The following is a 115,343-nucleotide window of genomic DNA, read 5'->3' as shown; positions in this document are numbered from 1 at the left end:
CATTCAATATTCCATTCATACGAATGACTAGCGGAATATTATAAGTAGGACTTGGACCTTCTAAACAATTTAAGAACCATAACCTGCGCTGTGCAAATGAAAGTGGAACTTCATTTGGCCTACTTGCTTTCTGAATAGCTGGTCTTGCACTTTTTGCATGGTTTAATTGTTTCGCCAGTTCGGCAACAGTTGGTGATTCAAATAGTTTCCCGATACCTAATTCCACACTTAACGTTTCACGAATTCTTGCCATTAAACGAGATGCAAGAAGGGAATGTCCACCCATTTCAAAGAAATTATCATCAATACTAATTCGAGAAACACCAAGTACTTCTGCAAATAAATCACATAATATTTCTTCTTTCGGATTTCTAGCAACCCTCTCATTGTTCATTCCATTAAAATTAGGCGCAGGTAATTTCTTTCTGTCAACCTTACCATTTGGCGTTAATGGTAATTCTTCTAGCACAACAAATGCCGATGGTATCATATAATTCGCTAAACTTTCTGAAACATAAGAACGAATTTCTGAAAGATTAATCGGTTCCTTTTCTTCTGCAATGATATATGCAATGATGCGTTTATCATTTGGACGATCTTCTCGTACCATTACTACCGCTTGTTGAATATTTTCATGTCGTTGTAATACCGTTTCAATTTCAGCTAATTCAATTCGGAATCCACGAATTTTAATTTGATGATCTGCGCGACTAATGTACTCTAACGCACCATCACTACGCCATTTCACAAGATCTCCTGTACGGTACATGCGCTTCCCTGATTCTCCATAAGGATTTGCAACAAACCGTTCAGCTGTTAACTCAGGTTTTCCTAAATATCCGCTTGCAAGTCCTTCCCCTGCAATATATAATTCACCAATAACTCCAGGTGGAACTGGTTGTAACCCTGCATCCAATACATACACTTCTGTATTGGAAATTGGCTTTCCAATAGGAGGTATACCCTTTTCACTTTCATCAATGTTCATGAAAGTAGACCAAATCGTCGTTTCAGTTGGTCCATATAAATTAGTTATTGAGCAACCTAATTCTTTTAATTTATTTGCTAAATGCGCTGGAAGAGCTTCACCACCAACAAGTATGTTTAGCCCTTGTAGCTTCTCTGGATAATCAGTTACTAACGCCTGCCAAAGCGTCGGTGTAGCCTGCATAACGGTCACTCTTTCTTCTTGTAAAAGTGTCGTTAATGCAGAAGGCTCTTGTATGTCTTCTTTTTGCGCAATTGTTAAACTTGCACCACTAATAAGAGGTAAATAAATTTCTAGAGCAGAAATATCAAACGCAAAAGTTGTAACTGCTAATAAATGATCATTTTCATTTAACGAAAATTTTTGTTGCATAGCCATTAAAAAGTTACTTAAACCTCTCATAGGAACAATTACACCTTTTGGGTTTCCTGTTGAGCCTGAAGTATATATTGTATAGGCTGGGTTTAAAAGTAATACATCATTCTTACATGCTATATTCATACGAGAATATGTATGTAACGCTAGTTTCGTTTCTTCGCCATCTAATACAATTTTTTTCATACCATTTTCTATAACTAACTTAGATGAAACAGATGAATGTGTTATGATACAAACTGGTTTTGCATCATCTACTATATAATTAACTCTTTCTGCTGGGTATTCTGGATCTATTGGTAAATATGCTGCACCAGCCTTTAAGACTGCTAGCATACTAACTACCATTTCTATTGATCTAGGGAATACTAAAGCTACAAACTGATTTGGTCGTATTCCTTCTTCTACTAAATAATGTGCTAGTTCATTCGCTCGTTCATTTAGCTCTTTATACGTAAGGTTTATACCGTCACAAGTAATCGCTAGTTTATTTGGATTTTTTTGCACTTGTTTTTCAAATGATATAGGTAGACTGATTAACTCATCATCTTCCTTCGTTTCATTCCATTCCAATAAAACCTTATGATTTTCTTCAGGCAGAGTAATATTTATTTTTCCAATCGACTCGTTTTTCTCATAATTCTTTATTACTAATTCAAATAGATTCATAAATCTTTCTTTATGCAATGCTAGCTCCGCGCCATTATATACTTCGGGATTCGCATCAAAATGAATCATTAGCTCATTTTGATCAAAACGTTTATATACATTTATCGATAAATCATCTACAGGTCCTGCTGATAAGTTATGCGTAATACCACGATTTCCAGCAAAATTAAGCCCGTAATCAAAAGGCATAACATTCACTAACGGTCCAAACAACCTTTGATTTTCACCTAGTAACTTTAAGTCTCTTCTTAATTCCTCGTGACGGTATTTATGATGACGACGTACATCTCGGATTTCTTTAGAAACTTGCTGCAATAATTCCGCAAGAGTTATATTTGGAGTTACAGTGAGACGCAGTGGTACTAAATTCATTACCATACTTGGTGTATGAATAGATACAGAACCTAGACGCCCCATCATCGGTAAACCTAAAACAATATCATTTTCACCTGTTAATTTATGCATATAAATACTTGTTACAGCGACAATGAATTCCGGCCAACTTGTTAACGAAATATTGATATCTTCTAGTAAAGTTTTCGTGCTAGAACTAGATAAATAAGCTGTTTCTCGTGAAAATCCATTTGATGTTCTCGGTGCTCGTTCTGCCAAGCTTACAACTTCTGGTTCATCAGCAAACTTTTCTAACCAAAAAGTACGATCTTCCTGAAATTGTTTAGACTCACGATACTCAATATCTTCTTGTACAACTTTTGTAAGAGAACCAAATGGCTTTTCATTCTTGTTTGTTTCTTCTATAAGTGATGTATACTCATTCGCTACCTTTTGGCTAAGAAGTGAAAATCCATAGCCATCCATCACAATGTGATGGATGCGCTGATACCAAAAGAAACGATTATTTTCAACTTGAATAAGTGCTTCCGTAAATAAAATATCTTTTTTCAAATCGACGGGCATAGATAAATCATTTTTCATCCATACTTTAGCAGCTTCTTCAGGGTTTTCTTCTTTACGAACGTCAATAAAATGCATATAAAACTGTGATTCTTCAATAACTTGCCATGGGCCAATTTCATCCTCTTCGAAGCGAACATGAAGTGCTTCTGCTTCTATTACAACTTTACGTACAGCTAATTCGAAAATTTCTTGATGAATATTTCCGTTTATTTCTACATATTCCCCAGTATTATAAATTGGGTTAAGCGGATCTAATTGTTGCGCAAACCACATACCAGACTGCGCAGATGATAACGAATGACGAATCTTTTGACTGTTAGGCATTCTTTACTACCCCTTTATTATGTAGTCTATTTGTTACAGCACCTGTGCTGTTTGTGAAGATAGTAAACTGTACCAACCTGCAACAGTTGGATGTTCTGCTAAATCTGCAAAAGTGATTTCTTTCCCTTCACGACGCCACTTCTCTACTAAACTCATAATTCTGACCGAATCAAGTCCTCTATTTAATAAGTCCTCATCAAAATCAATACTTTCTATTGGCTCACGAAGTAGTTGTGCAACTAGTTCATGCACTTCCTGTATAGTGATTCCTTCACTCTCATCACCTTTTACACTTTGCAAATCGTTTAACAGTAGGTTTGTTGATGTCGTTACTGCACATCTATTAGATGCATACTCCAATGCTTGTTTATGATGCTCTAGTGAAAAATCAGCAACTGCATCTGCTACAAAGAAGGGCTCTATACCATCCATAAATGCTTCACAAGCTGTTAAAAGACAGCCAATATGCGCATAAATACCGCAAATAATAAGTTGATCTCTTCCTTGTTCATTTAAAATTTCTAATAGATTTGTCTTTTTAAATGCACTATATCTCCATTTTGTTAGGAATATATCATCTTCATCAGGAGTAAGTTCATCAACAATTTTCTTTTTATCCGGTCCAGCAGGAATACCGTCACCCCAAAAGTCTTGTAATAAACCTCGTTGTTCTAACGTTTGCCCACCAGGTTGTGCTGTATAAACAACTGGTATACCAAGTTCCTTACATTTTTCTCTTATCATTTTAATATTTGAAATAAGTTCTACTTTTGGTGATTCTTTATCGCTATATGCATCAAGAAAATATTCTTGCATGTCATGAATTAAAAGTACTGCACGTTTCGGATCTGGTGTCCAATTCACTTTATTTTTTGGTAGTTCTGATTCAATTGGCATTTTATATACTGAAATAGATGGGATAGCCATCTAATCACTTCCTTCCGGTTTTTATTATTGTTTTACTGTAATAAGTTTTTCAGCAATGACTTTACGTAGTTCTTTTTTGCTGACTTTTCCGACTCCTGTTTGCGGGAATGATTCAATAAATTCAATTCGATCTGGAATTTTATAAGCCGCTATACCACGTTCTCTTAAAAACATTTTTAATTCACTTACAGTTGGAACTTGTCCGCGAGCTATAACAAAAGCACAGGTGCGTTCACCTAAATAATCGTCAGGCATAGATACAATTGCTACGTCATGAACCGCATCGTGTGCTAATAGATGATTTTCAACTTCTTCCGCAGCAACTTTCTCACCACCACGGTTAATTTGATCTTTATCTCTTCCTTCTACAATGATGTATCCTTGTTCATTTACTTTTACAAGATCTCCTGTGCGATAAAATCCATCCTTTGTAAATGATCGTGCATTATGCTCTTCGGCTTTATAGTAACCACGAATTGTATATGGACCTCGTGTTAATAAACTACCTACTTCGCCAGGTTTTACATCGTTGTCATTTTCATCAACAACTCGTACTTCATCGTGTGCAGACATTGGTCTACCTTGTGTATGAATAATAATTTCTTCCGGATCGTCTAATCTTGTATAGTTCACTAATCCTTCCGCCATACCGAATACTTGCTGTAACGTACATCCAAATGTAGGGCGTATACGTTTTGCAACCTCAGCACTAAACTTAGCACCACCTACTTGAATAACCTCTAGGCTCGATAAATCGGCATTACGAGAAGATGCAGCATCAAGCCAAATCATTGCTAATGGCGGAACGAGCGCTGTAATTGTAACTTTTTCTTCTTCGATAAGAGCAAATGCCTCATCTGGGCTACCACCAGTTGCCAATACCACTTTTCCACCCGCATAGAAAGTTCCAAATGTTCCTGGAGAACTCATTGGATAATTGTGTGCTACTGGAAGAACTGTCATATAGACGCTTTCTGCATTCAAATTACAAATTTCAGCGCTAACACGTAAACTATAAATATAGTCATCATGTGTTCTAGGAATTAATTTAGAAAGACCTGTTGTCCCTCCTGATAATTGGAGAAATGCAACATCACTGGGCTGAACTTCTGGCAATGAGATAGGATCCATATACAGATCATTTATGTTCACAAACTCTTCCTCTTCTCCCACTACAATTACATGTTGTAAAGTTGGCACTTTCTCTTTCACTTCTCTTGCTAGTTTTCGATAATCAAAACCGAGGGCCTTATCTGAAATAACGTAAGCGCTCGCCTCACCAAACTCACAAAAATAACTAATTTCACTACTTCGATGTGAAGGCAGTGCAAAGACAGGAAGCGCTCCAATTCGAAATAGTGCAAAACATATTTCGAAAAACTCGATAATGTTAGGTAACTGGATTACAACTCTGTCCTCTTTCTTTATTCCTAAATTCAGTAAACCTGCTGCTAAACGATCTACCTTTTTATCAAGTTCACTGTACGTTACATGCGTCTTACCGCTTACAACCGCGATTTGATCTCCATATTTCTCAGCTCGCTCTCTTAACACTCCTCCAAATGTTTCACCAAGCCAACACCCTTCTTCTCGATAACGATCGGCAAATTCTTTTGGCCATTCCCTATAACCTACTAGCATTCTTTCTTCCCCCTATTTTTCATTAAGTGAACTATCTCTTAACCCTAAAGCTTTTAACATTGTTTGGAACTTAGCTGATGTTTCTGCTAACTCATCTTCTGGTTTTGACTCAGCAACAACTCCAGCTCCTGCATATAAACGAAGTGTATTTTCTTGTACTTCAGCACAACGAATTGTAACAATCCATTCTCCATCTCCATTTAAATCGCTCCATCCTAGCATTCCTGTAAAGAATTCGCGGTCAAATGGCTCAATATACTGTATAGCCTCTCTTGCCTTTTCCATCGGAGTTCCGCAAACTGCTGGCGTAGGATGAAGGGCAATTGCTAATTGTAAAGAAGAAGTATTTGGATCCTTAAGTTCACCTTTCACTTCTGTAGACAAATGCCACATCGCTTCACTATGAATAACTGATGGCTTTTCTGGAACATGTAATGTATGACAATACGGACGAAGTGCAGCGGCAACCGCTTCAACTACTACCGCATGTTCATGTAAATCTTTTGGAGAAGAAAGTAATTCCTCTGCTCTTCTTTTATCTTCTACTGGGTCCTCACTACGTGGCCTCGAACCAGCTAACGGGTTAGAAATAACTTGCATACCATTACGTGAAACAAGTAATTCAGGGCTTGCTCCAATTAGCGTCTTACTGTTCTCTTTTTCACCTTTCGGTAAATTCACAGCAAATGTATAACCATGCTTATTATGCTCTGCTAATTCTCGCAGAAGTTTTTGCTTATCAATCTTTTCGGAAGATTTAACATCTAACGATCTAGATAGAACGATTTTCTTCAAATCACCGTCCTGTATTTTTTTAATTCCTTGCTTCACACCATTCATATAAACTTCAGGTTCTGGTACTGGCGTCATTTCAAATGTTACGTTCTCATTTGTTTCAAGCTGATTGGTTGTATCCAATTGTAAACGCTCAGAAATTCTACTATATTCTGGTACGATAAGTTGGACTTCTTTTCTACGATCAAATGGCAAAGCACCCATAACAATAGGATTTGGATTTCCAGCTTGTTTCGCATTACTTAATGTCGCTTGCACAAGCTCTGGGAAACTTTCAATTTCACGATGCTTTACTGTAGTAAACTCTCCTTCTGCTAATATCGTTCGAGTTGGTGAAGCAAAAAAGAACGAAGATTCAGTCTTATAATCTTCTAAAAGTTTTTCTGACAATTCCTTTACAGCTGTATGTTCACTCATAATATAATAACCTCCTGATTTTTTATTAAACTCCTAACGTAGCACCGCCATCGACACATAAATTGTGCATTGTAATATGACTTGCTCTATCTGAAGCTAAAAATAACACTGCTTCAGCAACTTCTGAAGGTTGTGCAATTTTTTGTAATGGAATTCCGAGTCTATATGTATCTTGAGAACCAGCAATTATATTTTTAGCTCCATTCTCATCAGCCCATAGTAATCTTTGCATCTCAGTTTCAGTAGAACCTGGAGAAACTAAGTTGCAGCGTATATTGTATGCTGCAAGCTCTAATCCTAAACACTTCATAAACATCGTTGTTGCAGCCTTTGACGCAGCATACGCAGCCATCTCCATTCTCGGCGTATTTGCCGCATTTGAACCGACTGTAACAATTGCCCCTGATTTTCTTAACATCATATTTTTACTTACCGCTCGGGACATATTGAAAACCCCTGTAGTATTTACAGAGAATGTTTTATTCCAATCTTCATCACTTAACGAATGAATTGCTCCCATACGTAAAACCCCTGCAACGTTTACTAAAATATCTATTGGCGCTATTTCATTTGCAATATGATTTACAATGTCTTCAACAGCAGTGCTATCACTCACATCTAAACGAAACGTTTTCATACGTGTTTTATTTAATTCATTTTGATTTAAGAGTACATTTAACCCCTCTTCATTTTGATCAACCGCAATAACTGTGGCTCCTCTTTCTAAAAACATTTTGGCAACGACACTGCCTATGCCTTGTGCTGCACCTGTTACTAAAACTGTTTTCCCATCAAATTCCCCTAAGTTCATTTTCTCTATCCTTTCACATAAACATTAATTTCATTAAGTAACACTAATAATAATGATATTGATTTTCATTATCATCAGCGTTGTAAAAAATAATACACTTACTAAACTAATTGGTCAAGTGCGCATTACTTTAAAATCTATTTTATTGATAATGTTTTTCATTTACTATCTTACACCGAAATGATAATGTTTCTCAATAAACTTGTCAATCTTTTTTTATTTTTCAGATAAAGTATTTTAATGTTTCTTAATAAAATCATATGTAAACGCATTAAAAGTACTTATATTATAAATAAAATTCAAACTCCTCTTTTTAAAATTGAAGAAGATAAACTAGAGCTACGTTCATTAACAACGCTTTATGAAAAACTCAAGTATATATTTTCTCAATATTTTTCTGAAAACAAATCTTGCAAATACTAATGAATGTCTTCTTTGTTATTTAAGATTTAATATATATTTCGAATGCGATGTATTAATTTATTATATTCCAATATAATCCAAATAAGTACTTCACTCACTTTTACATCTATAAAAATCCAAAAAGTAATTTAACCTTGTTAAAATAACTCATAAAAAAAGCATCCTAATTAATAGAATAGGATGCTTTTTCGTAATCATAGTGTTATAGAAGATTTATATACTTATGCTACGCTGCGATACTCTTCTTCTTGTTCTTTTTTATGTTTAGGTACTTGAATTAAAATTGCGATAATGAATGACACGACACATAATACACCAATCACCATGAATGTTGGTTTGAATCCACCCAGAAGTGCACCGATAAAGGAACCTGCAAGCGCCCCAAATCCAAATCCTTGATACACAATTCCATAGTTCTTACTATGGTTTTTCATACCGAAGAAATCACCAACAATAGCTGGGAAAATAGTGATATTTCCACCAAAGCAAAACGCTACACTTGCTACACATACGAAGTAAATACCATAATTTAAATCTACAAAACTTAGAACTAAAACTGAACTCGCCATAACAACAAAAGTACCAGTAACGATTTTTAAACGACCAATTTTATCCGATAACGGTCCTAAAATAATACGACCTAATGTATTAAAGATTGCAACCATAGCCACCGCATTAGCTGCTGTTGCTGCGCTAAGTCCCACAAGTTGAACACCAATGTCTTTTACCATACCAATTAAGTATAAGCCACTCATACATGATGTAAATAACATTATAAATAATAAGTATACTTGTTTTGTGCCTAACATTTCTTTCGTTGTGTATTCCTTAGTTTTTGTTTCATGAACTGCTCCTTGATCTGCGGCTTGATGGATTAAACAAGCACCAATTACAATCATAGCTGTAACAATTAAACCCCAGTATATAAATGCTTGCGATACACCAACTGATTCAATCAACTGTGCATTAACATATTTAAAAATTAAGCTACCTGAACCATATGCAGAGACAGAAATACCAGCAATTAAACCTTTACTCTCCGGAAACCACTTTATTAAATTTGATAGTGAAGTGATATATGCTGTACCATCTGCATAACCTACAACAACTCCTGCTAGTACATAAAGCAATATTAATGAGGACGCTTGTGAACTAAGTATTAATCCTAGTCCTAATGCTAATCCAGCTATCATAATAAGTTTACGAAGTCCCCATTTTTCTTGCAATTTACTCGCAAATAAAGTTGAAAATGCTAAAGAAAGACTAGTAATTGAGAAAGTTATCGCAACAGCGTTAAGACTCCAACCATATTTACTAACTAAAGGCTGATTGAATAAACTCCATGTATATATCGTTCCAAGCCCCATCTGTACTATAACTGTGCCAAGAACAACAAACCATGGATTAACAGTTGATTTTTTCATACCTTTCCGCCTCCTCTTTCTATTTCAATGCTATTCGCTAAATTTACTTTTTTTATGTTCATTTTGGTCACCTCTTTTGATTTAACACCTTCATTGTATAAGATGTTTCCGCCTATGTAAGCACTTACAAGATAGAGCGTCAAAAACATGGAATCAGTTACAGAAAACGAAGGACGAAATACAAAAAACTACTGATTAAATACATAAGTAGCTTTTATAATGTTTAGCTTCAATACAACTTACAACTGTTTTATCATCTTCTTTTATAAAAATTATGTCTCATGTTATACAATTGCTAAATTAAAATTTCCCTTTACAAGTAGAAAAAATTTTTATACTTCGATGTACCTTATTTTTTATAAAATCACAAATTTTTTTCCAATAAATAAAACTAAATATTCACTAATATATCTATCCGTGGTTTAATATATATAATAAAAAATATTTCTGTCTTTAAGGAGGTACTATGAAAGCAAACGTAGGGGATACTATACTTTTTCAACGAAACAATTTAAAGATTACAGGATCTGTACTAAAACTTTATACTGAATCGGTCTTAGTTGAAATTACAAATGTAAGCGGTGGTACTTTTGAATTTGATCGAACAATTGTAAATCATAAAAACTATAAAGTTTTAAATACAAATACATAAAACAACACAAAATAGCCCCTGCTCAACAGCAGGGGCCATTTTATATAAAAATATTTCACTAGTTTATATACCCTAAAACATTAACAATCTTACTCGCTTTTAAATTGTTAATATGATAATAAATTTCTAAACCTCTTCTCTCTGCTCGTAACACTTTACCCTTCATTTTTGATAAATGTTGTGAAACAGTAGATTGCGGAATATTCAGTAACTCTGTTAATTGTGTTACATTACAAGTTTTTCTCGTACTTAATTCATTTACAATTTGCAGGCGGATTGGATGCGCCATAATTTTTAAAATATCTACATCTTCTTCTGAAACTAAAGTTTTTCTCATTTCACTCGTATATGTTGTCATAAGACATTCCCCTTTTATATGAATTCCATATTCATAAGATCTATTTCCAAATTTTTTAAAACCCTTAATTAAAACTTTCATATAGAAATAAAAGGATTTTAAATTTTTGAAAACAGAACTTACATTCACTTTATTTATTTATTTATTTGGTACATATACATAATACAATGTTAATATGTGCTCTATGTGAAGTTCGCATAAATTTGTGATGAAGATTTATTTAGCCACTCGCATCCTACTCATCTAATTACCCACTGCATAAAATCATCAGTTATTTTAACACATTTTAGGCGTTTGTATATACTATTTATAAAACAACTTTTATAAAGGGGAATTCATATGCCTACAGCGTTACAAGAAGAAGTCGAAGAAGCACGGGAAACATATGTCAGTCGTATCATCTTAGTTGGAGGATCCGCTTTATTTTTAGTAGGCGGAGTTATCTCGGCAATTTCAGCCTTTAAAACTTATAATCGTTTAGAGAATACGCCGCCTTCTACAGATAATTCATAGATATTTTATAAAATAAAACGTCGTCTCCAATGAAGAGACGACGTTTTATTATTCATACATATGACACTAAAAGTATCGGTAGGTTCCCTACTCCATTTTCTAGGCTTACTTCACCACAAACCTAGTCTGACTACACCCATCCTTCTGCTTCGTTACTTCTAATACAGCCGGCATTGCGTTTTTCAGCTCTTGTACGTGTGAAATGACACCGATAAATCGGCCTGATTTTTGTAAGTCAATTAAGGCATCTACTGCTTTCGTTAATGATTCTTCATCTAATGAACCGAACCCTTCATCGATGAACATCGTTTCGATGGAAATACCACCTTCATATGCTTGAATTACATCTGCCATTCCTAGCGCTAAGCAAAGTGATGCGTTAAATTTCTCTCCGCCAGATAATGTTTTTACATCACGTGTTTGACCAGTGTATGCATCGTACACATCTAATCCTAATCCACTTTGACGGTTTCTTTTTTCAACTCGCTCACTTCGTTTTAAATAAAATTGTCCATTTGATAATTTACGTAGTCGTTCGTTTGCGATTTGAACAATTTGTTCTAAATACTCAATTAGGATGTAACGTTCAAATGATATACGACTTTCGTTATCACCTTTCATTACTTCATATAGATCAACAAGTTCTTGGAAAGCTTTCTCTTCATCGTGAATTTGTTCGTCAATACGTCTAATGTTTTCATGTAAATCAGAAATATATGTTACCGCATTTTGCGCACGTTGACGTTTTTCTTTAATTATATCGAGATTAATTTCTAGTTCTTTTATGTGTTCACCTAAAGATGTAATATCCATATACTCTTTATCTTTTAATTCTGATTTTAACTCTTCAATTTGTTTTGCAAGCACTTCGAGAGATGAATAATAACCTTGAATTTCTTTTTGTAACATCTCCATCTGGGCATCGCTTAATTTGGCTTCTTTATACGTGAATTGATCTGTAAACCCGCTTTGTTCTAGCTCTTTCATAAAGCGTGCGAAAGTTTCTTCTTTCTTCAATTTTGCACTTTCAAATTGATTAGAAGCACCTTTCTGTTCAGCTTGAATACGTATATTTTCATTTTGCCAATGCTGATACGCTTCCTGCACTTTCTTCCATTCGTCCTCCATTAACCTAAGTTCCTGCATAGCTTGGTCCAACTGTGCTTTCCAAGCTTGTACTGTTTGTAAGTTTTCTGGAATATTTCGTTTATCATGTTCATATGACGTACGAAGTTGCATGCACTCCATTTCTGTACGGTGCTGCATTGTTTCTACTTCCCGTTTTTGTTTCTGAAGTTCTTCTATTTTTTCTTCTACGCTTTTCATGTTCACAGCAATCTGCTTACGTGTTTCTTCACTTGCTTTTAACGTATTCACGTCTGCTGCTAATTGTTTTCCTTTTTGAACAAGTGCACTATATGTTTCAGCTAATTTTTCCGAGTTGTAGCCGCGCTTCACAACTTCTTCTATCACTTGTTCATATTGTAGTCGATAAAAATTCCATTTCTCCTCTACTTGCACATTTAATTTTTCAGCAATGTTCTTCTTATCTCTTAAATCGTTTAACTCTTTTTCATCGATCGCATTACTTTGCTCTGTAGCTTTTTGCGGGTGATTCGTACTACCACATACCGGACAAGATTCACCATCATGTAAATGAAGAGCTAGTATACCAGCTTGTTCACTTAACCAGCGGCGCTCCATGTTTTCATACGCACGAACTGCCACTTGCATTTTATTATTTGCCGCTTCTTTTTCTTGCTCAAATTTTTGTTTTTCTTGCCAAACATCATATGCTTGCTTTAAAACTTTTGCATCTTCTCGCATATTGGTTAGTTCTTCTACTTTAGCTACATATTGCTCAAGTGCTTGTTCTAATTGCTGCAATTCATCAGACATTCCCTGTTTTTGACTTGTATGCTCTTCTAGTTGTTGATCCAACTTTTGCATACTTTCTTTTAATTTCCCTATTTGAATTTCGGCATTTTGTAAATTCAGCTTTCTCTCAGCTAATGATTCAATGATCGCTTGTAACTCTTCTAATCTTTGAACAAGTTTTTTAGCCTCTTCTCGTTCAAGTTCTTTATTCTTTACTACTTCATACTTCTCCTGAGCAAGCTCAAAACTATTCATTATCTGTTCTTGTTTGACGATTATCTGTTTTAACAAACTTTCAGCTTTCTGCTCATTTTGCATCGCTTCTTCATACCATTGTTCAAATGGTAATAAGCGTTTTGCTTGTTCCGCACGTTTAAAGGATTTTTCTTTCTCTTCAATTGCTGCACGGTTCTCTTGTAAAGTGTTATATTTCTCATTCTTTTGTTGTAAATCTATAAATTTCTCATTTACAGATTTTGCTGCATGAAAACGTGTTTCTGCATCCTTTAATTGCTTCGTTTGAACATCTTGTTCTACTTGTAATTGCTCAACCTCTGCCTTATACACGGTTGTTTCTTGTTCTAACGCTTCTACTACTTGATGCGTATTTACATGTTCTTGTGCCACTAATGTCTCTAATAATGCTCCATCACGGATTGGTAATTTAAAAACATTACGGAAATAGAGCTCTCTCTCTTTTTGTTTTTCTTGCAAGACGTCTTTCCATTGTTTTCTCTTTTGATCAAGTAACTCACGCATTAATTTATAACGATCCGTTTTAAAAATACGACGTAAAATCTCTTCTTTGTTTTCCGTCTCAGATGTTAATAGTTTTCGGAATTCCCCTTGGGGTAACATAACAATTTGGCTAAATTGATGTTTACTTAACCCAATTAAATCTTCCATTTTTTTGTTTACGTCTGTTACATGAAAACGATCGACGGCTGGAACGTTTTCTCCATCAATAACTTCATATAATTCTACTGCATGTCCTGTAATAGTCTTATTCCCTTGTTTTTTATGTCCAAGTTGTCGTTTTATTTCATAGCGTTTCCCTTTTAACTGAAAGGTTAGTTCAACACTTGTATAAACATTATCATCAGCAAATTGACTTCGAAGCATGCTCGTATCACTACGTTCTTCTCCGCTAGCCTCACCATATAATACATAACAAATCGCATCAAAAATCGTTGTTTTTCCAGCTCCCGTATTCCCAGAAATAGCGAAAATACGATGTTCTCCAAGATCTTCAAAATCGATTACTTCTTTCTGTTTATATGGCCCGAATGCTGTCATAATAAGCTGAATCGGTCTCATCCTCGTTCACCTTCCCGTTCTTGCACTGTTTGTAATACATCTATAAATAGGCGTTCTTTCTCTTCTGATAAATCTAACCCTTTCATTTCTTTATAGAAAGCCTTTAAAAGAGATAAATCATCCGTTTTATGTCTTGAAACAGTTACTTCATTTGTATCTGTGAGTTCTCGCCGTTGCATCGCTCTTTCAACGTGCATTGCATTTGGATATACAGATCGTATTTTCTCCATTGGCTGTAAGACAGGATTTTCGTCTAATAATTTTACAAATACGTAATCTTCACTTACTGGGTGCTGTAATAATTCATCTATTTTCGCTTCTACTGTTCGCATTTTACGACGTGGTAAAAGTAACCTTTTTTCAATTGCTACTTCACCGGTTTCATTCATTTCTACAATGTAATAACCTTTTTTATGTTTCTCTTCAGAAATAGAATAGGCAAGTGGTGAACCAGAATATCGAATCGTCTCATTACGTACAAAATGCGCTTGATGTAAATGTCCAAGCGCTGTGTAATGAAACTTATCAAAATAATGACTATTTACATATTCAGCACCACCAATTGAAAGTGGTCGTTCTGCATCACTTGTATTCTCCTCCGCTTCTCCTGAAGAAGTTATAAATGCATGTCCAACAAATACATGTCTAGCTTCTTTATCCATCGTTTCAGAGAGCTCATTCATAAAAATGCGCATCGCATCATCATGAGAACGTACGTCTTCATTTTTCAACACATGTCTAACTATGCTTGGGTCTGCATACGGTATTAGATGGAAGTGAACCTCTCCATATTCATCATTTAGTACGACAGGTTCATACGGGAATTGAAATTGACCTACAATATGTAATCCCTGTTTTTTCATTAAACCACTTCCAAAATGGATACGATCCGGACTATCATGATTACCAGCTACTGCAATAACTGGTGTTTGTAATTCAATAACTATTTTTTGCAGCACATCATTTAATAAGTCTACTGCTTCTGTAGGTGGAATTGCTCGGTCATATAAATCCCCTGCAATAATTACGGCATCTGGTTTTTCTTCTTCAACCGCCTGTACAAACTGATCTAATACAATCTTTTGGTCTTCAGTCATATACACGCCATGAACAAGCTTACCTAAATGCCAATCCGCTGTATGAAATAACTTCATATTTTTCTACTCCTTTTAATTTACTGATTTTAGTGAAACGAGTTGATAGTTTATTGTAGTTTTTCCGTTCTCCCACTCTAGCTTCAATATCGTTGCACTTCCAATTCTTTCTTCATTTGATTTATATAAAGGCAATATTTCTTGAATTGTAAATAAGTGATAACCATCCAATATTAATTGAAATATATTTTCTTCAATATGTAATCTTACTTCTTTTTCATTTGAAATAATTTTTGTGTGCATCTCAAATTTCATGATAGATACAACCCCTTTTTATAATCTCTACATTTTAATAGTATAGTGGCTATGCAAGATTGACAAGTACATACACAGCAAAGTACACACTTTTCTATTGTTATATGTTTTATGTATTTTATATAAAATACGGTATGTGAAATTTTATATTTTCCCCAAAATAAAAATGTCTATTGTGACATCTTTATTTTTGTATAAAGTCTTTCATTACATAATATAGAACGGTAATTAAAACGATTGCGACGAAAAATGAGAACACTGCGACAATGTACCCATCTTTATTTAATAAAATACAGAATGAAATAGATATTATAAAAATCGGAAATACGAGACGTACTTTATCCTTCACTTCTTCTGTCGTATCTGTATGATGAAAATACTGCGTTATTCCTATCATTAAAAAAGACAAAATAATAACCGACAATAGTAAAGGTCCTGGCATTCCGATTTCTCCTTTCTCTATTTCTAATTCAGTGTAAAGTTTTTTATTACAATTGTACGATTCATTTTTTCTTCAAACACTCTTTTTAGAATTGATAATGAACAATTCACACCTATATAATAGCGCTTTTATTATTATAACTTCAAATAATTACACTTACAGTAATGTTGTAATATTCCCCCTTAGTCTCTGAAATCCTGCAAAGATAACTCGTCAAAATATGCGGTGAACAAATTAATATTTACCGTCAACTTTTGACAAAATTTATAAAGGACATTTCAGTACATATCAAGAATTAAGAATAAGAAGATATGTAAGGGAGGATGCATTATGACTGAACACGTTTTATTTTCTATTAGTGAAAACGGCGTTGCAACAATTACTTTAAACCGTCCAAAAGCACTTAATTCTTTATCTTATGACATGTTACAACCTATCGGACAAAAACTTAAAGAGTGGGAACACGATGAGCGTATTGCACTTATCGTGTTAAAAGGTGCTGGCACAAAAGGTTTTTGTGCAGGCGGCGACATTAAAACTCTTTATGAAGCGCGTTCCAATGAAGTGGCATTGCAACATGCAGAACGTTTTTTTGAAGAAGAGTATGAAATTGATACATATATTTATCAATATACAAAACCGATTATTGCTTGTTTAGATGGAATTGTAATGGGCGGTGGTGTCGGTCTTACAAATGGTGCGAAGTATCGCATTGTAACTGAGCGTACGAAATGGGCAATGCCAGAGATGAATATCGGCTTCTTCCCAGACGTCGGAGCTGCATATTTCTTAAATAAAGCACCTGGATATACAGGACGCTTCGTTGCTTTAACAGCATCTATTTTAAAAGCTTCTGACGTATTATTTATTAATGCTGCTGATTACTTTATGACATCTGATTCATTACCAGAGTTTCTTACTGAACTTGAAAGTGTAAATTGGCATAAAGAAGATGATGTACATACTAATTTAAAAGAAGTTATTCGTACATTTGCAACTGCTCCAAACTTAGAAAGCGAGCTGACTCCTTCATTAGAAGCAATCAATTCACATTTTGCTTTCGATACAATTGAAGAAATCATCCATTCATTGGAGAAAGATGAAAGTTCCTTTGCTCTAAAAACAAAAGAAACACTGTTATCAAAATCCCCTATTTCACTAAAAGTAACCTTAAAACAGTTTATTGATGGACAAGATAAATCCGTTGAAGAATGCTTCGCTACGGACCTTATACTTGCTAAAAATTTCATGAGACATGAAGATTTCTTCGAAGGAGTACGCTCCGTTGTCGTTGATAAAGATCAAAATCCGAATTATAAATATAAACAGTTAAGTGACGTTTCAGAAGAAGATGTGAATCGTTTCTTTAACTTACTTAATGCATAAAATGAAACTGTAATGCGTGGGTGTTTTGTTCATCCCCCACCTAACTTCTTTGCTTCAGCTAAATCTTGTGCGGTGGAAATCTTACTACCCGCAAATAGCGGGATAAAATCGAGGCTATATAGTAGTGTAATTACAGCTACTATATAGCCTTTTTATTTAATGATTTTTAATAAGATTTAATTTTATTAAATCCACTTTTGTGCTACACTAATTTTAATCAAATATTCTAAAAATAAAAAGGAGGGACGGCTATGATAGAAAATTATCTTCTTTTCATCATTATGTCTATTTGTCTTATCATTTTACCTGGTCCAGATACAGCAATGGCTACGAAAAATACATTGATTGCCGGTAAAGTCGGTGGAGTAAAAACAGTGTTCGGTACATGTATCGCGCTATTAATTCATACTTTAGCTGCTGTAATTGGTCTTTCTGCACTTATTGTAAAGTCAGCTCTTTTATTTTCTATTTTCAAGTACGTTGGGGCTCTCTATTTAATATATATCGGTATTAAAGCCCTTTTAGCAGTAAGAAATAAAGAAGGCGTAGATACAAATGATATATCTTTAAATAATGAAAACAAACATACTTCTTGCTTTCGCCAAGGATTTCTAACGAATTTATTAAATCCTAAGATAGCAGTCTTCTTTTTAACTTTTTTACCGCAATTTTTAAATCCAAATCATAATACATTTATTCAACTTCTTGTAATGGGCCTTACTTACCTCGTTTTAACCGCCTTTTGGTTTGCGTTTTATATATTTTTAATTGATAAAATTAGTGCTTTTATGAAAAAACCGAAAACGCAACGTTATATTCAAGGGCTAACAGGAATCGTCCTAATTGGATTTGGTGTTAAACTAGCTTTTGAAAAAAGTAATTGATAAAAACGAAAAACACCACTATTAATAGTGGTGTTTTTCATTTCACAACTAATTTGACAGTCTACTCTTTATTAAAACCAGCGCTCAGTTACAACTTTTTTACGTGTATAGAATTGAACGCCATCTGTACCATTTGTACCTAAATCACCAAAGAATGAAGCTTTATTTCCTGCAAATGCGAAGAATGCCATTGGTGCTGGAACATTTACATTTACACCAATCATACCAGCATCGATGTTATCACGGAATGTTTGTGCATGTTTACCATTTGACGTATAAATAACCGCACCATTTGCAAATTTAGATTGATTTGTTAGTTTAATACCTTCTTCTAAATCTTTAACACGTACAATGCTTAATACTGGAGCAAAAATTTCATCTTGCCAAATTTTCATTTCTTGATTCACGCCATCAAAGATTGTCGCACCTACAAAATAACCTTCTCCAACTTCTTCATTAATTTTACGGCCATCTACTAATAAAGTTGCCCCATCTGCTACACCACTATTAATATAGCCTAAAACACGCTCTTTATGAGATTCACGAATTAATGGTCCAACATAGTTATCTTCGTTAAAGCCATCGCCTACTTTTAATTTTTTCGTTTCTGCTACTAATACATCAATGAATTCATCAGCAATTTCATCCACTACTGCTACTACTGAGCATGCCATGCAGCGCTCTCCACTACTTGCAAATGCAGATCCAATTACACCTTGTACTGTTTTCTCAAGATTGCAATCTGGCATTACAATCGCATGGTTTTTTGCACCCGCTAACGCTTGTACACGTTTTCCGTGTTTCGTACCTGTTTCATATACGTAACGAGCTACTGGCTCAGAACCGACGAACGAAACAGCTTGAATATCTTTATTTTCTAAAATGCTATTTACAACATCTTTTCCGCCTTGTACTAAATTTAATACGCCTTTTGGGAAACCTGCTTCATAGAATAATTCTACAAGTCGCTCCGCTAAAAGTGGCGTTCTTTCCGATGTTTTTAATACGAATGTATTACCGCAAGCAATTGCAAGTGGGAACATCCATAACGGAATCATCATTGGGAAGTTAAACGGCGTAATACCAGCAACAACTCCGATTGGGTAGCGCCAAATTGATCCATCAATTCCACTAGCAATATTCGGCAGCGCTTGACCCATCATTAAATTAGGTGCCGATGTTGCAAGTTCCACTGCTTCAATACCACGCTGTACTTCACCTGTTGCATCCGTTAGCGTCTTACCATTCTCTAGCGTAATGATTTTCGCAAGCTCATCTTTGTTTTCTTGTAATAGCTGTAAATATTTATATAAATTTCTTGAACGATTCGGAACTGGTACTTTAGACCACGTTTCGAATGCTGCTTTTGCCGCTTCAACAGCTTTTTCAACATCTTCTTTTGGAGATAGTGGAACGTAAGCGATAATTTTTCCAGTCGCTGGATTTGGAACTGCTTCTACTTCCGTACCTGTCGATTCAACCCACTCACCGTTAATGTGATTTTTTACTCGTTTAATTTCAGTTGTAATCATTGTATTCTCTCCTTTGTATAATTTATTTTTGATTAGAAATTAATTGCTCGCTAACTTTCTTATATAAAGCAGCCATATCGTTTTCACCATATCCAGCTTGACTAGCTTCGTCATATACGTTTAATAACATTTCGCTTACCGGTAAATGGAGTTCGCTTTCCTTAGCCAAGTCAACTGCAAATCCTAAATCTTTCTTCAATAAGTTCACAGTAAATCCTGGCTCGTAGTTTTCAGGTGCTATAAAACTTTTAAAATTACGTTCATAAATTCTACTTTGACCGTAACTTACATTTAAAATATCAAACATTTTATCTAAATCCATATTGTTCTTTTTCGCTAATGTTAAAGCTTCACTCACTCCAGCTGTATAAAAACCAATTAATAAGTTATTAATTAACTTAACAGTTGTACCACTATCAATCTGCTCACTAACGTGGAAAATGTTCGCGCCTAGTACGCCCATGATAGATTCCGTTTTCTCATATACCTCTTTTGATCCACCAACCATAAACGTTAATGTACGGTTTTCGGCTCCGATTACTCCACCACTCACAGGTGCTGCTAAAAAGTCTACTTTCTTTTCCTTTGCAGCTTCCTCTAATTGTTTGTTTAACTGCGGCGATACCGTACTTGTATCAATGAAAACTACATTCGAGTGACCATTTTCAAATAATCCTTCTGCTCCAAAATATACCGCTTCAACAGCACGAGGTGAAGGTAAACTTGTAAAAACTACATCACATGTTTCTGCTAGTTTTAAGATTGATAGACCGATAATTCCGCCTTCTTTTTCAAAGGACGCTTCTGCCTCTTTATTTAAGTCCACGCCATATACTGTGTAACCTGATTTAACTAGATTTTTTGACATCGGAAGACCCATGTTACCTAAACCGATAAAACCAATCTTTTTCATATCGCTTTCCTCCTATTTACACAATATATTTCCCACGATTTATAATAGCTTTCGCAATTTCTCTCTTCTTCATAAATACGTTCGTGTATAAAGGTACTAATAATTGACGGATTTCAGCTAAAATCACATGTCTATCTTTTTCTTCTGTGACAGCCGCTGAAAGTACAGAAATCGCCGCTTCTTCTACTTTACGATATCCTTCTTCACAAATAACATCCGTTATTTGTTGCTTCGTACGTTCTTTTTCCTCACCATTTTTACTTACTGCTTTTCTCGTACGTAAAAACGCTGATTCCATGACGTACACGTCCGTCAACATATTTGATATTACACGTGAATATTCTTGTTCTTGGTCGATTTTTAGACTTGGAGTTTTAGAGAGCGTTTTCAAAGATTGTTTCAACAATTTTTTCGCTAATAAAATGTAACGATGGTTTCTTTCGACATTTGCTACATCACTTTCTACTTCAGTATCTTCTAATTGTTCGATTTGCTTCATTAACATTTTGGCAACTGTTAATCTATTAATTTCGTTCGTTCCTTCAAAAATACGACTAATTCTAGCATCACGATACAATCGTTCTACCTCGTACTCTTGCATATAACCGTAACCACCATGAATTTGTACAGCTTCATCTACAATATAAGCAAGTGTTTCAGAAGCATTTACTTTATTTAGTGCACATTCAATTGCAAATTGAGACATTTTTTTCATAAGATCTTCATCGCTCTCATGAATTGCTTCATCAATTACACCTGCTGTACGGTAAGCTGCACTTTCGGCTCCATATGTAGCAATAATCATATTTGCAATTTTCTCTTGAATCATCGTAAAGTCTACTAATTCCGTTTGGAACTGTTTTCGCTCTTTTCCATATTGAACCGACAAACCAATTGCTTGTTTTGCTGTTCCAATATTTCCAAAAGCAAGTTTAAGTCTAGCAAAGTTAAGAATATTAAGAGCTACGTGATGCCCTTTCCCAACTTCCCCTAAAACATTTTCAACAGGGATGACAACATCTTCTAAAATAAGAGTCGCCGTTGAAGAACCTTTAATACCCATTTTCTTTTCTTCTAACCCAATGGATACACCTTCACATGTTCTTTCGACAATAAATGCTGTCATTCCTTTATTTGTCTTTGCAAAAACAACGTATACATCTGCCATATGAGCATTTGTAATCCATTGCTTCTCACCATTTAACTTCCAAGCTGTTCCCTCTTCATTCAATACTGCGCTCGTTTTTGCACTTAATGCATCCGAACCAGCATTTGGCTCAGTTAAAGCATAAGCCCCAATCCATTCTCCCGATGCGATTTTTGGTAAATATTTTTCTTTCTGTTCTTTCGTTCCGTAATATATGTAAGGCAATGTACCGACACCAGCGTGTATATTAAATGAAACGCTAAATGCACCAGCGTAACCCATTTTCTCTGCTACAAGACCTGAGACAGCCTTTCCTAACTCGAACCCGCCATAATCTTCTGGTACCTCAATGCCTAATAATCCAAGTTCCCCAGCTTTCTCAAATAATTGACGAGAAACTTTATAGTTATGTTGTTCAATATTCTCCATTTGTGGAACAATTTCTTGTTTAACGAATTGTTCTGTCGTTTTTGCGATTAAATCTTCATCACCTGAAAAATCTTCTGGTGTAAAGTAAGTATGATTTATATCTTTATTGAGTGAAAAAAATTCATCCCATGGTAACTTCGTTTTCTCCATATGTATCCCCCTATCATTCGGCTTTCATAGCTTTTTGCTTATGCTCGTCTACGATGAGTGGAATATCTTTTTTTGAAAATAGAAGGCGATGATTTTTCACATCAAGCATTTTATTTTGCCAAAGATGTATTTTCATCGCCTTCACTGCTTTATCTATTGATCTTCTGATAATACTGTTTTTGCAATACCAGTATCTAACTCTTCAAAGTCATGATATGAAATTGTTTCGTATAATTCACTTCTCGTTTGCATATTAGAAAGTGCATCTTTTTGAGAACCTGTTTCTTTAATCAAAGTAAACACATTTTCATACGCTTTCGCTGCAACGCGAAGTGAAGTTACAGGATAAATAACCATTTGAAAGCCCATATTCGCAAATTCCTCTGCACTATAATATGGAGTTTTTCCGAATTCAGTCATATTCGCAAGTAAAGGTGCATTTACCTTACTATTAAATAGACGGAATTCTTCCTCTGATTGAAGCGCTTCAGGGAAAATTGCATCTGCACCGGCTTTTACATATGCATTTGCTCTTTCAATTGCTTCATCTAATCCTTCAACGCCGCGAGCATCAGTACGTGCTACAATGTATAAGCTCGGTGCAACTTCTTTAATTGCTTTAATTTTTTGAACCAATTCTTCTGTAGTAACAAGTTTCTTACCATTTAAATGTCCACATTTTTTTGGTAATTGCTGATCTTCAATTTGGACAGCTGCTACTTTCGCTTCCATCATTTCTACAGCTGTTCTCGCTACATTTAGTACACCACCAAATCCTGTATCAATGTCAACAAGAACAGGTAAGTCTGTAGCTCTTGCTAAATCTCTTGCTCTCTCAGCCACTTCAGTAGACGTCACGATACCTAAATCTGGTAACCCTTTACTTGCAGTATAAGCAGCTCCGGATAAATAAAGAGCTGAAAAACCTGTATTTTTTGCAACTAAAGCCGCCATTGCATCATGAGCACCTGGAATTTGCAAAATTTCATTTGCTTCTACTAAAGCTCGGAATCGATTCGCAAGCTCCTCTTGTGTTGACTGCTTTTTCACAACCCAAGCCATTCTAAATTCCCCCTATTATTAAATTAAGAATAGATCTACAAATTCGTTTACATTCATATTTTCTAGTTTTTCTTCATTTAAACAAACTTCATGAATTTGTTCTTGTTGCTTACTAGAATAATGACCTGCCATATTTGCAGTGAACTTTTGAACAACTTTTGGGATTGCTTCGTCTCTACGGAAACGGTGACCAAGTGGATATTCACATTCCACATTTTCTGTTACTGTGCCATCTTTAAAGTGAACTTGAACAGCGTTGGCGATTGAGCGCTTGTTCGGGTCAAGGTAATCTAAACTGTACTGTTTGTTTTCAACAACAACCATCTTATTACGTAATTCATCTACACGTGGATCGTTTGCTACTGCATCTTCATAATCGTCTGCAACGATATCTCCTTTTAATAAACCAATTGCCGTAATGTATTGTAAGCAATGATCACGATCAGCTGGGTTATTTAATGGACCTTCTTTATCAATAATACGAATTGCTGATTCATGAGTTGTAATTGTAATACGGTCAATTTCATCTAATCTCTCTTTAATTTCCGGATGCAACTTCACTGCACATTCTGCAGCCGTTTGTGCATGGAATTCTGCTGGATATGACACTTTAAATAATACATTTTCCATTACATATGACTCTAGTGGTCTTGCTAATTTTAATTCCTGTTTATTGAATAATACATCTTGGAATCCCCATCCTGGTGCAGATAGGGCCGTTGGATAACCCATTTCACCTTTTAGAGCAGTCATTGCAAGATGAACACCGCGGCTCGTTGCGTCACCTGCAGCCCATGATTTACGTGAGCCCGTATTTGGAGCATGACGATATGTACGAAGACTAGAATTATCAATCCACGCATGTGATAATGCATTAAAGATTTCTTCACGTGTTCCGCCAAGCATTTTCGCAACTACTGCAGTTGTTGCTACTTTTACATATAATACATGGTCAAGACCAACTCTGTTTAAGCTGTTTTCTAAAGCGAGCACGCCTTGAATCTCATGTGCTTTAATCATCATTTCTAATACTTCACGTACTTTTAAAGCTTCTTTTCCTTCTGAAATACGAACACGGCTAATATAATCTGCAACCGCTAAAATTCCGCCTAGGTTATCAGATGGATGTCCCCACTCTGCTGCAAGCCAAGTATCGTTATAGTCTAACCAACGGATCATACATCCGATATTAAATGCACCTTTTACTGGATCTAGTACATAAGACGTACCTGGTACACGTGTACCATTTGGCACGATTGTTCCTGGCACAACTGGTCCTAGTAATTTCGTACATTCTGGATATTGCAGTGCTAAAATTCCACATCCAAGTGTATCAAGTAATACGTAACGAGCTGTACTGAATGCTTCTGCACTAGTAACCTCTTTATTTAATACATAATCGGTAATCTCTTCTAATAATGCATCTTTTTGCTTAATTTCATTTGTTTTAATCATGCTATCCTTCCCTTTCTGTCGAAAATTCGTTATTATTAATGATGGGTGTCGGTCAAACACCCATCTGGCGGGCGGCGCTAACAACTCCCCAGTTGTTCTTATTTACTAAGTACATGTCGCTCGCCAATATAATTTACACGTGGACGGAACAAACGATTATTTGCATGTTGCTCAATAACGTGCGCACATAACCCCACTGTTCTAGAGCTAAAGAAGATTGGTGTATAAAGTTGAATTGGAATACCTAGCATCCAATATACTGGAGCTGCATAATAATCAAGATTTGGATAAATTCCTTTTTCTTTTTCCATAATCTTTTCTCCAGCTTCACACATTTCATATAGTGTATAATCACCTTTTACATCACATAACTGTTTTAAAGCTTCCTTCATCATAAGTGCTCTTGGATCCATCTTCTTCATATAAACACGGTGTCCAAAGCCCATAATTTTTTCTTTGTTATATAGTTTCTTCTGTAATAACTCTTCAAATTTCTCAACATTACCAGCTTCTAAAAGCATGTACATAACCGCTTCATTTGCACCGCCATGTAAACTTCCTTTTAAAGATGCAACTGCACCTGTTAAAGCACCGTATAAATCTGATTGTGTTGATGCAATAACGCGAGCTGTAAATGTAGAGTTTGGCATTTCATGCTCACTATATAAAACAAGGGAACGATCAAAGATCTTTTCCTCAAGTTCAGTTGGTTTTTTACCAGTTAACATATAGAAGAAATTCGCACTATAAGATAATTCTTTAAGAGGTTCAATTGGCTCCTCATTATTTAAAATATGATAGCTATTCGCTACAATGTTTGGCACTTTACTTAACAGCTTGTACCCTCGGCTTTTATTCACTTCTAACGAGCGGTTTTCGATATCATTATCGTAACCAGCTAACGCTGACACACCTGTACGTAATCCATCCATGGGATGCGTCTCTTTAGGCAATGCCTTTAGTACGTTGAATACACCTTCTGGTACTGCATATTCTTCTTTTAGTTTCTTTTCAAGTGTTGCTTTTTCATCTTCATTCGGTAGGTGTTCCTCCAATAAAAGGTGCACAATGTCTAAATACTCTTTTGTTTTTGAGAGTTCGATTAAGTCATACCCTTGAATTACAATTTCACCTTTTACTGTGTCAAGAAACGAAATTTTCGTCTCCGCTGCCACTATACCATCTAATCCCGGGGAAAATTTTTCTTCAGCTTTCATCATTATTTCCTCCAATCCTAATAGATCTTCGTGCACATAACTGTAAGCCTTTACAATATTGTGAAACTACATTTCTACTTCAATGTATCAGAGTTTTTAGAAGATTTCAATTTATTTTATAATGATAAGTTTCCTACACTTTTCTTACTGTAACAATACAATTTTTTGAAAATAATTCTTATGTTTTATAAAGAAAGAATAGACTTCTTTGCGTATTTTAAAAAACAAGATATAAAGATTTTTCATATAACACCGCCAAATATACAATTATTCTAATTTTATTTGAGAAATAAAAAAAACGAGCTATACATAAATACAGCTCGTTACTATATGATATTTATTTCACTATCTCTTAAATATAATTTTTATATAAAACTTATTCATTTTTAATAAAGTTATTATTTTACATAATTAAATTGAATTTCTTCCATTTCCTCATGATAACTTACAAATAAATCATAGTTTTGAAAATACCAAAGATCATCACAATCTACAAAAAATATAATACCTTCCTTCTCAACTGACACTATTTCTCCATCTGGTTTCTCAGCAACAACCCCTAAAGAATATCCGGGCTGAATTGAACTATCCCCTCCGTACCTTACAGTAACACGTACAGATTCACCGTGCTTTATACGTAATTCTTCCTGGAACCATTGCAGAGCTTTACGATCAATTGAAATTTCCAGCTTTATTCCTCCAGTTTACACAAACTCTTTTTTTCCTAATCGTTGTTTTACAAAGAAGACGAAAATAATTAAGGCTATCAATGCTGAAATTGCACTCCCTGAAAATAAAATACGATAACCAAACATTTGTGAAACAACTCCAAGTACAATAGCACCTAACCCGATTCCTAAATCAAACGCTGTAAAAAATGAAGCATTTGCAACTCCTCTTTTACTCGGATCGACAATTGTAAGCATTGCCGCTTGCAAAGCTGGCTGCGCTGAACCAAATCCAATACCGTATAATGTTGCTGCGATAATTACACCTATCAAACCATTTGAAATAGTTAAAACAACTATAGCTAAAATAGTAATACATAATGCTGGGAGTATGATGAATACTTCTCCACACTTATCTAATAGTTTCCCTGAAATTGGTCTTACAATTGTTAATGCAATTGCATATACAAGAAAGAAAGTTCCCGGATTTACATGAATTGATGATGCAAATAACGGTAAAAAGGTTGTTATTCCTCCATATGCAAACGATAAAAAGAATACTACAATCGTGATTGTTAATACGGATTTCTCAAATAGCTGAATTTTTCCTTTTTCTTTTTGTAGCGTAAATGGCATCTTCGTTATTAGTGATAATACGACTGCCATAAAAGATAACAACGTCGCTAATAAAAATAGACCATTAAATGAATAATTTTGCACAACCCATAATCCAATCATAGGTCCGATGGCCATTGCAATTGTCATCGCCATCCCGTACCAGCCCATTCCTTCTCCACGGCGTGAATCTGGAATAATATCAGTTATTGCTGTTCCAACAGCTGTTGTAGAAACAGCCCATGTTACTCCGTGAATAACACGTAAAACAGCTAAAAGGACAATAGTCGATGCTATATTATAGGAATACATCGTTAATCCAAAAAAGATAAGTCCGAAAATAATAAAGGATCTTCTACCATATTGATCTAGCATTCCTCCAATAATCGGTCGTATTACTACAGCAGCTATCGTAAACATCCCCATCATGAGTCCAACTTGCGATTCATTGCCACCTATCTCTTTAATAAAGAGCGGTAGCGTTGGAACAAGTAAATAAAATCCTGTAAATAAAAATAACATTGCGAAAGTCATTTTAATAAATGATTTCGTCCATAATCGTTCCATAAAAATACCTCCATACACTCGTAAAATATTACGATTAACAACCTCATTGTACATTTTATTGATCTCTTTTCCCTCCGCAAATAGACGTATCTTTTCATATTAAATAGTCCACCATCAGCTTACATTAGTCTTAAGACTTTGTACGCATGTTTTAAACGAAAGTCCTATATATGTACCTTTATACGTGTGAAAAGAATATACTAATTTATTAACACAACTTAGGAGTGAATATTTTATGTGGGTATCATTAAGAGTAACTGCCGTAGTTCCTTCGACTCCTGGGATACATGTTCCTGCAGTTCATACAGCTAGCTCCGATGTAGGAATTGAACTTCCCGCAACTTGGCAACAATATCAAATTCCCGGTCAAGTTACCCCCTCATTTTGGCATCATGGTGCACACCCAAGTAGTACTACCATTTATAGCCATAGTTATCCTCCACTACCTCCGACTCAAGTCTTTTATCATTTCCCTTCAATTTATTTCCAAAATTTTTATGGTACGTTTAACATTTAATAGCTATCACTGTATTACCCTACATCTTAATAAAGCGAACCTTTAATCCAGTTTCAACATAAAAAGTCGAATTTCTTAAATAAGAAATTCGACTTTTTTATTGTTTTCCAAACGAAAGTAACCGTTAAAGAAAGACATTTATTAAAGACTTGAATATAATTCCCACTTATTTAATGCTTTATGTAATCCATTACAGTTAGTCCCTTTCCGGAATAACCCATACATACAATCATTTCTCTCTTTACGTTACATTTCACATAAACTACATTCACTCTTTTTCTTCTATCCGGCCCTTAACATAAAATTTTCTATAGCAAAATGAAAAAAGCACTTAAGATTGTAAATTCCCACAAATCTTAAGTGCTTTTTTGAAAACTTTTCTATAAATTTTTCTTATTGTCCATTATTGGCAGGAACCTCTCCTGCATTTCCACCATTATTTGGTTGTACTGTTGCAGGTGGGGTTGGAGTTCCTTGACCTCCATCATTATTCGCTGGAGGTGTCGTTCCTTGACCTCCTCCGCTATTTGCTGGAGGTGTCGTTCCTTGGTTTCCTCCGTTATTCGCTGGAGGTGTCGTTCCTTGACCTCCTCCGTTATTCGCTGGAGGTGTCGTTCCTTGGCCTCCTCCGTTATTTGCTGGAGGTGTCGTTCCTTGGCCTCCTCCGTTATTTTGTTCATTTTGTTTCTTTTCTTCTTCTTGTTTCTTTTGCTCTTCTAGTTTCTTTTGTTCTTCTTGCTTCTTAAGTTCCTCTTGTTTCTTTTGTTCTTCTTGTTTTTTCAGTTCTTCTTGTTTCTTTAATTCTTCTTGCTTTTTCTCTTCTTCAGTTTTTTGCTGTTGATCTTGTTTTGGTTGCTCCGTTGTATCCGGTACGCTAGTATTTGGCGATGAATCACGTTTTTCACCTTTTATACGTAGCTCACTACCTTCTTGAATGACGCTACTTGGCATTTTAAAGCGTGATTTATCTGTAGCCATTTCGCTCATCATTTCTTTAAAGATCAACTGTGCAATTTTCGTATTTTTACTACTAATATACTCGTCTTTGCCATCTTTCATATACCCAGTCCATACTGCCATCGTATATTGCGGTGTATATCCAGCAAACCAACTATCACGAGTTGCACTTTCTGGAATTTTATATTGAGCTAATTGTTTTGATGAGTAGTTTGTCGTACCCGTTTTTCCAGCTACATCTAAAGATGCTACATTTGCAGATGTACCAGTACCTGATCTAACTACAGAACGAAGCATATCTGTAATCATATATGCTGTAGAATCTGTCATAACTTGTTTTGGTTTTTGTCCAAAACTTTGTGACTTACCATCTGGATAAACGACTTTCTTAACAAAATGCGGTTTCGTATATTTACCATCATTACCAAATGCCGCATAAGCGCCCGCTATTTCAGTTGGTGATACTTCATTTGTACCAATCGCTGTTGATTCAGTCGGTGCTGCATTAAATGTAATGCCTAATTTCTCAGAGAAGTCTTTTGATTTATTAATTCCGACTTCTTTCGCAGTCTTAATTGCTGGGATATTTCGTGACTTTTCTAATGCTACACGCATTGTAATTGGACCCATGTGACTTCTATCTGAATTTCGTACTTCTTGTCCCGTTGAATACTTAAATGGAGAGTCATCAATTTGATGGTACGTAGCCCATTTTAAATATTCAATTGCAGGAGCGTAGTCGAAAATCGGCTTCATCGTTGAACCAGCTGCACGATCTAATTCAATTGCCATATTGTGTCCTTTAAATACAGCTTTATTTTCTCCACGGCCACTACCTATAGCACGAACTTCTCCTGTTTTCGTATCCATAAATGTAAATGCACCTTGGAATTTATCGTTCGGATAATCAATGATATTATTATTTAAAATATTATCAGCAAGTTTCTGTGCTTTCGGATCTAACGTTGTATAAATTTCTAAACCGTCAGAACCTATATTAGCATCTGGCAATTCTTTTTCTACTTCTTTCACAACTGCATCCATAAATGCAGGATATGGCATTGTTTGTAGTTGAGTTGCAGGCTTGAGTCCCTTTTCTACGTCAACTTTTGATGCTTCTTCCATTTCCTGTTTTGTTATATATCCATGTCGATTCATTAAGTTTAGAACAACATTTCTTCTTTCTGTTGCTTTTTGAACATTTTCTTTTTTCGTTGGATCATAGTTATTCGGTGCTTTCGGTAAACCTGCAAGCATGGCAACTTCTGGTAATGTTAAGTCCTTCAATTCTTTACCATAGTAGTTTTGTGCTGCTGTTGCGATCCCATATGAACGGTTTCCTAAGTTAATTTTATTTAAGTACATCTCTAATATCTCATGTTTTGAATACTGTTGTTCTAGCTTATAAGCTAAATATATTTCTTGTGCCTTACGCTTTGGTGTTTTGTCCATTGATAAGAAGTAGTTTTTAATAACTTGCTGTGTTATCGTACTTCCACCTTGAGAACCATAATCTCCTTTAAGACTTACTAGAACAGCACGGGCAGTACCTTTAAAATCTACTCCGCTATGCTCATAAAAACGTGAATCTTCTGTCGCTAAAAATGCATTTTCTACTAATTTAGGTATTTGCTCATACGTAACATTCGTCCTTTTTTCTTTTCCATATTCATATACCAAATCCCCGTTTTTATCATAAATTTTTGAGGATAACGGATTAACAAGTTTTGCTTTCTCAAGTTTTGGTGCATCCTTAATCATTACAAAAAAGGTAGCAACCCCCGCCACTAAACCTACAATACCAAGTAATAAACAAGTAATTAAAAACTTGCGAAAGAATGATGTTTTACCTTTTGGTTTTTGTGTTTTAGACGCTGGCTGTTTTTTCTTTTTAACTTGTCGTCGTTCCTCTCGAGAACGATAATTTTCTGACATGTTACTTTCTCCTGCCTTTCAATTCTCCCGTTGATTTACTTAAAAATATTGAGGTCACTTTCTAAAATGAATTTGATTAAGAAAGTATATTGACCTGGAGCATTCAATATTTTCCCAATTCACAGATTATAATTTTTAGAATACTTCTTATACAAACTATTTTCACTTCTATTTTTCCTAATAACGCTGCCCCTTTAAGCATAGAATGTAAAAAGTGAATTTTTAATACCTCGTATAAATAATATACCTTTTTTTCAAATGGTCAATATTTTCTTATTTATAAATCAAAGGTGAAATAAAAATAGCACAACGATATGTACTTCGTGTGAACTTCCTTATAATTACGTATAACAAACATTTAATATATTGCATATAAGTATAATACCTCTTAAATTATAAGGATTTCAACTTCATAACCTCAACATCTACAAGAAATTATTAAAAATGAAAAGTGAGGAGTTGCGTAATGATGAAGCTATCTCCCGTGATTTCAAAAAATATAGTTGCTGTTGGCTACAATCCTTTTTCTATGATTTTGCGAATCCAATTAAAGAATGGTATGTACGATTTCTTTAATGTACCAGAAAGTATCTATACTGGCCTATTACATGCACAATCTAAAAGTTATTATCATAAAACTTACATTAAAAATTCTTTCCGCCACACAAAAATTTAAACTTAACACCCACTAAAAAAAGGAGGTTAATCCTCCTTTTTTTAAAAAATATTTTACAGATAAATTACCTTCGATTCCTCTTATTAATTTCATCATATGCTTGAATTTGTTTTTTCAAACGCCGATCAGCTTTTTTATCATGCACTACAAGAATTGCATGTATAACTCCTGGAACCCAAAATATTAGTGTTAATATGAAATTTATTATTGCCTGAATTGGTTTTCCACAAAATAATACAGCAACAGGCGGAAGAAAAATTGCTAATAAATACATCATCCCTTGAAAACTCCTTATTTTGTATTTTATATATCACTTTTCAAAATATACGCAAAGAAACCTACTACTATTTTAATCTTAACTTGCCTCTAAAATCAATGTCTCTCCTTCTACTTATATAAGTATTTCAGACTTTTCATTGTTTGCTAGCCTATTTTCTTCCTCTATTGCAGTTACTCCAATTGCAGAAATTAACGTTCCAAGCGCTTGTATCCAAATACCAATGAGTGCAATTATTCTCTCATCCTTCTTATCAAAAATACTATCTTCATTTTCTCTCTCATCTTTCAATAAATTTGAAACGCCTTGATACGCTTGTAATCCAGCTCCTAAACTTTGCATGGAGTTACCTAGTATAATAATTTTCTGTAGTACATTTATATCCATCAAAGCTGCTTCTACTCCTAAAAAAGCACCGATTGATTGTAAACTGTTCCCTATAATAATAAGAAAATCATTTTCTTTCAATTGTTCATTTATATTAAAATATGTTCCTATTACATTTGATATATTCCCTAATGCTAATAACTCAATTCCTATTTTATCAAGTAATTTACTTTGATTCTCTAAGCCTATATTTTGATTTTCTCTTTTTTCTTCCCCGTCATCATACTTGCTCGCAATGATTTGTAATATATACCCGAGGGCTTGTAATGAGCTCCCTACAATAACAAGGTCCGATTCAACTTTCTCTTCTCCAATAAATCCTCTTGTCGTCCCAATAGCAGCTGTAAGGTTCCCTCCCACTTGAAACCATGCCCCTGTCACTTTTAAACCGCGTGGATTCATTTTTATCACCTATTTAAATATTTTCTAAAGCTTTCAAAACAAACAAATCTCACCCTTAATCGTTTATTTTATTTTTCATATGTGATTTTGTGAATGATATAATGTACTACCAATATAAAAAAGCACCTTAAAGGTGCTTTTTTATATGCATGCTGGACATGTCAACGAATCTCCATTTTTATCTATTGTTATATTCAATATATATTGAATTGCTTTATGTGACCAAGTTTCAGGTGTAGGTGATTCATTTATATATTGTGGAGCACATGACTTCAGCATTGGAGTACTAATACTCCCTCCAGGATCTAAAGCAACTACAGCCATGCCATAGGGTAATTCCAGGGCCATAGATTTAGTGATACCTTCAATAGCAAATTTCGAGGCACAATATGGCGCAAGCTCAGCCTCACCTTCTCTTCCCCAACTAGAACTCATATTAATGATAATCCCTTCTTTCCTAACTACCATTGCTGGAACAAACGCTCTTATTACATTTACTACACCATTCACGTTTACATTCATTACATTTTCAAATTCTTGAGCCGTAATTTTCCAAAGTTGTGCATTTTGATTTACAATCGATGCATTATTTATTATCAGATTGGGAGCCTTATGTCTATTAAGTATATAATTTGCCCAATTGGTAACTTGCTGAGAATCTGAAATATCAATTACTTGGAAATCATGTATTTTACTGTACTGTTTTTTTAGTTCTTCAATTTTATCTTTTGAGCGTCCACAACCATATATGTTCCACCCTAATTCATGAAATCGATCAACCATCGCACGTCCTAACCCTTGTGTCACACCTGTAATAATTACAGACTTACCAATTTCTTTTCTCTTCATTTCGCTCATCCTCCTTCCCTATATATTACTCTCTTCATTTTTATTCAGCCATTTACTATAGTATCAACTCAACTCATACTTTAGTAATAGTTTTGATATTGCATACATAAACAAAAAAAGTAACCATCATGGTTACTTTTTGCTACCTATCTAAAAATTCATTGTTTATTTCATTATTGTTTTTACATTTCAACTTCTCTTTTCCACATTTCTCACACTAGTAAATATAAACTACACCTAATGTACCTTTTTTTAAAATCCTCATTATCCTGCATCTTAATAAAAATATATTTATGTTTACAATGCGATTCACCCAAATAATTTTTAAACCACTTTTTCAACACAACACATTCCACCTTTATGATAGAACCTTTATTTAGCTGCCTTATGACATACTTTTATTTAAATGTTCAATCTCATATTGCAATTTTTTAAATTGCTCAAAATGCATGGTAATAGATTGACTACTACCATAATCAACATTTTGTTTCACTAATATAACACCCGTATCATGAAAAAGCGCTTCAAGTTCTTTCCTAATAGAAACTTTCGCAATATGAGCTGTTTTAATTGCAGATAAAATTGCAATTTCATTAAACTTTAATTTTATTTCATTTGGACAAAATGCGTCTTCAACTAATATAACTTCATTACTATAAATTAGTGCAACAAGATTACTTGATTTGGCATCTGTTAAATCAACTTTTTTCATAATATCTTTCATTACATTTTGCCTCCTTTATTTTCATATATATTAATTATACAAATTTTTCAAAAAAATACTCAACTTTATTATATTAATTTTAACACACTTTTATTGAAATCCATGCTCCAAACGTTTTACTATCCCACAATTTTTATTGTATGAACCATCTGGACTATAACTCCATATAGTAATGTTAACAACTTATTATAAAGCAGGTGAAAATTATGCCATCAGTTGTAGGAAATTTAGTTGTACAAAATAGTAATGGTTCATTTAACTTAGGTGATTTCTACAACGTTTCTCCGAAAGAAAATACGAAAGCTTATAATGGCTCCGGCGCATCAAACGTTGGTTTTGTTGTTAATACTTTTAGCGGTGTTAGCGCGACCAATACATTTGATTCTGACCTTGCAGATCAAAACCAAGTGGGTACAGCCTAATCTTATGTTTAACTTTCTGTATAGAAAATTTTAATTTGTCTATACTATAATCAGGCTGTTTGACAGCTCTTGTTGATTTTGGAGTACCCTATCTTTTTCTCCCTTTCCCTGGGGCTCAGCAGCTAGCGCGAAGCTAGCTGCTTTTTCTTGTATTATTTATTTCATAAATCAGAAATAAAAGAAGCTGCCATTTAATATTCAGCTTCTTTTACGTTATTTCAATAATATCCATAGCGTTAAATACGTAAGTTTTATAAAAGGCGTCTGTACAAATTACAAATTGTTTTACCGGATTAATATGTACAACTGTCATGTAGCTTGTTAATATGTAGCCATCTTCAAAATATGTTATCAATATTTCTTTCTCAGACAGTAATGAATTTAATAATTTATCAGAAATTCTCTCTTTTGCTTCATTTGTTAAAAGCGGTTTTTGTACTTTTAATTTCTCTCCAATAATCTTTCTCATATTTAAAAGTTGTTCGGATATTACTGTAAACGGAACCCACTCTCTTTCTTCTTTTTGTATCTTTACATCGTTCATTTTTTATCTCCTTGATCATTTATACATTTATTTAGTCATACTATCCCTTAGTTATTTTTAATACTCACTAAACTCGGATTTACTTCTAAATTATAATTAGGTTATCCCTCTAAGGAACATTAGTTCTTATTATACACGAACTTACGTTCTTTTGAGGAGAGCCATACTTATTATTTTTTAACAAAAAACACAATTTTATTTACCTCTATACTTTCTTTTTCCTTTATCAAATAAACTTCTCATTTCTTATGTAAAATGAAATACATATAACAACTAAAAAGCGACTTCACACAAAGTGAAATCGCCTTTTTCTAAAAAATATTTCAAATTTTATTTTTCTATCCTAACTAATGTTCTTTCTGGAATACATAATTCATCTATATTAAAATGATTTATTTTTAATTTCAATTCCCCTACTCATTCCTTACCTTCATCACCAACCCAACAACTAAATAATTCGAAATAGTCTCCATCTTCCAAATAGCCTTCCATAATCTTGCATAAAGTTAAAAGTTTTTCTTTCGCTTCTTTTTTCCTTTACGTTTTGCCACTCGACAAATTCAATTCCCCAACTAGTTGAAACCTCATATGTGAAATTTGTTTGGAATTGATACTCTTGTACAATTTCAAGCATACTTTCATCTGAAAAACACGGTCCAAAAACAATTACATCATTAGAATCTGGAACCGTTAACTGAATTTCTACATTACAGCCTATGTAACTAGCTAAACTCATTTTATACTCCTCCAATATTCGTATAAAAAATACTTCATAGTATATTTATTCATATATAAAATCCCTACCCAAACAAAAAAGTTTTAAATTTTTTCGTTTATTAACCATCTATAACTGAAAACATATACTATGATGAACGAACTCACAAAGCATAAGAAAAGAGAACATTTACAACACTCTCTTTTCTTACATACTCTATGAAACTTTGCAAAACTGAATCAGTGATTTTTATTATTATATTTTATTACATAGGTTGTACTATTATATGTAACTCTCTCTCTGTATCCGATTTTTTCGGATGACGAAAATAATTAAGTTCGTACTTTAACACTTTATACTTAACCATCCCTATTTTAATCCCTTTCGTTTCTTTTAATATTGCTAATAAATCACTTATATTTTCATCATATGACTCAAAAATTTTCGCGCCGCCCTCTCCCTGAAAGATTACTTTCATATATTCTCTCCACCTTAATTTATTGATATGGTAAATGACGCGTTTAAAGCGATTCATTCTTTATCCTAAAATTTTCATACTAAAAAGAACATCCTTTCCAATCGAATGCTCAGCTTTTTACTAATTATCCACGTTAAATATTTATTCAAAAACATTATATGTATTATTTTGTAAATTATGTTCGATACCCATTATTAAAGAGTAAATATATGTAACAAACTTGCATAATGAAAACCGTATCATATCTACTTCCATTGAAATAATTATAATTCCTTTAATTTAAACCCATAATTTCCCATTGTAATTCTTAATATTTAAATGTAATATTGTATTGTCTTACTATCTATTTATAACTCACACACTAATTAGAAAAGGGAACTCTATATGAGTTCCCTTTTCTAGTTATGATTACAGTCATTATTTCTTTTCTAGAAATTTAAATGTATCTTTAAATTCTTTATTATTCACTTTAATATTAGCATCTTTCAATAAATCATTGACTACTTGTTGTTTCCATTTACCTGTCGTATCTTCTAGTCTTTGTTGTTCTAAATCTTTACGAATTTTATCTTTTACTTCATCAAATGGCTTCAATTCTTTTTTATCCGTCACTTTAATAATATGGTAACCGTAAGTTGTTTTAACTGGATCACTTACTTGGCCTGCATCTAATTTATACGCAGCTTCCTCAAATTCTTTCACTGTTTGCCCAGGAGCAAAACCAGATATTTCCCCGCCCTGTTCCTTTGAACCAGTATCTTCTGAATACTGTTTTGCTAAGGCAGCAAAATCTTCACCATTATTTACTTTCTCCTTTATTTCTTTAGCCGTTTTTTCATCTTTCACTAAAATGTGACTTACTTTCATTTCTGGTTTATAGTTATCTTTCACATCTTTTTCTGTAACTGTTGCTTTGATTGCTTTCTCAAATGCAATTTCTGGCTTCATTTTTTCTTTTAATTCATCTTCATTTTTCAATCCAAGTTGTTCTAAAGTCGATTTAAAGTTCTCACCCATTTTATCTTTTGCTTCTTCTACTTTCTTTTTTGCTTCCTCATCTGAAACTTTATATTTATCTAGCAATGCCTTACTTAACATCATTTGATATAAAGTACTTTCTCCATATTGTTGTCGTAATTCTTTACTTAATTCTTTCTCTGTAACATTTCCTACTTTTGATGTTACTACGTTGTCTGAGGAACCACATGCAGATAATGCTAGCATCAAGCATGAAATAATCGTTCCAATAAATATCTTTTTCTTTTTCAATTCAAATACCTCACTTTTATCATTATGCAAATTAACTATACACAGTCATTGTGAAAACAGTGTGTTTTCTACATGTAATTCATTTCATATGAGTAGACTATGCATCATGTATTTTCATTTTTAAATATAAAGAGTTTTCTTACTATGTATAGTAAGAAAACTCTTTATATGCTCCAAAAAAATATAACTTCTATAGTTACTTAATAATTACATGTTCTTCAGGTATCCAACTATTCTGCCCGATATCTACCGCATTTCCCACTCTATCCCACACTCGAAAAGATGTCGATCCATCTATATTTCCTTTATAATTCATACATTCAGGCTCTTCATAATAATTTACTCTGTAGCCGACAGGATATTTCGAAGTTGCATAAAACCATTTCACCTTAAAATGTTTTAAATATGCCCACTGCTTATCGTTCCCTAAACAAATCATATCTTGCTCACCGCCTCCCCAATAACCTGTTAAGATTAAATATGGAATTTTCTGAGTGAGTGCACCTGTAAATTGAGGATTCATAGGGTTCTCATATAAATTTATTCCGTATCCATCAGGATATTTCGAAACTGCAATACCAATGCCATTCGGTTGCTGTGTATACACTATGTTAGGTTGATTTGCTTTGTTCGAATCTATAAACCAAGAAAGTGACTTATTTCCTACTAATCGATTCAGATCACATTTCCCAACCCCAGGAACATTCCCTGAATCCGTATATTGCCAAATATCACATGGATATGCTGGCTTATTCCCTCCATAACGAGGGATCCATACGAAATCAGCTTCAATATTACGTGCTCCAAATGATAAATACATGTGATGCCCTACATATAATCCTACTTTTTCCGCACCTAAACGGCGTAATTCATCAATAAATGCCTGTGTCCCGCCTTGCATATCTGCCATCGTTTGAACTTCTACGTCCGCCACCCAAAACTTAGCTGATTGATCACCACGATTCCAAAAATCTTGTGCCTCTTTCTTTGCATCAGCAATAGATATAAAACGGCAAAAAGCATAATTACCGAATGGGATACTATACTTTTTCATTTCACTAACATAATTTTGATACATAAAATCCACCGTATTAGAGCCATCTTGAACTCTAGCTATCACTAAATCTAGCTGAGATGCTGCAATATCCCAATTGATAGTTCCATTCCATTTTGAAATATCTACAATATAACCCATACATTCCAGCTCCTTTTTAATGTCTTATTCATAGCTTGTTTTATTGTAAGCCTTATCTCTCTAAAACTAGCTATCTATAATATAAATAAAAAGAATCGTTACTGTTTTTCAAAATATATTCTCTTTCAGAAATATTTCTATTAGCTTTAACATGTATGTCACAAAAAATATTATCATATTCGAAATATACCTTACTATTTGTTATGTAGTCTCATCCTATCAATTTAGGTATTGATCATTTTTACGGATATTAGAAAAAATCCTCCTATAGTATTAACTTAAAACTTCCAGTATCAATTCCCTTTCAGTTAATAAAAATCATTCCTCATTTTCTATATATTCTTAAATCAAAATTACTATCTTTCCATGAAATATGAGATTTAGAAAAATTTTAATTAATTGAAAATTATTCCTGTTAACCTACAATTGTCCAACCTGAACACTATTGGTGCATAAAAAAGACATTTTCTATTACTGAAAATGTCTTTTTATAGTCTAATAAAACAATTTTGGTGTTAAATCTTTATTTTGTAATTGTGTATTTTCACTGTTCATAACACAACTTGTAGAAAATAATATTGGGCTATCACAAACCTCATCATTCATTACATCACGAAATACATTGGCAGCAACACCTGTAAACGTTTGACATAAGTTAGAAATATCGTCATTGAAAAACTGAATGACTTCCGCAGTGAACACCGGAAAGACAACATTCGGTCCGCCAGGGAACTGAGGCTGTACCACAACTTGTTCAAAATAAGGATTGTTTTCTAGTGCTACTTGAAATAAATGAGCTATTTCAAATGCATCTAGTGGACAAGGAAATGGATTTACAATTTCATTCTCATTATTCGTTACAATAACTGTCACACTTACATTCCCAAATTGTACAAAAGATTTTAAAAACGTTGCTAACGCTCTCGCTTTTTCATTACTTAACGCATGCACTAAAATAATATAATTACCACCAACAGGAATAAGTGGCCCAACTGTAACAGTTGGATCAGCACCTATTGAATTTTTTAATTCATTAAAATATGTGATCCACGGTGGCGAAAGCTGAGCTTGTACATTTTCTTCCACTATTTTATACTACCTCCTTATACAATTCTTACTAACATGATATGTAACAAATTAAAAAATGTATTAGTTATATTAACTATTTTCGTATTTATTGATTATATTAATTAAACATTTTATTTCGCATTCTCAATTTCCCTTTTACATCTTTAAGCACTTTTACTACTATGAAATTCTTTATTATAAGCAAATCCACTGAAATTTCATATTATACTAATACGACTCTATATCCATTAAATTATAATACTCAATATTAGGAGCTGATTTCATGGAAAAAAAGCCTATCGTGTTCAAAATCCCACCAAATTCAAAGCTAAAAGTTACATTTTTCGGTCCTTGTAACGAAGTAATTACAAATGTGTCTATTATTAATCAACTATGCACCCCAAAATGTCAAACTATCACGCAATATCCAGACTTTAAGAAATATGTAACTGAAGTACGATCGTTATCCCGTTGTTAGTCCGCATAATGCACGATTTTCACAACTTTGTTACCTAAAATAACTGAGAAAGAAAATGACTGCATTCCTAGACTAAAATTACTCATTTTATGATATTCCATTGATAATTCATTGATTTTTTACACGTTTTTATTAAAAGGACATATATTATCGTATGGAGATTATCCACTCATAAAACCTATCTTTCTTTGGAGCGTACTTATTATGTATGCTCTTTTTTTATGTAACCGTCCCCTTCTAAATTGACCAACAATATATTAAAATTCTTTATGTACTCAAGGAGGTCAAATATGTTCAAGCTGCATCCAATACTACTCATCTTAGGATTGATTTTGTTTTTATATAGTGTAATCGCCTTTATGTTATTCTTTTCAGTGTACTAGCATTCCCTACACAAATTTATGTTCAATATGTAATTTCTATATAGTAAAGAAAAAACGTAATGATGCGATCTTTTATGTATTTCGTCTTTCTTGTTCTATAAAAAACTAGTAAACTTACTAACACTGAGTTTTCACAAGCATGTTACTTATTTACATATTATTTTTTTCATTATCTGAATAAGGTTAAAGCCTCTACAAATTAAACTACACTTTACCTGTTTACTTATATATTTTAGAAAAACAATAATAATCCCCCACCATTTGGTAAGGGGATTAACTAAACCTACTAAAAAACATTTAATGATCTGTTTTATTTAATTGGAGAAGGAAATCTTGCCGCTTCAAAGTGAACCGTATTTAAACCATTAACATTTTGTACAATTACGCCCGCAATACTACTTTCTACAAAAACTTCAACTGAATCTCCTGCTTCTAATTGAAGAATAGTAGTTACTGAAACATCATTATTAAAAAATACTCCTGTTCCAAAGAAATCATTATCTATCGCTATTGCTAGATTTCCATTTACACGAATTTCTACTCTAGCTCTGTAATTCACATTAAAATCATTTGGAGAAAATGTTATATTTCCTAATACACTATATACCCCTCTAGTTTTCGGAGTGAAAATGGATGTTACTGGATTATATTCATTCGCTAGATCAAATTGTTCATTTTGAAATAATACTTTAACAGGAGTATTTGCTAGAACAGGTTGATTAACTGTATTCACAGCTCTAAATGCCGATGCCCTTACAAGCTCCTCTTTCTTATCATCACAACACTTCACCTTTACATACTTCCTATCACATTTACTACTTTTTCTATAACAATCATGACTTTCCTTTTTGTAATCTTTACAATACTTACAGTAATAATAAGACATAGTTAGTCCCCCTTTACACTTATTTTTATATAGTATGCTATATAGATTAGAATAGCTTGGACGACCTGTTACTATTTTTAATAGAGTAAAAAACCCTCACCATTTCGGTGAGGATTTACCTTTAAGCTTCTGTAAACTCAATGTTTAATGACTTTATTTAATCGGAGAAGGAAATCTTGCTACTTCAAAATGTGCACCATCTTCTAAAGGACTTAAAACTCCATCTATACTACTTTGTGCATAAACCTCAACTTCATCCCCTGCATTCAATTGAACAATCGTCGAAACACTTACTACATTTCCAAAACTTATTGGACCAAAAAAGTCATTATCTATAGCTATCGCTGCGTTTCCATTCACACGAATTTCTACACGCGCTCTATAATTTAAAGTTGGATCGTTTGGAAAGAAACCAATCGTTCCAATAATAGAATATACTCCTTTAGTCTTCGGCATAAAAATAGATGTTGCTGGATTATACTCATTCGCTAAATCAAATTGTTCATTTTGAAATAACACTTTCACAAAAGTATTAGCAGGAACATTTTGATTCACAGTATTTCTAGCTCTAAATGCCGATGCTCTAACAAGATTGTCCTTGTTATCATGGCACTTACTAGTGTTCTTACAACAATCATGGTGCTTCTTTTTATACTCCTTACAATACTTACAGTAGTAATAACAAGACATACTAATTCCCCTTTCAAACTTATTACTACATATTATGTAAGATTGATTTATAAGGTTTGGACTAGCTATTTTTATTGTTCATAAGGGCGCTATTAACCTGCACCCTTATTTATATACACCACTTCATTCCTTACTAGTTATAAGTTGTATACAGTTCCATATGGAATAGTAAGAAAAGAACTTCCATACGGTGTAACATGATGTACTGGGTAAAAATACTCTACGGATGAGTAATATGGTTGTACTCCTTGCTGCTGCATTTGCATTTGTTGTTGCATTTGTAATGCTTGTTGAATAGCTTGGACTGTACTTTGTGCTCCACTATACGTTATAGACGTACCATACGCTGGTCGCATGCCAGCTTGAGAATTAAAATATGAATAAAACATGATTTTCAACTCACTTCCATATAATTTGTTACAAATTATATTATGATTCTTTATTTCAGTGGGTACTATAAAGCTAGTCCGCTCGCTTATATTCAAATGACAAAATAAAAAAGTAGCTGCTAGACTACCTCGAATTCTTCTTATCACCAAATGAAATGATATACATATTCTCCTGTTACACGCTCATCAATTCCCGCAACCCTAACGAACCTCAGTAAATCCGCCCCTTGAAGAAAATATACCGAAATCGTAACCGGTACTTGTGACCACATGAATTGATAAAGCTCATTCACTCTCTGATTCGTCGTAACAATTAAATCATTTACAGGTCCATGATTCCATGCAGAGGTTTGAACTGAAGTGAAAGAAAGATCTTTTCCATTAACCACTATTCTTGATACGCTTTGAGTTATGTCCACAATAATCCCCTCCAACATTACAAAAATCGGACCTTTTTTAGTTCATATTATTATAAATATTCTTAACTGCAATAAATGTTTAAGGCAAATCCCTAATAAAATTTTTTTATTAATATCCCTTAATTCCCATTACAATCATATAATTTCTAACCTTATTCAATTTTTGTAATTAAAATAAAAAGGCATCTTAATTAGATGCCCTTTACTTATCTTTTAATACAATTCTACTGTTAAAATAGCGATGCCGCATCTGATACAAGCGATAGAATCCTTAAGTTTATGAAACATACAAGAAACATCTTTATCTTCCCATGATAGAGAATTATTCAAGCTTAGGTTATTTATTGCAGTAAATAATCTAGAATTCAATTATTTGTTTTTTCTTTCTTGTTTTCTTTTTAAATAGGCGAAACTTTCTAATAATAAAAACAGACGATTTAATGTAAATGGTAACCCTGCAATTCAGAAGTTTGACACAATCCTGGAAAAAGCTTATAAAGAAAAGTGAGGTTCCGTTATTTTCACACTTAGAAGTGCAGTCATGTTATATACAAGTTAAAATACAGTTTTATAAGTGTGAACGAACTACAAAACTAAAAAACAAATAATAAGTTTGCAACATGTTTGCAAATACGAATTTTGCATATAAATTCGTGTAATATTGAAAGGAGTTTTACTTATGAAAGAAATTAAAACAGAACAAGAATTCAAAGACATCATCGCAAGCGAGGAGCCAGTAGTTGTTAAGTTCTTTACTACATGGTGCCCAGATTGCGTACGTATGGACAACTTTATCGGAGATGTAATGGAAGAGTTCAATAAATTTGAATGGTATTCTATTAATAAAGATGAGTTTCCAAGTATCGCTGAAGAGTATCAAGTAATGGGTATTCCAAGTTTACTTGTATACCAAAATGGTGAGAAGCTAGGCCACTTACATAGTGCTAATGCAAAAACTGAAGAGCAAGTTACTGAGTTTTTAGAAGCATACTAAAATAAAAGCCCTCTGGAAAATATTTTTCAGAGGGCTTTCATCTGTTTTCACAATTATCTTTTGATGTTTTTCATCGTTTAATGAATTACACCCTGTCATTATAAGAATAGTACATAGTAAGAAAAGTATTCGCTTCTTCATCCATCTCCCCTCCTATCTCTTTAGTAAATAAACTCTAATTAGGTTCACACCCTGACTTTGTACTTTTCAACATATTTTTCCTTCACGAAACTTTGTTATCCCCTTCTTAAAAAGCTATAAAACGTCAACAATGTTTGTATAGACCCACACGACTTTCGTTTGATACTCTATTTATAGAAAGAAATTCCTTTAAAGAAAGGTGAGTGATTAAAATGGATACTCTTTCTCATAAAGAAGCTGATAAAGGTGCTATTGTCAGCATTATGGCCTACATATTTTTATCCTCTATGAAAATCATCATCAGTTATATTACCCTCTCTAGCGCATTACGTGCTGACGGTTTAAATAACTTAACGGATATCGGTGCTTCTTTAGCGATATTAATTGGTCTAAAAATATCTCGTAAACCTCGTGACCCAGATCATCCGTATGGGCATTCACGGGCCGAACAAATCGCATCACTTGTTGCGTCCTTCATTATGGCAACAGTCGGATTAGAAGTTGTTATTAGTGCCATTCAATCTTTCTTAAATCCGAAACAAGCAGCACCTAATGTACTCGCTGCATGGGTTGCTTTATTTTCTGCTGTCGTTATGTACTGCGTGTATTTGTATACGAAAAAAATTGCAGCACGAACAAAAAGTAAATCACTAGAAGCTGCTGCAAAAGATAATTTATCAGATGCACTCGTAAGTATCGGTACTGTAGTAGGTATTGTCGGTTCTCAGTTCCAAATGCCTATTTTAGACCCTATTGCCGCTTTAATTGTTGGTCTTATTATTTGTAAAACTGCATGGGAGATTTTCGTAGAATCTTCTCATATGCTAACAGATGGAATTGACCCTGATAAAATGGAGGAATACGCTGATGCTATTGAGCATATTGGCGGTGTGGAAAACATTGTAGATATTCGAGCACGTATGTACGGGAATCAAACGTACGTTGATATTACAATTGAAGTAGATGCTCGTATGGATGTTGGAGAAAGTCACTGTATTACCGACAACATCGAAGCTATGCTTCGCAAAAAGTTTGGAATTTACCATGCACACATTCATGTTGAGCCAATGAAAAAAGAACCTATTATGACATAGGTTCTTTTTTTATGAACGTTTTATGGAATATAACACATAAAACGAGCCAGCTACCGCCAGCTGCCCATCCTGCTAATATGTCAGATGGATAGTGCACGCCAAGATATATTCGGCTAACTGAAATAGATAATACAACAAAGCTTGCTATAAGAATAATTAGCAATTTTTTATGCAACGAAATACGATCTTCAGTAATTGTGACGTATGCAATAAATCCTAAAAAAGCCGTAGCATTCATCGTATGACCGCTCGGAAAACTATATCCAGTTGCAGTAACAAGCTGCGTAACATCAGGTCTTGCTCGTTCGTACCATAGTTTAAGCAGACTGTTTAAATAACGAGATCCGTAGTAATTAATTGTTAGAAGCAATGCACTAAGCAACTTTTTTCTAACGAGAAAATACATTACAAGAATAATGAGTAATGGGAAAAATATCCTTTTGGAACCGATAAAAGACACCCAAGTAAAATAGGTCGTCAAATAATCGTTTCGAAAGCTTTGAATAAAATGTGCGACTATATTGTCAAAATTCTCAATACAAGCGGTATGATACGAAAGTGATAATACGACAAAACAAATGAGTAACGTAAAACTTAGCAAGTATAAATGTCGATATCGTTTCACATACATAACCTCACTATGCAAAAAAATGGAGCGGTTGTTTTAGTTTTCCTCTCCATTTCTTTTTTATGCATAGTTTATTAAAAAATATAATTATTAATTTTTTGCTTCATCTCAGGGATATCTTCTCTTGTTACGGTAAAACGAATCACCTTCTCATCAAGATCAAGCGCCTCAGCGAATAATCCAGCTAAACCACGAGATTTTCTATCTACTTCCATAATAATTTCTAGTCGATCGTATGCACGTGGCAAGATTAATAATTCTAATTCATCTAATTTCCCATAATACTCTCCAGAAACTGGAATAAACTCAAATTCTTGTGCGAATGGAACTTGCTTACGTAATCGATGCGGTAATTCTTCACATTCTATATGACGTGCTTTAAACCCTAATTCATTTACACTATCTAAAACACTACTTAATAATGCGTTGGGTAACACTTGAACGTAGTCGCGGTCACTTGGGTCTATACTATGTTTAATATCAAGACCTGTATGAATCCAAACCGTTTTCATATCAAGTGTAAGTGGTGCTTCAATTGGCATTGGAAAAGAAAATGGAATTTCAACTTTTTCATTCGGTTCTATAGAAAATGGTTCTGTTAAGCGTACTCGCTCTAAATCATACGTTGCTGTTACTTTTTTATCATCCACTTCTCGTACATACGACGTCGATAATGTTAAGTAAATGCTTTCAATTTGCTGGCTAACTGAACCTCCAGTTATATGAACCTTTCCAACTATTTCTTCCCCAACAATATACTCATCTTTTTCAAGAACAGTATCTACCTTTGCACTCCCAATACCAACGCTTGCTAAAAACTTTTGAAACATGGAGTCTCCATCCTTTCTAAAGCAGAAGCTACATCTTGTTTTAAATCTTGTACATTCTCATAGTACGGCGTTTTTATTTGTAACATTCGCATAAGCATTTCGCGATTATAATTTTCCAAAGTTAATTCTTCGTACCATGGTTTTTCCTGTTTTTCATTAGATTCATATCCTGCATATAATAAAAATAACGAGAAATGACCGAGTGCATAAAAGTCGCTACGAAAGTGGACTTCTCGCATCAAAGCTTGTTCACCTTCGTAAGTTGTAGCTCTCTCATCACCCTCACCTTTCCATTTAGCCAATCCAAAATCAATAATACTAATTTGATTTTCTTTCATTAATATGTTTGGAATGCGTAAATCTCGGTGAATAATGCCTTCACTATGAAACACCGATACAATTTCTAATATTTCATATAAAATCTCAAAAACTTCACGTTCTGTATATACATACCCATCTATGAAAATATAATCTTCAAAATTTTTACCAGGCATGTACTCCATCACAAAGAAGCTCTTTTTCTCCCATATGAAATGATCATACAGACTAGGAATTGCATGATGATTTAATGTTTGTAAAATCATTTTCTCTTGTTCAAATGATTTTCTACCAGACTCATATCTTTGTTTACTTTGTCTTAATTGTTTTAAGACTTTATATCTATTTACTTGTAAATCATTAACGACATATGTGACCCCATAACTGCCCATTCCAATTACTGATTCAATTTTATAACGTTCTGCAACAATTGTATTTTTCCGCAGTGGTCTATCAAATAATGCTAGTACACGACGCCATTTCATCAGCTACTTGAAAAGAAGCTACGGCTTTTACGTTTTCTTTTATAATGTTGATGTCCATAACCAGATGAACGTCGTTTATAATCGCTACTTGAATATGAGCGCCCTCTACGACGGTAATCACTACTTGAATACGAACGATATTTTTTCTTTCCTAATAAAGAATCAATAATTTTTTTGAACATCCCTTCACCTCTTGAGTAAAATTTCATTTTAATTATACCAATAATTATTGACTATATTTGTGACAGGTTTGTAAAGAGTAAAAAAACGACGAGTTATGCCCGTCGTTACTTTCATTCATCCTCTTCATCAAAAACTTCATCAATCATGCATTTCTCTAATAAATACTCAAATGTAATATCTGCGAGATCTTCAATTTCTTCTCGTTTCGGGACGTACCCTCTTTCAATTAGTTGCTCATAAAAAAACTCCGCAATCTCTTCCGTATCAATCACGACTTCAATTTCCTTCATGAGCATCACTCCTTTATTTCTGTTTTATGAAAAAATCTCAAAATTATGTATATGAGATTAGAAAAATAGATTTTATTTTTTTATAGGTCATAAGCTTTGGACGAGATGCATACGATTGTAGTACAAGCTATTCAAAGGGGGAAATAATAATGGAAAATCAATATGAAGTAGGACAAACAAAAGAAGAGTTCATGCATGAAGATCAATGGGCAGACTCTCTTATAAAGTGGCTTTTTATTTTTTTAATAATTGTAGGCATACCTTATACTGCATATGTTGTTGTTCAATTTATTCTCTCTTTCTAGTTAACTATTTTTTCTCTGTCAATTTAACTAAATAATTATGAACAACATCCATTACAATTTTATATTCTTCATCTTTAAATGTATCGAACAATAATTGATAATCGTTATAAATATCAAGTAATCCATCAATGATTTCTTGACGATTCGTCTTAACACTCACTTTTTTCGAGTTGTTAATTGACTTTAACTTACCTAAATCTAATTTATTCATACCTGCTTTATCTTGTTTCAGTTTCTTCAAAATTGCATTTGCCGTTTGAGCATTGGCAAGTAACGTTAAATCTGACTCATCCGCTTCTAACCATTCACCATCCGTGATCCGTGACAATTCATAAATTGTATCTTCCCATGCGTCATTCTTATATCTCCATACTTCTGTACGAAAACCAACAATACGGAAAACATCTTTATCATATCCAGTTACTTGCACAAGATCACCAAACGTGAAATTATAATTTAATTCAATCCACTCCGTATCGCCCTTCTTCATATCTTGCTCTGTAACGTGCTGCAGCGTTTGCTCTACGTAAAATCCATCGTGATTATTGACTTCGTATACATAAACTCCATCTAAAACCTTCATATTTGTGATTTTCCCAACGGTTCCATATAGCGTAATCACGACTATGTCCCCTACGTTATATTTAGGTTGTTTTTTTCTTGCCATCTCTATCTCTCCTTTTTTTGACGTCGTGATTTTGATAACAGTATATGCAACCTACATAAAAACGCTTATCACAGAAGCTTATATTCATAAATTTTTTCAATAAAAATTATAATCTTATAAAATTTACGTTACACTCAAAAGAAAAACTAGTAACTAGACTAGCTTCAAATCAATAAAAAAACATACAGAATACTTCACTTTAAATAAAGTAATGTATTCTGTATGTTTTCAAATAGTTTTTATCTATCTTGTATGTATAAATCCCAGGCTTCATCAAATATAGACATACTTTCTAGCATTCCGCTCAACTCTAAGTATGAACTAATTTCATCATAGTCTTCAGATTGCTTCGGAAAACTTAAATCATCATACATCGCCTCTGCTAAATCTGAAATTTCATTTCTAAATAAAGCTGCACGATGCTTCATCATATAATGGTAAAATGTCTTTTTCAAAAATATTCCCTACCTTTCTAACTTGGGTACATTATACAAGGCAAAAAAGAAAAAAACCAGCATAAAAGCTGGTTAAAAGTCGAAGTAATTTCTTTTTAATAGACGTGGTCTTCCCATTAATTCTTCATATGTTAGTTGTTTTGGTAAATCTTTCGTATAAATTAAAAATAACTGATCTTCAATTTCTTTTACTGTATGGTCTGATTGATAGTCCATCCCGCACGAGGAACAAGAAATACATGGTGTCTTTTGGATTTCAATGGCTTTCGTACCATCTGGTAATTCCCAATATACAGTATTCAAGCTTTCTTTCGCTTCTGTACTGTCACACCACATACAATTCATACTGCATCACCCTCAGTTTTTTTGTCGTTTTCTTCTAATTTAGCCATTTGTGCTTGATATTTTTTATCTTTTAATTGATCACGCTTATCACGTTTATCTTTTAAAGATGCATGAGTATCATTATCTTCGTAGTCTTTACGACGGTTCATACGCTGTAAGTCGTCTGGAACGAGGTTAAATTTCTTATCGCTCATAAGACCTGCGATACCAACATCTGAACGTTTTTCTTCGTAGTTCGGATAAATCTCTTTAAAGTATCCTTCCGCTCTTCCTGGAATATAGCTCTCTGGCTCTGGATACGTCGTAATAACACCTTCAAAGTTACGAAGTACAACTTTATCTGCACTTTGTGAGATTAAATAGTTTGGTTGAAGTGCAATTTTACCGCCTCCACCTGGCGCATCAACAACGAATGTCGGAACAGCATAACCAGATGTGTGTCCACGTAAACCTTCAATAATTTCAAGACCTTTAGATACTGGTGCACGGAAGTGACCGATACCTTCAGATAAATCACATTGATAAATGTAATATGGACGTACACGGATTTTTACTAAGTCATGCATAAGTTTTTTCATAATTGGAACGCTGTCGTTAATACCAGCTAAAATTACTGCTTGGTTTCCGACTGGAACACCAGCATTCGCTAACATTTCACATGCCTTTTTCGATTCTTCAGTAATTTCAATAGATGTATTGAAATGTGTATTTAACCATACTGGATGGTATTTTTTAATAATGTTACATAAATTTTCTGTAATACGTTGTGGGAATACTACTGGTGCTCTCGTTCCGATACGAATAATCTCAACATGCGGAATCTCTCGTAAATTTTTTAATACATATTCTAAAATTTTATCGTTAATTAGAAGTCCATCACCACCGGAGATTAATACATCTCGTACTTGTGGTGTTTCACTAATATAAGCAATCGCATCATCTAATTGTTTCTTCGGTACACCCATTCCAATTTGTCCACTAAAACGACGGCGTGTACAGTAACGACAATACATAGAACATTGATTTGTTACTAAGAATAGTACACGGTCCGGATAACGATGTGTTAGCCCTGGAACTGGTGAATCTTCATCTTCGTGAAGCGGATCTTCTAAATCATATTTTGTTTTATATAACTCTTCCGAAATCGGTACTGATTGCATCCGAATCGGACAGCGTGGATCATCAGGATTCATTAGCCAAGCATAGTACGGTGTAATGTTTAACGGGATCGTTTTCGTTGAAATTTTAACGCCCTCTTCTTCTTCAGGTGTTAAGTTAATTACTTTTCTTAAGTCATCTAACGTTTTGATCGTATTCGTTAATTGCCAAACCCAATCATTCCATTGCTCTTCAGTAACATCTTTCCATAATTCGATATCCTTCCAGTGACGATTTGGTTTGTATACATCATGTAACATTGCTATTCCCCCTTTTTATACGCTCATCCTTTATATAAGCAATAGTTATGCCAACTTTACATTGTTGATAAGTAAATGTGCGGAGAACCCTATTACATAAGCGAAAAAATATTTTTAAGCGTTGTATGAAATCAATACTTAACATTATATTCATTACTTTTTATATATGTAAACGCTCTTTTATTCGTGCAAACACACAAAAACCGCCGATTATTCGGCGGTTTTGTCGTACTTGCTCAGTTTATATTGAAGCGTTTGACGAGGGATACCTAACATTTTTGCGGCTTGTAATATATTCCCTTCCGTTTCAATCAACGCTTGATCTATTAATTCTTTTTCTGTTTGATGAAGTGCTTCTCTAAGTGGCAATATGCTCTTCTTCTTCGGAAGATTCTCTTTCCGAAATGTACGCGGTAAACAATTAGCTGTTAATGTATTACCTTCTGCAATTATGACAGCATGTTCAATCGTATGTTTTAACTCCCGGACATTTCCAGGCCACTGATAAGCTTGCAGTCTATCTTTCGCTTCCTCATCAATTTGAAGTACACCTTTTTTATAACTTTTATTATATTCTTTCAAAAAATAAGATGCTAATAATAGTACATCCTCAGTTCTTTCACGAAGCGGTGGGATATATAATGAAAATACGTTTAAGCGATAATATAAATCAGTGCGAATTTTATTCTCTCGTAAACATATTTCTGGAGGCTGGTTCATTGCGGTAATAACGCGAACATCTACTTTTCTCGTCTTATTATCACCAATTCTTCTAATGACTCCATCTTCTAACACTCGTAACATTTTTGCCTGCAAATCAAGAGGCATTGAATTCAGTTCATCTAAAAATAATGTACCACCATCAACAAGTTCAAATAGCCCAGCTCTTTCAATCGCTCCTGTATAGCTTCCTTTTGTCGTTCCAAACAATAAACTTTCTAATAACGACTCTGGTAAAGCTGCACAGTTTTGTGCAATAAATGGCTTGTTTTTTCTTTTAGAAGCTTCATGAATTGCTTGTACGAACAGTTCTTTTCCTGTTCCTGTTTCACCATATATTAAAACATTTGCGTCTGTTGGTGCTACTTTTTGTGCTAGCTCTTTCGTCTGTTTAAACCGCGTATCATTTGTCACTATCGTCTCAAATGCAGCATGCTTTTTAATCAATTTTTTTCTAGATGACCGTTTTATTTTCGACTGTAAATCAACAATTGTGTCAGTAAGTTTTTGAATTGTAGAGTAATCCTTTGCAATTTCAACAGCCCCGGCAATATTTCCATCTATAAAAATAGGTAACGTCGTATTTACTGTACAAACATCTTCACCATTTAAATTTTGATAATGCTGTACTTGATGTACGATAGGTTTTTTTGTATCTAATACTTTCATCAATGTACTCGTTTCCCTTGATAAAGACGGGAACACTTCTAACAAATGCTTCCCTAACACTTTTTCAATCTTGGATCCATCGTGTTTTGCAGCTACAGAGTTATAAAATATTGTAATTCCATTTTCATCTACAGCGTGTATAGCCTCATCAATGCTGCCCAAAATCGCTTCAATGACTTCTTGTGTCGAAACTGCTAGCAATGTCATCCCCCCTTTTGCCGAAAATCCAGCAATTACATGCCGAATTTTCGGCATACCTATGTGCGATTGTAAGCATGACGATTCCGTTCTATAATTTTGATCAATTTTATATTTTAATTAGTACGGCTTTTTCGAACACCCAGCTCCACCTAACTATTTTGCTTTACAGCCGAATTTTGAGGCGGAATTTTTACTGCTTTCGAATAGCTAGATAAATCTTTCACCCATATATTCATATCTTCCAACTTATCGAAAATGTAGCAATTATTCGCCAGTCTTCCTGTATACGTATAGCCTAATTGATGAAATGCAGCATTCATTCCGAAAGAAAGCGATCGAGCAATTGTATAGGAACAGAAAATAGATTTTTCTCGGAGCTCTTCCTCTAATTTAATTAGTAAACTTTTCATAAATCCATGTTTACGATATTCAGGTAAAGTAGCACAATTTGTTAATTCTGCATTCCCTTCTTTTATATTCATTTCTGCAGATGCTGTACTAATAATTTCCCCCTCAAATTCATACACGTAGTAAATTGTATCGTCTTCTTTCATCGTCTGTAATACATAACTCGCTTCATTTAAAGGTGTCGGATACACTTCAAATACTTTTCCGAATACAGTTGCTAATTCTTCTGCATCTTCTTCAGTCGCTTTTCTCAGCAGAAATTTCTCTGGAACTACTTTTTCTTTTATTTCTTTTCCTTTTACACCGCTTAATATAGTATCTTCCTCAGTCCAATGCATACTATTTCGTCTTTCATCATTATTATATTTCACAAAAAAGTATGCATCGTGTCCTTGAAAATAATGAGGTATCGTTGCTTCCAACAAAAAACCGAAAGAGAGCCATGTTGAAACATGCTCTCCCTTTCCTTTAATAATACATTTAGTGAAAGAATGTTTCTCTGCTAGTTCGTCAATTGTCTGTATAATACTTTCAACATTTCCTGTATAGTGGTCTACTCGGATACGTTTATTAAAATAATCTAAAACGCCTTCTACTGTATAACAATTCGTCTGTTCTCTAAAAGATTCATAGTATTTCATTTTTTCACCTCACACCAATCTAGTAATGTACATGCAATAATTTTTGCGGCAGCTATCATTTTATCAACTTCTATATACTCGTTTGGATAGTGTGCTACTTTTGTCTCTCCTGGACCAAATACTATAGTTGGTACACCTGAGATTTGTGTAAATAAACCTCCATCAGTCCCCCAAGGAGATGCTTCAATAATTGGTTCGTTCCCTTCGATTTCAACAAAGTTATGATGAAGTGCGGTAATAAGTTCATGATTTTCTTCTAATTCACCAGGAACCCATCTCGCTCCAAACCATTCTACTTCTACTGGATTTTCAACAAACCAATTGTCCACATCATTTAATTCAGCAATCCAATTCTCAAATTCTTCTTTTGCCGCCTCTATAGTCTCATTCGGCGCAACACCGCATCTTCCTTCTAAAATTAATTCATCGGGAACAGAACTTGGCCAACTCCCTCCTTCAATTTTCCCAATGTTAATTGGAATTGGAATCGGAATTCCTTTAAATAACGGATCTGTGATTCGACTATTTCTTTTCTCCTCTAGCTTTCTTACATGTTCTATAACAAACATACTTTTTTCAATTGCACTAACCCCTTCATAACGCGTTCCACCGTGTGCTGCTTTCCCTTTTACACGTAGACGAAACCACATGGAACCTTGTTGTTTCGGGAAAAACTTCATATTAGTAGGTTCTGGAATAATGACACCATCTGCCTTATATCCTCGTAATATAGTTGCTAATGTCCCTGCTCCGCCACTTTCCTCTTCTATTACACTTTGAAAATAGATGTCTCCTTTTAATTCAATGCTAGATTCAATAATCGCTTCCATCGCAAGCATGAGTGCGACATTTCCGCCTTTCATATCCGTCGTTCCACGGCCATATATACGATTTCCTATTCTCTCACCACTATAAGGATGATGTTCCCACTGATTCACATCCCCTTCCGGAACTACATCAATATGCCCATTTAATATCATAGATTTCCCGTCGCCACTTCCTTTTAAAGTTGCTACAATATTTGGGCTATCTGAAAAACTTGTACGGGGTGATACAAAATAAGGATGACCTTTCATTTTAGAAAAAGAAGGCTCCCAAATATCGAGGTCTAAACCTAATTCACGTAATTTTTCAATCACAATCGCCTGCGCACCGCTTTCATCACCAGATACGCTCTTTTCTTGAATTAATCGCTTTAAAAATTTTACACTTTCTTCTTCATGACTCTCAATATAATCACAAACTTGCTTTTTTAATTGCTCCACATATTACATCTCCCTTCATTCAATTACTAGTAAGTTAGAACTAATTTGAAAATCAGCTTCTGTATGTCGTTTTACATCTTCTACTGTGTATGGACTCATTAATTCTTGTAATATAAGTCCACTCGGAGTTACCTCCATGACCGCCATATCAGTAATAATTAAATCTACACATTTCTTTGAAGTTAATGGCAATGTACACTCTGAAACAATTTTTGCATTTCCATACTTATCAACATGATTCATCACAACAACGACCCGCTTCGCTTTTTGTGCTAAATCCATTGCTCCACCAATGCCTGGAACACGTTTTCCAGGTACAATCCAGTTTGCTAAATCACCATTTTCACTTACCTGTAATGAACCAAGAATCGTTATATCTAGCAAACCTTTTCGAATCATACCAAACGCTGTACAGCTATCGAAATAACTCGCTCCTGTTATAAGAGAAGTTGGTAAACCTGCTGCGTTACACAAATTTTCATCTTCATTCCCTTTACTTGGTGTTGGTCCCATTCCGACGATTCCATTTTCCGCATGAAACATAACATTTATATCGTCAGGCAAATGATTTGGTACAAGCGATGGTATGCCAATACCTAAATTTACAATCATGCCATTTTGTATTTCTTTCGCCGCTCGCCTAGCAATCTTATCTCTCACTTCTACGCCCATACCCATTTCCAGTTCACTCCTTCCGACGGTACAATATAATTTACGAAAACACCTGGAACGACGATTTCCTCTGGATCTAAACTTCCTAGCGGGACTATTTCTTCTGCTTCTACAATTGTTATATCCCCAGCCATTGCTACGTGAGGATTCATATTTCGTGCACTTTTGTCAAAAACAAGGTTACCAAACGGATCTGACTTTTTCGCATATACAATTGAAACTTCAGCAGTTAATGCTGTTTCAACTAAATATGTCTTACCATTCATTTCAACCGTTCGTTTTCCCTCTTCCACAATCGTATCAACACCTACATCAACTAAAACACCACCAAGACCAACACCACCAGCACGAATGCGCTCTGCTAATGTTCCCTGCGGAGAAAACTCAATTTGTAATCTTCCCTCGTTTAGTTGCCTTCCTGCATTTGGGTTGGAGCCAATGTGAGAAGTAATTAGTGATTTAACTCTTTCATTTGTAACAAGACGACCGATACCTACATCAGGAAATCCAGTGTCATTTCCAACCAAATTTAAATTTGTAACGCCTTTTTCTAAAATTGCCTGTATTAAAGATGGAGGGGATCCAATCCCTCCAAATCCCCCAAACATTAATGTCATATCATCATGGAACAAAGAAATTACTTCCTCAATTTCTTTTAATTTACCGAATGTATTTGTAATAGTTGTCATGCGATACTATGCCCTCCTTTTTGCATCATCTCTTCCACACTTTTAGAGAAAATTGAAAGTAATTCATCTAACTCGGAATATGTAGTTGTCATTGGCGGTGCTACTAGCAGTGCACTATCTTCTTTTCCTGCTTGCCCTGAAACTGCTTGGTATAAAAGCAGGCCATTTTTAGCTGCAACCGAAATAAGCTCCGACGCTTTTGTGAACGGTTGCAATTCTACTCCAATTAGCAACCCTTTTCCGCGCACATCAGCAATGATTGTCGATTGTTGTTGAACTTTCTGTAAGCCTTTTATTAAATATTCTCCCTTTTCTGCTGTTTTTTCAGGGAGATTATGTTTCTCCATATATTCAATAACAGCTAAAGCCGTTGCTGCAGACAATGGATTTGCACTTAACGTATGACCGCTCATTACTGAACGTGATCCACGTAATATTGGTTCCATAACACGATCACTTACAACTGTCGCTGCCATCGGTGTATATCCCGCTCCTAGCCCTTTACCAAGTGTCATAATATCAGGTTCTACACCCCAATGCTCCATCGCAAACCATGCTCCCGTACGACCAAGCCCAGTCATTACTTCATCCGCAATAAATAAAATATCGTAATGGTTGCAAATATCTTTAATGACTTTATAATAGTCTTTTGGCGGAACAACCGCGCCTCCAGCTGCTCCGATAATCGGCTCAGCAATAAAAGCAGCAATATGCTCTGCACCAATTCTTTCAATTGATCTTTCTAATTCAGTCGCACATGCCAGCTGACAAGTTGGATATACCTTTTGAACAGGACACCTGAAACAATATGGAGCTGGTATAGTCGGATAATCTTCCAAAATAGATACGAAACGTTGTCTACGTAGTGGGTGACCAGACATCGATAACGCACCCATCGTAATACCGTGATAACTCATCCATCTCGATAAAATTTTATGCTTACCTTGAATACCTCGCTCTTGAAAATGCTGAATTGCAATTTTCATAGCTGTTTCATTTGCTTCCGTACCACTATTTACAAAGAAACTCCAGTTCAAATCTCCTACACTTAAATCACTTAACTTCTTCGCTAATTTTTCAGCTGGTTCACTCGTAAACTGTGATCTATAAACAAAAGCAATCTCCTCAGCTTGCTTTTTAATAACGTCTGCAATCTCCTTTACGCCATGCCCAATACCTGCCGTAATTGCTCCTGACGAACCATCAAAATATTTATTACCATTTTGATCATACAAATAAACACCTTTTCCATGTGAAATCATTGGATACGGCTGACCAACAAGTGGTTTAATTAAGTAATCGCGCATAGCGCTCCCCCATTTCTCCAATTTGTATATATATATGAAGAAAATTGACGTTTCTTTCATAAAAAAGAATCCTCTGCAAAAGCAGTGAATTTATCAAAAAACTATTATAAAATATACAAATGAGTGCTTAAAAATACCTATAAAACAGAAAATTCAGAACTTAAAAATGAAGACCAACCCTTTTCTATACGCCCAAGTAACCCTCCCTTTTATATGAAATGACTACATCACCAAATGTTTTTATAGCATAATGCCAGCTGCCCTCAAATGCCGACATTCTGTACACTTCGACGGAACTCCCGTTAAACTCCTTCCTATTATCCTACTTTAAATTGCATATTTTAAAACAAATTTCGACAACGCTACACCTTTCTAATCAGTTCAGATTCATATTTAATATGTAAATTTTTCATTTTTAAACTATAAAAAAAGAACCGATTAACCACATTAATCAGTTCGTCATGACGCTCTCTTATGGGTTAATACTGTCAATTGCTAAAATAAATAGAAAAATCAAGTTTACAAATTCATCCTACAGCCTATAACACAAAACCTTTTCATAACTTCATTCACAATTACTATCAGGATATCCCTATCCCGAAGTGGCACCCCTTTCCTCAGATTCAAACTACCTTTCCTTTATAATTTATGTAGGACAATTATCACTTTGTATGTGTATTTGCCTATAATTAAAAAAAACCCTAGTTTTCTAGCGATTGCTGGACATGTATTCAATATGTTATTGAAATGCACTTTCAATTTGGCATTTATTTTACTTTCGTGCAATCATATGTACTGCTTTACTCTGCAAAATACTCGTAAGCACAAGCACCTCTTTATGACAACATATTTGTTGTAAATTTTTAATTTTCCCCTTTATAAAATCATTTTTTCGCATAACCGCTTTCTTGCTTCGCATATAATTTTAATGATGACAAAGGAGGAATGTTCATGTCTCAATCTGAAATTGAAAAATATGGACAAGAAGTTACGCAATACGAACAGCTCGCACGTTACTATCAGTTTCGTAATCCTAAAAAATATATAGAATTATATATGAAATATTGCGATGCACTTTCAAAACTTGTACAGGCGCATGAAACAAGGGATTCACAAGAAGCTACTTTACCGTCACATATAAGAATTTTTCATGCCGATCCAAATATACCGGCGGTTGACATTTTAGTAAACGGACAAAAAGTTATTAAAAATATTTCATTTAAGCAATTCAGCCCTTATTTATCATTAGTACAAGGTAAATACCGTATAGATATTGTCCCTGTCGGAAATGAAACTCCAATCTTTTCAGCATTGGTACCAATAATGGGAAATCATACTTATACTCTTGCTGCAATAAATAGTGATAATCACCTACAATTACAACCTATACTTGATAATACACATTTACCAGCTGGTCAAGCCAAAATACGCTTTGCACATTTCTCTCCAGATACCCCTGTTGTAAATGTCGATTTAAAAGATGGAGATCATTTATTTGAAAATGTACTCTTTAAACAGATAACAGATTTTTTGCAAGTTAGCCCCGGTACAGCGGATATTGAAATTTCACTCGCAAATAATAAAAACGTTTTATTGACTATACCGAAATTCAATGTTGAACCAAATGTTATTTATACAATTTCAATAGTAGGTTATTCAACTAAAGATCCTAAATTAGAAGCCGTTATACTCACAAATTAAAACAGTCTACACCATTCATTTGGTGTAGACTGTTTATTTTTGAAATGCAATTTGAAATTCTGTCCAATCGTTATCTGATCGACACATAATGGACCCATTATGTTTTTCCACAATTTGTTTACATACAAATAAGCCAATACCAGTTCCTAACTTTTTAGTAGTTACAAACGGTTCAAAAATCGTTTCTACATTTTCAGCTGGAATCATTGGTCCATTATTTTTTATCACAATTCGAATAGCTTGATCTTCTTCAAATACATCAATGATAATTTTTCGTTCTTCTTTCATTGATTCAAGAGCATCAATTGAATTCATTAATATGTTTAAAAATACTTGTCTCACTTCACTTCGATAACCAACAAGCGGAATTGGATACGGTAAATTCTTTTCAATTGAAACATTCGCATTGACCAAACTCGGATATAAGAATTGTATAATGTCTTGAAACAAGTCATTAAGCCAAAACCGTTCCGATTCATTCCACATTTCTTTTTTCGATACGAGTAAAAATTGCGAAATACGAAAATTTAATTGATCTAATTCATGCGAAATAATATCTAAATACGATAAACTCGGATGATCTGCCTTTAATAGTTTGACAAATCCCATAATGGAAGTAAGCGGATTACGAAATTCATGTACAAAACTAGCTGACATTTGCCCTAAAATCGTCAGCCTTTCTTTATGTGTTTCATTAATATATTGCTGTTTTTCCTCTAAATTCTTCGATATAATTTCCGAGTATTTTAAAACGGTATAATAAATTAATTTGTCAAAACAAGTATGTATTTTTGCCATAATTGGTTTCAATTCACGAGCGCTAACATCTAATTCACACATCGCTTCGAAAAGTTCATTTCTTCCCACGTTTGCGTTATAAACAAAATCTCCAATATTCGCATCTGCTCCAGCACGTTCAATAGCAATTTTCTCGCATAACGGTTGAAGATAATTTATATCTTTATCTTCCATAGTAAGTTCGATAATCAACTCTAGTAAATCCTCTCCATTTTGAACTACTTCTAGTTTAAATGGATCTTTTTCGGAAATTATCATTTTGTTTTTCCAGTTCTCTACGAATTGGTGCCTATTGTTTTTCAAGTGTGAACAAAATATTTCTTTAATATCCTTATCGATTGGAAAAACCTCCATTCCCTCCATTTCCATACGACGAATACCCTTTATATTTTGAATATTAACACAAAAAAGATGATTCGTTAATAGATTTTTGTCACATTTTGTTAATTTCTGTTGATAAAATTATTTTTTTCTTTCTTATTTAACTAATTGTATGCAAATACCCTTTTTCCTTCACACATTTTCATTATTTCCGTAGTCAACACGACTTTTTTTTGCATCATTTTTAATTCTTGCGTACAATAGAAAATGAAAGGTGTGAAAAATATGGTAAATAAAAATGTGGAAGATTATCTCCAAGAAGGCATTTACGGCCAAAAGCAAAACAAACCAGAAGAACGTAATATGTATTTAACTACATTACGTGAGCGTGTAGAAATCGCTTTAACGATCGGTCAAGTAATGCAAAGTAATGTATACTCTGAAGTGGCGGGTAGCATGCGCTCTTCTCAATCATTACAACTCCTCCTAAATGGTGGCATTGCTTACCCACATTTATCAAAATACATTAAATTAGCAAACGAAAAAAATGTTCCTTTTACAATTGTTCAAAATAAAGATACAAAAACACCAATCGGTTTAGTATTAACTCATGCTACTGCTGTAGATAAAGAACAAATTTATGTAGAAGATACTATTTTCAAACAAGAAATGAAGTAAAAGTTACACTTAATTAAATAGTTACTAGAAGCGTAAAAAACGAGTATGGAATCGTAAACATTTCCTACTCGTTTTTTAGCGCAAAGTTTAAGTTTTTCTAATTTATTTTTTAATACATACTAATTTCATTTCTGTCATTTCTTCTATTGCATATTTAATTCCTTCGCGCCCCGTGCCACTTTCTTTCACACCACCATAAGGCATATGATCTACTCTGAACGTTGGAATATCATTAATCATGACACCACCAACCTCTAACTCATCGATTGCACGCATTGCTTTAAATAAATTATTTGTAAATACTCCTGCCTGTAAGCCGTAACGCGAATTATTTACTTGCTCAATCGCTTCATCAAATTCTTTAAATGTATTTACTGTCATGAGTGGACCGAATACTTCTTGGCACTGCACAGATACATGATTTGGAACATTTGTTAATACAGTCGGTTCAAAAATTCTTGCATCCCGCTTCTTACCACCGTATAAAATAGTTGCTCCTTCCTTGATTGCTTCTTGAACCCACATATCAATTCGCTCTACATCTTTTTTTGAAATTAAAGCTGATACATCCGTTTCTTCAAGCAGTGGATCACCAACAACTACTGATTCCATCGCTTTCTTTAGCTTCGAAAGAAATTCATGCATTTTCGTTTCATGTACAAAAACACGTTGTATGGAAATACAAACTTGCCCATTATTAACAAATGCTCCCCATTTTACACGTTCAATGATTTCATCTGTTAACTCTACATCTTCATCAATTATAACAGCAGCATTTGATCCTAGTTCTAACGTAACTCGTTTTAACCCAGCCTTTTGTTTTATTCCGATTCCAACTTTTGGACTTCCGGTAAAAGTAATAGAAGCAACATAATCATTTTTAACGATTGCCTCACCCACCGTGGAGCCAGGACCAGAAATGATATTTAAAGCTCCATTTGGCAATCCTGCCTCTTCAAATAACTCAACTAATGCATAAGATGATAATGGCGTTTGATCAGCTGGCTTTAACACAACTGTATTTCCGGCAGCAATTGCAGGTCCAACTTTATGCGCAACTAAATTTAATGGGAAATTAAATGGTGTAATAGCCCCTATTACACCAATCGGCTTTCGGATTGTATATGCAATACGCCCATCCGCACCAGGTGCGGCGTCTAATGGCAATGTCTCACCATATATACGCTTCGCTTCTTCAGCTGCAAATTTGTATGTTTGAACAGTACGATCCACTTCTCCCCTAGCAGCACGTATTGGTTTTGCAGCTTCTTTTGCAATAATCTCTGCAAATTCTTCTCTTCTTTCATCCATTTTTTGTGCAACCTTCTCTAAAATAATCGCACGATCATATGCGGATAATTTATTCATTTTTGTCATTGCATTTTTTGCAGCAATAACAGCCTCTTTTACATCTTCTTCCGTTCCTTGTGCAATTTCTGCTAATATTTCTTCAGAATATGGTGCGTATAATGGTTTATACGTGTTTACAGATTTCCAATCTCCATTTATATATAAATGCTTTTTCATACTTCTTCTCCTTCCAAATATATGTATACAACAATAATTCACCTAGTGAAAGGTCTGGCTTATGTCATTGTATCATAGCCCCTATCCCTCAAAAAACATTATGCTCAAAAAAACTCTGCTATTTAGCAGAGTTTACGAGCTAATTTGCTCTTGTAATGAAATTTGTTTTTCATCTTCTAAAATAACAATCGATTCTACTATCTTTGTAACTTCCAATCTTTTTATATAGTGTCCATCTAATTCTTTCACACAAAACTTATAATTTTCAATTTCAATGGAATCCTCTTCAGCAATCTCTATATTCTTCGTTAAAATCCAACCACCAATTGTATCAACACCATCATCATCAATCCCTAAACCAAATAACGTATTCACTTCACTAACAAGTACTTTTCCCTCTAGTATCGTCTTCGTTTCACTAACTTGTTGAATTTCTGGCTGCTCATCCGTATCAAACTCATCCTGAATATCTCCAACAATTTCTTCCAGAATATCTTCAACAGTAACAAGTCCAGATGTCCCACCATATTCATCTATCAATATAGCAATATGTGTTCTTTCTTTTTGCATTTTTAAAAACAAATCATGAATTGGGATAGAATCGATAACTAAAATAATTGGTCTCATATATTGCTCTACTGTCTTTTTATTAACAACTTTATGTTGTACAAACTCAGTAAAAATATCTTTAAAATTCACAAAACCTATTACGTGGTCTTTATCGCCATCAACAACTGGATACCTTGTATATTTTTCACGAGACATTTTTTGCAAAGCTTCTTCAGCAGGCATTTCTTTACTTATAATATTCATTTCGGTTCGAGGTACCATTATTTCTTTTGCAATCCGATCATCAAATTCAAAAATTTTATTTACATATTTATATTCAGATTGATTAATTTCACCATTTTTATAACTCTCTGAAACTAACAACCGTAATTCTTCTTCTGAATGAACCTCATCATGCCCCTTCGGCGGTTTCAACCCTAGCAGCTTCGTAATGATTCGAGCTGAACCATTTAATATCCAAATAAATGGGAATGCAATACGATAAAAGAAAATTAACGGCTTAGAAACAAGCAAACTTACTTGTTCAGATTTTTGAATTGCAAATGTTTTTGGGGCCAATTCCCCTATTACAACATGTAAAAAAGTAATTAAAAAAAATACTAAAATTACAGCAAAAATGTCTGCTAGTTGAGTAGAGATATTCCAATTTGCAAAAAGCGTATCAAACATTTGCTTTAACGCAGGTTTACCAAACCACCCAATTCCTAAAGCTGTAACAGTAATTCCTAGCTGACAAGCAGATAAATATTCGTCTAAGTTTGTAATGACTGTTTTGACCGATGTTGCACGATTATTTCCTTCTGCAATTAAATAGTCAATTCGTGAACTTCTCACTTTAACAATTGCAAATTCTGCTGCAACGAAAAATGCCGTTAAGGCAATTAAAACAATCACTATACTTATACTATATATGTCCAAATACTTTTCCTTACTTACATTGTAAGCAAGGAAGCCACCTCCTACTTAATTATATTCAAGTGAAGTAAGCATTCTAATACTCTAACAAAATTCTACATTAGCAACCACCTTTTTATATATTATATGCATACATAAAAAAGATATTTATCATTATGATAATCTAATTCATTTACACTAGTCAAATTATTCTAAATGTTACGATAAAACATTTTTATTTAAACGAACTATTCTTCTCAACTCAATTTCGTGAAAAAACACTTTCTTTGCCGATTCCACACTTCTTTTGTCACACTAGAAGGGAACTTACTTCATAGCTCGAAATCATTCAACAGGATATATATAGGAGGGATTATTTTGGAATATAAAACACCATTTATCGCAAAAAAATTAGGTGTTAGCCCAAAGGCTGTTGTCCGGATCGCGCAACAATTAAATCTTACGATAGAAAAAAACAAATATGGCCACTTTATTTTCACACAAGATGATGTCGATCAAATGTTAGAACACCATCTATTTCAAATAGAGCAGTCTCAAAATCCTCAACCTACTCAAAAGGCTTCCTCAAATGAGGTTGAAGAATTAAAAACTCAAGTCAATACAATTGTTCAAAACATATCATCGAATGATTTTGAGCAATTAGCTAATCAATTAAACACTATTACAAGAAGGCTCGATCGAATGGAAGAACAAATGCAAGATAAGGCAAATGATGTCGTCACGTACCAACTTTTACAACACCGTCGTGAAATGGAGGAAATGTTAGAGCGAATTCAAAAGTTAGAAGCTGCGCTAACGAAAGAAGAACCCATTTATATTACTCCTGATTCAAAACCAACATACGAACGAGAAAAGAAACCGAAGCGCCGCAAAATGATTTTTAGTATATTTGGATTATAATTTTTAGACCCTTATTAAAATAATAAGGGTCTTTTTTAATGAAGAGTTATATCTTATAAAAATATTATTCTCTTTATTATACATATTCACTTCGTTTTATTTCGTTAACATAATATTTTTACTGTATTCTGCAATTAATGCCTGTGCATGAGCATTCCCTTGAATCACATCACGAAATTCTTTTAAAGAATACAAATGCGTAACCCCTTTTCGAGCATGAATTCTTACTGGTACACCTTGTAAAGTATCATGAAACTGAAATGGATTATCTATCGGTTCAATTGGAAAACCGAGTGTAAGTAAATACATATACATTCTTTTTGTCACTGCTGCAATGTACCATTCAGCTTTTGTTTCTAACGCATGTATAAATAAAATAGCTGTTAACCTTTTGAAATGTCCTCTCCCACGAGATGTTTTCGAAATACTTAACTTGCCTATTTCATACACATTCTTCAAATCTTTTACTAAATCATTTTTAGAAAACGGATAGAAAAACTCAGAATTTGATTGTTCAGGTACCGTATACTTAATACATTCTACTGTACCAATAGGATGTTCATCTTCTATTAATAAAAATCGTGATGGATTTAAATTACGTTCTACAAACATTAAGTTTCTTTCTTCACAAAAATCTCCCCATAGTTGCTCGAACCCAAAATGTTCTTCCTTTGTTTGAACACGCTGGAACATATTTAACCGCCTTTCCCATCGCCGCTCTGTTTTTGATAACGCTTTCACTATCTATCATATAAGAACAAATCTTCGTATGCAACTAAAAATATTTATGACTTATTATATTCTGCAAAGCGAATTAGATTCCAATTTAATCGACTTTTATCCCGCGCTCACATTCCTTTTAATAACACATTCGTATCACTTTTCAAACCTAAATTACATTATGTTTCTTTCCATACAGCATATAATTCTTCTTAATCTAAAAAAATCCTTTATGAAAAAGGATTTCTTTTACTTCTGAATGCTTTTTAACCATTTTTCAAAAATTTGTACCATCCCATGTTTTCCAGCTAATTTCTCTTCCCCTTGTTTCGTCTTATATGGATATAACTGCAAGAAAACACCGCATCCAGACTCAATTTTTTTACTATGCATATGGCTTCCTGGATATACACAAATGACTTCATAAATTGACCTTCGATAATAGACTCGCTTTCCATCCTGTTCTTCTACATACTTTATAGACCAGTACTTATACATTTGCTCAGTTGCTTTTGTATTTCCGACATGCTGAAAAATATTGTACATTGGACTGTATTTCACTTCAATAATAATAGAAGATTTATATACGTAGTTCCCATCTTCTTTTACATAACAGTCTAAGCGAATATCTGGCTTCTTCGTATCCTCACCATTGTAAAAATTACTACCTTTACTTAATGCAATAAGAGGATGTGTTTCAATTAAATCATTAAATGCGACATGCACCTTTATATCATCTCGTTCTAAAACTACTGTCGTTCCATCTTGTAATCCATCTACATAAAAATGTTCTTGTATTTGTTCACGAATTGAGTTTCTAGCCTCAAAACCAATTTGCTCTAAAATTGAAATAACGATAAAAAAAGCGTAATATTCATACACTAAAAACGTTGGCTTATAAACAAATAATAACGATGGAGATTGATCCGTATATTGCGGGAGTACTTCTAAATGATGTAGTAATTGTTGATGTGGTATCGGTAAATCATGTAAGTTCATGTTACTTGTTTCAGTAACTTCCCTCCAAAACGAAGAGTGCATTAACATTTGAAAGTATTGTACATTTTCATGCACGATATGCGCCAATATTTTATATTCTTGTATTTTCATTGAGCTCTTTCGTAAATCGGCTTCTTTTAGTAAATGTATATTTTTATATTTTTGCTTCTCTCTATCGGTTACCGATCCATTTCGCTCAATTGTTTGTATAATCGTTTTTACGGCTTGAAACTCTTCTGATTTTTTCTTTTTTTCTCTTTCTAAGATTTCAATTGTTTGACGTAAAAAACTTTTAGCTTCAATTAAATAATGATAAAATTGCATCGCTTTATATTTAAGAAATGCATTTTCCTTACTATTTTTTTGTTCCATAAACTTACGATTATAATGTTTGGCATAAGGTTTTCTTTCTGCCACTATAGTTCCTCTTCTTGTTGGCTTTCGCTCTTTTCCTTCCCATTTATATGCATTTATAAATTTTGAACTTGATTCTATTTTCTTAAAGATTTGCTTTATCATTTTCATTTTTTGGGGTAACTTTCTAAGCAACACTAAATAAGAAGAATCCTCAATATCGCTAAGTGCAGAGAAAGTCTTTTTATAATAACCTCTATCCAAAATCAACTCATTTAAAATCGACTTCACATAGTCTTGAATCATTTCAAATTGATCATCAAAAAAGTTTTTCGGTACGATTTGAAAAGCCCCATAATACGTTGTATCTTCTATGCGCACTTCAAAATGGTATAAACCGCAGCGCCATGGATAAAAGAATTCTGTTTTCCCATGTTCATATATTAATACTCTTTGTTTTTTTTCATTTATTTCATATTGAGCCTCTTTTATATTTTTCTGTCCCTCATATACTTTATTCCATATAAAAGTAATATTCATTGGGATTTCATAATTATACTGCAATCTAATTGGTTTTAATTCTTGTACTTTATAAATACATTGAACCAATGCTGTAGTAGATGTACAAAGACGATTTAATAAAATATAATCTCCTTTCCCCTCATTTCCAATGATTAACTTTAATACAAAAGGGAGCGTTTCATTCGTATCAACGATTTTTGTTTCGTAACGCCCTTCATTTTGCATATCCATACAGCTCCAGTTCCCTACGTTTTTCTCGTATATATGCTAAAGAATGTTCAAATGTAGATACTCTGTTTGCAAGTGCAGATTGCAAAAGAGGTACTAAGGTCGCTCCCCTTTTTGCTTCTTCAGAAAGTAAAGACCCAACCATCATTTCGGTCCCTCTGATTTTCGTTAATACACGCTGCTTTATTTGTAAATCAAACCCCTCTTCTCTACTGATCATATAGGTATGGTTATTTTGGAACGGTATGTTTTGCAAATAAGTCGCAATTGCATTTGCACATCGGAAAGAAATTCCCTTAGACGCATCATGTGATGACAATACGACATGCAACTTATCTAATAGCTCTAATTCTTCTTCAGAAAACACTTCAATCATCGCTTTATTTCTCATCCAATTTATCCGAAATTCTCCCGCTGTTACTTTCAAAGGTGGGTGTAATACGACTTTCCCCTGTTCCATGCCCATCTCACAAAACGGAATTTTCTGTAACGTTATTAGGTTCGTTCGGTCTAATAATCGATCGGAGAGCTCTTTCGTTGTTTCATCAAAATTCACAGTACCTACAAATATAATATTTTCTCCAATTTCAATTGTTGATGGAATTGAATTCTCAATGTCCTGAACACCCTCATACAAGTTTAAAATACGATTTTTTGTTTCAAGTTGAAGAACAGAGAGAAATGGAGTAAACCAATGCTCAATATGAGACATGTTCATTTCATCAAAAACGATTATATACAGTTGATTTTGATTTTCTTTCGCCTTCATTAACGTCCTAACTAACTTCGTTTCACTTTCAATAAAAGTACCATTCGGATGAAGGTAACCAAGTAAATCATGTGGTTCTTGATACGATGGCGAAATTGGAATCCAAACCAATTCCTCCCCATACTGTAACCCTAATGCTTCTGCATAAGTTTGCACAAAACGTGATTTCCCAACGCCCGGTATACCACCAAGAATCGTTAACATATTTGTTTTTACACTTATATGGAAATTATAAATATCCGTTTCATCCAAATATAGCCCTTTATTATGCACCATACTTTGTACATACTGTAAAAAGGACGATTCACGCTCATCCCATTCCCATTCCTCTTTTTGCACTTTTATATCCTCTACTTCAACTATCTTACCTTCTTCATGCATTTGTTTTTTTAATTGCTCATACACATGATCACTTACAAAATATAATTGATCTTCTACCGCTATTTCTACATACTTCGTCCAGTCACTGCAGTTTATATATTTACATTCCCGTTTCTGTTCAAAATATGCGATTGAGCTAATTGATGACTTTAAGGATATGTTTCCATACAGTCTTCCATCATGCCACAATAATTCGGGAGGCTCAAAGTCTTTCGGAAATTTTGGCATAAGAAATGATAAATAACCGTTGCTAAGTTTTCGTTCTAAAGACTCTCTTTTTTTATTATTTGTAACTTTAGGTGCCGGAATCATTTTATAGCTGCTTGCTATTTCTTTCGGTTCTTCTGTACATATTAACTCCACGTATACATTTCCTCTTTCATAATAAAGACGAAACATCACTAATTGCTTTTCTAATTTCCTCTTCTTTAATTCCGAAAAGATTTTTTCATTCTTTTTATTACTACATACCCCTTCAAATACATATGGTTCATTTGCAAATTGTTCCTGTAAAGTGAATGGTATTGGCGATAAGCATTGTACAAAGAAATTCTCTCCACTCTTCTCTTTCTCAGCTTTTGTAAATTTCCCTAAAAATCTCATATAGTACATTCGTTTTATAAAACTTGGCTGAAGAGCTTTATGTAATCTCACCTTAGTCACCTTCTTTTTTCATACTATTCTTAGTGTATGAAAGAAACGAAAAACTAGAAATAAAAAACCTGACGTTATCCGCCAGGTTCAAAATTAAAACGTATATTAATGAGAAGGAAATGCTTTTTTCTCTTGTAAAATTGCATTATGAGCAATTTTCATTTTAGCAAGTACGTAACGTAATCGATCTTCAGCATTTTCATCTTTACTTTTTTGTAATTCCGCCAAATTTTCAACAGAACTTGCTAAATTTTCAATGACTCCTCTCAATTCAGGATGATGATTAAAAAAAGATTCTTGCACTAATACTTTCCTTAACTCACTAGCTAAATCAATTATTCTAGACAACTGTTCTTTTTCTTCCATTCTCATCCCTCCTGAATATCTTATGTAGTAAATATTCTCTAAACAAAGAAAAAAGCCCTTTAAATAAAAAGGACTTTTTACATTTTTATATTTCCAGTTAATAACATATACAGGGATGTGATAGCCGCAACAATAATTGCCCCCATCACATATCTCTCTGCACCTGCAAAACAACGGTTCCCTTGTTCTTTTCTTGCAAACGTGTAAACAATAATTCCAATTCCATACACAATTGAAACGAGTAGTAAATTCTTTAAACCAGCTGCATAAAGAAGCCATACAGAGTAAATCGAAGCAATTAAAGCTAACGCTCCATTTTTTAATTTAGCGTCTTTTAGCTCGTTTGTAATGACTAATTTAAATTGGAATAACGCTGATAATAAATATGGTAATAAAATTGATGTTGATGCAATGAAATACATAATTTGATATGTTGATTCTGAAAACAGAACGATGATAAATATAATTTGGGCAACACCATTTGAAATCCATAATGCCATGTGCGGTGTTTGCTTTTTATTTGTTTTCGTAAAGACTTTCGGAAATACGCCATCTTTTCCGGCTACATGAGAAATTTCAGAAACAAGTAAAAACCAGCCAATTAATGTACCGACAAGTGAAGCAACTAACCCGATATTAATCGCACCTGCCCCCCATGGACCAACAACATGCTCTAATACATGTCCCATTGACGGAGTTTCTAACACAGAAAGTTCGCCTCTTGTCATAGCTCCCATTGATAGGACAGAAATTAAAATATAAATGGACATTACTAAAATAAGCCCCATTACTGTTGCCTTACCAACGTCTCGGCTATTTTTCGCTCTTCCGGATAATACAACCGCTCCTTCAACTCCAATGAAAACCCAAAGTGTTACAAGCATTGTATTTTTCACTTGACCAAGTATAGCAGAAAGTGAGAAGGTTCCTTCTCCCCAAAAATCATGTGTAAATGTGTCCCAGCGAAATGCTGTTACCATTACAGCGATAAATAGTACGATTGGAACTAACTTTCCTATTGTTGCGATAACATTCATAATAGAAGCTTCACGAATTCCAAATAAAATTAGAAAGTGAAGTGTCCATAATAAAAGTGATGCCCCAACGATTGACGCAACATTATTTCCTCCTTTAAAAATTGGGAAGAAATAACCTAATGTACTAAACAGTAACATAATTGTTGCGACATTACCTAAGATTCCTGCTAGCCAATATCCCCAAGCACTATTAAACCCAATATATTCACCGAAACCAGCACGTGCATAACTATAAATTCCACCTTCAAGTTCCGGTTTTTGTCTTGCTAACGTTTGATATACGAGCGCAAGTGGAATCATTCCCATCGCTGTAATACACCAGCCAATTATTATTGCGCCACTGTTTGCTCCTACTGCTAAATCATGCGGTAAACTAAAAACACCGCCACCAACCATCGTTCCAACTACTAATGCGATTAATGGAAAGAATCCTAATTTCTTTTCTATTTGTACCACCCCATCTGTCATTCTAGGTGTTATGTTCGTTCAACTATTAAAGTCACCTTTTTCTCTAATAGACGTTTCTCTTATATTTTTTCAGGAAAACATTACTTATTCTAAAAGAAAATGAACAAAAATGGAATACTTTTTTGAAAAAATGTATAAGTATGCACAAAAAAACCGCTCATTTTGTAATGAACGGTCATTTCAAACATATAAATTTGTATATTTCTTGTAAATTTAACGAAGTAAATTCTCTTTTTGTAAAAATTGTTTTGCGACTTCTTCACTACTTTTACCATTCACATTAACTTCATAATTCATTTTTCGCATTTCTTCATCTGTAATCTTTCCAGATAATTTATTTAATACCTTTTCAAGTTCAGGATATTTCTGTAACGTTTCTTTTCTTAATAATGGTGCTCCTTGATAAGGTGGGAATAACCCTTTATCATCTTTTAGCACTTTTAGTCCGTATTGCTCCAATTCACTATCTGTTGAATATGCATCAATTACGTTAACATCTCCAGATTGAATTGCGCTATAACGCAGCTTCGGCTCCATCGTTTTAACATTCGAGAACTTATAGTTATATAATTTTTGCATTCCTTTATAACCATCTTCACGATCAGCAAATTCCAATGTAAATCCTACTTTGGCTTCCTGCGCAACATTCCCTAAATCAGAAATAGTATTTATATTCTTTTGATCTGCTATTTTTTTCGGCATGGCTAGTGCATATGTATTGTTATACTCCATTGGCATCAACATAATCATATTATATTTCTTTTCCAGTCCAACGCGAGCCTGCTCATATACTTCATCACGATTTGTACTCTTTGGTTCTTCTTTCACGAAAGTAGATAGCGCTGTTCCTGAAAATTCTGGGTACACATCTACTTCACCTGATTTCAACGCTTCAAATACAAATGCTGTTTTCCCAAGACCTGGTTTTAATTGTACGTGTAAATCGGTATCTTGTTCAATAAGCTGCTTATACATTTGAATTAAAATTTCAGGTTCTGATCCAAGTTTGCCCGCAATAACAATATCTTTCTTTTCTGTACTCCAAAGAAATGGAGAAGCAATCATTACTACAACTATACATATCGTCAATATAACACGCTTAGAAGAGCGTTTCGGTCGTTCAAGTATGCGAAGTACTATATCAAAGAATAAAGCGAGTAACGCGGCTGGTACGGCCCCTAAAATGATAAGTGCATGATCATTTCGATCTATACCTAATAATATAAGCTTACCTAGCCCACCAGCACCAATGAGAGCTGCTAATGTAGCCGTTCCAACAATTAATACCATCGCTGTACGAATACCGGCCATAATGATAGGCAATGCAAGAGGAAGTTCTACCTTCCACAACCTTCTCCAACTATTCATCCCCATAGCTCTCGCGGCTTCTATTAGTGATTCATCTAATTCCCTTATTCCTGTATATGTATTTCGTAAAATAGGTAATAGTGCATACACAACTAATGCGATAATCGCTGGAAGTTTTCCGATTCCTACTAACGGAATTAATAGTCCGAGTAATGCAAGTGATGGCACTGTCTGCATTACCGCAGAAGTTCCTATTATAAATTCAGCCATTCGTTCTTTTCTTGTTAATAAAATGCCAAGTGGCACCGCTATAATTACTGCAAAAAATAATGAAATAAGCGATATTTGTAAATGCTCACTTAATGCAGTTAGTAATTCTATTTTTCGTTCTTGGAACGTTTGTATAAAATTATTCACTGTTTAACCTCTTTCCTTCATTTGTTCAACAATGTAATTGACAATATGACGACTTGTTAACGCTCCAATATATTGACCGTTTTCTTCAACTGGAACGACCTCCTCGTCACGCACACGAACTAGCGCTTCTTCTAAAGAAGAATGTAATGATAGTGCCTGCCCTTCTAATTGCACACTTTGATCAAGCGGCAATACATCTGCTACACTTTTCTCCTCATACCAAGTTCGTCCACGATTTCCAATGAACTCCTCTACAAATTCATTTTTCGGATTATGTATAATTCCTTCTGGTGTATCTAGTTGAACAACTTTTCCTTCTTTCATAATACAAATGCGATCTCCAAGTGATAATGCTTCTTGCATATCATGTGTTACGAACACGATTGTTTTTTGAATCTTTTTTTGCAACTGTACAATATCCTTCTGAAGCTGTTCCCTACTTAATGGATCTAACGCACTAAATGGTTCATCCATAAGAACGATTTTCGGGTTTGCGGCTAATGCTCGCACGACACCGACACGTTGTTTTTGTCCTCCTGACAATTCATCAGGCATACGATCTCGATATATATCCGGATCTAATCCAACCATATGTAACAAGTCATCGACGCGTGCTTTTATTTCCTTTTTGCTCCATTGCCTCATTTCAGGAACAACTGCAATATTTTCAGCGATTGTCATATGAGGAAACAAAGCAATCTGTTGCAACACGTATCCTATATCCCAACGTAATTCGTTTATATTATATTGTTGAATATCTTTTCCATCGATTAAAATCGACCCTTCAGTCGTTTCGATTAAACGATTAATCATCTTCATTGTCGTTGTTTTCCCGCAACCACTCGGACCGATGAGAACAAAAAATTCTCCCTTTTTAATTTCTAAATGCAATGAATCCACTGCTTTCGTGCCATCTTCATACGATTTTGACACATGATTAAATTGAATCACAAATACAACTCCTTTACTGTTGTTTCCTTTATTTTGATGGAATATGGCATTCATTTCAAATGATACGCTTTTAAATTAAAAAAGAGCTCGCATTTGAGCTCTAACGATCGAACAATATTGTTTTCATAATAGCAGCATATTCGCGAACATACATTTTTCTCTTAGAACGAATTGGTGTTTCAGCAGCTAGTGCCTCCATCTTCATGCCTAAACGCTTTGCAATTATTTTCGTTCGATATAAATGATACGTATTACTTACAACTACCGCATGTTTCACATTATATAAATCCATACTAAACTTTAAGTTTTCATACGTATTTGTAGATTGATCTTCTATTAAAATACGACTCTCATCTATACCATGTACCATTAAATAGTTTCTCATGCTATGAGCTTCCGGTATATCTTCATCTTCTCCTTGGCCACCTGAAACAATTACTTTCGCTTCAGGATGGGAAAATAAATACTCCAACGCTACATCCAAACGATTTTGAAGAGATAAAGACGGTCTATCTCCAAATAACTTTGCACCCAGTATAAGAACGTACGGAGAGTGATAGCTCAACTTTTCACGAGCAACTTTGTTCATTCGAAACGTCATATAAATGATGTATAGTGGCGGTAATAATAAAATCATAAGAAAGATCCATTTGTTCATAAATAAGTATTCACTCCCTTTCTTGTTATTATATAGAAAAAGAAAGGGAGGCAGAAGTGTTTTTTCAAACGATTGATTTATTAGAAACATGCGCCGCTACTTTACGTTGTGATAGTACATAATAAATAGCGATTCCTAATGAGAAGATCAATATGCAGCTTAATACGTAAAACGGCAGCATGACTCCAACTTTAGATACACCCGCTGTAAACAACATTAATAATAAAATTCGTATTCCAGTACCAATTAGGCGAAATAAGCTGTCTACACGTCCCATTACTTCATTTGGAATTTCCTCCATCATCAATACATTTCTCGCCACTCTTGTACCCGCATTTCCAACTGCATGAAAAATTGCAAGTCCATATAAGAAAATTACGGAAGGTTCAATACTCATTGCGGTAATTGAAATTACATAAATGAACATCGTCATAACGATTGAAACTTCTGTTTTTACATATTTCATTATGAGTGGAATACAGATTCCTGCAACAACCGCTCCAACACCGTACATCATCCCCTCTATTGCGTATACAGAGGCATTGGCTTTAAGTATATCCGAAATATAAACTGGTATTAAATAATTTGCCATCATAACACCTATAAACGGCATATAAGTGGCCAGTAAGAACCAAAAGAGCTTAGGACGTTTTTTCATAAAGTGAATTCCTTCAAATAATTGCTTCTTAAATGTTATTTTTCTTTTCACTTCTTTTTTCTTTACGTACGGTATACATAAGAAAAGAAAAAATGCTCCAGCAAAAGTTAACATGTCTACTAACAAAATCCACTTCAAAGATACAATTTCAATTAAGAAGCTCGCGGCCGCTCCAGAAATAACTTGTGTTAACTGTCCTTGTATTTCCATCGTTCCACTTAAACTTTTATAATGTTCCGCTTGAAATATCTCTTGGTTGAACGCAAATATTGTAGGATAAAATAATAAATAGTAGAATGATCCGGCTATATAAATAAGAATATAGTGAATAGAATGATAAGGTTGCCCAGCAAATCCCCATATAAACATTATTCCAATTACAGCTATTCCGATTCCTTCGTTACATAGCAATAAAGATTTTCTTGAAAAACGATCAATACTTTGCCCAATGAATGGTGTTAATAAAAACATAATGAGGGTTGCAATGATAGAAACATAACCAAATGTTGTCTCTCCTCCACTCTCTTTAATTAACAGCCACGGAATCGTTATCATAACAATTCCGGAACCAATAGCAGATAGACTATTGGCCCCTAGAATGTAATACAAGCGAGAATCATGATAAAGGGAGGACATATCACTCCACTCCTAGTTGCTTTTTCACCTCTTTATATACGCTCATATATGCTTTTAACTCTTTAACTACATCATGAATTAATGGTTTCGCATCTTCCCCAAGTTCCCCATCTTGCACATGTAATCCATCAAGCACAACTTGTTTTGGAATTGCATTTGCATAAACACCTCTAGCGACCGTTCGCATGCTGTTTAATGCATTTATTCCACCTTTACCGCCACCAGCAACCGCTAACAACGCAACTGGTTTATGAATAAATTCACTACTACTTAAGTAATCTAAAGAGTTTTTCAGCGCACCGCTCATCGCATTATGATATTCTGGTGTACATAATACAACCCCATCCGCAGCTTTCACTAACGTTTTCAATTTTTTTACTGCCTCTAAATCACGTTGTGACTCTTCTCCATTGTATAAAGGTAACTCCTCGATTGCTAAATCATATAATTCCCCTTCAAATTGATCCGCAATATATTTTGCCACCACGCGAGTTCTGCCAAATTTTCTTGGTGTACCGTTAATAACGACTAGTTTCATGATTATTTCTCCCCTTTGTTTTTAAGTTCTACTTATATATTATCAGAAATTTCTATACAAAATACAATATAAAGAGTTAACTTGTTTCATAAAATAGTATGATAAACAAAAAAGAACTCATACTTTCGTATGAGTTTCGTACAATTACTTCGTTTCATCTCTCAGACTCAATGTACCTAAACTTTCATTTGCTTCAAAATGATTATATGCTTTTTCCGCTAATCTTTTCCGTTCTTCTGGTAATTCTATATATTTCATTACGTTTTCAATTATTTTTTCGTACGGAGTAAATACAATTCCCGGCCACTCTACCTCATCTTCTGGATTACTATTTTCGGAAATAATAAATTTTTTATTTGCGACTGCATAAGACACGCGAGGTGTTTCAAGAATTCCTGATAAGTAAAAATGAATATTTAATATAATTTTCGACCTAGCAATCAATTCATTTCTAACAATTCCCCACGCATTATTTTTAAAAACTATATTTAAATTCGGGGCAATCGCTTTTAGGTGATCAAAAATAGCTTGCCGCCTCGGATTAAGAGCACCTATAAACAGAATATCAATATCTTCAGTAATCTCATCTTCAAATGCATCTTTTTTTATTTCCAAAGTTGGAGCATAGTTCATTTCTACATGTTTTATTTCTTTTCCTACCCCTTTTTGTTTTAACCATTCTATATTTTGTTTACTATAATCCCAAATCACTCTATCTTTTAATAATATTAAATAAAGGGGGTGCGCATATGGACTTCCTTCGTATAGCTGTTCTAAATTATAAATAATTGCGTCTTTCGGAAGAAGGTTCGGGTTATATGCATATGTATGCGCTCCAAAAACAATTGTATTCTTTACATTTCCCAGTATTGTTTCTGATATAATTACTGTATTCCCCTCCTGCTCCAACCGCCACTTTAAAGCTCGCGCAACATCTATGAAACTACCGTATGTCTTTGGGCATATAAAAAGACAATAATCATATTCTTTATTCAAATAAGCTTCCATTAATTTTAGATTATTTTTATATAAATCTACATCCGGATGTTTAAGTACTAACTCATTTGCATGTTTTCTTGCTACTTTATATAATCCAGCATAATAAGCAGCAATGCATCTTCTTAATTCGATTCTTTCCCGATGTTCATCTAATACATCCATGTTTAAAAGAAGATTTGCGATACAATACGCTTTTAAATGATCACGATCATAATAATAGTCTAGTAGTGGCATCAATTCTTCATACGTATTTCCATGCACCGATTCTCCTAGTTCAATCGCCCATCGCATTAATTCCATGATTACTCCACTACTCCTTTAACCGAAAATGTATTTAATAAAATTTTGCATTATTCTCTACTATATTTGCTATATGAAATGGAATCTCTTCTTTAATCGATTCCAAATATTTTTGCGAAACGGCCCCTAAATGTTTTTTATGAGGTATATAGAAAGCACTAATAGAAATTTCATAATCAAATAAGTAATCATACACATGATAATCTACAAATAGAAGATCATCCTTTGGAAAAGGAATTTCCTTCCCTTGCAGAGCATACATCAAAGCAATATTGTTTTGAGATCGTAATCGATACAACCTTGCAAGTTGATATAATGGTTCAGCCCGGGTTGGTCTATATTCCCACGCTTTTTGAAAATAAAAAACAGCTAATGCTAAATATTGCTCTTCTTGCCCTTTAACAGTTTCTTTTTCATCAGCATCTGTCACTTCATTTTGTTTATTTGCTGAACGATTTGTTAACTGCTCATAACAAAATCCTATTCGCAATAACGAATAGAATACCTCTTCAACCCATCCCCCTGCTTCCACTCGTTTTTTATACCATTTAATCGAATCTTCAAATTGACTTAAATGAAAATAAGTCTGCGCTAAATAAAATAAATATCTTATATGCAAATCCGGCGTTGTTTCTGGGTCGCTTATTCCTTGTAATAACAACCTCTCATCTCTTTCAAATTTATCAGCTTTACTCCCGCCATCTCCAGGATCATTCACGACAAGAGTCTCTAACCGATCTACCCTCGTATTGTAATTCACTCCAACTTTTGAACGATCTATATCCCAATACTCATGAGTAACACCGACAGATTTCCATGGTAAAGAAGCTTTCAAAAGACGTGTAAGCCAATATTTAATATGAACATCATATTGCAATGTAAGATAATGATCTTCCGTTAAGCTCGTTTTATCGAAATTCGGATCAACCTCTAAAATCATATCTGCATCTAATATTAATAAATAATCCGCTTCTGGATATGTTTTTTGCGCTAATGAAACAGCTAAGCTTCTGTTATAACCAAAGTTTTTAAACGGCTCATGATGAACCGTTCCAGGTATCTCATTTTCCTTACACCAATTTTCAATAATTTCAGGCGTATTATCCGTCGATCCAGTATCACAAATAGAAACAAAATCTACAATTGATTTTGTTGCATTTAAACATCTTTCCATAATTCTAGACTCATTTTTGACGATCATACAAAGACATAACTTTTTTTCTTCCTTTACAGACTTCACTTGCTCATTTCCCATTTAACCACCTCATATTTTATTAGCACGCTCTTCTCATATGTAACAACATTTCTTAGCTATACTGATGACATAAGCACCCTTTTACTATTTATGAAAACTTCATTTTATTTATTCTTACTTTTATGTTGGGACATATTTCATACTTCGCTTTATATTTGATACAATCAATGCCAAAAAATATAATATGGGAATCCGTACATTTCAAAGTCTAAGGGGAGGTTATATTTTGTTGGATTACATTTGGCTAGATGACAAATCACCAATTTTAGAACAACTACCAAGAAACTTTAAATCTGCAGCTATATTGCTACATCCTTTTATCCAAATGCCTTTAGGATGGGAAAAGTCTGTGAGAAAAAGACCATATGAGCACATCTATCCTAGCACTGAAGAAATCATTCATAATGGGAAATCCGTTTCTTGGAAGGAAATGATGTCTTGTAGTGGATTACATTCATACGCAGAATTAGCAATGGCCATGTTGACTTCCATTAGTGCCCTTTCAGAAGAATATAAAAGAGAGGATTTAGCTGAAAAGCTACATTCAAACTTAAAAAAAGATCTTTATTATCCAACAGAAGATTATACGTCTATATTTTTATTACACAAATTACTTAAACTCCTCGGTTCTAAAGGTGCAAGAAATCTATATTTCTCTGAACCAATTCTTGATACAAACGGATTATTACAGGTAAATAATACTACTCCATTAGATATTTGGGACATTAGCAATAATGAGTTAATTATTACTGGCGAAGACAATGAGTATGCGTTTATGAGTATATACGATTCCTTTACAACCTTATTATTAGCTAAAGAAGAAAATATAGAATATATTGTTCAATCAATGAATGTTGAAGCTGTCATTTGTGACAAAAAAACGATGATTGATTGGTATTTGTAAATTAGTAATTTCTTAAACTATAAAAAAGAAACTTGCGCTTATGCACAAGTTTCTTTTCAAAAACATCCTTATTTTTTTACAACTTCATGTCCACCGAACTGATTACGTAGTGCTGAAACTACTTTTCCATGGAATGTATCATCTTCCTGAGAACGATAGCGCATAAATAATGACATCGCGATTACTGGTGCCGCTGCTTGTAACTCAAGCGCAGTTTCAACAGTCCATTTCCCTTCTCCTGAAGAGTTCATTACACCTTTAATGCCATCAAGTTTAGGATCATCTGCAAATGCTTTTTCAGTTAAGTCCATTAACCAACCGCGGATTACTGATCCGTTCGCCCATACTTTTGCAACATCTTCATAATTGAAATCAAAGTCACTCTTATCTAGTACTTCAAATCCTTCAGCGATTGCTTGCATCATGCCGTACTCAATACCGTTATGAACCATTTTTAAGAAATGACCACTACCAACGCGGCCAGCATAAGAATAGCCATTTTCTACTGCTAAATCTTTAAATAAAGGTTCTAATTGGTCATAAATTTCTTTTTCTCCACCAACCATTAAACAAGCACCGTATCTAGCTCCTTCTACACCGCCAGATGTACCGATATCTACATAATGTAACCCAAAGCTTTTCGCTTCTTCAGCACGGCGTAACGTATCTTTATAGAATGAATTTCCGCCTTCAATAACGATATCACCTTCATCTAATAACGGATACACATCTTTTAATACTGACTCTACAACTTCTCCTGCAGGCACCATTACCCAGATCGTACGAGGAGCTTCTAATTCAGCGATCATTTCTTTTAATGTATGACGTGCAGTAATTCCTAGTTTTCCTGCCTTTTCTACAAGCTCTTTATTTACATCGTATACAACTACTTCATGCTTGTCTTCATGTAAGTGTTCAGCTAATGGGAATCCCATTTTTCCTAATCCAATTAAACCTAGTTTCATATTAATCAATCTCCCATTCTATACAAATATATTTAATATCGAAATTAATCCAAGTGCTACAACTGATAGTATAGTCTCCATTGCGGTCCATGTTAATAATGTTTCTTTCACAGTCATTCCGAAATATTCTTTAATCATCCAAAATCCCGAATCATTCACGTGTGATAAAATTAATGACCCTGCGCCTGTTGCAAGTGCTAGTAGTTCAACATTTACACCAGGTGTACTTGCTGCAATCGGTGCTACAATTCCAGCTGCTGTCATCATAGAAACAGTTGCCGATCCAGTTGCGATTCGGATTAGTGCCGCAATTCCCCACCCTAATAATATCGGTGAAATATGCGATTCTTTCGCCATATCTGCAATTGTCGTTCCAATTCCAGAATCTAATAGTACTTTATTAAATGCGCCGCCTGCACCAATCACTAACAATATGTTTGCAATTGGCCCAAGGCAATCATTTGTAAATTGTAATACTTTATCTTTAGAAAATCCTTTTGCATAACCAAGGCTAAAGAAAGAATAAATCGTTGCAATTAATAAAGCGACTATTGGATCTCCAATAAAGTGTAACACTTGTGCAAGTTGACTCGTTTTATGTAACGCTACTTCAGCAATGGATGCACCAAGCATAAGAAATACTGGAAGTAAAATAGTAAACAATGTATTTCCGAAGCTAGGAAGTTCTTTCTTCTTATCTCTTTCAATAAATTGCTCCGCTATATCTAATGGTACTTCCTTATGGATACGAGCACCAATCCATTTCCCGTAAAGTGGACCTGAAATAATTGCAGTTGGAAGTCCGACAATTAACGCATATAAAATTGTCTTCCCTACATCTGCTTTAAAAATACCAACTGCCGCCATTGCCGCTGGATGCGGTGGAACAAGTCCGTGTACGACTGACAGTCCTGCTACTAGCGGAATACCGATTGTAATAAGTGATACCCCAGTTTCTAACGCGATTGTAAATACTAACGGAATTAATAGGACAAATCCAACTTGGAAAAATACCGGAATCCCTACTAAAAATGCAACGAACATCATCGCCCAGTGAACTCGTTTCTTCCCAAAACGATTAATTAATGTGTTAGCGATACGTTCAGCACCACCAGATTCGGCCATCATTTTTCCAAGCATCGTTCCTAGTGCTAAAACTATTGCTAAAAATCCTAACGTATTACCAAGCCCTAGTTTAATAGAATCAATAATTCCTGGATCTTTTGGTGAAGTTCCAATTAAAGGCATTCCCATTGCTAATCCTACACCAATTGCTGTTAAAATTAATGCGACAAATGGATGCCATTTTACTACCGTAATAAGTAAAAGTAGTATGACAACTGCCGCTAGTACGATCCCAACTACCATTTCTCCCAATCCCCCTATTATTTACGTTGGAAAGCAGCTATACAATCAAATTCTTCTTTCAAGCGATTGTAAAGTCGTTCATACATATAAAACATTTCTAAATATATAGCCGTATTTTCTTTATTCGGTACATGGTGATGAACAATATCAATCCAATCCTTTACCTCTTCAAGAGAATCAATTTTTCCTACAGCATATAAAGCAACTGCCGCTGCCCCAAGCGCAGATGCTTCATGACTTTCAGGTACAAGCAATTCTTTCCCCATCATATCGGACAACATTTGTCTCCAAAATGCAGATTTCGCAAACCCTCCTGAAACTCGTATTTCAGTAAGTGGCCCTGTACAATCTCTAATTGCGAGTGCTACTGAATATACACTCATACAAACACCTTCCATCACTGCACGTATAAAATGTTCTCGCTTATGTTGAAGATTGATTCCAAAGAATGTACCACTAGCATTTGCATTCCAGTAAGGTGCGCGTTCTCCAGATAAGAAAGGTAAGAACAATAGCCCATCCGCTCCAGCTGGTACGCTTTCTGCATATTTAATTAATAAATCATAAGGATCAATTCCGAGCTTTCTTGCTACTTCTTGCTCTGGACTACCAAATTCATCACGTAACCATCTCAGTAATATTCCGCCGTTATTCGTTGGACCACCGATTACCCAGTGCTCATCTGTTAATGCGTAACAAAACGTTCTCCCTTTCTCATCTGTATTTATATTTGATGAGATTGTTCGAACCGCACCACTCGTTCCAATGGTAATTGCAGCCGCACCCGGTGATATCGCCCCAACTCCTACATTTGCAAGAACCCCATCACTTGCTCCTATGACAATTGGTGTCTCTGCACTTATCCCCATCTTCTGTGCTAATTCTGGCTTCATACCTGATAAAATATATGTAGTTGGTACAGGGGTTGATAATTGTTCTGGTGACATATGTAACATAGTTAAAACATCTTCATCCCAGTTTAATGTTTCTAAATTAAATAACCCCGTAGCAGAAGCAATCGAATAATCAACTACGTAGCGTGAAAATAATTGGTAAATCACATACTCTTTAATGGAAATGAATTTATAAGCACTTGTATATAACTCTGGTTCCTCTTCTTTCATCCATAACAATTTAGAAAGTGGTGACATCGGATGAATTGGTGTACCTGTACGTCTATAAATTTCATGCCCATTCATTTGTTGTAATAATTTTTCTGATTGCTTCGTACTTCGATTATCTGCCCAAATGATAGAACGCGTTAATGGCGCACCATTTTCATCTACTGCAATTAATGCGTGCATAGCTGTACTAATACCGATTGAAGAAATATCTTCTGGTAATACATTACCCTTTTCGATGGCAACGCTTACACTTTTGTATACAGCGGCACATATTACATCAGGATCTTGCTCAGCCCATCCGACGTTCGGTTGAATAATTGGGTAATCGATTGCATGTGATGCAATGACTTTTCCTTTTTCTGTGAACACAACCGTTTTCGTACTTGTGGTACCGATATCAATCCCGATTACTCTCCCCCTTGTTTCCATGCGAATCTTCCCTTCATTTCTAGCAAAATACGATTTAGTAAACCGTTTACATGAATTAGTATATAAAATATTTTTTCATTTATCAAGTTATAAAAAGAAAATTTTTTTCATATAAAAAAATAAATCTACTCATTCCATTTCACTTATACACTAAATTTAGCTACTCCTTGCGGTAAAATTACGTTATATTCGTTACGCAATACACTCTTTCCTCTCATTAACAACACATACATAGTCCTCCATACGTTCTACTCATTTGCATGAAGAAAGAGTTGAAAAGCAATATTCATTTTTAGCGGTCACGTAATATCGCTATCAAGCCAAGAAAAGTAACTACCCGCAGAATGAAAATTCTGTGCATTTTGCTCTTGTTTATTGTTTTAAGTTCACTAGTCCTTTTGTCTTGATAAAAATAGAGCGCGGCCCCTACTATTACTTTTTTATCTTGTAAATATATCTTGCATACTATAAAATTCAACAGTATTTTTATTTTTCAGAAAAATAAAACAATAATATAGAATTCATTGTATAATGTTGTAAAAAGATGTCGGAGGGATTTAATGTTAAATACAATATCTCAATTCACAATTAAGCTTTCATCAATTCTTTTATCACTCTTACTATTATTAAATTTACCTTATTTATTTATCACTCAACAAGGATTTACCTTTCAACCAATTTATTTTTTTAATCAGATCGTTACCATGTTAAAACAGGTCTTCTCCCTTGAATCATTAGTGATTATAGGATCAGACCCGAAGTTTGGCCATTTCAAAAAAACACCATTATTTCCAACTGTTTTAGAACCTTACCTATATTCATTTACTATATTATTTTCAGCCTTTTTTCTTGCTCTCTTTTTATCATCTAGCATGGCATTTTTTTATTTTTTAGCAAAAGATTATATAAAAAAATGGATAAACCGAATTGTGTTCATATTAGAAGCTGTCCCTGATATGATGATGATGATTTGTTTGCAAATATTTTTCATATGGGTACTTCAGAAATTTGGGGAATCTCCTGTCACTATTATTTCTTTTAATGAAAATCGAGCTTATTTACTCCCTATTTTATCATTAGCTGTCTTACCTACATTACAAATGTTTCGGATGATGGTGTTATACATAAAAGAAGAACAAGGAAAACATTACGTAGAGGTTGCATATGGAAAAGGCCTTTCATCAAGTTATATATTATGCATTCATTTATTCAAAAATATATCTATCCACTTCTTCCACCATTTAAAAACGATTTTTGTTTTCTTACTTTCTAATTTATTCATTTTAGAATTTGTTTTTAATATGGAAGGCATTATTCAATTTTTATTTAATAAGGCGTTTGTTTCACCTCCAGCTACATTTATTATACTTGTTATGATTATTTTACCGTTTTACGCCATTTTCCAAATAATCTCATTCATGATGAATAGATGGAAAAAGCAATTGAAAGGAGTATCATTATGAAATCTATTTGGAAATCAAAACGCTTTTTAATCGGCTTTACTTATTTATTCATACTTATTTCAGCTAGTTTTATTTATAGTTGGTTCTTTAAAGATAACATCCCAAAACCTCCTCAGTTACTTTACAATGAAAATAACGAATTACTTGGAAAGGCTCCCTTTCCACCATCGTTAATTCCACCTTTTGGCTCTGATCGTTTTGGAGAGTCTGTTTTCTTACAAATTGTAGAAGGAGCAAAATTTACTATTTTATTAGCCGTGGCAATTAGCTTCTTTCGAATTTTATGCGGAACATGTATAGGAATCCTCTTAAGTTTATTTGCTCCAAAACTCAAGAGATTTTTCCAGTCATGCTCAGAAGTTTTTTATTATATTCCAACTCTATTTATCGCATTCATACTCATCACGCCCGTTAATATTATAATCACATCAAATGCTGATGGGGTAGATCCAAATATTTCATTTACGTTTTATCAAGTACTCGTACTTATTTTCGTCGCTCTGCCTACACTTTCTTTATACATATCCTCAGAGGTTGATGAATTTATGAAACAAGATTACATCTTAAGTTCACAATTACTGGGGGCTAGTCGTTTTCATATTATTAAAAAACACTTACGAGTCTTATTACTTGACCGCTTATTTGTATTATTTATGGAACATATCGTCCAAACACTCATACTCGTTATCCATTTAGCGTTGCTTAACATTGTAATTGGCGGCATACAAATGCGTGAACTCTATGACGGAGTGCTCAAACCTGTTTCTCTATCTAATGATTGGGCAGGTCTTATTGGATTAAATCGTAATGAAATGAATCTTTCATGGTGGATTATTTTTTATACTCTCGCTTCATTCTTTATTACGATTCTATTTATTAAGCTTATGACCATCGGGATTCAAGATGCACTGAAAGCAAGAGATTCGCAAATTGTAGCAATTCAAAACGTTCCAGATCATAAAAAATTTGTTAAACATAAAGATTCCTTTTCGTTTGCAAATAAAGTAAACCTTTAATCATTTCTCATTAATCAAGTATTAATTGGCATCGATATTAGTAGAAAATAAAGAAGATGATCCATATTAAATACAGGGATCATCTTCTTATGCTGTCTAACTTTTTTACATGTCCTTTGCTAGACTCATGCTTTTTATATTTAAAGTGAATTATTTGCAATCACAATTATGTTTTTTAAAATCAATTACCATACGCCCTTGAATTCTACCTTGTTCCATTTCTTCGAATACATTTTGTACTTTATCTAGCGAACAAGTTTGAACAACCGGCACTACTTTTCCTTCTGCCCCAAACATAAACGCCTCTTCCAAATCTTTACGAGTACCGACTAGAGAACCAACTACTTCAATTCCATCCAGTACAAGTCGCGGGATGTTTAAGTCCATTGTTTCTACTGGTAGCCCTACTGCAACTACTTTACCGCAAGCACGTACTGCATCAACTGCTGAGTTAAAGGCTACTTTAGAGACTGCTGTTACTACCGCAGCATAAGCGCCACCAAGCTCCTCTTGAACAATTTTATCAGCAGGACCTTGAGAAATTGGATTGATAGTCATATCAGCACCAACTTCTTTCGCTAAGGCTAATTTGTCGTCATTAATGTCTACTGCGATTACCTTTGCACCAAATACATTTTTAGCATATTGGATAGCTAAGTTACCTAATCCACCGCAGCCATAGATTACAATAGGTTGACCAGGTTTAATATCTGATACTTTAATAGCTTTATATGTAGTTACACCAGCACATGTAATTGATGATGCTTGAGCAGGATCTAATCCTTCTGGTACTTTTACCGCATAATCAGCTGTAACGATACATTGTTCAGCCATACCACCATCTACTGAATAACCTGCGTTTTTAACTTCACGGCAAAATGTTTCTCTACCAGTTACGCAATATTCACAACGTCCACAAGATTGGAACATCCATGCAATACTTACACGGTCACCTATCTTTAGCGAATTAACATCATCAGCTATTTTCGTAACAATACCTACACCCTCATGACCAAGAATACGGCCATCAGTGTTACCAAAATCATGATTCGCAACGTGTAAATCAGTGTGGCAAACTCCACAATACTCTACATCTACTAACGCTTCACCTGAGCGTAACGGACGTAATTCTTTTTCAACCACTTCGATGTTTGCTTTGCTGTTTTTATTAACCACTACTGCTTTCATATGTGATCTCCCCTTTAGTGTTCTAGCGTTTTAATGAGTTTATCTCACAACTACTTTCCTCACTACTTTGGCTAGTTACCGTACCAAATTTAAGTATTCAATCATCATTACATGTTCATCATAACATGACACTTCATAAACAAATTGTGAAATTATGAACAATATTTGAATCATTACACAAATCGGTCTTTATTTTTAATTTTTAAAAATGAGAGTTTATCACTGACTATATGTAAGTCATACATTTCTAAAAGAAAAGAAAATAAAATAAATTAACAAACTTCTCAACGATAAAAAAAAGCTCTTTACTCAATATTTTCTACATTTAAACACTTAGTTTCACAGTAATAGCCTTTACCGCCAACATAAACTTTTTCTATTTTATTTTTGCTATTGGTTGCTAATTTAACTAATATTTCGGAAGGCGAGTGTAAAGAATAACCTTGTTCAAATACATAGACTTCTTTTTGCAAATAGTGCTGTTCATAAAGGTAGCAAGCTAATGCACCGTTTGAAGTTCCAGTCGCTGCTTCTTCATTAATGTCGTATAGTGGAGCAAAATTTCTGCATATAATTCGATTGTCATTAAAAGTATATAGATGCATCCCAACAACATTATAATACTTGCTGATTTCTTTAATTTTTTCAAAATTAGGTTGCAGTGCATGTAATTGTGTTTCGCTTTTTATAGGAATTAAAATATCTTTTAAGCCCGTGGAGACAATTTGGATTGGGTATTTATTGTCTATATCTTTAATGTCAAAACAGTCGGTGAACTCATTTGGAGATACAAAATCATAGAATATCGGTTTATTTTGTTCCATGAATATGATGTCATCTGTTATGGTAATAGTAAGAACACCGCTGTTCGTTTCAATCGTATAGCGATTCTTGAAAATTTTATTTAAATGCATCAGTATCGCGAAAGAGCCAATTGTGGCATGACCACATAAATCAACTTCTTCTTTTGGAGTAAAATACTCAAATTTATAATCAGCAATTTCAGATTCTGATATAAATGCGGTTTCCGCATAACCCAGTTGTTTCGCTATTGTCATTTTTTGAGTAGTGGTCAATGTATTTGTATTCTCAATAAATACCACTCCTGCTTTATTTCCGCCTTTATGATCCTTGCTAAATGCACTTGCAACATAAACGGATATTTTCATAAGACACCTTCCTCACTTATAGTAAATTATATATAGAAAGCACTACATATAAATACAATTAGATAAATTATCCATAAAATACGAGACAAACTATTTTTAGCATTTGAACTCTCCAAAAATAGTTTGTCTACAATCTGAAAGCTCTTCATTTGAAGAGCTTTTTTATATTCGCTTCATCGAAATCGTTTCACGTATACTTTGTAAATTTTTTAGTGTTTCTTCTTGTCGCTGCAACGACAACCCTACATACAAAGTATCTAATAAGCTTAACTGTGCTAATCGTGATGAACTTGCTTCTGTACGGAATTCAGTCTCACGTGTTGATGTATATAACGTTATATCAGCAAGCTGACTTAATGCTGATTTCTTATAGCTCGTAATCGCAATAATTTTGGCCCCTCTTGCTTTCGCTACTTCTAACGCTTCAAGTAACCCTTTATTGCTACCAGAATGAGAAATGCCAATAACAACTGAATTTTCCGAGAGTAAACCTGCTCCCATAATTTGAAAATGCGAATCAGTATGAGCGATACAAGAAATACCCGTTCTCATAAACTTATGATACGCATCCATCGCAATAATACCAGAGCCACCATTTCCATAAAACTCAATTCGCCTTGCTTCTTGCAAAGCTCGTACAGCCTGCTCAAGTGCTGTTTCATTTAGCAAATGTAAAGTATCTTGCAGTCCTGTAATATGCGAATGAAAAACTTTTTTAGCAACAGTTACCATACTATCTTCTGCTGATACCTCTTCATGAATATTTTGCATCGGTGTATGTACAATTTCACGAGCTAATGTAATCTTTAAATCTTGAAAACCTTGCAAACCAAGGTGTTTACATAAGCGGAATATCGTCGCTTCGGAACTACTCGTAACTTCAGCTAATTCTGTAATAGATTTATGTACAACATCTTGTGGATGTTTCAAAATATGTTCGGCAATACTTCGCAATTTCGGTGATAAACCATTTAACGAAGCCTGAATCTTTCCAATCCCACTCCTTGTACCAGGCATAGCATATCCTCCTCTTCTATCGTAGCTTTATCCTGTAAAAACCGATTAGTTTAACTTTATTGTACCTAATTATTGAAAGAAGAAAAACCTATATTAGGGATTACTATAAATTTTAATTGCTCCTATGTATTCTGTCATACGATATAACAGAATTATTCATGCTTATGAATAATCCTCCCCATGTTTCACTGCGTATAATGCGGCTTGCGTACGATCATCCACTTCCAATTTAGCTAAAACGTTTGAAACGTGTGTTTTCACAGTTTGTTCTGTAATATGAAGTTCTGCTGCAATCTCCTTGTTGCTTCTTCCTTTCGCAATTTCGCGAAGTACCTCTTGCTCTCTTTTCGTTAACATTGAAAAAGGATTTTCTATTTCCTTCTTTACTGCGGTACGCCCCATTAATGCAGGTGTTACTTTCGGGTGAAAATTCGCATTTCCTTGATGTACTGCAATAATAGAAGCGACAAGTTGCTCAGGTTGTACTTCTTTTAATTGATAACCATCTGCTCCAGCTTCAAGTGCTGGTATAACATAATCTTGCTCTGAAAAACTACTTAATATAAGTACCTTTATCGTCTCATCGTATTGCTTTAGACGTTTTGTTGCCTCAATTCCATCCATTTTCGGCATCGATACATCCATTAGTACGACATCCGGTCTTTCTTTTTGCACGAAATGTAATGCCTCTTCGCCATTTTCCGCTTCCCCAATAATTTCAAATTCTTCTCTCGTTTTCAAAAAGAATACAAGTCCTCTTCGAACGATATGATGATCCTCAACTAGTAGCAATTTAATCTTCAATCTTATTCTCCCCTTCAAATCGGCAATTGAATTTCTATTTTTGTACCCTTTCTCAGCTCTGTTATAATTTGAAACGACCCCTTCATTAACTGAATACGTTCCTTCATACTTTTCAGGCCAAGTGCTGACTCCCTTACTTGCTCTTGTATAAATCCTATTCCATTATCTTCTATGTAAAAATGTAACTGGTTATTTTCTATTTTCAAAAGAACATGTACCTTTTCACACGAAGCATGCTTTTTACAATTATGTAGCGCCTCTTGGCTAATACGCCATAAAACTTCTTCTATTTCATCCCCAATTGAAACCATCCCATCAATTCGAACTTCCACTTGAACTCCTAATAACTTCCCGTAATTTTGAATTGCTTCTGCTAACCCTTTCTCTAATCCTTCAGGTCTTAATTGCCAAATTAATAGAGTCATCTCTTGTAATGCTTCTTGTGATAATTCTCCAATATAACTTAACATCTCTTGCAATTCTCTATCTTGCGTCATATTCAAAGTACCTTTCGCTGTTAGCATAATAGAAAATAACAATTGTTTTACTGAATCATGTAAATCACGTGCAAGTCGATTTCTTTCCGCTACCACTACATATTTACGTTCTTTCTCAACTAACTGAATACGTTGTATTGTTGTTCCAATTTGAAATGCAATTGATTCTAATAATGCTAACTCTTCCTCTGAAAAATGAGTCTTATGAGGCGCAGCCACATTTAGTAGACCAAATTTTTCTGATCCAGACCTAAGCGGAATTGTCGCATGATGTGTAACATCTTCTGTCTCTCCCCAATTACATTCAATTGCATCTTCTATTCGCTTACATTCAATAATATTAGTCGCTTTTTCTAATCTCCCATTCACAAAACGTTCTACACACCAACAGTTTCCTTCACACATCGGCTTCTTCTCTTGCCACGTAAGAGCCTCTGGTAAATTTTCGTCTACAAGCATGCTATGCTTTCCACTTTCATCAATAAAGAATATCCACCCTGTTTGTAAATTCATTACTTGTAACAATGTATGCAACACTTTTTCTAACATATCCTGTAAGTTTGTTGCTTCATTTAATAATTCAGCAATTTCTTTTAATGCTTCTAAACGATGCATCTCTTTTTCTTCAAAGTTCATTCTCATCACCAACTACAATTATAACATTAAGAAATTTCTAAATTCTATAAATAAAAAAAGAACCGAATTCCTTCAGCCCTTTCTTTATATCAATCATTTTATTATTGTTATTCTATCCAATGTTGGAATCAGAATTTTTGTTAACAAGCGATTCTACTTTAGCTGTCCGATAAAGATTGTCCACCATGAATATGCTGTAAACTTTCAGTAGTAACAACCATATTCGCTGCCGGCATTTGCACTTGATTCTTATGGAATATAGACATTAATTCAAATCTTACTTGTCTAGAAGTTTCAAAATAATCTTCTGGCTTTATTAAACCTGTAATACAAAATTCATAGCCAACATATTTCAGGTTAGGATTTAAGTCTGTAACACCGACGTATTTAAATGGTTCAACAGCCTCATCCTCTACTCTATAAAGAGTTTGATCCAATTTTTCATTGCATATAACACATACTTCTTCTAACAATTCCTTCACTCTTGTTGGATCTTCCTGATAACTTACCGTGATACGTTCAATTACACGCATCCATCCTTTATTAAAATTTTGTATCGTTCTAATCTCTCCGTGTGGGATGGTAAGTAATTTTCCTGACCATTCACGTATTTGCATAAAACGAATACTAATCTCTTCAATAGTTCCTGAATTTGTTCCGTTAAAAGTTACAAAATCACCAACTCGAAACTCTTTGTCCGCTAATCTTGCAAAGCCTAATATAACATCTTTTAGCATCTGTTGTGCAGCAAAACCGATGACAACTCCAGCTATCCCTGCACCTGCAATAATACTTTTTATATCTACAAATTGGCTAATTAAATATATGATAAGACTGATGATAATGATATATCTAAAAATAGATCGAATTACACTTTGAATTGTCTGCTCTACCTCTTCATCAAAAAAGCTTGATTTCCTAAAAAACCAATCAATAATACGGTTTATTACAAACGAAATAATGATTAAAACTAAAGCAAATAGCAAAAATCTTAAAAGTAAAAACTCCCTTACATAATTAAAAAATTCTTCAGTATACGTTAATAAACTCATCCATCCACTTCCTTAACTAATAAAAATTCTATACAAAGCCGCTATATTTTTTAAATTCATTAGACATTCTTCTATAAATATACCCTTTTTCATAACCTAAAGGGAGCTGGCAATTGAAATTTTTTATGACTTTACTTTAAAACTACACTACTCATCTCAACAAAAGGAAAACATTTACATTATATCGAATAGTTCATTTGAAAATATTATTACTCACGGAGGTTACAACCAATGGGATATATTGAAGAACTAAGAGAAGTTGTTGGATCAAGGCCACTCAATTTAGCAGGCGTTGCGGTAGCTGTTTTCAATGAACAAGGACAAATATTACTACAACAAAGGCGAAATGGCATGTGGGGTGTCCCAGGAGGTTTTGTGGAACTTGGTGAATCTACAGAAGAAGCTGGAAGACGAGAAGTACTTGAAGAAACAGGAATTGAAATTGGTACACTTCAGCTGGTAAGTGTATTTTCAGGTAAAGAATTTTTTGTGAAATTACCGAACGGAGATGAATTTTACCCTATGACAATCGCTTACCTTTGCAAAGATATTACAGGTGGCTCGCTACAAGCTGATCGAGTCGAATCATTACATGTACAGTTTTTTAATTTAAATGAGCTACCACAAAATATTAGTCCATTCATAAAAAAATTAATTGAGCAAAATGTCGTCTCGGTTTAAACTCAAAAAAGAGACCTTTTTAAAGGCCTCTTTTTCATTTCACTTCTGCATGTAAACAAGATTTAAAATGTCCAAGTGCAAATTCATGCCCTTGCGCATTAAAAGATGCAACTGCCTTTTCATAAACAACAATTTTAAATCCTTTATTATACGCATCTACTGCTGTATGAAGAACACAAATATCAGTACAAACACCTACAAGATGAACTTCTTCTATTCCTCTTTCTCTTAACTTCATCTCTAAATCTGTTCCAGCAAACGCACTGTATCGCGTTTTATCCATATAATATACATTCTCAGCATTTTTATATGTTTCGTATACTTCTTGTAACTCACCGAATAAGTCTCTACCATTTGTACCTGCTATATTATGAGGAGGGAATAATTTCGCTTCGGGATGATATTCATCATTTTCTTCATGTTTATCAATTGCAAACACTACGTAATCTCCATTTTCAATATATTGCTTCGTTATATGTACAATTTCCTGTTCGATTTCTTGACCTGGTTTTCCGCAAGTTAAAGCGCCTTTTTCCGCTACAAAATCATATGTATAATCAATATTAATAAGAGCTCGTTTCATAACTACTATCTCCCCTTCTCCTGTTTCACAGTAAACAATAGAAAATTTGTTATTACGACATCGTATGTACTATTCGACATTTCAAATGAAATACCTACATTTTTCTTGTAAAACTTATCTTAATCAAAGTTTATCATAAAACAGGCACACAATGACAAAACATATACTTCCCATTAACAAGTCATAAGTTTGATAATTAAACGTAAGTTGATTAACGTCTTGTATAGTAACCCAAATTACTGACATGATTATACTAATCAAGAAGATACGAACATATCGATTCATACCTTCAACCTTTTTCTCCATCATAGTAGTAACAAGTGATTCCTTACTGCTTAATCGTACTAGAAAACGAAATAAATTATTCCCTATTACACCATTCCATCCAAACAAAAAAGCACACTACTTTTTTGAGTAATGTACTTTTTATTCTGATTAAGACGCAGGCTTTGTCTCAAATGTTGCTTGATTAAAACTAATAACCTTTCCTTTCGGGTCATTGTTTTCATACTGAACTGCAGTAATTGTATGACTACCTGTTTCCAGCGTCTTTTCTTTTAATTGTACTGTTGTCTGTGTTGTACTAGTTACTTGATGTTTATCTGTATACATTTGATCTACAAATATGAATGTTTCTTTATCACTTTGAAAATTAGAAAGTTCTAATTCAACTTGCTGAATTAAAGTATCCTTTTTGATGAATACAGTCGGTATATTTCCATTTTCAGAAGTACCATCTGGAGTAATAACTTTTACTTTCCCTTCTCCAATTGACATTGCGCCTTCAGGAAATACAACCATATTCTCATCACTTGCGTTTACAACTTGTTCTTCCTGTTTTGATTGCGCGTCCTCTTTTTCCTGTGGAGCACCGCAACCTACTAATAACAATACAGACAATCCAGTGATTATGAATTTTTTCAAAATTCATCCCCCCTGTCATTTGATTATAATTTATTATACAAAAATAACTTTTAAAACTTTTATGAACATATAGAAGCTTGCTCACGATTAATGTATCATACTTTCCTTAATAGAACATTAATTTTTTTTATGAAATAAATAGTAATTCCTTCTTATTTATCATTTTAGCCCAACAAATCGATATAATACCCGCTCCAAAATAAAAAGACATTGATATGTCCAATGTCTTTTTATTTTGCACTTTAAAAAACAAATGTTGTGATTTCTTCTACTTCTTTTCTTGGAAGTTTTTTTGGCTTATCTTTCGGAAATCCGAGTGAAATAACCATATTTATTTGTTTTTCAGGCTCAATTTGTAAATATTGGCGCAGTTCATCTTGAGCTAGCAATACTGGCCCTGTCATTGGACAAGTACCAAGTCCCTTTGCATGTGCAGCTAACATTAAGTTTTGTGCCGCTAAACAGCTACTCTTAATCCCTTCTTCTTCCCAAACTGAATCTGGAACAAAAGCAATGGGATCAAATATCTTTTCACGAAACTTTGATTCATATGGTGTTGCCAAGCATACGATTAATACTGGTGCCTCAGAGAAAGCTGTCGCATATGGTCCGAAAGAACGCGTAAGTAATTTCCCTGCTTTCTCTTCTCCATTATCTGTTGCTTTTGCCGCAAGTTTATGTAAAGCATCCCATGTCATTTGTTCAATTTCTTTAATCTTCTCTCGGTTCATAATGACCAAGAATTCCCACGTTTGTGAGTTCGTATCGCTCGGTGCATAACGAGCACAATCAATTATTTCTTTTATATCATTAGTAGATACTTCTTGTTCTGTGAACTTTCTAACACTTCGTCTTCCGTGAATTACTTCTTTAAAACCTTCATAATTCATACATTAAATCCCCTTTTTACAGCGTTTTCAAATCTTGTCCTACGCTTGAATTATATCATGAAAAAAAGCTGAAGGAATATCAGCTTTTTTCTTCAATATTAGTTCATAACTTTAAACAATCTAATACTTTCTTCATATGCCACTTGGAGTTTCTTTGTAATTGGTCCTCTTTCGCCGTTTCCAAACTGTTCATCACCAATTTGAACGACTGGGAATATTTCAAGCGGCGTCGCTGTAAAGAAGCACTCATCAGCCTCATATACTTCTTGTAATGAAAACTCTCGTTCCTCTACTTCGATATGTAACTCTTTCGCTAATGTAATAACATAGTGCCGCGTAATGCCCTGTAGAATGAAATTGTCAGCCGGATGTGTAATCAATTTATTATTTTTCACCATAAAGAAATTCGAATGACACCCTTCAGTCACAATGCCATCTCGTACTAATATTGCTTCTTGATACCCTTGTTCATTTATTTTATTTTTAATCATGATATTTGGTAAAAGATTTAATGATTTTATATGGCAAAACTTCCACCTGATGTCCTCTTCTACCGTTACCTTAATCCCTGCCTTCATTGAAGCAACTGGTCTTGGGAACGAAACAAGATTTGCAAAATATGTCGGTTGTAAATCTGATTCATATACATGATTGCGTGGTTGTGCACCTCTTGATATTTGTAAATATACATTCCCATCTTCTTGAAATTGATTTTTTTCAATCATTTGATGTAACTCTTCCACTAATTCTTCCTTCGTAAATGGTGGAATTAGTTTTATTTCTGCCATAGAGTTAAAGAATCGTTCCAAATGTAAATCTAATAAATGAGGCTTGCCATCGTATAGTCTAAATACTTCATAAATACCATCACCAAATTGGAAGCCGCGCTCTTCTAATGCGACCATCGGCTGTTCTTCCTTCGTATTAATCATTCTCCCATTAAACAAGATCCACTCTTTATGAGTAGCTTTCATTCTTCCCCACTCCTTTATCACATGATTGATTTTATTGTACAACTTATGTCACCCTTAAAGAAGGAATTTTCTGTATTTTCACGAACAAAAAATACATCACTTCGTAAAAGTGATGTATTTTATCATTTATTTAAGGAAATATTTTTCAATATCATCTAACATAAGATTCGCAGCTTTAATACCGCCTGCTGTATTCCAGATTACTTCATCCACTTGGAATACTTTATTATTTTTAGAAGCCTGTAGTTGCTTAAAGAGTGGATCTTCTGTCCATTCCTTTGCTAACGAATTTCCTTCATTATTCTTATCTGCATCTTTATCAGACGTGAAATAAAATAAGTAGTCCCCGTCCATATTTGGAATTTGCTCTTTTGTAATTCCTTTTATCGCAAAATCATCTTTATCTTGTAATGGTGGTCGTTTAAATCCAATATCATTTAAAACAACTCCCGAGAATGAGTTTTTTTGATAAATACGAACATCACCTGGCACGAAACGAATAATAGAAACTTTAGAATTCAATTTATCGCCTAACTTCTCTTTCATTCCTTCAATACGTTTTTTATAATCATCAAGAGCTTTTTGCCCTTCTTTTTCTTTATTTACAGCTTTTGTATAAAGCGTAAAGTTTTCTTTCCAATCACCGCGTAATGTTTCTGCATAAACAGTTGGTGCGATTTCTTTTAGCTGATCATATATTTTTTCGTGACGCATTTTATTTCCGATAATTAAATCTGGCTTAAGCTTCATTACTGCTTCTAAATTAATATCACGTTCAGTTCCTACAACTTCCGTATTTTTTAATTCTTTCGCTACATGAGGGTACCATTCATCACCAGCACGTGGTTTCGTAGTCCCCACTGGCGTTACGCCCACAGCTAGGAGAGCCTCTGCACCTTCATTTGTTAAAACAACAACTTTTTTAGGTGTACCATTTACTGTCGTTTCGCCCATTGCATGCTTGACCGTATATGAATCTTTTGCTTTAGCTGATATATCATTTTCTTTTTTCTCTTCTTTACTACATCCTGCAATTACAACCATGAGTATCATAATGCAGAACATAATTAGTTTTTTAGTATGTATCATATGTCCTCCCTAGATGAAATCGATTATCATTAACAATTAAAGATTAATGTATACTACATACATTGTCAATGTATATCAGAAAACTTTTTTAATATATACCATTTCGATTCTATTGGCTTTTCTAATGTTTCTTTTTAACATATAGTGTATAAGTATGAAAATTTATGTTGTTATTACAATGCGTATCTGAGTTATACATAACAAAGATACGCATCCATATTGCATTATCATTTTAATTCCTAATATTGAGTATACTTAATATACGATGGATCATTATATACCCACTGATTTCCACCAAGGTTTAACCAGCCATTTTCATTTATATATACTAAATAAGATTCTGGAGGATTTAATTGACGGATAACTGCAGATGTAGTTGATGGACCACTTCTTAAATTTACATTCATCCCTTGTATATATGCAACCCCAATCGGACTTCCATCACTATTGCTTGTCTTTACAAAATTAATGTAAGAAGGATCATTATACACCCATTGTCCATTCCCCAAATCTAACCATCCGTTACTTTCCTGATATACAACGTAAGATTCTGGAGAATTTAATTGACGAATAACTGAGGAAGAAGTTGATGGACCATTTCTTAAATTTACATTTTTCCCAAGGATATAAGCGATTCCCTTCGTTTGAGGTGTCGGTTGTGGGTTTGGAGGTTGTGGATTTGGAGCTACTCCAAAAATAGCCGCTATTCCATTTGCATACGCTTGACTTAGATCTTCAATAAATTGTGGATTTTTTAATAAATTTGCATCAAACGTTGTATCAATAAAGGCAGTCTCAGTTAAAATTGCATCCATTGCGGTTTCTCTTAATACCGCATAATTTTCTTTTTTTGCTCCTCGATCACGAAGACCGTATTTTGTTAATACAGGATTTACTGCTGTATGCATCTTTTGTTGCTTTGCATATGCAGTGCTGCTGTTGGATAACGCATTATAAATATAGCTTTCAAAACCTGTACCCCCGCCGCTATTAATATGAAATGAAATAAAATAATCCGCACCAAAAGCATTAGCAATATTAGCACGTTCCGATAAGGAAATAAACACGTCACTATCACGTGTCATTTTAATTGTAATTGGGTAATTTACCGTTAAAATATCTCGAACGCGTCTAGCAATTTGAAGCGTTAAGTTTTTTTCTACTAAGCCATTACCAACAGCACCAGAATCATATCCACCGTGCCCTGCGTCTATAACAAGTTTCATTTTACTACCCCGCCCCTTTCTTGTAATATGTTAGCATTGCTACTCGTCCTATTTTATGTGAAATGTACAAGTTCTGTTACAATCACAAATAAAAAAACCGCCTTATGTAAGGCGGTTTCTATCATCTTGCTTTAACCAATTTAAAATAAATATATACGATTGATAGTGAATATAACGTATGCAAAATAAAATAAATAAAAGTACTATTCCAACACCACTATAAAGTAAACCGAACTTTAAAAAAACATTCACAAGTGGTGGAAAGTTCATTATATTTTGTAATGTACTAAGCATACAAAATATAATGAAAAAGACAGGGACGTATTGTAATTCATACGGCTTTCTTTTCTTAATCATTCTTTTCCGAATGATTATATGACATAGTTCTGCTACTATAAAGCACCCTCCAATTAATACAAGACCAGAAGTCATTGTCATACATCCACCTGCCTTATATTTATTGTATCGCATAAATAATCATCGTTATATTTTCTTCACATACGCTCCATCTTCTGAAGTAAAGCCAAAACTCTCTATGAAAGAATGCGCTTTTTCTGTTAATTCCTCTTGTAGCACTTTTATTTCTTTCACATTTCTTTGTTTCATCATTTCTTCAAATGTAAAATACGTATTTGTACCATAACCATAACCTTGGTAATCAAAATGAATAATTAGCTGTGATAAAACAGCTCGTTCCTCTTGAACACTATAATCTATTACACCAATATATGTATCATCAACTTTCACACAATACTGTACCTTTTTCTCACCTAAACTATGCGATTTAAACATTTCTTTAACAACGCTTTCATTTTCTATAGTAACTTTCTCAAACGTAATCATATGTTGTCCATCCTTTTACTATTATTGTATCAATAATACTTCCTATTTATGAAAAAAAACCTTAAGATCGTATGCGATCTTAAGGTTTTTCTAATTACACTAAGCTATACGCACGTTTTGTTTCTTCATGGAACTTGTTCGTATCGTATTTATGCTCAACATAAATTTGGTGCCATACCATAAACGCAAGTACAGTCCAAATTTTACGGCTATAATCGCCTTTATCTGCACAATGTGCTTCCAGTAAGTTTAATACATACTGTTTGTCGATTAAATGCTCTGTCTTACTTTCGTTTATAATATTTATAGCCCAATCATGCATTTCGTCTTTTAACCAGTGACGAATTGGTACTGGGAATCCAAGTTTTTTACGATCTAATACGTGATCTGGAACGATTCCGCGTGCTGCTTCACGTAAAATAGCTTTCGTAGTTCCGTTAGCAATCTTAAGTTCAGTTGGAATTTTAGATGCAACATCGAATACTTCTTTATCTAAGAACGGTACACGAAGTTCTAATGAGTTTGCCATTGTCATTTTATCAGCTTTTAATAAAATGTCACCGCGTAACCATGTGAACATGTCAATGTACTGCATTTTACTTACATCATCATAATCTTTAATCTCGTTATACAATGGTTTCGTGATATCCATATAGTTAACACTTTCATTGTAATACTTCATTAATTCAGCTTTTTCTTCTTCACGGAAGATTTTCGCATTTCCATAGTAACGCTCTTCAATTGGTGTACATCCACGCTCTAGGAAGCTCTTACCTTTAAATCCTTCTTTAAGAGCACCACTCAATGCTTTTAGAACACTCTTACCTGGGCTAGGAATGTAAGAGAACATTTTTAGTGAGTTTGGCTCACGGTAAATGTTATAACCACCAAATAGCTCGTCTGCGCCTTCACCTGAAAGAACAACTGTTACATGTTTACGTGCTTCTTTAGCAACGAAGTACAATGGTACAGCTGCTGGATCAGCTAAAGGATCATCCATATGCCAAATGATTTTTGGGAACTCATCCATAAATTCTTTCGCTGAAATGAATACGTTATGGTTTTTAACGCCTAATTTCTCAGCAGTTTCTTTTGCAACATCAACTTCACTGAAACCACGTTGCTCAAAACCAACAGAGAATGTTAAAAGATTTGGATTCATTTCTCTTGCAATAGAAGCGATGATAGATGAATCGATACCACCAGATAAGAATGAACCTACTGGTACATCACTACGCATATGCACTTTTACTGAATCATATAGTACATCACGAATTGCTTGGATATGCTCCTCTTTCGTTGCACTTGAAGCATTGAAATAAGGTTTCCAGTAGCGATGGATTTCCATCTCTTTACCGATTTCTTTTACGAAATAATGACCAGGCTCGATTTTATTAACATCAATTGTTAATGTTTCTGGCTCTGGGCCATATTGGTACGTAAAATAATGTTGTAGTGACGTTGGATTAACGCCTTTATCTTCCATCACATGCATAATACTTTTCTTCTCAGATGCGAAGAATGTAGTATCACCTTGCTGTGCGATGTATAGAGGTTTAATACCGAAGTGGTCACGTGCACCGAAAAGTTTCTTCTCTTCACGATCCCAAATCATAAATGCAAACATACCACGAAGGTAGTCTACACATTTTTCTTTCATATGTGCATACAATGCAATAATAACTTCTGTATCAGATTGCGTTGCAAACGTTGCACCTTTTTCAAGTAACATTTCACGTAATTCTACATAGTTGTAAATTTCACCATTAAAAATAATTACATATCGATCATTTTCATAAGTTAGCGGCTGATGTCCTGCCTCTAAGTCAATGATACTTAAACGGCGGAAGCCAAATTGTACATGTTCATCACGAAAATATCCTTCGTCATCTGGACCACGGTGGAAAATCATCGTGTTCATATTTTCAAATTGATGTTTTTCTGTTTCTGAAAACTCTCTAGGGTTTTCACATAAACATCCTACAAAACCACACATACTTCTTACCCTCTTTCGGTTTTCATTCTGTTTCTATACTACTATATCAACCCTATTTATACTAGCATAATCAACTGAATATGGCGACCAAAAACTATAAAAAAATCACTCCATTTCACATTTTTAACAATTTTTTATGAAAACATGAAAACTAGGCACTCACCTTTCTCCGCTTTTGTCATATGATATTGCAAATTGATTTCTAGGAGGGAATACCATGAGTGAAGAAAAAAAAGATTCTTCTCGCCCACCGGTTCGTAATTACTTAAAGCAAATTGATGATTTCTTCGAGCAAACACCTCTTCGCAATGTAATCGCTGATTTAAATCATTTTTTCCAAAAAGGAAACCGTTTATTAACATTCCCTGTAGATTTATATGAAGTTGGTGAAGAACTCGTTGTTACAGCTGAACTACCAGGTATACAAAAAGAGCAAATCCAAATTGAAATACAAAGTGAATACTTAAAAGTCTCTGTAAAAGAAGAGATACTCGAAGAGGAAGAAGAAACATCCCATAACTATTATCGCCGAGAACGTTCCATTTCAGAAGCATCAAGATTGATTAAGTTGCCGTATTCAATTAATAAAAAAGCAGCAAAAGCTTCTTATCAAAACGGCGTATTAGAAATTCGGGCGCCGAAACTTCCCCAACAACATGACATTTTATCCATAGACTAATGCAAAAAAAATAAGGGTGCTATGCACCCTTATTTTTAATCCACTAATCGCTTCATATCACGTATAATGTCTTCGTATGGCGTATTACTAATGCCACTATACTTTTTCATTACTTTTCCGTTTTGATCAATTAAATAAAATGATGTACCATGCATGACCTGACCGTTCTCCGGCTTATCTACAAGTGATTGGAAATTATCTTTTGAAAACTTTGTAATATCTTCTAACGAATATCCCGTTAATAAATTCCAGTTACTAGTATCCTCTGTAAACTTTTGAATAAATGCTTTCAGATTTTCTGGTTTATCAAGGTCTGGATCTACACTAAATGAAACAAACTGAACGTCTATCTTCTCTTCTTTTGCCATCTTTTGCAGCTTGGCCATATTTGCAGTCATTGGTGGACAAACTGTTTGACAATTTGTGAACATAAAATCTGCAACCCAAACTTTCCCTTTTAAATCTTTTGTACCAAATTGCTTTCCATCTTGATTTGTAAATTGGAAAGTTTCTAAATCCCAATTCAATGGTTTACGAAGCTTTGAACCTGATCCACTACATCCAGCAAGTACAAAGAGACAAAATACAACCATAAGACCAATTATTTTTTGATAACGCTTCATTTATAAACCTCTTTTCTCTATCCTAAATTTAAATAGGTTATGTTTATAATAACAAAAGTTAACACTACGAGAAAATTGTTTACTACATTTGTTCACGAAATCGTACGAATTTACGTATGTTACTTCTTTATTTCAAGCGAATTACTAGACAAAATATATTTTTTTACTATTATTTCTATAAATAGAAGTGATAAAACTATTTTTATTGTTACTTTTGTAAATACCTTTCCCTATTTTTTAACAATTCCTTAAACATTAATCCATGTTTTACACTGTATTCCTTAACAACATTTCGGTACAATACAAATACAACGATTTTAAATGAGGTGATGTTCATGGCAAAGCGCTATGAAAATATGGGTAATGTTAGTACAAAAAAATCAATTCGCTCTTTTTTACGCTGGCGTAAAGAACGAAAGCAAAACAAAAAAGATTTTTCTTTCTTAGTAGAACAATCACCCGTTAAACAAAGTGCATTTTTGCAAAGTAATGTAAAAAAAACGACTGTCACATGGATTGGGCATTCTACTTTTCTTATCCAAACGAATGGACTTAATATATTAACAGATCCAGTATGGGCCAATAAATTAAAGCTAGTTCCAAGACTTACAGAACCTGGACTCTCTATAGAAGCACTACCTAAAATTGATATTGTCCTTATTTCACATGGTCATTATGATCATTTAGATTTTTCAACTCTTCGTCAGTTGAATGATGATGTTCTATACCTTGTACCTATCGGATTAAAAAAATTATTTACTCGTAAGAAATTTAAACATGTAGAAGAGTATAAATGGTGGGAAAGTACGATAATTAACGAAGTTTCTTTTCACTTCGTACCTGCTCAGCACTGGACGAGAAGATTCTTATTTGATATGAATACGTCTCACTGGGGGGGATGGATTATTGATAATGAAACGACTATGGAAACCATATATTTTTGTGGCGACAGTGGCTATTTCCAAGGTTTCAAAGAAATTGGTGAACGCTTTTTAATTGATATTGCTCTTATGCCCATTGGCGCTTATGAACCAGAATGGTTTATGAAAGTATCTCATGTTTCACCTGAAGAGGCTGTGCAAGCTTATTTAGATTTAAACGCTACTCATTTTATACCGATGCATTACGGAGCATTTGCACTCGCCGATGAAACACCTCGTGAAGCAATAACTAGACTTCGAAATAATTGGAATTTGCGCATGTTACCATGGGAACAACTGCATGTACTCTTTTTAGGCCAAACTTTTATTTATAGTAACGCAACAAATGATAAGCAAATAAATGAAAAAATTGAAACTTTACATGTGTAACGTAGCGACTGATTTTCTACATCTAACATATAATATAGAAAATCCTATAGTGAAGGCTTTTACGGACAGCCCGTTACCTAACCTCTTTGCTCCAGCTAAATTTTGAGGTGGGAGTTTTACTGTCCGCAAATTGCGGGATAAAGGGTGTTTTCTATGAATAGATATTTACAGACTCGCTATATCATTAGCGGTAGTGCCTGTATAGCTCTTCTTATTTCTTACTTTCTATTTACATAAAAAAGCTACTTGAAATATATTTTCAAGTAGCTTTTTTATTACTCTGCTAAATACATAAATCCGATTGCACCCGGACCTGTATGAGTACTAATTATAGGCGTTGTATAGAAAATTTCTGATTGAGCAAACCCACTCACTTTTTCAACCGCCGCTTTCATACTTTCAGCTAAAGGAATTGCTTTCGCATGTGGAATTGCAACAGCCTTTACAACTTTTCCAGCTGTATCTTGCTCAAATAACTTAGCTAATGTTTTTACAATTTGGCCTTGGCTACGAACTTTCGTTACAGGATTATAAACACCGTCTTCAAGACTAGCAATTGGCTTTATATTAAGCAGCGAACCGATAAACGCTTTTCCTTTACCGATACGTCCACCCTTCACTAAGTTTTCTAATGTATCTACTACTACATATAAACGAGTATTCTTTCTTACTTCATCTACACGTTTTAAAATTTCTTCTAGTGAGCGCCCTTCATTTGCCATTTTTGCAGCTTCAATTACTTGATATGCTAAAGCATGTGTAATAAATTGAGAATCAACAACTGTTACTTTTGTATCGGTCATTGATGCAGCACTATTTGCAGTTGCTACAGTACCACTCATTCCACTTGTCATATGAATGGAAAGTACTTCACTTCCATCTTCACCTAACTTGTTATACATTTCTACAAATGTACCCATTGCTGGTTGCGATGTTTTTGGTAATTCCTCTGATTTAAGCATTTCTTCAATAAATTCATCTGGTTGTAGATCAACACGATCTAAATATGTTTGTCCATTTACAGAGATTGATAATGGTAGAACATGAATGTCATACTTCTCGATTACTTCTTGTGATAAATCTGCCGTTGAATCTGTTACAATTTTAATTTTTTGCATATTATATTCTTCCCTTTCCAATACGCTCTCCTTGTTATTATACTAGTATTCCCATTGCTTTCAACAATTTGGAACGAAATTTCATCAAATTAATTATATTTTTATATCTAAAATGAAAAAGACAGAGCTCCTAACCCTGTCTCTACTCTATATCATGCATTTTTTTCAAGAGTATTTGTTTTATATACATTTAAATAATCATTCCACTTCAAACAATTTTGTAAATATTCACGGAAAGAATATGCAAATCTTGGATGTTTTTGTTTTTGAATTTTTGCAATAAATAATTGAAGACGAGACTGAATTAGAAACGATAATGGATGCTGCGCCTGTAGGACAGGGATTTCGAATATTTTAATACAATCCCCTGTTGAATGAGTGAAATAAAAACTTTTCGTAATCACAATATCAATCCTCTTTTTCATTGGATTTTTGAACTTCCTCTACTTTGCGTTGTAACACGTTGTTTAAAGTGGAGTAAAATCAGACTTATATGATTTCTGTAGTCCTTATGGCTAGAAGATTTATACTCTATTCATCTCCACCTAATCCATCTTCCCATCCTAAATATCTCCGAGACGGGAATCTCATTATCCATCAATTGTTTAATACATTTAGTATAAGCTTATAAAAGCGCAAAGTTTGTCTAAATTTTGGAGATTCTATAATTTTTTTCTTCTATATATTGTATACGTTTATAGCTATAGTATAACCAATAAATAAAAAAGTGCCTTTATAACGAGGCACTTTTCGACTGCATTTCTTCTCTTTTCTTTTTCCTCTTACTAACAACCTTTGATAAAGCAATACTTACTTCATAAATACAAATAAGCGGCACCGCAACTAAACTATGAGATAAAAAGTCAGGCGGTGATATACAAGATGCAATGATAATCAGTGCTACGTAAGCATATCTTCTTATTTTTATTAAAAATTCCGCCGTAAGTATTCCAATACTAGTTAAAAACATTACAACGACTGGTAATTCAAAAATCACAGCAAATGGGACTGTTAAATTAAGTACAAAATGAAAATACTTTTCTGTCGTAAACATCGTATTAAACATTTCATTACCTATCGTAGTTAAAAAGTGAAATAGAAATGGCATTACAATAAAGTATCCAAAACATAAACCTGCAATAAATAATATAGACAATACCGGTATATACATTATTGTCATCTTTTGTTCATTTGGATGTAAACCCGGTTTTACAAATAACCAAATTTGTATAGCAGCAAAAGGAATTGTACAAACGATAGCAAATACTGTAGCAATCGAGAAAAAAATCCACAATACATCACTTGGACCGAGAACAGTTAATTTCATTGGTAAATCTTTTACAAGCCAAAAATAAATATCCTTTGTAAAAGTAAATCCGATAATTAAAAATAGTACAAAGGATAACACCGTATATATTACTCTTTTTCGAAGCTCAACAATATGTTCTACTACGCTCATTTCCCGATCTTCCAACTCGTTCACCACACTTTATTTATCCATTACAAGGAAAATACATTACATTTTTTCTTTCTTTTCCTTTTCTTGAAATGCGTCATCTGTCAATTCTTTCGTTGATTTTTTAAACTCTTTTAACGTTTCCCCTAAAGCCTTCCCGATTTCCGGCAATTTTTTAGGCCCAAATAAAATGAGTACTGCTACTAAAATTAAAATTAACCCTGGAAAGCCAATATTTGAAAACATTTCCCCATCCCCTTTATTAGTAGTTTCCTTGTCCTACTATTACATAATTTTATTTTGTCAAAAAAGTTTGAAAACGTCAACAAATCCATTGCCTTTTGTCAAAAAAATTCAAAAATATAATCAATTATACAAATTTCATTTTCTATTGCCCTTGTATATGATATGGTAAGGGAAATGACATATTATTTCATGATAGTAGAAAGGATTTGCATTATGACTGAAAAAATGACACGAATGACCCAATTTGTAAAAGAAGAAATTGCAAATGCAATTACACATGGTATCGGTGCCATTTTAAGCATCCCTGCCTTAATCATATTGATTATTCATGCTTCTAAGCACGGTACCGCATCAGCTGTAGTTGCATTTACTGTTTATGGTGTAAGCATGTTCTTACTGTACTTGTTTTCAACATTGCTACATAGCATTCATCATCCTAAAGTTGAAAAAATATTTACTATTTTAGATCATTCAGCCATTTACTTATTGATTGCTGGCACGTATACTCCTTTTCTACTTATTACACTTCGTGGCCCATTAGGATGGACGTTACTTGCTATTATATGGACACTTGCAATCGGAGGTATCGTCTTCAAAATTTTCTTTGTACGTCGCTTTATAAAGGCATCAACTTTATGTTACATCATTATGGGCTGGCTCATAATCGTTGCCATTAAACCACTTTATGAAAATCTAACTGGACATGGTTTTTCACTACTTTTAGCAGGTGGAATTTTATATTCTGTCGGAGCTATATTCTTCCTTTGGGAAAAGCTACCTTTCAACCATGCCATATGGCACCTGTTCGTTTTAGGTGGTAGTGCGATGATGTTCTTTTGTGTACTCTTTTATGTCTTACCTACAGCATAATAAAAAAGGTTTCAGCTTACTATAAGCTGAAACCTTTTTTACTACTTATGTAATTGTGATGCGATAACTTCCTGTGTATGCTTCGTTAATTCTTTAATATCCATATTCGCATAATCTTCAGGTGTAATCGGCTTAGAAATTGTTACTGTTGCATGAGCTGGCTTCATACGATTTCCATTCGCTTCAAACATCTTATATGTACCATCTAACGTTACAGGTAAAATTGCTACACCTGACTTTACTGCAAGATGAAAACTACCAGCCTTAAACTCTCCAACTTCGCCACCCTTACTTCTTGTCCCTTCTGGGAAAATTACGATAGAATGTCCATTCTTTAATAGCTCGATTCCATCTTTAATTGCTTTAAGAGATTGACGACGATCGCTACGATCCATAAATACACAATTCATAAGTTCCATCCAAGTTGGCACAACTGGGAACTTTTTAATTTCTGCTTTTGACACGAATCCAATTGGTTTATTTAAGTAACCTAGTAAAACAGGGATATCCATATTACTTTGGTGATTACTTACAACTAGTACCGGCTTGTCTTTCGGAACATTTTCAAGCCCTTTCACTTCTACTGTCCCTCCAGCTACACGTACCATTTTCTTACCAAACCAATTTGTCGTTTTGTACACAGCATTATCTTTTTCTTTTGGCGCCATCGTATTTACTTGTCTTTTAAGACGCCACATTCTCGGTGTAATCGCAATTACGATTAAAATTAAATAAAAGATTTTAAAAAACGTTTGAATCATACAGAACCCCCACCTATTATCATTCCGACCTTCATTATACTAGACAAACGAAGGAAAAAGAAGAAAAAAAGTCCAAACATCAAGTGTTTGGACTTTTTAAGGCATTCTATATTAGAAACGTTTTGCTAATTCACGAGCATTAGCAATTGCTGCTTCTTTAATTTCTTGTGCTTTTTCAGGGTTTGCATTCATACCTTCAACTGCAATATATTCAGTTTCATTTACTCCGACAAATCCTAATACAGTTTTTAAGTGATTACGACCGAAGTCTACAGCTGCGTATGCTCCTTCAGAATATACGCCACCTGTTGCTTGAATGTGAAGTGCTTTTTTACCTTCTAATAAGCCAACTGGACCATTTTCAGTATATTTGAATGTTTTACCTGCGATTGCTACGTTATCTAAGTATGCTTTTACTACTGGTGGATAGCTAAAGTTCCACATTGGAGTTACGAATACATAACGATCTGCATGCATAAATGTTTCTAAGTTTGTGTTCATTGCTGCTACTTTTTGTTGTTGAACTTCCGTTAAAGTTTCAAAGCCTTCACCTGCTGCAAATTTACCCCAAGCACCAAATACATCTGCATCGATTGCTGGTACAGTAGTATTGAATAGATCAATTGTTACAACTTCGTCTTGTGGATGCTCGTTTTTATAAGCCTCGATGAAAGCTTCCCCTACTGCCATTCCGAAAGAACCTTCTGCTGAATTTGGATTTGCTGTGATAAATAGTACTTTTGTCATTGTATTCTCTCCCTTTTTTCTCTTTATCTTTAATTCAAGATTTATTTTTCGAAAGTTAATAACTTACCTTATGTAAGTATAATACAAAAAGTTTTAATTAATGTCAATAAAAAATAGCTGCTTTTTTTTCGTAAGTTAATGATTTATTTTGTTTCTTTAAAATTTAGTATACAGATATTAAGACTCCTCATACAAAAAGGCTATCTCTATAATTTATAGAGATAGCCTTTTATTACATATTATTTTTGAAAAACATGTTTCACTTTTTCAGCTGGAATGTTACTTCCACCTCTACCTTTTACATCTTCAATCATCATTGTAATGACCATATCTGGTGAATTCAAATCAAATGCAGCGAACCAGCCTAGTTCTTTTCCTTCGGCCTCTTTGGATACTTTTAATTCCGCTGTACCTGTTTTTCCAGCAAGAGTCATTCCATCAATTTTAGCAATTTTCCCTGTACCATCCGGATCATTAATTACTTTCGTCATAGCAGTTTTTAATATATCCTGATTTCCTTTAGAAATTACATTTTCTTTCCAAGCTTTTGGTTGTTTATCTGTTTTAATAATATACGGTGATGGAATCGTTCCATCATTTACAATTGGCGCATACGTTAAAGCTAAATGAAGAGGAGTCATTAATACTTGCCCTTGTCCATATCCTGTATCTGCCATTTGAATATCATTTTTAATACCGTCATTTGCAATTTTAGAAGCAGGGAATCCATATTCAATTGGTAATTTTTCATCGAATCCGAATTTTTTCGCTTCACTCATAAACTTGTCTTTTCCGATTTTCAATGCTTCTTGTGCGAAGTAAATATTATCCGAGTATTTCATCGCCTTATCAAAATCAATCGGATTTGCATCTTTCACACGCGTTACATAATAATTACCCCAAGAAGAATCTTTTGTCCATTTTAATCCTTCAATTTTTAACTCTTCTTTTGGATCAATCGTTTTCGTTTCAAGACCAATTGCAGCTGTAATTGGTTTAAATACAGAACCTGGTACCGATAATTGTGTAAAGCGATTCGTCATCGGTTTTTTCGGATCATTATTCCAAGCTTCGCGTTGTGCTTTCGATGTTCCTCGTGCAATTAAATTCGGATCATATGCTGGACTACTTACTAGTGCAATTGTTTCTCCACTTTTCGGATTAATTGCTGCACTTGAACCAGCTTCGCCATTCATTTCATTGTACGTTTTTTCTTGAACAGCACTATCAATAGTTAAAGTTACGTTTTCTCCATCAACAGCATCTGTTTTTGCCAAGTTTTTAATTTCTTTTCCTTGTGCATCTTCTACAAAGACACGGCCACCTTTTTTACCGCGTAGCTTTTCCTCTAATACTTGCTCTAAACCAGCTTTACCAACTGGATCATCAGCTTGATAGCCTTTCTTTTGAAGCGTTTTTAAATCTTCAGCATTTACCTTTCCGATATAACCAGTTAGATGAGCTGCCGCTTCCCCTAATGGATATGTACGAACATTTACAGGTTTTGTTGAAACACCTGCTAAATCAATGTACGTATTTTGCGTTGCCCCTTCAGGCAAAATTCCAATTGGTACGAGATACCCTGGTTTTACCCATTTAGCAGCTAATTTTTGATCAATTTCTTCTACAGTCATATTTAACAACTTCGCTACTGTCTCTTTCGTTTGCGGAGCAGTATCGTCTAATTTTTCTGGAACTATTCCAATTTCAGAAGCTTTCCCATTCGTTGCAAGACCTTTTCCATTACGATCGTATATTTCACCACGTTTTGGCTGTGTTGTCTGCATACGCACTTTACTATCTTTCGTCATACCAGGGAAAATAAAATCAGGAGTCCAATCTATTTTCCAAGATTCTTTATCTCCATCTTTTTCTTTCACCATTTTTGCTTCATGGCCAAAAGTAATTTTACCACCAACTGTATCCATGCTTACTTTAAAAGGAACAGGGCCTTCATCTTTTTTATCTTCTTTTACTTCCCCTGTTTCTACCTTTAAGTCTTTTACTTCGATACCAGAATAAATTTTTTCATATTTCTCAGTAAACTCTTTCTTTGAAATATCTTTTTTTGCATTTTTTGATAGTTGATCATACATATCTGCAAATTTTTGTTTATTCCATGCTTTTACATATGTATCAAACGCTTCTTGTGGTTTTTCTTCTTTACCGCATCCAACTAACATGAATGTTAAGCAAAGAAAAAGAATCCCCCATATCTTTCTCAATCCATTCTCCTCCTCTTTCTATATTAGTAATTTTGAAAATTTTAGCATTTTTTACATGCTACCTATCATTATAGCACTATCGAATCTCATCTATAAACTTATATTGGTGAATATAAATAAAAAGATTGATGCGAATTCTCACATCAACCTTTTTTATTATTGTTGTTTCTCATATACATGGTAATAATACGTATACGGGTTTTGTTCATCCGTTAAACCTTTTTCCACAAAAATCTCTTTCCAATTTGTCATATCCATTTCTGGGAAGAATGTATCTCCTTCAAATGCATAATGGATTTTTGTTATATACAATTTGTCTACATAAGGTAAAAAGAGATCATAAATTTGCGCCCCGCCAAAAATAAAAATCTCTTCTTCATTTTTACATAGTTCAAATACTTCTTCTACAGAATGAACAACTTCACATCCTTCAACGTGATATCCTTCATTACGAGTTACAATAATATTACGTCTTCCAGGCAGCGGTCTACCAATCGCTTCATAGTTCTTTCTTCCCATAATAAGCGGGTGACCCATCGTTGTTTTCTTCACGTATTGTAATTCACTCGGTAAACGCCAAGGTAAATTATTATCTTTACCAATTACTCTATTTTCGTCCATTGCGACCATAAATGAAACAATCATTTTTTCATCTCCTCTACAATTATACTGCAACCGGTGCTTTAATTGCTGGATGCGGATCGTATCCTTCAATCGTTAAATCTTCCATTTCAAAATCGAAAACAGATTTCACATCTGAATTTAATGTAAGTTTCGGGAACGGACGTGGTTCACGTGCCAATTGCTTTTCTACTTGTTCAAAATGATTTGTATAAATGTGTGCATCTCCAATTGTATGAACAAATTCTCCTACTTCAAGACCACATTCATGTGCAATTAAATGTGTTAGTAGTGAATAACTTGCGATGTTAAATGGAATTCCAAGGAATATGTCACCACTTCTTTGATATAACTGACAAGAAAGTTTTCCGTCCGCTACATAAAACTGGAATAATGTATGACAAGGCGGTAATGCCATACTCGGTACGTCTTCAGGATTCCAAGCAGAAACGATTAAACGACGTGAGTCTGGTGTTTTTTTAATCATTTCAATTACATCTTTTAATTGATCAAGTGTCTCACCGGCTGTCGTTTTCCAAGCACGCCACTGTTTACCGTATACGTCTCCTAAATAACCATATTTATTTGAGAAATCATCATCTTCTAAAACGTTCTTTTTAAACAATTCCATTTGCTCATCGTACTGTACTTTAAATTCTTCATCTTGTTGTGAGCGAAGACCAAAATCAGTCATGTCAGGACCAGTATACTCGTCACTTTCCACCCAGCTCTTAAATGCCCATTCATTCCAAATATTATTATTATGCTGCAATAAATAGCGAATATTTGTATCACCTTTCATAAACCAAAGTAGTTCACTTGCTACAAGGCGAAATGGTACTCTTTTTGTCGTTAATAAAGGAAATCCTTTACTCAAATCAAAACGCATTTGATATCCAAATACAGATACAGTTCCTGTCCCTGTACGATCTTCTTTCTTCGTACCATGTTCCATTACATGGCGGCATAAATTTAAGTATTCATTTTCAGCATGTTTCATATGTAGGAAAACCTTCTTTCAATCGTATATGCAATTTATCATAACATGAAAAATGGTAAAGTTAATAATCCTAATTAATAAAATTTCTCCCACTAATTCTTACAAAATTATTAACTTTCCAAATTTAAAAAGGTTTTCATTTTCTATTACCGAAAGTATAGTGCGGTAGAACAAAATTTATATTTGGAGGTTAGAAGTATGTCTAAATTTGGAACGCCTGTTATGACTTCTTTACAAACAACGGTTGAAAAAATGATGAAGGATTTAAATGTTCCTGGTGCTGCTGTCGCTGTAATAAAAGACGGTGAAGTTATTATTTCAGAAGGTTTCGGCTATCGTAATATAGAAACAAAAGAGGCTGTTACACCGCATACTCGATTCGCAATCGGTTCCTCAACGAAAGCTTTTGGCACACTTTCATTAAGTTTGTTAACACAACAACAAAAATTTAATTAGGATAGTCCTGTCCAGTCTTTTATACCTAACTTCTCTTTATCTGAAGTACTTGCTAGCTCACAAGTTACCGGACG

General features: G+C 34.1%; 113 protein-coding genes and 3 pseudogenes (2 of these 116 cut by a window edge). 22 read left to right on the top strand and 94 right to left on the bottom strand.

What is annotated here, in order from left to right; translation table 11 throughout:
- The 6 genes from DOS87_RS11435 to DOS87_RS11410 form a co-directional block, all read right to left on the bottom strand.
- Positions 1-3,274 carry the 5' portion of an amino acid adenylation domain-containing protein gene (locus DOS87_RS11435; protein ID WP_001133919.1) on the bottom strand. 3,884 nt of this gene lie to the left of the window's left edge, so 3,274 of the gene's 7,158 nt are visible here — the first part of the coding sequence; its start codon is at positions 3,272-3,274; the stop codon falls past the left edge of the window.
- Between the two features lie 33 nt (positions 3,275-3,307).
- Positions 3,308-4,201 carry an isochorismatase family protein gene (locus DOS87_RS11430; RefSeq protein WP_001007261.1) on the bottom strand — a complete coding sequence of 298 codons (894 nt, stop codon included), beginning with the start codon at positions 4,199-4,201 and terminating at the stop codon, positions 3,308-3,310.
- A 24-nt stretch (positions 4,202-4,225) separates the two neighbouring features.
- A complete protein-coding gene (locus DOS87_RS11425; protein ID WP_000960110.1) occupies positions 4,226-5,842 on the bottom strand; it encodes a (2,3-dihydroxybenzoyl)adenylate synthase in 1,617 nt (538 codons plus the stop codon).
- 12 nt (positions 5,843-5,854) lie between these two features.
- Positions 5,855-7,054 carry an isochorismate synthase DhbC gene (gene dhbC / locus DOS87_RS11420; RefSeq protein WP_079245496.1) on the bottom strand — a complete coding sequence of 400 codons (1,200 nt, stop codon included), beginning with the start codon at positions 7,052-7,054 and terminating at the stop codon, positions 5,855-5,857.
- 25 nt (positions 7,055-7,079) lie between these two features.
- A complete protein-coding gene (gene dhbA, locus DOS87_RS11415; protein WP_081143254.1) occupies positions 7,080-7,865 on the bottom strand; it encodes a 2,3-dihydro-2,3-dihydroxybenzoate dehydrogenase in 786 nt (261 codons plus the stop codon).
- Positions 7,866-8,509: 644 nt separating this feature from the next.
- Entirely contained in the window at positions 8,510-9,712 is a 1,203-nt protein-coding gene (locus DOS87_RS11410; RefSeq protein ID WP_098578028.1) for an L-lactate MFS transporter, read from the bottom strand.
- Between the two features lie 466 nt (positions 9,713-10,178).
- Between DOS87_RS11410 and DOS87_RS11405 the strand changes: the two genes are divergently transcribed.
- A complete protein-coding gene (locus DOS87_RS11405; RefSeq protein ID WP_000646793.1) occupies positions 10,179-10,364 on the top strand; it encodes a YkvS family protein in 186 nt (61 codons plus the stop codon).
- 58 nt (positions 10,365-10,422) lie between these two features.
- On the opposite strand, the gene DOS87_RS11400 is transcribed toward DOS87_RS11405, so the two are convergent.
- Complete coding sequence (locus DOS87_RS11400) at positions 10,423-10,722, bottom strand: ArsR/SmtB family transcription factor (protein WP_000214801.1); 300 nt, start codon at positions 10,720-10,722, stop codon at positions 10,423-10,425.
- Between the two features lie 339 nt (positions 10,723-11,061).
- On the opposite strand from DOS87_RS11400, the gene DOS87_RS11395 reads away from it, so the two are divergent.
- Positions 11,062-11,235, top strand: a complete 174-nt coding sequence (locus DOS87_RS11395) for a hypothetical protein (RefSeq protein WP_001141667.1) — start codon at positions 11,062-11,064, stop codon at positions 11,233-11,235.
- A 105-nt stretch (positions 11,236-11,340) separates the two neighbouring features.
- Here the strand turns inward: DOS87_RS11395 and DOS87_RS11390 are convergent, their stop codons facing one another.
- The 4 genes from DOS87_RS11390 to DOS87_RS11375 form a co-directional block, all read right to left on the bottom strand.
- The gene (locus DOS87_RS11390; protein ID WP_208730261.1) at positions 11,341-14,430 is read right to left on the bottom strand and encodes an AAA family ATPase; all 3,090 of its coding nucleotides are present in this window, start codon (positions 14,428-14,430) and stop codon (positions 11,341-11,343) included.
- Positions 14,427-15,584: an exonuclease SbcCD subunit D gene (locus DOS87_RS11385; RefSeq protein ID WP_017763122.1), complete on the bottom strand. Its 1,158-nt coding sequence runs from the start codon at positions 15,582-15,584 to the stop codon at positions 14,427-14,429. The genes DOS87_RS11390 and DOS87_RS11385 overlap by 4 nt, the downstream gene beginning before the upstream one ends.
- A 15-nt stretch (positions 15,585-15,599) precedes the next feature.
- Complete coding sequence (locus DOS87_RS11380) at positions 15,600-15,839, bottom strand: DUF2584 family protein (protein WP_000667344.1); 240 nt, start codon at positions 15,837-15,839, stop codon at positions 15,600-15,602.
- A gap of 184 nt (positions 15,840-16,023) precedes the next feature.
- Positions 16,024-16,281 (bottom strand): hypothetical protein, encoded by a 258-nt coding sequence (locus tag DOS87_RS11375; RefSeq protein WP_001119404.1) that lies wholly within the window; start codon positions 16,279-16,281, stop codon positions 16,024-16,026.
- A 330-nt stretch (positions 16,282-16,611) separates the two neighbouring features.
- On the opposite strand from DOS87_RS11375, the gene DOS87_RS11370 reads away from it, so the two are divergent.
- Positions 16,612-17,667, top strand: coding sequence for an enoyl-CoA hydratase/isomerase family protein (locus DOS87_RS11370; RefSeq protein WP_000134894.1), 1,056 nt, complete (start codon positions 16,612-16,614; stop codon positions 17,665-17,667).
- 251 nt (positions 17,668-17,918) lie between these two features.
- Entirely contained in the window at positions 17,919-18,551 is a 633-nt protein-coding gene (locus tag DOS87_RS11365) for a LysE family translocator (RefSeq protein ID WP_000572346.1), read from the top strand.
- A gap of 71 nt (positions 18,552-18,622) precedes the next feature.
- Here the strand turns inward: DOS87_RS11365 and DOS87_RS11360 are convergent, their stop codons facing one another.
- The 9 genes from DOS87_RS11360 to DOS87_RS11325 all read right to left on the bottom strand — a co-directional run bounded on the left by DOS87_RS11360 (position 18,623) and on the right by DOS87_RS11325 (position 28,306).
- Positions 18,623-20,083, bottom strand: a complete 1,461-nt coding sequence (locus DOS87_RS11360) for a CoA-acylating methylmalonate-semialdehyde dehydrogenase (RefSeq protein ID WP_000633339.1) — start codon at positions 20,081-20,083, stop codon at positions 18,623-18,625.
- Between the two features lie 22 nt (positions 20,084-20,105).
- A complete protein-coding gene (locus DOS87_RS11355; RefSeq protein WP_000719402.1) occupies positions 20,106-20,996 on the bottom strand; it encodes an NAD(P)-dependent oxidoreductase in 891 nt (296 codons plus the stop codon).
- A 16-nt stretch (positions 20,997-21,012) separates the two neighbouring features.
- Complete coding sequence (locus DOS87_RS11350) at positions 21,013-22,722, bottom strand: acyl-CoA dehydrogenase family protein (RefSeq protein WP_000416004.1); 1,710 nt, start codon at positions 22,720-22,722, stop codon at positions 21,013-21,015.
- A 13-nt stretch (positions 22,723-22,735) separates the two neighbouring features.
- Positions 22,736-22,858, bottom strand: a complete 123-nt coding sequence (locus DOS87_RS30095) for a hypothetical protein (RefSeq protein WP_000690878.1) — start codon at positions 22,856-22,858, stop codon at positions 22,736-22,738.
- A gap of 17 nt (positions 22,859-22,875) precedes the next feature.
- Positions 22,876-23,784, bottom strand: a complete 909-nt coding sequence (gene prpB / locus DOS87_RS11345; protein ID WP_000312637.1) for a methylisocitrate lyase — start codon at positions 23,782-23,784, stop codon at positions 22,876-22,878.
- 18 nt (positions 23,785-23,802) lie between these two features.
- Complete coding sequence (gene prpD, locus DOS87_RS11340; RefSeq protein ID WP_000598123.1) at positions 23,803-25,239, bottom strand: 2-methylcitrate dehydratase; 1,437 nt, start codon at positions 25,237-25,239, stop codon at positions 23,803-23,805.
- Between the two features lie 98 nt (positions 25,240-25,337).
- Positions 25,338-26,459: a citrate synthase gene (gene mmgD / locus DOS87_RS11335; RefSeq protein WP_001987369.1), complete on the bottom strand. Its 1,122-nt coding sequence runs from the start codon at positions 26,457-26,459 to the stop codon at positions 25,338-25,340.
- Between the two features lie 395 nt (positions 26,460-26,854).
- On the bottom strand, positions 26,855-27,145 hold the full coding sequence (locus DOS87_RS11330) for a HesB/YadR/YfhF family protein (protein ID WP_025989028.1): 291 nt from the start codon (positions 27,143-27,145) through the stop codon (positions 26,855-26,857).
- Positions 27,146-27,160: 15 nt separating this feature from the next.
- Positions 27,161-28,306: an MFS transporter gene (locus DOS87_RS11325; RefSeq protein WP_000440639.1), complete on the bottom strand. Its 1,146-nt coding sequence runs from the start codon at positions 28,304-28,306 to the stop codon at positions 27,161-27,163.
- A 235-nt stretch (positions 28,307-28,541) separates the two neighbouring features.
- Between DOS87_RS11325 and DOS87_RS11320 the strand changes: the two genes are divergently transcribed.
- Complete coding sequence (locus tag DOS87_RS11320; protein WP_000270162.1) at positions 28,542-28,823, top strand: hypothetical protein; 282 nt, start codon at positions 28,542-28,544, stop codon at positions 28,821-28,823.
- Between the two features lie 393 nt (positions 28,824-29,216).
- Here the strand turns inward: DOS87_RS11320 and DOS87_RS11315 are convergent, their stop codons facing one another.
- Positions 29,217-31,715 carry a transglycosylase domain-containing protein gene (locus DOS87_RS11315; RefSeq protein ID WP_001293953.1) on the bottom strand — a complete coding sequence of 833 codons (2,499 nt, stop codon included), beginning with the start codon at positions 31,713-31,715 and terminating at the stop codon, positions 29,217-29,219.
- Between the two features lie 466 nt (positions 31,716-32,181).
- On the opposite strand from DOS87_RS11315, the gene DOS87_RS11310 reads away from it, so the two are divergent.
- A complete protein-coding gene (locus DOS87_RS11310) occupies positions 32,182-32,391 on the top strand; it encodes a KTSC domain-containing protein (protein WP_000977080.1) in 210 nt (69 codons plus the stop codon).
- Between the two features lie 64 nt (positions 32,392-32,455).
- Here DOS87_RS11310 and DOS87_RS11305 read toward each other — a convergent pair whose 3' ends face one another.
- The 5 genes and pseudogenes from DOS87_RS11305 to DOS87_RS11285 form a co-directional block, all read right to left on the bottom strand.
- On the bottom strand, positions 32,456-32,668 hold the full coding sequence (locus DOS87_RS11305; protein ID WP_000990219.1) for a YqaE/Pmp3 family membrane protein: 213 nt from the start codon (positions 32,666-32,668) through the stop codon (positions 32,456-32,458).
- A 114-nt stretch (positions 32,669-32,782) separates the two neighbouring features.
- Complete coding sequence (locus DOS87_RS11300) at positions 32,783-33,457, bottom strand: DUF6944 family repetitive protein (protein WP_001069566.1); 675 nt, start codon at positions 33,455-33,457, stop codon at positions 32,783-32,785.
- Positions 33,458-33,598: 141 nt separating this feature from the next.
- The gene (locus DOS87_RS11295; protein ID WP_000823054.1) at positions 33,599-34,306 is read right to left on the bottom strand and encodes an SDR family oxidoreductase; all 708 of its coding nucleotides are present in this window, start codon (positions 34,304-34,306) and stop codon (positions 33,599-33,601) included.
- 142 nt (positions 34,307-34,448) lie between these two features.
- A pseudogene (locus DOS87_RS11290) lies at positions 34,449-34,650 on the bottom strand (hypothetical protein).
- 41 nt (positions 34,651-34,691) lie between these two features.
- Complete coding sequence (locus tag DOS87_RS11285; RefSeq protein WP_000651908.1) at positions 34,692-35,030, bottom strand: hypothetical protein; 339 nt, start codon at positions 35,028-35,030, stop codon at positions 34,692-34,694.
- A 206-nt stretch (positions 35,031-35,236) separates the two neighbouring features.
- Here DOS87_RS11285 and gerPF point away from each other — a divergent pair, with 206 nt between their 5' ends.
- Positions 35,237-35,452 carry a spore germination protein GerPF gene (gerPF, locus tag DOS87_RS11280; protein ID WP_001141569.1) on the top strand — a complete coding sequence of 72 codons (216 nt, stop codon included), beginning with the start codon at positions 35,237-35,239 and terminating at the stop codon, positions 35,450-35,452.
- A gap of 208 nt (positions 35,453-35,660) precedes the next feature.
- Here gerPF and DOS87_RS11275 read toward each other — a convergent pair whose 3' ends face one another.
- The 6 genes and pseudogenes from DOS87_RS11275 to DOS87_RS11250 form a co-directional block, all read right to left on the bottom strand.
- Entirely contained in the window at positions 35,661-35,996 is a 336-nt protein-coding gene (locus DOS87_RS11275; RefSeq protein ID WP_002162812.1) for a YolD-like family protein, read from the bottom strand.
- Between the two features lie 330 nt (positions 35,997-36,326).
- Positions 36,327-36,732: pseudogene (locus DOS87_RS11270) on the bottom strand (hypothetical protein).
- Positions 36,733-36,976: 244 nt separating this feature from the next.
- Complete coding sequence (locus tag DOS87_RS11265) at positions 36,977-37,189, bottom strand: hypothetical protein (protein WP_000864274.1); 213 nt, start codon at positions 37,187-37,189, stop codon at positions 36,977-36,979.
- 417 nt (positions 37,190-37,606) lie between these two features.
- Positions 37,607-38,458 carry a peptidylprolyl isomerase PrsA gene (locus tag DOS87_RS11260; protein WP_000727339.1) on the bottom strand — a complete coding sequence of 284 codons (852 nt, stop codon included), beginning with the start codon at positions 38,456-38,458 and terminating at the stop codon, positions 37,607-37,609.
- Positions 38,459-38,654: 196 nt separating this feature from the next.
- A complete protein-coding gene (locus DOS87_RS11255) occupies positions 38,655-39,653 on the bottom strand; it encodes a glycoside hydrolase family 25 protein (RefSeq protein ID WP_000540670.1) in 999 nt (332 codons plus the stop codon).
- Between the two features lie 495 nt (positions 39,654-40,148).
- Positions 40,149-40,739 (bottom strand): hypothetical protein, encoded by a 591-nt coding sequence (locus DOS87_RS11250; RefSeq protein WP_000392278.1) that lies wholly within the window; start codon positions 40,737-40,739, stop codon positions 40,149-40,151.
- Positions 40,740-41,004: 265 nt separating this feature from the next.
- On the opposite strand from DOS87_RS11250, the gene DOS87_RS11245 reads away from it, so the two are divergent.
- Positions 41,005-41,199 carry a hypothetical protein gene (locus DOS87_RS11245; RefSeq protein WP_000412557.1) on the top strand — a complete coding sequence of 65 codons (195 nt, stop codon included), beginning with the start codon at positions 41,005-41,007 and terminating at the stop codon, positions 41,197-41,199.
- A gap of 693 nt (positions 41,200-41,892) precedes the next feature.
- Here DOS87_RS11245 and DOS87_RS11240 read toward each other — a convergent pair.
- The 4 genes from DOS87_RS11240 to DOS87_RS11225 all read right to left on the bottom strand — a co-directional run bounded on the left by DOS87_RS11240 (position 41,893) and on the right by DOS87_RS11225 (position 43,966).
- Complete coding sequence (locus DOS87_RS11240; protein ID WP_000122941.1) at positions 41,893-42,468, bottom strand: complement C1q domain-containing protein; 576 nt, start codon at positions 42,466-42,468, stop codon at positions 41,893-41,895.
- A gap of 153 nt (positions 42,469-42,621) precedes the next feature.
- Positions 42,622-43,158 carry a C1q-like domain-containing protein gene (locus DOS87_RS11235; protein WP_002162813.1) on the bottom strand — a complete coding sequence of 179 codons (537 nt, stop codon included), beginning with the start codon at positions 43,156-43,158 and terminating at the stop codon, positions 42,622-42,624.
- A 137-nt stretch (positions 43,159-43,295) separates the two neighbouring features.
- Positions 43,296-43,547, bottom strand: coding sequence for a DUF3947 family protein (locus DOS87_RS11230; protein ID WP_000500101.1), 252 nt, complete (start codon positions 43,545-43,547; stop codon positions 43,296-43,298).
- A gap of 143 nt (positions 43,548-43,690) precedes the next feature.
- The gene (locus DOS87_RS11225) at positions 43,691-43,966 is read right to left on the bottom strand and encodes a hypothetical protein (RefSeq protein WP_000355694.1); all 276 of its coding nucleotides are present in this window, start codon (positions 43,964-43,966) and stop codon (positions 43,691-43,693) included.
- A 679-nt stretch (positions 43,967-44,645) separates the two neighbouring features.
- On the opposite strand from DOS87_RS11225, the gene DOS87_RS11220 reads away from it, so the two are divergent.
- Both DOS87_RS11220 and DOS87_RS11215 read left to right on the top strand, forming a co-directional pair.
- Entirely contained in the window at positions 44,646-44,960 is a 315-nt protein-coding gene (locus DOS87_RS11220) for a thioredoxin family protein (RefSeq protein ID WP_000658787.1), read from the top strand.
- A 353-nt stretch (positions 44,961-45,313) separates the two neighbouring features.
- A complete protein-coding gene (locus DOS87_RS11215; RefSeq protein ID WP_000380385.1) occupies positions 45,314-46,195 on the top strand; it encodes a cation diffusion facilitator family transporter in 882 nt (293 codons plus the stop codon).
- Here the strand turns inward: DOS87_RS11215 and DOS87_RS11210 are convergent.
- The 5 genes from DOS87_RS11210 to DOS87_RS11190 form a co-directional block, all read right to left on the bottom strand.
- Positions 46,185-46,820 (bottom strand): phosphatase PAP2 family protein, encoded by a 636-nt coding sequence (locus DOS87_RS11210; RefSeq protein WP_002082842.1) that lies wholly within the window; start codon positions 46,818-46,820, stop codon positions 46,185-46,187. The genes DOS87_RS11215 and DOS87_RS11210 overlap by 11 nt on opposite strands.
- 77 nt (positions 46,821-46,897) lie before the next feature.
- Positions 46,898-47,653, bottom strand: a complete 756-nt coding sequence (locus DOS87_RS11205) for a sporulation protein (RefSeq protein WP_098901864.1) — start codon at positions 47,651-47,653, stop codon at positions 46,898-46,900.
- Positions 47,635-48,456, bottom strand: coding sequence for a serine/threonine protein kinase (locus DOS87_RS11200; RefSeq protein ID WP_000872072.1), 822 nt, complete (start codon positions 48,454-48,456; stop codon positions 47,635-47,637). Before DOS87_RS11200 ends, DOS87_RS11205 begins: the two co-directional genes overlap by 19 nt.
- Complete coding sequence (locus DOS87_RS11195) at positions 48,456-48,638, bottom strand: hypothetical protein (RefSeq protein WP_000473371.1); 183 nt, start codon at positions 48,636-48,638, stop codon at positions 48,456-48,458. Before DOS87_RS11195 ends, DOS87_RS11200 begins: the two co-directional genes overlap by 1 nt.
- A 111-nt stretch (positions 48,639-48,749) precedes the next feature.
- Positions 48,750-48,929, bottom strand: coding sequence for a YozD family protein (locus DOS87_RS11190; RefSeq protein WP_000658451.1), 180 nt, complete (start codon positions 48,927-48,929; stop codon positions 48,750-48,752).
- Between the two features lie 149 nt (positions 48,930-49,078).
- Here DOS87_RS11190 and DOS87_RS11185 point away from each other — a divergent pair, with 149 nt between their 5' ends.
- Entirely contained in the window at positions 49,079-49,234 is a 156-nt protein-coding gene (locus tag DOS87_RS11185; RefSeq protein ID WP_000431485.1) for a DUF3930 family protein, read from the top strand.
- Positions 49,235-49,238: 4 nt separating this feature from the next.
- On the opposite strand, the gene DOS87_RS11180 is transcribed toward DOS87_RS11185, so the two are convergent.
- The 10 genes from DOS87_RS11180 to DOS87_RS11135 form a co-directional block, all read right to left on the bottom strand.
- A complete protein-coding gene (locus tag DOS87_RS11180; protein WP_000101498.1) occupies positions 49,239-49,901 on the bottom strand; it encodes a hypothetical protein in 663 nt (220 codons plus the stop codon).
- A 239-nt stretch (positions 49,902-50,140) separates the two neighbouring features.
- Positions 50,141-50,356: a YozE family protein gene (locus DOS87_RS11175; protein ID WP_000750717.1), complete on the bottom strand. Its 216-nt coding sequence runs from the start codon at positions 50,354-50,356 to the stop codon at positions 50,141-50,143.
- A 72-nt stretch (positions 50,357-50,428) separates the two neighbouring features.
- Complete coding sequence (locus DOS87_RS11170) at positions 50,429-50,701, bottom strand: YokU family protein (RefSeq protein ID WP_000995766.1); 273 nt, start codon at positions 50,699-50,701, stop codon at positions 50,429-50,431.
- The gene (gene ablA / locus DOS87_RS11165) at positions 50,698-52,119 is read right to left on the bottom strand and encodes a lysine 2,3-aminomutase (RefSeq protein ID WP_000902145.1); all 1,422 of its coding nucleotides are present in this window, start codon (positions 52,117-52,119) and stop codon (positions 50,698-50,700) included. The genes DOS87_RS11170 and ablA overlap by 4 nt, the downstream gene beginning before the upstream one ends.
- A gap of 210 nt (positions 52,120-52,329) precedes the next feature.
- On the bottom strand, positions 52,330-53,715 hold the full coding sequence (gene rocR / locus DOS87_RS11160; protein WP_014895234.1) for an arginine utilization transcriptional regulator RocR: 1,386 nt from the start codon (positions 53,713-53,715) through the stop codon (positions 52,330-52,332).
- 143 nt (positions 53,716-53,858) lie between these two features.
- Entirely contained in the window at positions 53,859-54,758 is a 900-nt protein-coding gene (gene ablB, locus DOS87_RS11155; RefSeq protein ID WP_000878599.1) for a putative beta-lysine N-acetyltransferase, read from the bottom strand.
- The gene (locus DOS87_RS11150; RefSeq protein WP_000436696.1) at positions 54,755-56,023 is read right to left on the bottom strand and encodes a peptidase; all 1,269 of its coding nucleotides are present in this window, start codon (positions 56,021-56,023) and stop codon (positions 54,755-54,757) included. Before DOS87_RS11150 ends, ablB begins: the two co-directional genes overlap by 4 nt.
- 15 nt (positions 56,024-56,038) lie before the next feature.
- The gene (locus DOS87_RS11145; protein WP_000525278.1) at positions 56,039-56,701 is read right to left on the bottom strand and encodes a CoA transferase subunit B; all 663 of its coding nucleotides are present in this window, start codon (positions 56,699-56,701) and stop codon (positions 56,039-56,041) included.
- Positions 56,686-57,384: an acetate CoA-transferase subunit alpha gene (gene atoD / locus DOS87_RS11140; RefSeq protein ID WP_000208111.1), complete on the bottom strand. Its 699-nt coding sequence runs from the start codon at positions 57,382-57,384 to the stop codon at positions 56,686-56,688. Before atoD ends, DOS87_RS11145 begins: the two co-directional genes overlap by 16 nt.
- A complete protein-coding gene (locus DOS87_RS11135; RefSeq protein ID WP_001205879.1) occupies positions 57,381-58,691 on the bottom strand; it encodes an aspartate aminotransferase family protein in 1,311 nt (436 codons plus the stop codon). Before DOS87_RS11135 ends, atoD begins: the two co-directional genes overlap by 4 nt.
- 951 nt (positions 58,692-59,642) lie before the next feature.
- Between DOS87_RS11135 and DOS87_RS11130 the strand changes: the two genes are divergently transcribed.
- Positions 59,643-60,392, top strand: a complete 750-nt coding sequence (locus DOS87_RS11130) for a DUF4397 domain-containing protein (RefSeq protein WP_000083279.1) — start codon at positions 59,643-59,645, stop codon at positions 60,390-60,392.
- Positions 60,393-60,425: 33 nt separating this feature from the next.
- On the opposite strand, the gene DOS87_RS11125 is transcribed toward DOS87_RS11130, so the two are convergent.
- Positions 60,426-61,559 carry a BA2291 family sporulation histidine kinase gene (locus DOS87_RS11125; protein ID WP_000425087.1) on the bottom strand — a complete coding sequence of 378 codons (1,134 nt, stop codon included), beginning with the start codon at positions 61,557-61,559 and terminating at the stop codon, positions 60,426-60,428.
- A 237-nt stretch (positions 61,560-61,796) separates the two neighbouring features.
- Here DOS87_RS11125 and DOS87_RS11120 point away from each other — a divergent pair, with 237 nt between their 5' ends.
- Positions 61,797-62,189 (top strand): YueI family protein, encoded by a 393-nt coding sequence (locus DOS87_RS11120; RefSeq protein WP_000247560.1) that lies wholly within the window; start codon positions 61,797-61,799, stop codon positions 62,187-62,189.
- 102 nt (positions 62,190-62,291) lie between these two features.
- Here the strand turns inward: DOS87_RS11120 and DOS87_RS11115 are convergent, their stop codons facing one another.
- Together DOS87_RS11115 and DOS87_RS11110 are read right to left on the bottom strand one after the other, a co-directional pair.
- Positions 62,292-63,716: an aldehyde dehydrogenase family protein gene (locus DOS87_RS11115; RefSeq protein ID WP_000716435.1), complete on the bottom strand. Its 1,425-nt coding sequence runs from the start codon at positions 63,714-63,716 to the stop codon at positions 62,292-62,294.
- A 132-nt stretch (positions 63,717-63,848) separates the two neighbouring features.
- Positions 63,849-65,204, bottom strand: a complete 1,356-nt coding sequence (locus tag DOS87_RS11110; RefSeq protein WP_000356246.1) for a hemolysin family protein — start codon at positions 65,202-65,204, stop codon at positions 63,849-63,851.
- A 354-nt stretch (positions 65,205-65,558) separates the two neighbouring features.
- On the opposite strand from DOS87_RS11110, the gene racA reads away from it, so the two are divergent.
- A complete protein-coding gene (gene racA / locus DOS87_RS11105; RefSeq protein ID WP_000456012.1) occupies positions 65,559-66,101 on the top strand; it encodes a chromosome-anchoring protein RacA in 543 nt (180 codons plus the stop codon).
- A gap of 96 nt (positions 66,102-66,197) precedes the next feature.
- Here racA and DOS87_RS11100 read toward each other — a convergent pair whose 3' ends face one another.
- The 12 genes from DOS87_RS11100 to DOS87_RS11045 all read right to left on the bottom strand — a co-directional run bounded on the left by DOS87_RS11100 (position 66,198) and on the right by DOS87_RS11045 (position 80,319).
- A complete protein-coding gene (locus DOS87_RS11100; protein WP_000487795.1) occupies positions 66,198-66,794 on the bottom strand; it encodes a hypothetical protein in 597 nt (198 codons plus the stop codon).
- A 276-nt stretch (positions 66,795-67,070) separates the two neighbouring features.
- Positions 67,071-68,921: a hypothetical protein gene (locus DOS87_RS11095; RefSeq protein ID WP_002162815.1), complete on the bottom strand. Its 1,851-nt coding sequence runs from the start codon at positions 68,919-68,921 to the stop codon at positions 67,071-67,073.
- A complete protein-coding gene (locus DOS87_RS11090) occupies positions 68,911-70,728 on the bottom strand; it encodes an AAA family ATPase (protein ID WP_151628596.1) in 1,818 nt (605 codons plus the stop codon). Before DOS87_RS11090 ends, DOS87_RS11095 begins: the two co-directional genes overlap by 11 nt.
- A gap of 105 nt (positions 70,729-70,833) precedes the next feature.
- Positions 70,834-71,094 carry a hypothetical protein gene (locus tag DOS87_RS11085; RefSeq protein ID WP_000391447.1) on the bottom strand — a complete coding sequence of 87 codons (261 nt, stop codon included), beginning with the start codon at positions 71,092-71,094 and terminating at the stop codon, positions 70,834-70,836.
- Between the two features lie 77 nt (positions 71,095-71,171).
- A complete protein-coding gene (locus DOS87_RS11080; RefSeq protein WP_017763116.1) occupies positions 71,172-72,599 on the bottom strand; it encodes a basic amino acid/polyamine antiporter in 1,428 nt (475 codons plus the stop codon).
- A 213-nt stretch (positions 72,600-72,812) separates the two neighbouring features.
- Positions 72,813-74,324, bottom strand: a complete 1,512-nt coding sequence (locus DOS87_RS11075) for an ABC transporter permease/substrate-binding protein (protein ID WP_208730260.1) — start codon at positions 74,322-74,324, stop codon at positions 72,813-72,815.
- Between the two features lie 3 nt (positions 74,325-74,327).
- On the bottom strand, positions 74,328-75,275 hold the full coding sequence (locus DOS87_RS11070; RefSeq protein WP_000614075.1) for an ABC transporter ATP-binding protein: 948 nt from the start codon (positions 75,273-75,275) through the stop codon (positions 74,328-74,330).
- A gap of 100 nt (positions 75,276-75,375) precedes the next feature.
- Positions 75,376-75,933, bottom strand: coding sequence for a YdcF family protein (locus DOS87_RS11065; protein ID WP_001045718.1), 558 nt, complete (start codon positions 75,931-75,933; stop codon positions 75,376-75,378).
- Between the two features lie 64 nt (positions 75,934-75,997).
- A complete protein-coding gene (locus DOS87_RS11060; protein ID WP_000097155.1) occupies positions 75,998-77,227 on the bottom strand; it encodes an MFS transporter in 1,230 nt (409 codons plus the stop codon).
- Position 77,228: 1 nt separating this feature from the next.
- On the bottom strand, positions 77,229-77,765 hold the full coding sequence (locus DOS87_RS11055) for an NADPH-dependent FMN reductase (RefSeq protein ID WP_000780355.1): 537 nt from the start codon (positions 77,763-77,765) through the stop codon (positions 77,229-77,231).
- A gap of 144 nt (positions 77,766-77,909) precedes the next feature.
- Positions 77,910-79,064, bottom strand: coding sequence for a CgeB family protein (locus DOS87_RS11050; protein ID WP_000422336.1), 1,155 nt, complete (start codon positions 79,062-79,064; stop codon positions 77,910-77,912).
- 34 nt (positions 79,065-79,098) lie between these two features.
- On the bottom strand, positions 79,099-80,319 hold the full coding sequence (locus DOS87_RS11045) for a glycosyltransferase (protein ID WP_000526226.1): 1,221 nt from the start codon (positions 80,317-80,319) through the stop codon (positions 79,099-79,101).
- A 139-nt stretch (positions 80,320-80,458) separates the two neighbouring features.
- Here DOS87_RS11045 and DOS87_RS11040 point away from each other — a divergent pair, with 139 nt between their 5' ends.
- Positions 80,459-81,223, top strand: coding sequence for a DUF2711 domain-containing protein (locus DOS87_RS11040; RefSeq protein WP_025989024.1), 765 nt, complete (start codon positions 80,459-80,461; stop codon positions 81,221-81,223).
- A 68-nt stretch (positions 81,224-81,291) separates the two neighbouring features.
- Here DOS87_RS11040 and gnd read toward each other — a convergent pair whose 3' ends face one another.
- Genes gnd through gntK form a run of 3 tightly spaced genes read right to left on the bottom strand, consistent with a single transcriptional unit; the run spans position 81,292 to position 85,109 of the window.
- Positions 81,292-82,188, bottom strand: a complete 897-nt coding sequence (gene gnd, locus DOS87_RS11035) for a phosphogluconate dehydrogenase (NAD(+)-dependent, decarboxylating) (RefSeq protein ID WP_000765981.1) — start codon at positions 82,186-82,188, stop codon at positions 81,292-81,294.
- An 18-nt stretch (positions 82,189-82,206) separates the two neighbouring features.
- Positions 82,207-83,556: a GntP family permease gene (locus tag DOS87_RS11030; RefSeq protein WP_000260204.1), complete on the bottom strand. Its 1,350-nt coding sequence runs from the start codon at positions 83,554-83,556 to the stop codon at positions 82,207-82,209.
- 17 nt (positions 83,557-83,573) lie between these two features.
- Positions 83,574-85,109, bottom strand: a complete 1,536-nt coding sequence (gntK, locus tag DOS87_RS11025; RefSeq protein ID WP_208730259.1) for a gluconokinase — start codon at positions 85,107-85,109, stop codon at positions 83,574-83,576.
- Between the two features lie 560 nt (positions 85,110-85,669).
- On the opposite strand from gntK, the gene DOS87_RS11020 reads away from it, so the two are divergent.
- Together DOS87_RS11020 and DOS87_RS11015 are read left to right on the top strand one after the other, a co-directional pair.
- Positions 85,670-86,572, top strand: a complete 903-nt coding sequence (locus DOS87_RS11020) for an ABC transporter permease subunit (protein ID WP_000935302.1) — start codon at positions 85,670-85,672, stop codon at positions 86,570-86,572.
- Positions 86,569-87,588, top strand: coding sequence for an ABC transporter permease (locus tag DOS87_RS11015; RefSeq protein WP_000836577.1), 1,020 nt, complete (start codon positions 86,569-86,571; stop codon positions 87,586-87,588). Before DOS87_RS11020 ends, DOS87_RS11015 begins: the two co-directional genes overlap by 4 nt.
- Positions 87,589-87,738: 150 nt before the next feature.
- Here the strand turns inward: DOS87_RS11015 and adhP are convergent, their stop codons facing one another.
- From adhP to DOS87_RS10985, 6 genes are all read right to left on the bottom strand, one after another.
- Complete coding sequence (adhP, locus tag DOS87_RS11010; protein ID WP_000649140.1) at positions 87,739-88,776, bottom strand: alcohol dehydrogenase AdhP; 1,038 nt, start codon at positions 88,774-88,776, stop codon at positions 87,739-87,741.
- Positions 88,777-89,081: 305 nt separating this feature from the next.
- Positions 89,082-89,945, bottom strand: a complete 864-nt coding sequence (locus DOS87_RS11005) for a PhzF family phenazine biosynthesis protein (protein WP_000704325.1) — start codon at positions 89,943-89,945, stop codon at positions 89,082-89,084.
- Positions 89,946-90,107: 162 nt separating this feature from the next.
- The gene (locus tag DOS87_RS11000) at positions 90,108-90,962 is read right to left on the bottom strand and encodes a MurR/RpiR family transcriptional regulator (RefSeq protein WP_001119651.1); all 855 of its coding nucleotides are present in this window, start codon (positions 90,960-90,962) and stop codon (positions 90,108-90,110) included.
- Between the two features lie 162 nt (positions 90,963-91,124).
- A complete protein-coding gene (casR, locus tag DOS87_RS10995; RefSeq protein WP_000694630.1) occupies positions 91,125-91,766 on the bottom strand; it encodes a two-component system response regulator CasR in 642 nt (213 codons plus the stop codon).
- A gap of 14 nt (positions 91,767-91,780) precedes the next feature.
- Entirely contained in the window at positions 91,781-92,878 is a 1,098-nt protein-coding gene (casK, locus tag DOS87_RS10990) for a two-component system sensor histidine kinase CasK (RefSeq protein WP_170925745.1), read from the bottom strand.
- 179 nt (positions 92,879-93,057) lie between these two features.
- Positions 93,058-93,951, bottom strand: coding sequence for a mechanosensitive ion channel family protein (locus DOS87_RS10985; protein WP_000055429.1), 894 nt, complete (start codon positions 93,949-93,951; stop codon positions 93,058-93,060).
- A gap of 231 nt (positions 93,952-94,182) precedes the next feature.
- Between DOS87_RS10985 and DOS87_RS10980 the strand changes: the two genes are divergently transcribed.
- Positions 94,183-94,632 carry an NUDIX hydrolase gene (locus tag DOS87_RS10980; RefSeq protein WP_000540506.1) on the top strand — a complete coding sequence of 150 codons (450 nt, stop codon included), beginning with the start codon at positions 94,183-94,185 and terminating at the stop codon, positions 94,630-94,632.
- 34 nt (positions 94,633-94,666) lie between these two features.
- Here DOS87_RS10980 and DOS87_RS10975 read toward each other — a convergent pair whose 3' ends face one another.
- The 9 genes from DOS87_RS10975 to asnB form a co-directional block, all read right to left on the bottom strand.
- Positions 94,667-95,215 carry a cysteine hydrolase family protein gene (locus DOS87_RS10975; RefSeq protein ID WP_000816791.1) on the bottom strand — a complete coding sequence of 183 codons (549 nt, stop codon included), beginning with the start codon at positions 95,213-95,215 and terminating at the stop codon, positions 94,667-94,669.
- Positions 95,216-95,650: 435 nt separating this feature from the next.
- Positions 95,651-96,139, bottom strand: coding sequence for a putative periplasmic lipoprotein (locus tag DOS87_RS10970; RefSeq protein ID WP_000713494.1), 489 nt, complete (start codon positions 96,137-96,139; stop codon positions 95,651-95,653).
- A gap of 242 nt (positions 96,140-96,381) precedes the next feature.
- Entirely contained in the window at positions 96,382-97,029 is a 648-nt protein-coding gene (locus tag DOS87_RS10965; protein WP_001105348.1) for a nitroreductase family protein, read from the bottom strand.
- A gap of 98 nt (positions 97,030-97,127) precedes the next feature.
- Complete coding sequence (dat, locus tag DOS87_RS10960) at positions 97,128-98,003, bottom strand: D-amino-acid transaminase (protein ID WP_000648395.1); 876 nt, start codon at positions 98,001-98,003, stop codon at positions 97,128-97,130.
- A gap of 126 nt (positions 98,004-98,129) precedes the next feature.
- Positions 98,130-99,092: an ABC transporter substrate-binding protein gene (locus DOS87_RS10955; RefSeq protein ID WP_000581983.1), complete on the bottom strand. Its 963-nt coding sequence runs from the start codon at positions 99,090-99,092 to the stop codon at positions 98,130-98,132.
- Positions 99,093-99,331: 239 nt separating this feature from the next.
- On the bottom strand, positions 99,332-100,318 hold the full coding sequence (locus DOS87_RS10950) for an N-acetylmuramoyl-L-alanine amidase (protein ID WP_000779884.1): 987 nt from the start codon (positions 100,316-100,318) through the stop codon (positions 99,332-99,334).
- Positions 100,319-100,420: 102 nt separating this feature from the next.
- Positions 100,421-100,750 (bottom strand): hypothetical protein, encoded by a 330-nt coding sequence (locus DOS87_RS10945; RefSeq protein ID WP_000200457.1) that lies wholly within the window; start codon positions 100,748-100,750, stop codon positions 100,421-100,423.
- Between the two features lie 51 nt (positions 100,751-100,801).
- On the bottom strand, positions 100,802-101,161 hold the full coding sequence (locus DOS87_RS10940) for a GNAT family N-acetyltransferase (RefSeq protein ID WP_000627501.1): 360 nt from the start codon (positions 101,159-101,161) through the stop codon (positions 100,802-100,804).
- A 94-nt stretch (positions 101,162-101,255) separates the two neighbouring features.
- Positions 101,256-103,157, bottom strand: a complete 1,902-nt coding sequence (gene asnB / locus DOS87_RS10935; protein ID WP_000333819.1) for an asparagine synthase (glutamine-hydrolyzing) — start codon at positions 103,155-103,157, stop codon at positions 101,256-101,258.
- Positions 103,158-103,374: 217 nt separating this feature from the next.
- Between asnB and DOS87_RS10930 the strand changes: the two genes are divergently transcribed.
- Positions 103,375-103,836: an Hsp20/alpha crystallin family protein gene (locus DOS87_RS10930; protein WP_001288086.1), complete on the top strand. Its 462-nt coding sequence runs from the start codon at positions 103,375-103,377 to the stop codon at positions 103,834-103,836.
- A gap of 35 nt (positions 103,837-103,871) precedes the next feature.
- Here the strand turns inward: DOS87_RS10930 and DOS87_RS10925 are convergent, their stop codons facing one another.
- Positions 103,872-104,459, bottom strand: coding sequence for an SCO family protein (locus tag DOS87_RS10925; protein ID WP_000833341.1), 588 nt, complete (start codon positions 104,457-104,459; stop codon positions 103,872-103,874).
- Positions 104,460-104,794: 335 nt separating this feature from the next.
- On the opposite strand from DOS87_RS10925, the gene DOS87_RS10920 reads away from it, so the two are divergent.
- Positions 104,795-105,769 (top strand): MBL fold metallo-hydrolase, encoded by a 975-nt coding sequence (locus DOS87_RS10920; protein ID WP_151628600.1) that lies wholly within the window; start codon positions 104,795-104,797, stop codon positions 105,767-105,769.
- Between the two features lie 275 nt (positions 105,770-106,044).
- On the opposite strand, the gene DOS87_RS10915 is transcribed toward DOS87_RS10920, so the two are convergent.
- The 4 genes from DOS87_RS10915 to DOS87_RS10900 form a co-directional block, all read right to left on the bottom strand.
- Positions 106,045-106,887: a DegV family protein gene (locus DOS87_RS10915; RefSeq protein ID WP_014894780.1), complete on the bottom strand. Its 843-nt coding sequence runs from the start codon at positions 106,885-106,887 to the stop codon at positions 106,045-106,047.
- A 152-nt stretch (positions 106,888-107,039) separates the two neighbouring features.
- Complete coding sequence (locus tag DOS87_RS10910) at positions 107,040-107,291, bottom strand: DUF2535 family protein (protein ID WP_000629010.1); 252 nt, start codon at positions 107,289-107,291, stop codon at positions 107,040-107,042.
- A 329-nt stretch (positions 107,292-107,620) separates the two neighbouring features.
- Positions 107,621-108,346 (bottom strand): twin-arginine translocase subunit TatC, encoded by a 726-nt coding sequence (gene tatC / locus DOS87_RS10905; RefSeq protein ID WP_000117643.1) that lies wholly within the window; start codon positions 108,344-108,346, stop codon positions 107,621-107,623.
- 57 nt (positions 108,347-108,403) lie between these two features.
- Positions 108,404-108,589: a twin-arginine translocase TatA/TatE family subunit gene (locus tag DOS87_RS10900; protein WP_000492443.1), complete on the bottom strand. Its 186-nt coding sequence runs from the start codon at positions 108,587-108,589 to the stop codon at positions 108,404-108,406.
- A 213-nt stretch (positions 108,590-108,802) separates the two neighbouring features.
- On the opposite strand from DOS87_RS10900, the gene DOS87_RS10895 reads away from it, so the two are divergent.
- Entirely contained in the window at positions 108,803-109,459 is a 657-nt protein-coding gene (locus DOS87_RS10895) for a PAQR family membrane homeostasis protein TrhA (RefSeq protein ID WP_000136889.1), read from the top strand.
- A gap of 41 nt (positions 109,460-109,500) precedes the next feature.
- Here the strand turns inward: DOS87_RS10895 and DOS87_RS10890 are convergent, their stop codons facing one another.
- The 5 genes from DOS87_RS10890 to DOS87_RS10870 all read right to left on the bottom strand — a co-directional run bounded on the left by DOS87_RS10890 (position 109,501) and on the right by DOS87_RS10870 (position 114,813).
- A complete protein-coding gene (locus DOS87_RS10890; protein ID WP_000616579.1) occupies positions 109,501-110,220 on the bottom strand; it encodes a lysophospholipid acyltransferase family protein in 720 nt (239 codons plus the stop codon).
- Positions 110,221-110,331: 111 nt separating this feature from the next.
- On the bottom strand, positions 110,332-110,967 hold the full coding sequence (locus tag DOS87_RS10885; protein ID WP_000170033.1) for an FMN-dependent NADH-azoreductase: 636 nt from the start codon (positions 110,965-110,967) through the stop codon (positions 110,332-110,334).
- A 239-nt stretch (positions 110,968-111,206) separates the two neighbouring features.
- Positions 111,207-113,192, bottom strand: coding sequence for a penicillin-binding transpeptidase domain-containing protein (gene pbpC, locus DOS87_RS10880; protein ID WP_208730258.1), 1,986 nt, complete (start codon positions 113,190-113,192; stop codon positions 111,207-111,209).
- A 156-nt stretch (positions 113,193-113,348) separates the two neighbouring features.
- Positions 113,349-113,837 (bottom strand): dihydrofolate reductase, encoded by a 489-nt coding sequence (locus tag DOS87_RS10875; protein ID WP_000637208.1) that lies wholly within the window; start codon positions 113,835-113,837, stop codon positions 113,349-113,351.
- A 19-nt stretch (positions 113,838-113,856) separates the two neighbouring features.
- A complete protein-coding gene (locus tag DOS87_RS10870; RefSeq protein ID WP_000679602.1) occupies positions 113,857-114,813 on the bottom strand; it encodes a thymidylate synthase in 957 nt (318 codons plus the stop codon).
- A 198-nt stretch (positions 114,814-115,011) separates the two neighbouring features.
- On the opposite strand from DOS87_RS10870, the pseudogene DOS87_RS10865 reads away from it, so the two are divergent.
- A pseudogene (locus DOS87_RS10865) lies at positions 115,012-115,343 on the top strand (serine hydrolase); it runs 1,126 nt beyond the window's last position.

The organism is Bacillus sp. CR71 (assembly GCF_003429245.1).
GTDB lineage: Bacteria > Bacillota > Bacilli > Bacillales > Bacillaceae_G > Bacillus_A > Bacillus_A thuringiensis_S.
Note: the sequence above shows the minus strand (reverse complement) of the source record. Positions and strands in the feature narration are given on the sequence as shown.

Coding starts and splice junctions, on each gene's coding strand:
- casK (WP_170925745.1), bottom strand. CDS start 92,878: ATGCATCGTTTAGAAGCATTAAAAGAAATTGCTGAATTATTAAATGAA.
- DOS87_RS10895 (WP_000136889.1), top strand. CDS start 108,803: ATGACTGAAAAAATGACACGAATGACCCAATTTGTAAAAGAAGAAATT.
- ablB (WP_000878599.1), bottom strand. CDS start 54,758: ATGAAATACTATGAATCTTTTAGAGAACAGACGAATTGTTATACAGTA.
- DOS87_RS11360 (WP_000633339.1), bottom strand. CDS start 20,083: ATGATTACAACTGAAATTAAACGAGTAAAAAATCACATTAACGGTGAG.
- DOS87_RS11365 (WP_000572346.1), top strand. CDS start 17,919: ATGATAGAAAATTATCTTCTTTTCATCATTATGTCTATTTGTCTTATC.
- DOS87_RS11285 (WP_000651908.1), bottom strand. CDS start 35,030: ATGAAAGATATTATGAAAAAAGTTGATTTAACAGATGCCAAATCAAGT.
- DOS87_RS11060 (WP_000097155.1), bottom strand. CDS start 77,227: ATGTCCTCCCTTTATCATGATTCTCGCTTGTATTACATTCTAGGGGCC.
- DOS87_RS11205 (WP_098901864.1), bottom strand. CDS start 47,653: ATGTTTCAAAAGTTTTTAGCAAGCGTTGGTATTGGGAGTGCAAAGGTA.
- DOS87_RS11130 (WP_000083279.1), top strand. CDS start 59,643: ATGTCTCAATCTGAAATTGAAAAATATGGACAAGAAGTTACGCAATAC.
- DOS87_RS10965 (WP_001105348.1), bottom strand. CDS start 97,029: ATGAATTATGAAGGTTTTAAAGAAGTAATTCACGGAAGACGAAGTGTT.
- DOS87_RS11215 (WP_000380385.1), top strand. CDS start 45,314: ATGGATACTCTTTCTCATAAAGAAGCTGATAAAGGTGCTATTGTCAGC.
- DOS87_RS11275 (WP_002162812.1), bottom strand. CDS start 35,996: ATGAACGATGTAAAGATACAAAAAGAAGAAAGAGAGTGGGTTCCGTTT.
- DOS87_RS11255 (WP_000540670.1), bottom strand. CDS start 39,653: ATGGGTTATATTGTAGATATTTCAAAATGGAATGGAACTATCAATTGG.
- DOS87_RS11000 (WP_001119651.1), bottom strand. CDS start 90,962: ATGCCTGGTACAAGGAGTGGGATTGGAAAGATTCAGGCTTCGTTAAAT.
- DOS87_RS11220 (WP_000658787.1), top strand. CDS start 44,646: ATGAAAGAAATTAAAACAGAACAAGAATTCAAAGACATCATCGCAAGC.
- DOS87_RS11320 (WP_000270162.1), top strand. CDS start 28,542: ATGTGGGTATCATTAAGAGTAACTGCCGTAGTTCCTTCGACTCCTGGG.
- DOS87_RS11300 (WP_001069566.1), bottom strand. CDS start 33,457: ATGAATCCACGCGGTTTAAAAGTGACAGGGGCATGGTTTCAAGTGGGA.
- DOS87_RS11305 (WP_000990219.1), bottom strand. CDS start 32,668: ATGATGTATTTATTAGCAATTTTTCTTCCGCCTGTTGCTGTATTATTT.
- DOS87_RS11055 (WP_000780355.1), bottom strand. CDS start 77,765: ATGAAACTAGTCGTTATTAACGGTACACCAAGAAAATTTGGCAGAACT.
- DOS87_RS11005 (WP_000704325.1), bottom strand. CDS start 89,945: ATGAAAATATCCGTTTATGTTGCAAGTGCATTTAGCAAGGATCATAAA.
- DOS87_RS10920 (WP_151628600.1), top strand. CDS start 104,795: ATGGCAAAGCGCTATGAAAATATGGGTAATGTTAGTACAAAAAAATCA.
- gnd (WP_000765981.1), bottom strand. CDS start 82,188: ATGAAACTAGGTTTAATTGGATTAGGAAAAATGGGATTCCCATTAGCT.
- DOS87_RS11170 (WP_000995766.1), bottom strand. CDS start 50,701: ATGAATTGTATGTGGTGTGACAGTACAGAAGCGAAAGAAAGCTTGAAT.
- DOS87_RS11180 (WP_000101498.1), bottom strand. CDS start 49,901: ATGGCAAGAAAAAAACAACCTAAATATAACGTAGGGGACATAGTCGTG.
- prpB (WP_000312637.1), bottom strand. CDS start 23,784: ATGGCTTGGGTTGTGAAAAAGCAGTCAACACAAGAGGAGCTTGCGAAT.
- DOS87_RS10885 (WP_000170033.1), bottom strand. CDS start 110,967: ATGACAAAAGTACTATTTATCACAGCAAATCCAAATTCAGCAGAAGGT.
- DOS87_RS10915 (WP_014894780.1), bottom strand. CDS start 106,887: ATGCAAAAAATTAAAATTGTAACAGATTCAACGGCAGATTTATCACAA.
- DOS87_RS11135 (WP_001205879.1), bottom strand. CDS start 58,691: ATGCGCGATTACTTAATTAAACCACTTGTTGGTCAGCCGTATCCAATG.
- DOS87_RS11045 (WP_000526226.1), bottom strand. CDS start 80,319: ATGGGAAATGAGCAAGTGAAGTCTGTAAAGGAAGAAAAAAAGTTATGT.
- DOS87_RS11245 (WP_000412557.1), top strand. CDS start 41,005: ATGGAAAAAAAGCCTATCGTGTTCAAAATCCCACCAAATTCAAAGCTA.
- DOS87_RS11020 (WP_000935302.1), top strand. CDS start 85,670: ATGTTAAATACAATATCTCAATTCACAATTAAGCTTTCATCAATTCTT.
- DOS87_RS11380 (WP_000667344.1), bottom strand. CDS start 15,839: ATGAAATTTGAGATGCACACAAAAATTATTTCAAATGAAAAAGAAGTA.
- DOS87_RS11235 (WP_002162813.1), bottom strand. CDS start 43,158: ATGTCTTGTTATTACTACTGTAAGTATTGTAAGGAGTATAAAAAGAAG.
- DOS87_RS11355 (WP_000719402.1), bottom strand. CDS start 20,996: ATGAAAAAGATTGGTTTTATCGGTTTAGGTAACATGGGTCTTCCGATG.
- adhP (WP_000649140.1), bottom strand. CDS start 88,776: ATGAAAGCAGTAGTGGTTAATAAAAACAGCAAAGCAAACATCGAAGTG.
- DOS87_RS11400 (WP_000214801.1), bottom strand. CDS start 10,722: ATGACAACATATACGAGTGAAATGAGAAAAACTTTAGTTTCAGAAGAA.
- DOS87_RS11370 (WP_000134894.1), top strand. CDS start 16,612: ATGACTGAACACGTTTTATTTTCTATTAGTGAAAACGGCGTTGCAACA.
- DOS87_RS11095 (WP_002162815.1), bottom strand. CDS start 68,921: ATGCAAAATGAAGGGCGTTACGAAACAAAAATCGTTGATACGAATGAA.
- prpD (WP_000598123.1), bottom strand. CDS start 25,239: ATGATTAAAACAAATGAAATTAAGCAAAAAGATGCATTATTAGAAGAG.
- DOS87_RS10955 (WP_000581983.1), bottom strand. CDS start 99,092: ATGATACATACTAAAAAACTAATTATGTTCTGCATTATGATACTCATG.
- atoD (WP_000208111.1), bottom strand. CDS start 57,384: ATGACAACTATTACAAATACATTCGGTAAATTAAAAGAAATTGAGGAA.
- DOS87_RS10985 (WP_000055429.1), bottom strand. CDS start 93,951: ATGAGTTTATTAACGTATACTGAAGAATTTTTTAATTATGTAAGGGAG.
- DOS87_RS11430 (WP_001007261.1), bottom strand. CDS start 4,201: ATGGCTATCCCATCTATTTCAGTATATAAAATGCCAATTGAATCAGAA.
- DOS87_RS11240 (WP_000122941.1), bottom strand. CDS start 42,468: ATGTCTTATTATTACTGTAAGTATTGTAAAGATTACAAAAAGGAAAGT.
- DOS87_RS11185 (WP_000431485.1), top strand. CDS start 49,079: ATGGAAAATCAATATGAAGTAGGACAAACAAAAGAAGAGTTCATGCAT.
- DOS87_RS11015 (WP_000836577.1), top strand. CDS start 86,569: ATGAAATCTATTTGGAAATCAAAACGCTTTTTAATCGGCTTTACTTAT.
- DOS87_RS11375 (WP_001119404.1), bottom strand. CDS start 16,281: ATGCCAGGACCTTTACTATTGTCGGTTATTATTTTGTCTTTTTTAATG.
- DOS87_RS11080 (WP_017763116.1), bottom strand. CDS start 72,599: ATGACAGATGGGGTGGTACAAATAGAAAAGAAATTAGGATTCTTTCCA.
- DOS87_RS10890 (WP_000616579.1), bottom strand. CDS start 110,220: ATGATTCAAACGTTTTTTAAAATCTTTTATTTAATTTTAATCGTAATT.
- DOS87_RS10950 (WP_000779884.1), bottom strand. CDS start 100,318: ATGAAACTTGTTATAGACGCAGGGCACGGTGGATATGATTCTGGTGCT.
- DOS87_RS30095 (WP_000690878.1), bottom strand. CDS start 22,858: ATGAAAATACATCTTTGGCAAAATAAAATGCTTGATGTGAAAAATCAT.
- asnB (WP_000333819.1), bottom strand. CDS start 103,157: ATGTGTGGTTTTGTAGGATGTTTATGTGAAAACCCTAGAGAGTTTTCA.
- rocR (WP_014895234.1), bottom strand. CDS start 53,715: ATGACATTGCTAGCAGTTTCGACACAAGAAGTCATTGAAGCGATTTTG.
- DOS87_RS11310 (WP_000977080.1), top strand. CDS start 32,182: ATGATGAAGCTATCTCCCGTGATTTCAAAAAATATAGTTGCTGTTGGC.
- gntK (WP_208730259.1), bottom strand. CDS start 85,109: ATGGAAACAAGGGGGAGAGTAATCGGGATTGATATCGGTACCACAAGT.
- DOS87_RS11265 (WP_000864274.1), bottom strand. CDS start 37,189: ATGAAAGTAATCTTTCAGGGAGAGGGCGGCGCGAAAATTTTTGAGTCA.
- DOS87_RS11410 (WP_098578028.1), bottom strand. CDS start 9,712: ATGAAAAAATCAACTGTTAATCCATGGTTTGTTGTTCTTGGCACAGTT.
- DOS87_RS11030 (WP_000260204.1), bottom strand. CDS start 83,556: ATGGTAGTTGGGATCGTACTAGCGGCAGTTGTCATACTACTTTTACTT.
- DOS87_RS11230 (WP_000500101.1), bottom strand. CDS start 43,547: ATGTTTTATTCATATTTTAATTCTCAAGCTGGCATGCGACCAGCGTAT.
- DOS87_RS11195 (WP_000473371.1), bottom strand. CDS start 48,638: ATGTTCAAAAAAATTATTGATTCTTTATTAGGAAAGAAAAAATATCGT.
- DOS87_RS10930 (WP_001288086.1), top strand. CDS start 103,375: ATGAGTGAAGAAAAAAAAGATTCTTCTCGCCCACCGGTTCGTAATTAC.
- DOS87_RS11050 (WP_000422336.1), bottom strand. CDS start 79,064: ATGGAATTAATGCGATGGGCGATTGAACTAGGAGAATCGGTGCATGGA.
- gerPF (WP_001141569.1), top strand. CDS start 35,237: ATGCCATCAGTTGTAGGAAATTTAGTTGTACAAAATAGTAATGGTTCA.
- ablA (WP_000902145.1), bottom strand. CDS start 52,119: ATGTTACATGATGTATACAAACCAAATCGTCACTGGAAGGATATCGAA.
- DOS87_RS11200 (WP_000872072.1), bottom strand. CDS start 48,456: ATGAAATGGCGTCGTGTACTAGCATTATTTGATAGACCACTGCGGAAA.
- DOS87_RS10870 (WP_000679602.1), bottom strand. CDS start 114,813: ATGAAACATGCTGAAAATGAATACTTAAATTTATGCCGCCATGTAATG.
- dat (WP_000648395.1), bottom strand. CDS start 98,003: ATGAAAGCTACTCATAAAGAGTGGATCTTGTTTAATGGGAGAATGATT.
- DOS87_RS11385 (WP_017763122.1), bottom strand. CDS start 15,584: ATGAAGTTATTTCATACAGCGGATTGGCATTTAGGTAAGCTTGTTCAT.
- DOS87_RS10925 (WP_000833341.1), bottom strand. CDS start 104,459: ATGAAGCGTTATCAAAAAATAATTGGTCTTATGGTTGTATTTTGTCTC.
- DOS87_RS11085 (WP_000391447.1), bottom strand. CDS start 71,094: ATGGAAGAAAAAGAACAGTTGTCTAGAATAATTGATTTAGCTAGTGAG.
- DOS87_RS11325 (WP_000440639.1), bottom strand. CDS start 28,306: ATGGAACGATTATGGACGAAATCATTTATTAAAATGACTTTCGCAATG.
- DOS87_RS10900 (WP_000492443.1), bottom strand. CDS start 108,589: ATGTTTTCAAATATTGGCTTTCCAGGGTTAATTTTAATTTTAGTAGCA.
- dhbA (WP_081143254.1), bottom strand. CDS start 7,865: ATGAACTTAGGGGAATTTGATGGGAAAACAGTTTTAGTAACAGGTGCA.
- mmgD (WP_001987369.1), bottom strand. CDS start 26,459: ATGATGAAAGCTGAAGAAAAATTTTCCCCGGGATTAGATGGTATAGTG.
- DOS87_RS11390 (WP_208730261.1), bottom strand. CDS start 14,430: ATGAGACCGATTCAGCTTATTATGACAGCATTCGGGCCATATAAACAG.
- DOS87_RS11115 (WP_000716435.1), bottom strand. CDS start 63,716: ATGAAAAAGCATTTATATATAAATGGAGATTGGAAATCTGTAAACACG.
- DOS87_RS11100 (WP_000487795.1), bottom strand. CDS start 66,794: ATGTTCCAGCGTGTTCAAACAAAGGAAGAACATTTTGGGTTCGAGCAA.
- DOS87_RS10875 (WP_000637208.1), bottom strand. CDS start 113,837: ATGATTGTTTCATTTATGGTCGCAATGGACGAAAATAGAGTAATTGGT.
- DOS87_RS11190 (WP_000658451.1), bottom strand. CDS start 48,929: ATGAAGGAAATTGAAGTCGTGATTGATACGGAAGAGATTGCGGAGTTT.
- DOS87_RS11350 (WP_000416004.1), bottom strand. CDS start 22,722: ATGGAGAAAACGAAGTTACCATGGGATGAATTTTTTTCACTCAATAAA.
- DOS87_RS10975 (WP_000816791.1), bottom strand. CDS start 95,215: ATGAAACGAGCTCTTATTAATATTGATTATACATATGATTTTGTAGCG.
- DOS87_RS11145 (WP_000525278.1), bottom strand. CDS start 56,701: ATGGGTATGGGCGTAGAAGTGAGAGATAAGATTGCTAGGCGAGCGGCG.
- DOS87_RS10945 (WP_000200457.1), bottom strand. CDS start 100,750: ATGACTTCTGGTCTTGTATTAATTGGAGGGTGCTTTATAGTAGCAGAA.
- DOS87_RS11315 (WP_001293953.1), bottom strand. CDS start 31,715: ATGTCAGAAAATTATCGTTCTCGAGAGGAACGACGACAAGTTAAAAAG.
- DOS87_RS11425 (WP_000960110.1), bottom strand. CDS start 5,842: ATGCTAGTAGGTTATAGGGAATGGCCAAAAGAATTTGCCGATCGTTAT.
- DOS87_RS10980 (WP_000540506.1), top strand. CDS start 94,183: ATGGGATATATTGAAGAACTAAGAGAAGTTGTTGGATCAAGGCCACTC.
- tatC (WP_000117643.1), bottom strand. CDS start 108,346: ATGAGCGTAGTAGAACATATTGTTGAGCTTCGAAAAAGAGTAATATAT.
- DOS87_RS11065 (WP_001045718.1), bottom strand. CDS start 75,933: ATGAACAAATGGATCTTTCTTATGATTTTATTATTACCGCCACTATAC.
- DOS87_RS11395 (WP_001141667.1), top strand. CDS start 11,062: ATGCCTACAGCGTTACAAGAAGAAGTCGAAGAAGCACGGGAAACATAT.
- DOS87_RS11405 (WP_000646793.1), top strand. CDS start 10,179: ATGAAAGCAAACGTAGGGGATACTATACTTTTTCAACGAAACAATTTA.
- DOS87_RS10940 (WP_000627501.1), bottom strand. CDS start 101,161: ATGATTACGTTTGAGAAAGTTACTATAGAAAATGAAAGCGTTGTTAAA.
- DOS87_RS11120 (WP_000247560.1), top strand. CDS start 61,797: ATGGTAAATAAAAATGTGGAAGATTATCTCCAAGAAGGCATTTACGGC.
- DOS87_RS11295 (WP_000823054.1), bottom strand. CDS start 34,306: ATGAAGAGAAAAGAAATTGGTAAGTCTGTAATTATTACAGGTGTGACA.
- DOS87_RS11125 (WP_000425087.1), bottom strand. CDS start 61,559: ATGGAAATGGAGGGAATGGAGGTTTTTCCAATCGATAAGGATATTAAA.
- dhbC (WP_079245496.1), bottom strand. CDS start 7,054: ATGAGTGAACATACAGCTGTAAAGGAATTGTCAGAAAAACTTTTAGAA.